This window comes from Tissierella carlieri (genome assembly GCF_018917285.1).
GTDB classification, from domain to species: Bacteria; Bacillota; Clostridia; order Tissierellales; family Tissierellaceae; genus Tissierella; species Tissierella carlieri.
On the sequence record NZ_JAHLOH010000025.1, the window covers coordinates 1 to 115,343 of the forward strand.

Genomic DNA, 115,343 nt, shown 5'->3' on the forward strand with positions numbered 1-115,343 from the left:
TATTGATACAATTTTTTGCATGAGGACTTCATCCTTTCTGGGAGGTATTTGTTTTCTAGCAAAAACATTGTACCATACAGAGGTTGGAGTCCTCAATTTTCATTTAAGTTTACAAAACGAATTTATATATTTGGAGGAACTTTTATGATAATTTGGATTAATGGAGCATTTGGAAGCGGAAAAACCAATGTAGCATATGAATTAAATAGACGGATAGAGAGTTCATATGTATATGATCCAGAAGAAATAGGATATTTTATTAGAGATAATATACCTAAAGAATTGAAACTAGATGATTTTCAAGACTTTCCAATTTGGAGAGACTTTAATTATCAAATGCTTGAATATATGAGCAAACATTATAATGGTATTATCATTGTACCCATGACAATGACAAGTGATTTATATTATAATGAAATACTGGAAAGATTAAGGCAAAGAGGTGTTAATATTAAACACTTTACTTTGATGGCTGATAAAGAAATATTGATTAGAAGATTAAGAAAAAGAGGAGATGGCAAGAATTCATGGGCTGCTAAGCAAATAGACAGATGCATAAATTCTTTAGATAATCCTATTTTTAAAGAGCATATTGATACAAATAAAATGACAGTTTATGAAGTAGTTGATTATATAGGTAAATCGTGTAGAATTGACTTGTTACCTGATAATAGAAACTTAACTAGGAAAAAACTAGATAAGTTTAAAATATGGGTTAGACATATAAGACTATTGAAGTAGCATTATAAAATCCTAGAATGGTTGCTCAATCAAGATTAATTGTTGTAAAATTATAGAAAGTAGGGAACTATATGAAAGCATATGTAGGAATTAAATATTATAAAGATTATAGAAATAGGGCAATTATTGATAAGATTTTAGTAGCTCTTGAAAAGATAGGATATAAGACTAGTTGTATTGTCAGAGATATACAAAACAATGACCAAGTTGAATATAGTCCATATGAGCTAATGCAATTAACCTTTAAAGAAATTAATGAATGTGATTTAGTTATTATTGAATTAAGTGAAAAGGGAGTAGGTCTAGGTATCGAAGCAGGATATGCTTTTGCGCGAGGTATACCGATTATTACCCTAGCCAAACAGGGGTCAGATATATCTGAGACATTAGAAGGCATATCTAAAAAAATACTTTTCTATGATGATAACCAAGAAATAGATAGGTTATTTAATAAATTTCTGTAAATAAAATGTAATAGGTAAATGGAGGTAATAGTGTGTATGATATTATAATCATAGGTGGCGGACCAGCAGGAGCAACATTAGCAAGGTTAATTGGAAAAGATTATAAAGTCCTAGTATTAGAAAGAAGAGATTTTCAGGAAAGTTACGAATATAACAGAGTGAAGCCCTGTGGCGGATTAATAGCACCAGACGCTCAATTAATGCTGGCAAAGTTTGGATTAGGTGTGCCTAAGTCTGTTCTTATGAGTCCTCAGCTATTTGCAGTTCGTGTTTTAGATTTTGACAATTCCAATGAAAGATATTATCAGAGAAACTATATTAACATAGATAGAGAAGGATTTGATAAATGGCTAGCTAGTTTGATACCATCCCAGACCGACATTATCTATAATTGTATGTATAAATCTTATAAGACTACTGATGATGGTGTTATAGTAAAGTTTATTTACAATGGAAAAGAATGTGAAGAGAAGGCAAAGATAATAGTCGGTGCAGATGGAGCATTTTCAAAAGTCAGGAAACAAGGATTTAAGAGTTTCCCCGATCCTAACATTTACATATCTATACAAGAATGGTTTAAGACTGATTGTGATTTAGATTATTATGGTGCAATCTTTGATAGGGAGATAACTGATTTTTATTCTTGGACTATTCCAAAAGAAGATCATCTGATTGTAGGTTCTGCATTAAAGCCAAATGACAATGTGCATAAAAAGTTTCAATTATTAAAGGAAAAATTAAAAAAACAGGGATTTAGATTAGAGAATAGTATTAAGATAGAAGGAACACATTTATTAAGACCTAAGAAATCAAATCAAGTATGCACTGGTAACAATCAAATTGCATTAATTGGAGAAGCTGCTGGTTTTATAAGCCCTAGCTCTGCTGAGGGATTAAGTTATGCTTTTAGAAGTTCCTTAGCACTTGCAAAGGCATTAAGAGAAGATTTTTCCAAATATAATATATTATATAACTCCTACACTAAATCATTGCTATGGAATATTAGAATGAAGAATATAAAGATCCCTGCTATGTACAATAAACATTTAAGAAATCTTATTATGAAGACAGGAGTGCTAAGCGTTAAAGTAGAAAATTTCGAAAAAAGATATTAAAAGGTTTAATTCAACCAACAGATTTTGAAGTACTAGAGAGTTCCTTTGAACTTATTAAATACATTGAAAATGAAGGTGAGAGAGGCTTTTTAGTGACATATGTTTTTAAAAAGAAATAAAGGAAAAAACAGAGGAAAGCAGCTTTAGTAGCCCAGATATAGGGTATAAAATAAAGCAGAGGTGATATTATGAGTCTATTAAGAAGTATTTTCGGACCAAGTCAAGAAGAAATATGGAGTCAATTTGCAAATGAGATAGGAGCAGATTTTATAAATGAGGGATTTTGGAAATCCAAAAAGGTAGTTGCTAGATTTGAAAATTGGGTAGTTACATTGGATACATATACACAATCCACCGGAAAAACAAGTACAACATACACTAGGATAAGAGCACCTTATGTAAATAAAGATGGGTTTAATTTTAAGATATATAAAAGTGGATGGTTTAGTGAAATAGGAAAAACTTTAGGCATGCAGGATGTAGAAATAGGATATCCAGAATTTGATGAGAAATTTATTATAAAAGGAAATGATGAGGCAAAACTAATAGAACTATTTTCAAGTGATAAGATTCGTGAACTTATAAGTTCTCAAGATAATATATATCTTGAAGTAAAAAATGATGAAGGTTGGTTTGGTACAGATTTTCCAGAAGGAGTTGATGAACTCTATTTCCAAACCATGGGAGTAATTAAAGATATTGAAAGACTTAAGAGTTTATATATGCTATTTGCATTGGTATTAGATAAACTTTGTATAATGGGTTCGGCATATGATGAAGGTCCAGAGATTACATTGAAGTAAAAGACAAATAAAGCTAGTGTTATATTTGGAAGCTGATATTTCACATTTAGAATGATAGTATTGTTAAATTTCAAAGTATAGGAGAAGAGGGAGAAAATGTTTTTTGTATTTGGAATATCTACAAAGGAAAAAAGTATTGATTTTGTTCAAACTATGATATGTCCAAATTGTAGTTCCTATGGACGATTGGAAGTTTTTATGACTTATACATATTTTAGTTTGTTTTTCATTCCAATTTTTAAATGGAATAAAAAATATTATGTAAGAAGTACTTGCTGTGGTAGTCTATTTACTATAAATGAAGATTTAGGGAAAGCTATTGAAAGAGGGAAAAAGAGTAGGATTGATGAATCTGAATTATATCCTATAAATATAAATTATAATAAGGAGCAAGTTTGTCCAAATTGTAATTATTCAATTGATACTGATTTTGAGTATTGTCCTAAATGCGGAAGAAAGCTTTAATAAGGTTTTATAGGAAAATATGATATTATGAATTTAGATGAAATATGGGGGGAGAGCCGTGTGGAATAAATTAGATAAACCATGGCAAGAAGCTTTTAAGTTAGCATGGGAAGCTTATAAAAGAGGAACAATACCAATTGGATGTGTAATTACATCAAAAGATGGTAATATAGTATCTAGAGGGAAAAATCAGATTTTTGATGAAATAAGTGACAATTCAATTGCAGGAACTAATATGGCTCATGCTGAGATAAATGCAATGCTAGGATTGAGAGAGAATAATCATCCTGATATAAGAAGTTACATATTATATACAACTATGGAGCCTTGTCCCATGTGTTTTGGTACAATGGTTATGATGAATATACGAAATATACAATACGGAGCACAAGATAGATTTGCAGGTGCTATATCATTAAACGATAAACTTGATTATATTAAAAATAAGAAAATAGTCGCGAAAAAAGGAGAAGATGAGATAGAGGTTTTCCAACTAATATTACAGGCTGCTTATGAATATGAGCGGAAACATCCTAGAATGGAAGATATATTAAATACATGGAGAGAAACGAATAATTTAGCTATAGATTTTGGAAAAGAGTTAAATAGAATTGGATATTTCCTACAGGCAGCTAAAGATAATAAAGATATCGAGGAAGTATACAGTGATGTGATAGAAAAATATTTAGAACAAGTAACATGTCCTATTTGTGGTAAAAATAATAACTGTAGACATAGTAAAGAATGCTGGTGTCATAATGTTGTAATACCAAAGGGAATTTTAGATATAATTCCTGAAGATAAGAAGGGAAAGGCTTGCATATGCAAATCTTGTATTGATAAATATAGGAGTTGATAATGTGACTATAGAAAAATTGAAATCAATAATTAATGATAGTGGCAATATTATATTTTTTGGGGGCGCAGGAGTATCTACTGAAAGTCATATACCTGATTTCAGATCTACAGCAGGTCTTTATAATACCTCTAAGAATTTAAAGTATCCTCCTGAATATATGTTAAGTCATACATGCTATAAAAGAGATACTGAAGATTTTTTTGAGTTTTACAGAACTAAAATGATATATACAGAAGCAAGACCAAACTTAGCACATATTACATTGGCAGAGCTAGAGAATAGAGGAAATCTTAAAGCTATAATTACACAAAATATTGATGGGCTTCATCAGATGGCAGGGGCAAAGAATGTACTAGAACTTCATGGTTCAGTGCATAGAAATTATTGTGATAGATGTAATAAATTCTTTTCCTTAGATTATGTACTTAGATCTCATCTAGTACCTACGTGTGATATATGTGGCGGAATCGTAAAACCAGATGTAGTTCTTTATGAAGAAAGCTTAAATATGAATATATTAAATAAAGCCATAGAATATATTAGGAATGCTGACGTTTTAATAGTAGGTGGAACATCTCTAACAGTTTATCCAGCTGCAAGTTTAGTTGAATATTATAGAGGAAATAAATTAATTTTAATCAACAAATCCGAGACACAATATGATAGAAGAGCTTTACTTAACTTTAATAGTAGCATAGGAGAAGTATTAGGCAGTATATTATAAAATAAAGATTAAAATTAAAACGCTATAAAGGAGTAGGGGAAGATGATAAAATATTTATTAAAAACATCCTAATCATGTAAAAATAGCTGAATATATGAGAAAAGTAAGAGAGTCTAGAGTAGTAGTTGATTATGAAATATAAGGAGATTTTCAATGAATCAAGTCATAAAATTATTAGAGGAAATTATTTTTAGTGATGAAATAATATATGGAGTACTTAGTAATTTAAGAAAGAAAGATGAGGACTGCTTTAATAAAGTAACCATAAAACCTGTACTTATAAGAGAAGAAATAAAATTGCAATTCGTGTATGAATATAAAAACAAAGTATTGCATAAAAATCTCGATGCTTCGGAAGCGATAAAGGAAATCGAAAATCTATTAATACAAAGTTTTAGGCAGGGAGTAATTTTTACAAGGGAAGCAGATTACCAGATATTGATAAATAAGAAAGGGAAAGCTTCTATTTTAAAAAAGAAGCCTACAAAAGAGAAAGCAGACCTATCACATAATAGAAAAAAGTCTTATATAATTGAAGATGGAGAAGCAGTTGACTTTCTAATAAGACTAGGCGTAATGAATGAAAAAGGTAAAGTAGTTTCTAAAAGATACGATAAGTTTAGGCAGATAAATAGATTTCTAGAGATGGTAGCTGATGTTATCTCAAAGATAGATAAGGATAAAACATTAAATATAATAGATTTTGGATGTGGAAAATCATATTTAACTTTTGCATTATATTATTATCTAGTAAATATTTTAGGTTTAGATGTAAATATAATAGGTCTTGACTTGAAAGAAGATGTAATTAATTTTTGTAACGAAGTAGCAATTGATTTAAATTATGATAGATTAAAATTTGTTTATGGGGATATTAAAGATTATGAAGCATTTAGTAATGTAGATATGGTTGTTACTCTTCATGCTTGCGATATTGCTACTGATGCAGCGTTAGTTAAGGCTGTAAATTGGGAGGCAGAGGCTATTCTTTCGGTACCTTGTTGTCAGCATGAAATCTATGATAAAATTGACAATGTAACATTAGAACCAATGTTAAAGCATGGAATAATAAAGGAAAAGTTAGCATCTTTAGTGACAGATAGTCTAAGAGCCAATGTTTTAGAAATTTTAGGTTATCAAGTACAATTGCTGGAATTCATAGATATGGAACATACGCCTAAAAATATATTGATAAGGGCAGTAAAAAATAACGATAAGGATAATAAAGAATATATAGATAAATACATGAAGTTTAAAGAATTCTGGGGATTAAGAGATTTATATATTGAAAAGGAGTTTGGAGAGAGATTAGAGTCACAGCTAAATAAATAGACTATTAAAGATCCTAATATTAGGGTCTTTAATCTATTTAGAGAGTTGTAAAACTAAATAATTGTCTGATAATGTCGATAGTAATTATATTAACAATCATTTATACAATCAGAGAAAGAGGAGATAAAATGAAGAGAATTAGTACAAGAATCGTAATAACAGTTCTAAGCTGTGCTATAGCAATGTCTATGCTAGTTGGTGTGACTAGTATATTTAGGAGTACAAGTGTAATAGAAAAAGAGATGAAGTCTGCCCTCGATTATCAGACACAACTCTATATGAAAGATTATAATTTAAATTTAGCTTTTTATGAAACGACAGCAACTGCTATATATCAAAATATTGATACTACTATTGATATAAATAGATTACATGAAGAAGGATATCTTTCTAACTATAGTGACACCTTTTTAGGGCCAATAGTAGCGAGAATGTCCAAAGATGCTAAAGAATCTCTTGGAATATTTATAGCATTTGATTCTAAATATACTGGAAGAACAGAGGGAGTATGGGCTCACTTTGATGAAAAGGGAAATGTGAAAAAGGCACTGCCTACAGGATTTACTAGTAAAGATGAAAATAATCCAAAATTTTCTTGGTATTTTGATTGCATAAAACTAGGTAAGGGATTATGGAGTGATATGTATATTAGTAATGCCAACTTAAATGTAATTACATATTCGATGCCTATTATTATCAATAATACACCTATTGGTGCAATAGGCATAGACCTTAGTGTAGAGGAATTGGTAAATACTGTTAAAAATATAAAGCTATATGATACAGGATATGCTTTCTTGCTTAATAAGGATTATGATTACTTGATTCATCCAACATTAGATAGTAGTAGTAATTTGAAAACCATGAATGATGGAGAATATAGTTATATCGTAGATGAAATAGAGAGTAAAGGTGCAGGAGTGACAGATGTTGAATTTGGAGGTGAAGGAAAAGTTATGGCTTTTTCAAAGCTATATGATGATAAAATTATAATCATGACTGTACCAAAAGACGAAATATTAAAGGAAATGTATAATACTATTTATATTATCTTAGGGGTTGTTCTTATAGCAGCAGTATTAACAACTTTTATTTCTTTTGTTTTGGGAAAAAAGATTTCTAATCCAATAGTGTTTTCAGCAGAGATATTGAATACGACATCTAAGTTGGATTTAACTCATATTGAAGAAACTAAGGAAATAAGGGATCTACTTAATAGAAAAGACGAAGTGGGTTCTATATTTAGAGCTACTGGAGCTTTGAGGGAAGAAATGAGAAAAGCAATAAAATCAATAGAAGATACTACAATAAATATTGTAGAAAATACTGCTAGCCTGACTACAGCTACTCATGAAACTACTCAATCGATAAATGATATGGCTAAAACTGTAGAAGAACTGGCACAAGCTTCTATGGGACAAGCTGAAGATGCAGAAACAGGTTCGGAAAAATTATATAGATTAGCTAATGAAATAAAGGCAGCAGTAGAAAACGGTGAAACATTAGTAGAAAGCTCAGCAAAGGCTCAAAGAATAAGTGAAGAAGGCTCGAAATCTATGGAGAATATGGTAGAGAAATTCAATATAACAAATAAATCTACTCTTATGGTTGCAGAGAATATCAACTCTCTATCAGAAAAATCTCAATCCATTGGAAGTATATTAAATACTATAATTAGTATTTCCGAACAAACCAACCTATTGGCCTTAAATGCTGCGATAGAAGCAGCTAGGGCGGGTGAGGCAGGAAGAGGATTTGCTGTAGTAGCAGAAGAAATAAGAAAATTATCAGAGCAAACAGGTCATGCTACTAAGAGTATAGAAGATATATTAAATGCAATTCAATCTGAAGTTGAAACCACAAAGGTAAGTATGGATGAATCAGAGGAATCATTAAATGATGCAAATAATACTTTAGAACAAGTTAAAAAAAGCTTTGATGAAATATATAAAGCCATATTAATATCTATGGAAGCTATAAAACAATTAGATGAAAGATTAGAAGTAGTAGATAATGAAAAAGAAGATGTAATACTGGCTATTCAAAGTATATCTTCTGTAACGGAAGAGACTGCAGCATCTACAGAAGAATTATCAGCTTCTATGGAGGAACAGGCTGCAACAATGGAAACTGTAGCTAATAATACAAATAATTTATCCAATACTATACAAAAGTTAAATGAATTAGTCAACAGATTTAAATTATAGTAATAAGCTATAAAAAGGCTGAGCTAGAGAGTTTCCATTAGCTCAGCTTTCTTCTTAAACTATATTATCAATTTTGGCTGCTAAAATAAAATCATTTTCATGAAGTCCTTTAATTTTATGTGTCCAAAGTTTTAAAACCACCTTACCCCAAGAAAGATATATATCAGGATGATGCCCTTCCTTTTCAGCTAGTTCACCTACCTTATTGGTAAAATTTAATGCCTCTATAAAGTCTTTAAATTTATATGTCTTTTCGATGTATTTTCTCTCCATTACTTGCCAACCATCTTTAAGATTTTTCAAATAATCATAAATCTCCTCTTGATTTAAAGGAGCTGCACCTATGTTACAGGGAATACACTTTTTAGATAATAAATCATTCATATAAACACCTCCGACATAAGAAATTACTTTTATTCTATCTATACCCAATAATAAGAGATAAAAAGCTTCTATTGAAAGATTATAGGTAGTTTTACTGTAATCCATCGAGGTGAATTTTCATAAAATTAAAAGTAAATCAGACTTTTCTATGGATTATGAAAAGTTATAATATGTAAATTTATTACTGGCAGAAGAAGATTTAATTTTTTTGTAACATCTTGTATAATAGCAATATGATATAATAAAGAGAAATTAGGTATAATTTGTACAATTACATGAATACGCGGAGGAAAAAAGATGAAGAAGATAGTTTTTATTATAGTAGCTATTGTGCTTACAGCAACTGTAATAGGAATCATAAAAAGATCAGAAGATAATGTAGATGATTTTCTATCAAATTCCAATAATTTTTCTTTAGACAAATCTATTCAGAGGGAAGATTCAGTTGATGAAATAGTCTCTGATTTCTCTATTAAAGTTGAGGATAAATATATATCAATAAGAGAGCACCATAACAACTTAAGTAGTATACTAGGTACTCCAATATCAGAAGAAATCGAAATATTAGGTGAAGAATCTGATACATTTAATGGTTCTCGCATTAAAACCTTAACTTATGATGGTTTAATAATAGAAGAGTTTTCACCAGAAAAAGCAGGAAATGGTGGTTTCTGGATTTTATCTATGACGGTTACAAATGAAAATTATTCTACAGAGAAGGGGTTAACTATAGGAGATAAGTTAGATAGGATAAAAGAACTTTATGGAAATGTTGAAATCTTAAAAGATGGAAGAACAGATTCGAATAACTGTGCTTATATATTTAAAGATGATGTTGAACCTAACTTTATTGTATTTGAAGTTGAAGATGGAATTACTAATGAAATAAGAATTTATCATGAGCTGCAATAATTTATATTAGTAATATGATATAATAAAGGAAAATTTAGGAGGGGTATTATGTATAGATATTCACCATTTGATACATTCTCAATTATGGGGGCTATTTTCCCAATATTTTTTTTATTGGTTTTTGGTATTATTATATTTACTATTATAAAAGGAATTAGTGAATGGAGTTCAAATAATAAACAACCAGTTCTAAAAGTAGTAGCTAAACTAGTTACTAAAAGAACTAATACTTCACATCATAATAACCATAATAATATGCATTCGTCTACTAGCACATCTTATTATGCTACCTTTGAAGTTGAATCTGGAGATAGGATGGAGTTTCATATATCAGGTAAGGAATATGGAATGTTAGTTGAAGGTGATATTGGAAAACTTACATTTCAGGGAACTAGATATCATGGATTTGAAAGGATTGGATCAAGTGATGAAGAATAATTTATCTATAACTAGTTATAAAAAAGCAAATAAGAGCTTTTTAAGGGAAGTATTGGAGTGGATAATGACTATTGGAATTACAATTATAGTAACTTTATTTGTTTTAGGAAATATATTTTCTATGACTGAGGTAAACGGAGAGTCTATGGAGCCAAGTTTTGCTGATGGTGAGAAAATATTCATTTATAAGCTTGGCTATAGTTTTTCTCAACCTAAGGCAGGTGAAATAGCAATTCTTAGTAAGTCTCAGAGTAAAAAAGGAATAATTATCAATACTATTACAGAAGGCAAAGATATTATTGATAATATTTATAGTAAGATTACAAAGAATATAGAAGTAAAGTATATAATAAAAAGAGTAATAGCTGTACCAGGAGATATTGTAGATATTAAAGATGGGAATGTAACTGTAAATGGACAAAAACTAGAGGAAAGTTATGCAAGAGGACAAACCTTTGAAAATTCGAATTTTTCTTATCCTTTAACCATTCCAGAAAACAAGGTATTTGTTTTAGGAGATAATAGAGAAAATAGTACTGATAGCAGGATATTAGGATTAATAGATTATGAACAGATTAAAGGAAAAGTAGTATTTAGGTTTTGGCCTGTTAAAAGAATCGGGAAGATAGGATAAGTTTTACAATAAAGTAAAAATAATTATTGTATATTTAAATTTTTAATGGAGTTGATATAATGAAAATCGATAACTGGGTTAAAGTTATATTGGATGCCCTTTATGATGGAGTATTAATAGCAGATGATAAGGGAGTTGTAAAATATATAAACCCAGCCTATACTAGGATAACTAAAGTAGAATTTGAAGATATAGTAGATAAACCATTATCAGAAACTAGACCTGGTGCTCGTTTGCCTTCTGTTATTGAGAGTGGTAAGCAAATATTAGGAGCACCAAGAAAAGTTGGGGATGTTGAATATATTGTGAATATGGCTCCTATAATAGAAAGTGGAAAAATTATTGGTGGAATTTCTATAGCAAATGAAATAGGTGATCTTTACAAATTATCTGAAGAATTAAGAAAGTCTAATTCTACTATAAAAAAGCTAGAAGAGCGTATGAAAGGCATTGAGAAAGCACGTTATTCTTTTAAGGATATTATATCAGTAGATAAAAAATCTATAGATACGAAAAATTTAGCTGTCAAGATAGCCAATACAGATTCTAATGTATTGATTACTGGGGAAAGTGGGACTGGTAAGGAGCTATATGCGCATGCTATACATAATGCAAGCAATCGTCAAAATGGTCCCTTTATAGCTATAAATAGTGCTACTTTCGATGGAAATTTGTTAGAATCTGAACTTTTTGGATATGAAGAAGGAGCTTTTACTGGAGCGAAAAAGGGTGGTAAAATAGGTTTATTTGAGTTGGCAAATGGAGGAACTATTTTTTTAGATGAAATAGGAGAAATGCAACTTGGCCTCCAAGCTAAATTGTTAAGAGTTCTTCAAGAAAAGACTATTAGAAGAATAGGCGGCTTAGAAGAAATAGATATAGATGTAAGAGTAATTGCCGCTACTAATAGAAACTTAGAACAGATGATCAAAGAAAATAAATTTAGAGAAGATTTGTTCTATAGGATAGCAATTTTTCCAGTAAATGTACTTCCTTTAAAAGAAAGAAAAGAAGATATTAGACATTTTATTGACTTCTTTTTAAATAGTATCTCCTATAAAATGAAAAGGGCTACGAATATTTGTCCTGAGGCAGAAGACATACTTATTAATTATTCCTGGCCTGGAAATGTAAGGGAGTTAAAAAATGCTCTAGAATTTGCTGCAAATATGACTGAGGATTTTAACATCCGAGAAGAACATTTGCCGAAGATAATTCAGATTCAAAGTGTAAAAAATAATCTAGCGAAACTAAAGCCTATGGAAGAGGTAGTGAGACAGGCTGAGTTGGCTGAGATTGAAAAAGCTTTATCCATATATGGACATGATGTAGAGGGGAAGAGCAAGGCTGCTGAAGCTCTTGGAATTTCATTAGCAACCCTTTATAACAAAATGAAACAGGCTTCTTTCTAATTTTATAGAAAGAAGCCTGCTTTTTTATAAGAATTTAGAAATTCATTTATACAGTATTAAGGATTAGTTGAACTCCTTCAATGATTAAGGGTAGTTGATATAATTCTAATAATTTAGAATTATATCCATTATTAAATTTAGCTTTTGAACAATTTTCTTGAAACTTGGATATTAATTTATTTATTAATAATAATTTAAATTTAAAAAACATGTAAATATCAAGGATTTCAAATATTATTCTAGAAACCATCTAATACTTGGCATAATGTTTGCAATATTTAGTGGACAAATGAAATTATTATTTAGGAGGTATAGTATGTTAGCATTATTAGGTTTATTAACTATTGTTGTTTTACTAGTTCTTATTATGACCAAGAAGGCATCTCCTGTTGTAGCTTTAATAGTGGTGCCTGCAGTAGCGGCTGTAATTGGCGGATTTGGTGGCGAACTTAATACATTTATTACAGATGGAATCAAAGCTATTGCCCCTACAGGTACAATGTTTATTTTTGCAATTTTATTCTTTGGTGTTTTAACTGATGCGGGAACTTTTGACCCTATAATTAAAAAAATCTTAAAAGTAGTTGGAAGTGATCCTGTAAAGATAGCAATAGGAACTGCTGTATTAGCTATGCTTGTTCATTTAGACGGATCAGGTGCTGTTACTTTTTTAGTAACTATTCCTGCAATGCTTCCTGTATACGATGCACTAGGAATGCAAAGAAGCACTTTAGCAACTATAGTTGCATTAGCTGCAGGTACAATGAATATTGTGCCATGGGGTGGACCAACTTTAAGAGCTGCCTCATCTTTAAATGTACCTGTTACTGAACTTTTTAATCCTATGTTAGTTCCAGTATTAGTTGGTTTGTTGTTTGTGATTTTTATATCTTATAGATTAGGTGTTAAAGAGAAAAAAAGAATTGGCAATGTTCAATTAAAAGACATTGAAACAACTACATCTGTAGATGAAGAAAAAGCAAAACTTGCAAGACCTCATATGTTTTGGATAAATATATTAACTATTATAATTTGTGTAGTTGTCTTGATAATGGGAAAATTGTCTCCAACAGTGATATTTATGTTTGCTTTTGCCTTTTCACTAGTTATTAACTATCCTAATATAAAAGATCAAAGAGATAGAGTGGATGCTCATGCAAAGGCAGCACTGATGATGGCAAGTATTCTATTTGCAGCTGGTGCTTTCACTGGTATATTAAAAGGTGCAGGAATGTTAACGGCTATGGCAGAGGCTACTGTTGCAATAGTACCTGCATCTATAGGTAAATTTTTACCAATTATTACGGGCATATTTGCTATGCCAGCTAGTTTGTTATTTGATCCTGATTCCTTTTATTTTGGGGTATTGCCTGTTCTTTCCGAGGCAGCTAGCGCTTTTGGCGTAAATAGTTTGAATGTTGGAAGGGCAGCTATTCTAGGCCAGATGACTACAGGATTCCCAATTAGTCCGTTAACTGGTGCTACATTTTTATTAATAGGATTGACAGGAGTGGACTTAGGTGATCATCAAAAGAAAACTATACCATATGCCTTTGCGACAACTATTATTATGTTAATTGTTGCTTTGATAATTGGAGTAATTTCTATCTAGATAATTAACTGAAACATAAACTATATAAGGGAGGATTTATTATGAGAAAAATACGTATAGGCTCTGGTGCTGGATATGGTGGTGATAGGTTAGAACCAGCTTTAGAGATAATGGAAAATGGTGATGTAGATTATATAATTTTTGAGTGTTTGGCTGAGAGAACCATAGCTATAGCTCAAGAGCAAAAACTTAAGAATCCAGAAAAAGGATATAATGGACTTTTAGAATATAGAATGGATAAGGTTTTACCATTATGTGCAAGTAATAAAATAAAAGTAATAACTAATATGGGTGCGGCTAACCCTTTGGCAGCAGTAAAGGTGGTAAAAGAGATGGCAAATTCAAAAGGATTACAAGGATTGAAGATTGCTGCCGTATTAGGTGATGATATAAGCGAGTATATTACAGATTATATGGGTTATGATGTTTTGGAATTAGATACTAAACTTAGTTCTCTAGAGGGAAAAATTGTATCAGCCAATGTATACTTGGGAATCGATGGTATAGTTGAAGCTTTAAAAAATGGTGCCGATATTGTAATCACAGGACGTTGTGCAGACCCATCATTGGTGCTGGCTCCTTTAGTATACGAATTTGGTTGGGAATCTAATAATTATGATTTAATAGGGAAGGGAATTATGATAGGTCATTTATTAGAATGTGGAGGACAGGTTACAGGAGGGTATTTTGCAGACCCTGGTTATAAAGATGTTCCTGATCTATGGAATTTAGGTTTCCCAATTGCAGAAGTTATGGAAAATGGAGATGTAGTTATAACAAAAGTTGAAGGCTCCGGAGGAATTATCACCACAGGGACTTGTAAAGAGCAACTTCTCTATGAAATTCATGATCCATCATCCTATATTACTCCAGATGGGATTGCTGACTATACAAGAGTTACCATGGAAGAAATTAAGAAGAATAATATACTTGTAAGAGGTGCTAAAGGCAGAAAAAAACCAAATACCTTAAAGGTAAGTATTGGATATAGGGATAGTTATATTGGTGAAGGTGAAATTAGCTACGGCGGATCTGGTGCCTATGAAAGAGCTAAATTGGCTGGTGAAATAATAAAGAAAAGATTAGATATTATTGGTTGCAAGTATGATGAACTTAGAATAGATTATATTGGAGTCAATTCTTTGTATAAAGATAATATAAGTGATAACATGTTTTCTGATAAAACTTTAAGCAAAGAAGTTAGATTAAGAGTAGCAGGCAGAACCAGTTCAAAAGAGGAAGCCAAAAAAATAGCAAGAGAAGTGGAAGCTTTATATACTAATGGACCAGCTGCAGGTGGAGGAGCAATAAATGCCGTGAAAGAAGTAATAGCAATTGCGTCTATATTTGTTCCTAGAGAAGATATAAACATAGATGTTACTTATGAGGAGGTATAGATTATGAAACTACGTGAAATTGCCCATTCTAGAACAGGAGATAAGGGAAATATATCTAATATTTCTTTAATAGTATATAATGAAGAAGATTATAAAATTATTCAAGAAAAGGTAACAGCAGAAAAAGTAAAAGAATGGTTTAAAGATATAGTTCGAGGAGAAGTGGTAAGATATGAATTACCACTACTTTGTAGCCTTAACTTTGTCATGGATCAAGCCTTAGGTGGTGGAGTAACTAGATCACTGGCTGTTGATAAACATGGTAAAAGTCTTAGTTCAGCCCTCTTAGAAATGGAAATATAGATGTATTAATATAATTATTTAATGTCCCTAATAGCATTAATTACATATAAATTATTGCTATCAGGGACATTATTAGTTATAGTTAAATTATATAGTATTAATTAAGCATAACATATGTAAAGTAGGGAGTGATAACTTGAAATATGAATGGAGAAAACAAGATAAAAGTTTATATTTATCTAAGAGCAAACCTGAAGTAATAGATGTACCAGCGATGAATTATTTTATGATAGATGGAAAAGGCAATCCTAATGACCCTTCATTTTCAGATTATATAGAAGTACTATATTCATTATCCTATGCAGTTAGAATGAGTTACAAATCAGAAATAGTTCCGGAGGGATATTATGAATATACAGTTTTTCCTTTGGAGGGGATTTGGGATTTAGCTGAAGAAGCTAGAGATAAAGAATTCTTAGATAAGAACAAGTTAATCTATACTTTGATGATTAGACAACCAGAATTTGTAACAGAAAAATTGGCAAGGGACATAATTGAAAGAGTAAAGATTAAAAAATCAAATAAATTGTTAGATAAAGTTAGATTTAATAGCCTTCATGAAGGGTTATGTGTTCAGATGATGCATATAGGAAGCTATGATGATGAACCTAAAAGTTTTAGAATTATGGAAGAATATTGCATGGCAAATGGTTTAATTAGAAAAGAAAAAACACATAGAGAAATATATATTTCAGACTTCAGAAAAACCCAACCTGAAAAATTGAAAACTGTTTTGAGATTTAAAGTCACAATATAAATTAATAAAGAAGAGTAATTATGGAAAACATAAGATATCATAGTTTTGAAAGGGCGTCGTTGTTAATGAGGTTAAATAGAGAATTCTATGAACGAAATACCATATTAGTTGCAAGGGATTTATTGGGAAAGATTTTAGTATATAATGATGGAGAAAATATATATAGAGGAAAGATAGTTGAAACAGAGGCCTATATAAATGCAAAGGATGATGGTGCTCATTTTAATAAAGGTCTGACGGACAGGACGAGGATAATAGATGAAGTTGGAGGACATGTCTACATCTATACAATATATGGTATGTATCTATGTTTCAATATTGTAGCAGAAAAAAAGGGAGTACATGGAGCTGTATTGATTAGAGCTATAGAACCAATAGAGGGAATAGAAAAAATGTATGTAAATAGATATAAAAAGTTATATGAAAATCCACCAAGAAAAGAGATTATAAACCTAACTAATGGACCGGCAAAATTTATCATGGCATACGGTATTACAAAAGAACTTTATGGAGCAGATGTAGTTACAGATTCAAAGATTTGGGTAGAAGATGCACCACAATTATTATTAGATGAAATTGTAAGAAGTAAACGAATTAATATAGATTATGCAGAAATGGCTAAAGATTATCTGTTGAGGTTTTATATTAGAGATAATCCTTTTGTATCGAGAAAATAGTTATAATAGATATCAGAGCAAAAAAATTTTGCTCTTTTATTTTTTCCGGGAACTTTTACATGTGTTTATTCATCTAATTAGTAAGGGGAAGGAGGGGATGGACATTATCAAGCTTGATAACAAAATACTAGTTAAAAAAGTAAAATCAGGGGATTTAGAAAGCTTAATGCATTGGGTTATGGAAGGAAAAGATAAATTTTATAAAATAGCTTGGTCTTATGTATATAATCATCAGGATATTGAAGATATCTTTCAAAACACAATAATAAAAGTTCATGAGAAAATCAATACACTTAAAGATATTGAACTATTTGAGACTTGGTTTATATCCATATTAATAAATGAATGTAGGCAGTGTCTGAAAAGTAGAAAAAAGGAATTGCTTCATGAAGACATGGGAATCTATTATTATCATGTTGATGAATATAATTTTTTTCAAGAAATCAATTCTATTGATGAAATATTTAGAGAATCTGTTGTATTAAAATATGTAGTTGGATACAGTCAGGAGGAGATATCACAAATATTAGACATCCCTATAGGAACAGTGAAATCCCGAATATACAGAGGATTAAGAGAGCTTAGAAGCTTATTAAAGGAGGTGTAGCTGTGGATTGTAATCTAATTAAAGATAAAATGTTAGATTATATAGATGGAGTGTTGAATGAAGAAGAGGAGATATTGTTTAGAGATCACATAGAAGAATGTAATAAATGTAGTATTGAATATAAAGAGACTAAGTCTGCAATAGATTATATAGAAAGCAATGTAAATAAGATTAATGTAATACAGACTATAAACTTAAAACTGAAAGAGTATAGAATTAAACCTATAATAAAGTTTAGAAGAACTACTTTTATTGCAATTATACTTTTATTTATTCTAATGGTTACTGCTATTGCCACAGATAGTTTAGAGGACTTACAATGGTGGAAAAAGGATAGCGAAAAAACAATTACAGCTTGGGAAAAATTGCTTAATAAAGGAGTGGGGCAGAAGTTAAATATATCTGTAATAGATAAGGATATTAAAGTTACGGCTGAGGGAGTAATAGCAGATGAATTAAACACAATTATATTTCTTAGGATAGAAGATTTAAAAGGTGATTTAAGATTTGGAGCTACTACAAGGATAGATGAAGATTCATTTTTAAATGAAGATTTCCCAATTAAGGTTGGGGGTGATATTTTGGATCATTCTGAAAAAGCTAATAATTCCCAAGGTGAAGAGTTACCAGTAATAGCCTCTTATTCAAATTTATATTCAGAAGAAAAAAATACTATCAGAATCATGGTAAGTACTAGAAGTCTAAATGTAGATGAGGGAAATATAAATGTTTATATAGACAAATTATCTACCGTGCTTAATAAAGATGATAAAGCTACAATAAGTATAGAAGGAAGCTGGAACCTAAAAATCCCTGCCAAGAAAATAAAATCTAAATCCTATAATCTAGACAAGACTATTGAATTTGACGGAAATGAAGTTGTTATACAAAAAATAACTATAGCACCAACTAAAACTAATATAGAGTATAAAATGAAAAATTATAATGAAAAACGTGGGTATTCACTAGAAGATGTAAGATTTTCAATCAGATATAGACTTAAAAAGTATGGGTATTCGACTTTATCCTCTGGGCCTGGCTATATTCACAGGAATCCCAAAAATGAGCCTGGATATTCAATAGGGAATCAGATTCTTGAATCCTTATATCTGGAAAGTCCCAACAGGATAAAATTTATTATAGAGTCTTATGAATATGCTGTAGAGGAGAGTAAAAGCTATGATATCTTTATAAATAATCTACCTCAAACTATAGAATACAATGGGAATAAAATAACTATTGAAGAGATTGTATATAATAAAGACAATACTGAAGTTAGAGTAAGAGAAGACACAAGTAAAAATAGAAAATATAGCAGTTCTATTTTTAAAATCACGGCTAAGGATAATCCATCAGCCTTTTCTCCCAGTATGGTAACGGATTATGAATTTAGAGATAAAAAGGACAGAGCGTTAAAGAAGGGAGAAGGAGATGGAAATAGTCGCTTGTTCTATAAGGAGCAGAAGATAGAGCTGAAAAATGGCTTAGTATGGGGGAAACCAGAAATACATGAATCCAAAACTGAGGAATTAATTCCTGAAAAATTTCATGTACAAGGACAAAGATATATTGAATACCTAAATAAAGAAACAACTATAAAACTAAAGTAGTGGATATCCACTACTTTTTGTTATAACTAGAGGAAAACGGGTAAAAATACGAAAATATGTAAATAATTTAAGTAAAATAAACAGGGGTGATTCTGTGGAAAAAACTTTTATCATGATCAAGTCCGATGGAGTAAAAAGAGGACTTATAGGGGAAATCATAGGGAGAATTGAAAGAAAGGGATTTAAAATAACAAAAGCAAAACTATTTCAACCAGGTAGAGAGTTGATAGAAGAGCACTATATGGAGCATAGAGAAAAGCCTTTTTTTAGAGAATTAGTTAATTTTATTTTAGAAGGACCTGTTATGGCTCTGGAAGTAGAGGGAGAATCAGCTATAGAGGTTATGAGACTAATGATAGGACATAGGGATTTTAAAATAGCTGCACCTGGTACCATAAGGGGAGATTTTGCAAATTCTTTAACAGAAAATATAATACATGGTTCAGATTCAGTAGTTAGTGCAGAGAGAGAATTAAATTTGTGGTTTAACTAGAACAGCCTTAGGGCTGTTTTTTTATGGACTAGTAAATTTTTCATCATTCAATAAAGAAGTTCACAATGCAATAAATATAAATTATAATAGATAGTGTCAAAAGTAATGATGTTTGAATAAAGATATAATTATAATATAGAATTTTAATGGAGATGACTATGATGAAAATAATAATTCAAAAATTTGGTGGAACTTCTGTAATGAATGATGAGCGAAGGAATTTAGCTATAGATAAGATCAAAGCAGCAATAGATAAACATTTAAATCCTGTTGTAGTAGTATCTGCTATTGGAAGGGCAGGAGATCCATATGCAACAGATACGTTGATTCAACTTGCTAAATCTGTAGGGATAGAACCTAATCCAAGAGAATTGGATATTTTAATGGCATGTGGAGAAATTATATCTGCTACTGTTATGGCAAATACACTAAAGGTAAGAGGATATGAAGCAGCCGTATTCACTGGTGGGCAGGCAGGTATTATAACGGATGAGAACTTTTTGGATGCGAAAATATTACATGTTGAACCTATGAGAATATTAAAGAGCTTAGAAGAAGGAATTATACCAATAATTGCAGGGTTCCAAGGAACCACAGAAAAAGGAGATATTACAACATTAGGAAGAGGAGGATCTGATGTAACTGCATCTATAATGGGGGAAGCCTTAAATGCTGAATTAGTAGAAATATATACAGATGTAGATGGAGTAATGACTGCAGATCCTAAAATAGTACCCGACGCTAAGGTAATGGATACAATATTTTATAATGAAGTATTTCAAATGGCAGAGTATGGTGCAAAAGTATTGCATCCTAAGGCAGTAGAAATAGCAATGCGTTCTAATATACCCATAGTTATTAGAAATACAAGTTCAGACTATAATGGTACATTAATTACCAATTATCATAGAACTAGATCTTATATAGAAGAAGATACGAGAATAATTACATCAGTTGCTAATATAAATAATAGAATTCAAGTTAAGATAATACCTGATAAATTAGACTATGAGAGTCAAGAAATATTATTTGACAGTATTGCAAAGGCGGGAGTAAGTATTGACATGATAAATATATACCCCGAACAAATATTTTTTATAATAGATGAGAAGCAATCAATAGTATTAGAGGCAGTATTGAAAGAATTGAATTATGAATATGAATTAATTACTGATTGTACTAAAGTTACTATTATTGGTAATAGGATGAGAGGTATACCTGGAGTAATGGCAAAGGCTGTTTCAGCATTAGTAAAGGAAAACATAGAAATACTTCAGACATCAGACTCCCATACTACAATTTCTTGCCTAATAAAAAGTGAGCATACAAATAGAGCGGTAAATGCTTTACACAAATATTTTGAACTGGGTAAATAATTTAGGAACGGTGATTACACCGTTCTTTTATAATCCATAGAAAAAATAAATTTTGTTTAATTATAACCTTTCCTATATGGGTTTCAAGAAAAGATTATTTAATATGTCAATGCTTTAAATGGAAGGCTTTAGTTATATTTTACTTGTAAATAACATAATTTAATAATAAAATGAGATAAAGGAATAATTATGGGGGGAAGAGATGAAGATTAATTGGAATTCTAAATATACAACTATATCAATTTATTCATTTTTTGTAATTTGTGCTGGTATAATTTTTTATTTAATTGCATCAGAGGTAAGTACGTTTCAAATTAAAGTAGGAGAAGTTATATCGATATTTATGCCAATTATAATTGGCTTTGTTATGGCATATCTTTTTAATTTTATTCTAAGGTTTTACGAAGAAAAAGTGCTACGTTTTAACTCTTTAAAGAGAATTAAACCAAAGTTTGTAAGATTTATAGGCTTAATTTTGACTTATGCAACAGTTATACTATTAATCTATATATTTATGAAATTTGTATTTCCTCAAATTTATTCAAGTATAATGGGATTAGTAAACGATATACCTTCCTATGTAAGTAAAATCACAGATTTAGTAAATGACTTTAATAGTAAATATGAAATACAGGAAGAATATTATAATTTTATAGTAGCGAAATGGAATGAATATAGGGATAGTATTATAAGATTTGCAACAAATCTTATACCTGTATTAGGAAATACGCTTAAAACTATATTGTCCAGCGTATGGAATATAGTTCTTGGCATTATAATATCAATGTATTTATTAATAGACAAAGAGAGATTCTTAGCATTAAGTAAGAAAACGACTAGAGCTTTATTCTCTGAAACAAGAGCCAATAGGATAATAGAGCTAGCAAATAGAGGGAACAATATATTTGGGAAGTTTTTAAGTGGTAAGATATTAGATTCTTTTATAATAGGTGTTTTAACATTTGTGGTTATAACTATATTTAAGATGCCCTACACAATCCTAATATCATTTATAGTAGGTATAACTAATATAATTCCGTTTTTTGGACCATTTATTGGGGCTATACCTTCAGCGATAATCATTTTATTTGTTTCACCTATTAAGGCATTATGGTTTTTAGTAATAATACTTATAATCCAGCAAATAGATGGTAATATTATAGGACCTAAGATATTAGGAGATTCACTAGGAATATCTGCATTTTGGATATTATTTTCTCTATTAGTTACTGGGAAATTGTTTGGGTTATTAGGTATGATTATCGGGGTGCCATTATTCGTATTTATATACTCTATTATCAAAGAAATAGTAGAAGGTAGATTGAAGAAAAAAGGTTTGCCATATAAGACTGATGAGTACATGTAAATGAAATCAGGTGAGAAAAATTCTCACCTGATTTTTTATAACGAATAGAAAAGTTCTCATTTATCTTTGACTTTATAAAGAGAACTTGGTCTCAATGGATTTTAGAAAAAACTGCCTATAATACTTCTACAGAAGATTTTTGTATTTGTGAATTAATTCCAAATCCAATATTGCAATTAACCTAATACTTCTTTTAATTTTTCAATAAATATTTTATTTTCTTCCATAGTTCCTATGGAAACTCTTATAAAATCTCCGCCCATAGGTCTTATAATAACTCCTTTTTTTTGCATTTCAATAAATACATCTTGACCATTTTTGCCTACATTAACAAATATATGATTTGTTTCTGATGGTGGATAGTAAAATCCTAATTTATCAAATTCATTATAGAGATAATTTCTTCCTTCTAGGTTAATATCATAGCTTCTTTGCAGAAATTCTACATCTTCTATAGCTGCTATTGCCGCAGCTTGTGCTAAGATATTAACATTAAAAGGTCCTCTAACTTTATTTATATTTTCTATAATATTTTTATTTCCTATAGTATAAGCTACTCTGATGCCAGCCAATCCATAGGCTTTAGAGAAAGTTCTCATAACTAAAAGATTAGAATATTTCTTTAATAACCCTATTGTATTATGAGGGTAATCATCTCTAGTTACATATTCCCGATATGCTTCATCTGATATAACTAAAATATTTGAAGGTACCTTATCCAAGAAATCTACAAATTGTTTTTCTGTAATCATAGTACCTGTTGGATTATTTGGATTACATATCCAGATGATTTTAGTTTTATTAGTGATTTTACCTAATACACCATTTAAATCAAATGTGAATTCTTTTAATGGAACTATTACAGGGGTTCCTCCCATCATTTCTGTAGTTTGTATGTATCTTGGGAATGTAATGTCAGCCATTATTATTTCATCATCTTTGTTAATATATGCTTTTGCTATCATGTCAATCATCTCGTCAGATCCACTGCTTGGTAGAACCTCACTAACATCTACTCCAAGTTTAGAAGCTAGAATTTCTTTTAAATCAGTAGAATTACCATCAGGATAAATAGCTAATTCATCTAAGGTATTGATTATAGCATCTCTAACCTTTGGTGAACAACCTAAAGGATTTTCATTAGATGCAAGCTTTATTACCTTGTCAAGTCCATACTCCCTTTTAACATCCTCGATTGGCTTTCCAGGCTTATATGGCTGTAGATTTTTAATTTCTTCCCTAAAACTAATTGACAATATGAACAACTCCTTTCTATTGGACTAATATTAGTGTAACAAGATATGTGTGATAAAAAAAGACTATGATAATAATATGTCTTATGATATAATCAAAAGGGTAACTAATTTTTTGAGTCTATGCAAGAAGAATTGACTAAAAATTTTGTGAAATGTGTAAAATAGGTATGAGAGATTTTCAATAAATCTTTTAAATAAATATGCTGGTTAAGGGGGAAATGTATAATGAAAACATATTCAGCTGATAAAATCAGGAATGTAGCTTTACTAGGACATAGTAGTAGCGGAAAAACAACTTTAACTGAAGCAGTACTATTTGCAACAGGCGTAACAAAAAGACAGGGAAGAGTAGAAGATGGAAATACAGTATCAGATTTCGACAAAGAGGAAATCGCACGTAAGGTGTCCATTGGTACAACTGTTATCCCTGTAGAATGGAAAGACACAAAATTCAATTTGTTAGACACACCAGGATATTTCGATTTTATTGGTGAAATGTATGGTGCAAAAAGGGCATCTGAAGGCTCTGTATTATTAGTTGATGCTTCCTCTGGAATTGAAGTAGGTACAGAGAAGGCTTGGAAAAATTTAGAGAAATACGTAACACCAAGGATTATTTTCCTTAACAAAATGGATAAAGAAGAGGTTAACTTTGAAAATTTATTATCTAATTTAAAGGAAGAATTTGGCGATAAGATAATACCTTTCGCTTTACCTATAGGTGTATCTAGTAGTTTTAAAGGCTTTGCGTCTGTAATTGACGAAAAAGCTTATGAATATAGTGGAACTCAAAGGAAAGAAGTAGAACTTACAGATGACCAAAAAGTTGAGATAGATTCTATCAGAGAAAGTCTAATGGAAAAGATAGCGGAAACAGACGAAGAATTAATGGAGAAGTATTTTGAGGGAGAGGCGTTTACGGAAGCAGAAATATCTAAAGGTTTGAGGCTAGCAGTAGCTCAAGGAGATTTAGTACCTTTAGTTGTAGGATGTGCAGAAAAAGCAATAGGTGTTGATTTCTTATTAGAAGTTATAGAAAGATATATTCCATCTCCAAAGGAGATTGGTAGCGTAAAGGGATTAAAGGATGATAAAGAAGTTGAAAGAAAAATTGATCCTAGTGAACCATTCTCTGCAGTGGTATTTAAGACAATTATTGACCCATTTGTAGGTAAATTAACTTTATTTAAAGTAATATCAGGCAAGATAACTAAAGACATGGAATTATATAATTCTACAAAGGACAAACAGGAAAAACTAGGGGGACTATTTGTACTTAGAGGTAAAAACCAAATCGAGGTTTCTGAAATACAGGCAGGAGACATAGGAGCTACTTCAAAGCTAAACTTTACTAGAACAGGCGATACTTTGTGTGCAAAGAACAATCCTACACTTTATGAAGAAATTAAATATCCACAACCAACATTATTCTTAGCTGTAGAACCAAAGGCCAAAGGTGATGAAGAAAAGATTGGTACATCTTTACAAAGGTTGACAGATGAGGATCCAACTTTTATTGCACAAAGAAATGCTGAAACTAAACAGTTGCTGATCGGTGGACAGGGAAATATGCAGTTAGCAGTTATTGTTGATAAACTGAAAAATGCTTTTGGAGTAGATGTTAATTTAACTAATCCAAAGATTGCTTATAGAGAAACAATTAAAGGAACAGCATCCGTTCAAGGAAAACATAAAAAACAATCAGGTGGAGCAGGTCAATATGGGGATGTTCATATAAGATTTGAGCCTTGTGAAGAAAAATTTGTTTTTGCAGAAGAGGTATTTGGTGGTGCAGTACCAAGAAACTACTTCCCAGCAGTAGAGAAGGGACTTATAGATTCCTTGGAACATGGAGTTTTAGCAGGATATCCAGTAGTAAATTTAAAAGCTATACTGTTTGATGGTTCTTATCATCCAGTAGATTCTAATGAAATGGCATTTAAAATTGCTGCATCTTTAGCATTTAAGAAGGGTATGGAGGCAGCGAAACCTATATTGCTTGAACCTATAATGAAGTATGAAATATCAATACCGGAAGATTATATGGGTGATGTAATGGGAGATATGAATAAACGTAGAGGTAGAATATTAGGAATGGAACAACAGGATGATGGAACTCAAAAGGTTACAGCAGAGGCACCCCACTCAGAAATGTTTGAATATGCCATAGATTTACGAGCTATGACCCAAGCAAGAGGAAGCTTTACAATGGAATTTATTAGATACGAAGAAGTTCCAACTAATATTGCAGAAAAGATTATAGCAGAAGCAAAAGCGGAAAGAGAATAATGAAAATAAAAGTCCAGCCTTAATTGGCTGGATTTTTTATGTAGAATTAAAGATATTAAGGGTATATATCAATATATGTTATTATTGGAGGGATAGCTGTGTATAAAATATATACTTTTGGAGATTTTGATATCAGATACAATGATGAGAGTATTTTAGATACAAAAGGATACCAGTATAGGATGTTGGCACTTTTTAAATATTTTATAACCTTTAATGAAAAAAAGCTATTGCCTGAAAGTATTATTGAAGATTTATGGGCAGATAATGAATTTCATGATCCCAAAAACGTATTAAGAACACAGATATCTAGATTAAGAAGAATGATAAACTTAGATGATAAAAATCTTAAACAATTCTATAGAATAGAACATTCAAATGGATACTATGTATTTAAAACAAATGATAATTGCGTATTGGATGTTCAATTATTTAAAGAACTTATAGATGAAGGTAATTCGCTAAAAGAAAATGATCCCCAAAAATCCCTTTCATTATTAGAAAAAGGATTGAAGCTTTATAAGGGAGAATATTTGAGAGAGATAGAATATGAAGAATGGATTGTACCCATAAGAAATAGATATCGTAGATTATATTTGCAAGGATTATTTAATTATATAGAATTATTGAAGCAGAAGAAGATGAATGAAGAGATAATTAAGACTTGTGAAGAAGCTATCCAATATGAGCCTTATGATGAGGTCTTGCATATGTACTTTATTGAAGCTTTAACAGAGGTGGGAGAGAAAAGATATGCAATTAGCCATTATGAATATATCACTTCTAGACTATATAGTCATATAGGTATAAAACCATCTCCCAAAATGAAAATGTTATATAAAAAGATGCAATTAGATGAAGAAAGCTTAAAAGATGATATTAACTTAAGTAAAATAGATGAAGAATTAAAAGAAGATTATGAAAACAAGGAGGCATTGATTTGCGAACCTTATTATTTTAAATTCTTATATAATTTGGAAACGAGAAAAAAATCAAGGAATATGAAAGATAATAAATTTTTAGGAATATTAACTATAGAGAACAAAGGATATCTTTCGATAGATGAAGAGGATAGAAAGGAATCCATGAGAACATTAGAGGAAATAGTATATAATAATCTTAGGAAAGGAGATGTATTATCTAAATGGAATAGCAGCCAATTGGTTTCTTTACTATATGATATAGAAGAAAAGAGTCTAAATATAATTGTAAATAGGTTACAGAAAAGGTTTCAGGAAAAATGTAAGAATAAAAATATAATATTAAAAATTAGATTTAAGTCTCTATAAATTAGTATATAAATTAATATTATCCTACTAGCCGTATATGGTTGGTAGGATTTTTTTATACTTAATGGACAAATCTTCACTTGTTTTTGATTTTTTAAAAAGAACTTAATCTGATTTGGTTTCAAAAAATTATATTAGGATACTTTTATAGAAGTTTTTGATAAAAATTAAAATGAAATTGATTTGTAATGTTTAAGAAATCTATATGAAGTTTCTTAATGGTATAAATAGCATAAGATAAAAAATGAAAGCATAAAGTTTATAGTTAGTAATGGAGGTGATATGTAAATGAAAAAAATATTTAAAATATCTGTTGTATTTGTTTTGGTACTATCAATGTGTGTGAGCATGGGACTAAGTTCATATACAGCCGAGCCCAATGAAAATTATTACTATGTAGATCCAGAGAATCCGCCAGTAGACCCAGAGGTTCCACCAGTAGACCCAGAGAATCCGCCAGTAGATCCAGAGAATCCACCAGTAGACCCAGAGAATCCACCAGTAGACCCAGAGAATCCGCCAGTAGACCCAGAGAATCCACCAGTAGACCCAGAGAATCCGCCAGTAGACCCAGAGAATCCACCAGTAGACCCAGAAAATCCGCCAGTAGACCCAGAGAATCCGCCAGTGAATCCAGAGGTTCCACCATTAGTACCAATTATACCAACTACAGATCTAGTGATAAATCATATAGAAAAATATGATTTTGAAGAAGAGTTGATAGAGACAGAAATCCTAGAAGGATTAGAAGTAGGTGGAGTAATTTTTAGCTTGGATTATGTTAAGGAGTTTGAAGGTTTATCTTTCGTAGAAAGCGATGTAGAAGAAATCATTTTGATAGAAGGGGAAAATATTATTAATTTATATTATACATTTCTATCGGGCGAGTATATACCGGAAAATCCAGACTTTCCACCAGGAGAAGGAGAAGAAATAGAATCGCCTTATATAGAAGAATTCTGGGATGGAGAGCTAGGACCATTTGAGGATGAAGAAGATGTTTCAAGAATTAATTCATTTAGTTTGGTGAGCTTAGAATCTTATCCCGATGAAGTAAATAATAAGACTTGGCCAAATCCAGGTTCCTTACTATTAAACAAATCAGGAATAGAAGTACCAGGGACTGGAAATCAATGGGAAATAACTTTGGAAATCCAAGGAAAAGATAAGGTAGAAACATCAGATATTGTATTGGTTATAGACCGTTCTGGCAGTATGTCGGGTCAAAAAATCACAGATGCTAAAAATGCAGCTAAGAACTTTGTAAATACCTTATTAAGTGATTCTAGCAAAAACCATATAAGAATAGCTGTAGTATCTTTTGCTGGAGATGTAACTGTAAATTCAGGATTCCAAAGTTATAGCGGAAGGAATTCGTTGATATCAGCTATTAATAGTTTAAATGCTAATGGTGGTACCCATATTCAGGCAGGGATTAGGCAGGGGAGTGCTTTATTAAATGGTAGTATTGCTAATTATAAAAATATAGTATTGCTTGGAGATGGTGCAGCAACTTATAGTTATAAGCCTAATAGTCCCAACAGCTATTTAGAATTTTGGAAATATGAAAGTAATAGAACCTATTCTAGAACAACTTCTGCAATACCTGAATCTGGTTTTAATTATGGTTCAACAGTAGGTGCTGGTAACAGTGAATATACAGAATATCAAACAGGAGGAACTGGGCAAAATAGATATAGCTATAACTATAGACATGGAGCTCATGCTGTGGCTGAAGCAGAGTTTGCCAAATCAAAGGGATATGAAATTTATACTATAGCTTTAAATGCAGGATCTGAAGGAGATTGGACACTAGAAAACATTGCAAGTTCGGGGAATTATTATTCAACTGCTAGCTCAAGTAATCTAAATATTATATTCCAAGAAATTGCAGAAAGACTTTCCAATGCAGCTACTGGTGCTGTAGTAACAGACCCATTAGGAGATATGTATTCAATACTAGGTATAAATGCCGGTAATTATAATAGCTTAATAACCGTAAGTCATGGAACATTAAGTTACGATACAACTACAGATAAAATAATTTGGAATATTGGAACTATAAACGAAGGTATAAAATATTGGATGAAATATAGAGTTACATTGGATTATAGTGCGGAGGGTGGGGTGTTCTATCCAGCCAATAAACCGACTTATATTGAATATGAAAATATAGACGGAAATGATGCTAAGAAATATTTTCCGATACCAGAATTTAGATTGAGGGCTTTGACATTTACAAAACTCTTAAATAGTTCAGGATATGGAGATAAAGACTTCGATATTATATTAGAAGGACCAACTGGACAGTATAAAAAGACTTGGGCTGTATCTCTTAATTCAGGGCAGTCAAAATCAATCAAGGGCCTATTACCTGGAACTTATACAGTTAGAGAAATTGTACCAATGAACTTCAAATTAATAGGTATGAGCGGTGGGGGCATTAGTTATGTATCAGGTAACACATACGAGCTGACAATAGGGTATGATGATTGGAATGTTTCAATAGATGTAATAAATGAAAGAGATAATGATGGATGGTTCTGGGAAGATCCAGATCCAAAGGTAAATAGCTTTACCGTAGGTGAAACGAGAAATCATAGTTCTCTGCCAATTAAAGATAAATTACTATATACAAAACTAGATTACTTTATTATACCAGCAACAGTGGAAATAGATAATAAATTTAATAATGCATAAAATGCAACAGAGGAAGGGGGAATTATGGGGTGGAAGAGAATGAAATTAAAGAAGAAGAATTAAAAGAAAAAACTAAGAAAAAGAAATTAGAAATCATTGGCAATATATTCTTTACAATCTTCATGATGATTATGATTGTACTAATATTTATAACTGTTCAATCAAAGATTACAGGTAAAGAGCCCACGCTACTTAACCATAGATTATATATAGTAGATAGTGGTAGTATGAGTCCAACTATAAAGATAGACTCTATGATAATAGTAAGAGAATTAGAGGCTAATGAAATAAACAAAGGGGACATTATTACCTACTATGGACATAACAAGAATTCTAGAATTACCCATAGGGTAATAGATATAGAAAATCATGGTGAATTTTTTACAACTAAAGGTGATGCCAATGAAGTTAATGACCCAATGCCCCTTGAAGGAAAACAATTGATAGGTAAGGTAGTATTCAAAGTCCCATTAGTAGGCAAGGTTTTTAGAGTATTAAATACGAAATTAGGAATGGGAATCCTTATAACATTGACAATTTTGTGGATAATAATGCCGATGATTGTAGGGAAATTGAGAAAGTCAAACAAATATGTAGTATAAGGATGGATGCTTATGAGAAAGAAAATAATTGCAGTATCCACAATTGCATTAATAATTTTAATTTCGACGGTTGTTTTTGCATGGTTTATATCAACTGAATCTATTGCTAATAAATTTAAAATGGGCACAATTAAGGTTGAAGTCTTAGAACCAGGCTTTGAAGATATAACAGATGTAAGTACTGGAACCTATACAAAGAATGTTCAGGTAGCAAGCCTAGGAACAAAAAGAACTTATGTAAGGATCAGATTAATTCCAGAATGGAGTGAACCTAGTTTACCAATATCTAATGTTCAACTAAATTTAAATCTTGGAGATTGGGTTGATGGCGGAGATGGACATTACTATTACAAATATTATTTGACGAAGGATCAAGTAACAAGCTTATTGCTCGAAAGTGTAACTTTTACATCTTTAGGTCCCGAATATGATGGAAAGACTCTCAGCATAAAGGCAGTAGCAGAAGGTGCCCAAATAACCCATAATGCTTGGAAGGATATATGGGGAATATCAACATTACCTTTTCCAGAAGGAGTTCCAGCACCATAAGGGAAGTAAAAATTGGCAAACTTAAGGAAACTTAAGGACGCAAAGCTATAGGGCCTTCTTTTGATGGCAGCCTAGCTGCAAAATAGGATTAAAATTAAAAGGAGGAAAAGAAATGAAAAAGCGTAGTATAATGTTAGGATCAGTAGTTATTTTGGCAGTACTATTAGTAGTCGGTGGTACAATGGCATGGTTTACAGCAGAAGCAAAGCCGGTAGTAAATACTTTTAAAGCAGGTACAGTTGATATTAATTTAATTGATGAGTTTCCAGAGAATGGTATAGAAAATGTGAATCCAGGAGATACACATTCTAAGGTAGTGCGTGTTGAGAATATTGGTTCAAAAAGAGCATATATAAGAGTTAAATTAACTCCTGAATTTAATCCGGAATTACCAGTTGATGTTGTAGAATACACAATATTATCTGATTGGATTGACGGTGGAGATGGATGGTATTATTATAAAAATATAGTACAGCCAGGAGCTGCTACATCAAATGTAATAGAAGAAGTAAAATTTAAAGGCAGAGAAATGGGGAATGAATATCAAGATGCTACATTTACATTAACAGTAGAAGCTGAAGCAATTCAAGCAACTAATGGTGCAATCAATGACCAATGGGGCATTAACCCAGTTGATCTAGGTCTAGAAGTATTACCATAATATAATCTAAGGAAGGCATATGCCTTCCTTAGAAATACCTCGTAAGGAGGGTAGGATATGAGGAGATTTTTATCTAAAACATTTATCTTTATAGGAGTTCTTTCCTTAGTTCTAGGAACTTTAAATTCATTTGGTCGTAGTATTTCTTATGCTGAAGACTTGGAGCTAATAGGAACTGATTTAGGATTGGAGATAATACCAACTAGTACAAAATTGTTTGATTTAAATAGATTAAATCCAGGTGATACAAAAGAGGCCAAGATCACTATAAAAAATAATTACAGATCGTCATTTTATCTATATATGAGGGCGGAAAGAATGAGTCCAATTCCAGAAGAAGGAGATATAGATTTATTTGAACAATTAAATTTGACAGTGTATCTTCATGGGAATATAGTTTACTCTGGATCGATGAAAGATTTTGCTACTTCTAGTATCAGTTTAGGAGTATTTAATCCTAATGATATTAAGGATTTAAATGCGGCAGTTTATTTACCGGGACCAGAAACAGGTAATGAATTTCAGGGTGCGGGAGTAGAGGTAAAGTGGATTTTTATAGCTGAATCTGATGTTCCAACAGAAGAACCAGAAGAACCAGAAGAACCAGAAGAACCAGAAAAACCAGAAGAACCAGAAGAACCAGAAAAACCAGAGGAATCAGAGGAATTTGAGGAACAGGAAGAAATAATAGAAGATAGGATTCCGGAAACAATACCAGAAGAAAATGAGGAAGAAATAATAGGAGAGAAAATTCCAGAAGTTGCACCTAAAATAATTGAAGAGGAAGAAATAATAGAAGAGAAAATTCCACAATCAGTTTTGAAAATGCCAAGAACTGGTGAAATTCCATCTAGCTTATTCTACGGTGCAGGAATGTTATTTTTATTCATAGGAGTTCAGATGGGATTTAAGAGGAAAAAATAGCTGGAAACTAATCTTCCAGCTATTTTGTTTATATAGGCATCTAAGATGTGTATATTTAAATAAAATAGAATTAAATTATTACAAAAAATTAACTTTTAAACCTTGGAATTAATATGTTAGAATTATGTTAACTTAATATTCAAATTATATGACAAGTACAAAAGTGTAAGAATATCTTTTGTAAACTGTCAAGCGATAAAGGCAAACTTGAGGAAACTCAAGGACGCAAAGCTATAGGGCCTAAAGAAGGCAGCCAGCTACCGAAAGGAGAGTTTAAATGAAAAGAAGATATTTTTCCATAATATATATACTTGTTTTTCTATTTGCTTTTGCAGGACAAGCTATTGGGGAATCTCTATATACAATATCGGCTTTAGATGACAATCTTGTTAAAGTTGAAAGTTTAAAAGAGGATAAAGGTATGAGAATTATGGTTGAAAAAGAAAGTGAAAAGTACTATTATAGTCTAAATAAAACAGTTGAAATAATTCCTCTACAATTAGGAAAAGGAACATATACAATAAAAATATTGCAAAATACATCTGGAGATAAATATAAGGTAGTTCAAAAACAGGATATAAATGTTATAAATAATAATTTAAGTGAAATATATTTGGCTTCTACACAACCAGTTTATTGGGATGATAAGGAAAAAGTAATAGAATTGGCCCAAAATCTAACTAAGGGAAAAAACACAGATAAGGAAAAAATAGAATCTATTTATAAATATATTGTAAATAATATAAAATATGATTATAATAAAATTAAGGGATTATCAAATGATTACGTACCAGAAATCGATAAGGTATTAGATGATAAATCTGGAATATGTTATGATTATGCAGCTCTTTTTGCGGGTATGCTAAGATCCCTTGGAATACCAACTAAACTAGTAAAAGGATATAAGAGTGATTTAAAAGAATATCATGCTTGGAATCAGGTGTTCTTAGATGGGAAGTGGGTTGTTATAGATACCACATATGATGCTGCTTTGAAAAAAGATAATGTAAAGATTAGTATGATTAAAGATGCTATTGAGTATAATAATGTAAGAGAATATTAGTATAATAAAATTTTATTTGCTCTTAAAGATGAGAAAAATCCAGCAGAGCAAATATTTTTGACAAGAAGGACAAAGAAAGTCAAAGTCAAAGGAGGATTTATATGCCTGGCCTAAGTAATATGATAGAGAGATTTATTAAATCTATGATAGAGATGGCGGAAGATAGTACAATAGAAATACAGAGGAATGAATTAGCTGAAAGGTTTGATTGTGCACCTTCCCAGATAAATTATGTATTAACCACCAGATTTACCCCTTATAAAGGCTATTATATTGAGAGTAGAAGGGGTGGAGGTGGGTATATTAAGATTATAAAAGTAGGAATAGATGAAAATGAAGATATTAATACTATTATAGTTGACATTATTGGTGAATCAATTACAAAAAATAAAGCATATCATATAATTGATGGACTAATTGAAGAAGGATTTATTAGCGAGAGAGAAGGCGATATTATGAAAGCTGCAATAGGAGATAGGGCTTTAAATAAAGAAGATGTAAATAATCGTAATAAATTAAGAGCTGATGTTTTAAAAAACATTTTGCTTATTCTTGTTAAATAGGAGGTGTTATTCTTGTTATGTCAGGCCTGTGAAAAAAACAATGCAACTATTCATTTTACTAAAATAATCAATGGTAGTATAGAAGAAATGCATCTATGTGATTCTTGTGCTAAGAAAAATAACGATTTAGATTTTGAGTTTCCTTTCTCTTTTCAAAAGATTTTTACTGGGCTTATAGGGTCAATGCAGGAAGGGAAAGAAGAAATAAAGAATATCTCATGTCCGCAATGCGGTTTAACCTATAAAAAATTTATGGAAATAGGGAGATTTGGGTGTTCACAGTGTTATGAAACATTTAGGGAAGATGTTGATTCTTTATTGAAAGGAATACATGGACATAATGAACACAAAGGGAAAATACCTACCAAAATAAATAGCCAAACCATTCAAAAAAAGGCCATTGAATCTTTAAGGAATGAATTAGAAGAATCTATAGTTAAAGAAGATTTTGAAAGGGCTGCATTTTTAAGAGATGAGATAAAAAAATTAAAGAGTAAAATTGATGGTTTTGAGGGGTGAGAAATGTGGCAAAATGGCTAGATAGTGAAGGAAAAGAAGAGGATGTGGTAGTTAGTACTAGACTGCGAATTGCAAGAAATATGGCAAATTATAAATTCCCAGATTTTATGACTATGGATGAATCTGAGTATGTCACAGAAGAAGTATTAGGTGTTATGAAAAATAAAGAAGATATATATAGATTCTATAGGGTTAAAGACTTATCTGAGTTGGAAAGTTCCGTACTTGTTGAAGAGCATTTAATAAGTCCAAATCTTGCTCAGAGTACAAGAAATGGAAGTTTCCTTTTGAGAGGTGATGAAAAGGTCACTATAATGATTAATGAGGAAGATCATATTCGAATACAAGTATTGTTATATGGATTAAATATTGAAGAAGGCTGGCGAATTTGTTCAAATATAGATGATTCCTTAGAAGGAAACATTGAATATGCCTTTCACGAAAAATTTGGATATTTAACTTCTTGTCCGACTAATGTAGGAACTGGACTTAGAGCATCTGTAATGGTCCATCTTCCCTGTTTAGCAATGACAGGACACCTCAATACTATTATAGATGGGTTAAGTAAAATAGGTTTAACTGCAAGGGGGCTTTATGGTGAGGGTTCTAAAGCTCTAGGTCATCTTTTTCAGATATCTAATCAGACTACATTAGGAGAAAAAGAGGAAGATATTATTAAAAAGTTAAATAAGGTTATATTACAAATAGTATCGAGGGAAAGAAGTACTAGAGCATACATGATGGATAAGAGAAGTTTAGAATTAGAAGATAAAGTATTTAGATCCCTTGGAATTTTAAATTATAGTAGGCTTATATCATCTACTGAAGCAATGGCACACTTATCTAATGTTAAATTAGGATGTGATATGGGCATAATAAAAGGTATGAATACAAAAGATATTGTCAAACTAATGATAGATATACAACCTGCTAGTATACAGATGAACTTGCATAGAGATATGCTAAAGGATGAAAGAGACATGTATAGAGCACAAATAATAAGAAATAATTTGATTAATATGGAGGGTTAGTAGATATGGCTATGTTTGGAAGATTTACAGAAAAAGCACAAAAGGCAATACTCTTATCTCAAGAGGAAGCTAAAAATTTAAAACATAATTATGTAGGCACAGAACACCTATTATTAGGATTAATAGCAGAGGGAGAAGGAGTAGCGGCAAAAGCCTTATCACAATCTGGTGTTACTTTAGATGAAGCTAGAGCAGAGGTGATCTCGGCTATTGGTGAAGGTCAGTATGGGGCAGATATTTTGGGATTTACTCCTAGGACTAAAAGAATATTTGAGCTAGGTTTTATTGAGGCAAGAAATTTAGGTCATAACTATGTTGGTACAGAACATTTGTTGCTTGGATTACTAGCTGAAGGAGAAGGTGTTGCAATTGTAGTACTAAAAAAACTTGGAGTAGATATAGAAAAACTTGGAGAATTAGTGCTTAGCATGATAACGGATGTGAGTCCAAAACAAGGGCAGACTATGGAAAGCAATAATTCAAATACTCCTAATTTAGCTAAATATAGCACTGATTTAAATAAATTAGCAGCATCTGGAGAAATTGACCCAGTGATAGGCAGAGCAAAAGAAATAGAAAGAGTTATTCAAGTTTTAAGCAGGAGAACTAAAAATAATCCCGTTCTTATTGGTGAGCCAGGTGTAGGAAAAACAGCTATTGCTGAAGGATTAGCTCAGAAAATTGTGGAGGGAACTGTACCAGAGATTATAAAAGATAAGAGGGTTGTTACACTGGACTTACCAGGAATGATTGCAGGAGCAAAATACAGAGGAGAATTTGAAGATAGATTAAAATCTGTGATGAAAGAATTAAAAGAAGCTGGGGATGTTATACTTTTTATAGATGAGTTGCATACAATAGTAGGTGCTGGAGCAGCTGAGGGAGCCATAGACGCTTCAAACATATTAAAACCAGTGTTAGCTCGAGGAGAATTACAAGTAGTCGGAGCAACAACTATAGATGAGTACAGAAAGTATATAGAGAAGGATTCAGCCTTGGAAAGAAGACTCCAGCCAATCATGGTAGAAGAACCTAGTGTAGAAGACACTATTAAGATATTAGAAGGTCTAAGAGATAAGTATGAAGCACATCATAGAGTTAAAATAACAGACGAGGCAATAAAGGCGGCTGCTGAATTATCAAGTAGATATATAAATGATAGATTTCTACCTGATAAGGCCATTGACTTAATAGACGAAGCTGCCTCCATGATTAGGATAAACTCTTATGTAGCACCAGAGGAATTAAAGAATTTAGAGGAAAGATTAGAAGAATTATCTCAAGAAAAGGAAGAAGCAATAAATACTCAAAATTATGAAAAGGCAGCAAAAATAAGGGATATAGAAAGACAAGTAAAGGAAGAATTGCAAAATAACAAGGTTAAATGGGAGCAAGAAAAGCAAACCTCAAGCATGGTAGTTAACTATGAAGAAATAGCCAAGGTAGTGTCCAACTGGACAGGAGTACCAATTACGAAGATGACTACAGAAGAATCTGAGAGGCTCTTAAACTTAGAAAATATATTGCACGAAAAGGTGATTGGACAAGAACAAGCAGTAAAAGCTATATCATCTGCAGTTAGAAGATCAAGGGTTGGGCTTAAGGATCCTAAGAAACCAGTAGGTAGCTTTATATTTGTAGGTCCTACTGGTGTAGGTAAGACATATTTAGCAAAAGCTTTGGCAGAAGCTTTATTTGGCGATGAAGAGGCTATGATAAGAATAGATATGTCAGAATATATGGAGAAACATTCTGTTTCTAGATTAATAGGTTCACCTCCTGGATATGTTGGCTATGATGAAGGCGGGCAGTTAACAGAGGCAGTAAGAAGAAAACCTTATGCAGTAGTTCTATTTGATGAAATTGAAAAAGCTCATCCAGATGTATTTAACATGCTTCTACAGATATTAGATGATGGGAGACTTACGGATTCAAAGGGAAAAACTGTTGATTTTAAAAATACTGTAATAATAATGACTTCTAATGTTGGAGCTACATCTATTAGGAAGCAAAATGTACTGGGGTTCTCTATAGGAAGAGAAGACAATAGGGCAGAATATGAAAGGATGAAAGAAACCATAACTGAGGAATTAAAAAGAACCTTTAGACCTGAATTTTTAAATAGATTAGATGAGATTATAGTTTTCCACAGTCTAGAAGAAGAGCATGTGAAGGAAATCGTTGAGATTATGATAAAAGATTTAGAAAAGCGCCTTTTAAAGATTGGAGTTAAAATAAAGGTATCTGATAATACAAAATCCTATATTGCAGGAAAGGGATTTGATCCAATTTATGGAGCAAGACCATTAGAGAGGACTATAAGAAAGATGATAGAAGATCAGCTAGCTGAAGAAATATTAAGAGGTAATGTTTCTAAGCAAGATAATATAATCATTGATTATGATACTAAAAATGAAAAATTAGCATTTAAAATTTAATAGGGAGCGACGATAGCGTCGCTCCATTATATTATAGGAGAGCAAAATGAAGAAAAAAACTATTTTTATATGTGAAAACTGCGGATACCAGAGTATTGGGCATTTAGGAAGATGCCCAGAGTGTAATTCATGGCATAGTCTTAAGGAAACTATAATTGATGAAAAAAAAGGAACTATCAGTTCTAGGACAAGTATAGAAAGAAAGCCTATCAAAAGGTTGCAAGACGTAATAGCTACAAATAGTGATAGGATTGTAACAAACATAAATGAATTTAATAGGGTAATGGGAGGTGGAATAGTTAAGGATTCCATAACAATACTTTCTGCAAAACCTGGAGCGGGAAAATCTACTTTGCTACTACAAGTAGCAAATGATTTAGCTAAGATGGACTATAAGGTTTTATATGCGTCAGGTGAAGAAAGTGAATCACAAATAAAAAATAGGGCAGATAGGATCATAGAGAAGATTCATCCTAAGGTATGGGTAATGTCTGATAATAGTATGGATAACGTATTGAGAACTATAGAAGAAATTGATCCAGATTTAATTATTATAGATAGTATTCAAACTTTTACTCTTGAAGAGTTCTCCAGTTCTAGAGCTGGATCTCCGACTCAAACAATGGAATGTGCAAATGATTTAGTTCAAATAGCAAAAAATCAAGACAGGCCTAGGGCGATTATTTTAGTAGGACAAATGACAAAAGAAGATGAAATTGCTGGAGTTAGAGCATTAGAACATTTAGTTGATGCTGTACTTATTATAGAAGGTGAAAGCGGAGAAGAGCTAAGGACTTTATTAACTACGAAGAATAGGTATGGTTCTACTGGGGAGATGGGTTTTTTCTATATAACTGATAAGGGTATGATTTCTATAGATAATCCTTCTGAATATTTTATGACGGCTAGAGAAGGAGATGGTACAATGCCAGGATCTGCCATAACTGTAGTCAGAGAAGGAACCAGACCAATTATTCTGGAAATAGAAAGCTTAGTATCAGATTCCTTTACCCCATATCCTTCAAGGATAGGAGAATGTCTAAAAAGAGAACAATTAAATACTTTGGTGTCTATAATAGAACAAAGAGGTGGAATAAGATTCTATGATAAAAATGTAGTTATAAAGACAACTGGAGGAATAAAGCTAAAGGAACAGGCTTCGAATCTTGCAGTACTTATGAGCATCATATCCTCCGTGAAAAATAAAGGCATATTAAATGACACTGTGTTTATATCAGATGTAGGATTAACGGGGGAGTTGAAAAGAGTTCCTTCTCTTGAATCAAGAATCAGAGAATTGGATAGAATGGGATTTAAATATGTATATGTAGCTCCTAATAGCGGGAAGGGAATAAAAACATCAAACCTTAAAATTATAGAATTAGAAACTTTAAAAGATGTAATTAAAAATGTCTTTGATTAAAGATATAAAAATAGGCTTAGAAATTTATTCTAGCCTATTTCTATAATTTTAGATTTATATCCTAAAGGGCAATTACATAATTGATATAAGTTTGCCTATTTCAAGCTAAAAACACCAAGAGTTTTAATCGTACCATATTCTTTTTTTAATATATCGTTTAAGTCTAAATCTAATGTATTACATAAAGCTGCTAGATAAAAAATATATGAGCCTATTTCTTCGTTAAGGACGTCTTTACAACCATCACAAACATTACCTTCAACATGAGTTTTAGCGGCATTTAACATTTCCTCAAAGGTATCTTTACTATAATCTTGTTTGATAGCATGAACAGAAATACATCCACAAGAAGTAACAGATTTCGCTACAGCTCTATTAATTCGAGCATTATACTCATCTAGCTTTGTTATTATATCTAATATACTTTTATGTCTAATAAGAACCTTAGAGACTTGGTCCTGAAAATTCTTACAAGTTGAATTAATATCTGAATTTATAATATTGTCATTCATATTCTCCACTCCCGTCAAAAGATTATTTGCTATAGTTCAATTATACTTATGAAGACAAGCAGTTGTCAAATATTTCTATCAATTATTCCAAAAGATTTCTTAATTTTGAAAATCAATAATAACTTTACAAAATACTAATAAAAAGGGATTGACAACTGAAATAGGTCTATGATACAATATAAACTTTACAATTCCAGCAATTTGATGTATAATAGGATAGAAAAGGTAAATAGGAGGTTTTCAAATGTTTAATGTTGGAGATAAAGTAGTGTATCCTATGCATGGTGCTGGAATTATTGAAGGCATAGAAGAAAGAGAAATATTGGGTGAAAAAAGGAAATATTTTATTATGAGGATGCCTATCGGGGATATGAAAGTTATGGTTCCCGTAGACAACATTGAAGAAGTGGGTGTAAGAGAGATAATTGATAGTACAGATTTAGAACGAGTAATTTCCATACTTAAAGGTAATAAAACAGCTATGCCTCAAAACTGGAATCGAAGATATAGAATAAATATGGATAAGATAAAATCAGGAGATATATTTGAAATTGCTGCTGTTGTTCGTAATCTTCTGATGATGGATTTGGAAAAAGGCTTATCTACAGGTGAAAGAAAAATGTTAAGTTCTGCTAAACAGATGCTATTATCTGAAATGGTTTTAGTTGCAGATTCTGATATTGACAAGGTTGAGCAATTGGTTATAGATGCAATTAAGTGTGAAGAGGAAAATGATACTCTGGAAATTTAATTTGCAAAATAGAAAGATTGGGTTTATTATTATATAAAATTGGTAATAAATATACTAATGGGGGTGAATTGATGATTGATAAAATTTTAAGAGGGGTCATTGGATTAGTAGGGGGATTAATGGGATTTAGTATTTTAACCCTATTTGATAATCTAGGGATCATTAAAATGTTTAGAGAAGGCTGGATTAATTTAGCAGTATACTTAGGAGTTTCTATTTTATTTGGAATTATATTCTTTTCTTTATCATCAAGAATAATTAACAGGGGTAGAAAATTAGTTAAATTAATTGAAAACGAATTGGAAAAATTTTCTGTCTATGATATTACAATATCTTCTGTTGGACTTATTGTAGGATTAGTAATAGCATTTTTATTATCTCAACCAATAAATAATTTGGGAATACCTTATGTTGGAGTTATTGCATCAATTATTATTTATAGTATATTTGGATATTTAGGACTTACTATTCCTCATAGGAAAAAGGACGATATTTCTTCTACCTTAGGAAATATAAAAAGAAGCCCTAGAGATAAGGGCAAATCTCAAAATAGGTCATATCCTAAGATACTAGATACATCTGTTATAATTGATGGTAGAATAGCTGATATTTGTAAAACAGGATTTATTGAAGGACCTCTTATTATTCCTGAATTTGTATTAGAGGAGTTACAGCATATCGCAGATTCATCAGATTCCTTAAAAAGAAATAGAGGAAGAAGAGGATTAGACATACTAAATAAAATACAAAAAGAATTGGATATCGAGGTAATAATAAACGATAAGAAATTTGAAGATGTTCAAGAGGTTGATTCCAAGCTTCTAAAACTAACTCAATTACTTAAAGGGAAAATAATAACTAATGATTATAATCTAAATAAAGTAGCAGAGGTGCAAGGCATAGATGTACTAAATATAAATGAACTGGCTAATGCAGTAAAACCAGTAGTATTACCAGGAGAAGAAATGCTGGTGCAGGTTGTAAGAGATGGAAAGGAATTAGGCCAAGGCCTAGCGTACTTAGATGATGGTACTATGATTGTTGTAGAAAGTGGCAGAAAATTTATTGGTGAAACAATAGATGTAGTGGTGACATCAGTTCTCCAAACTTCTGCTGGAAGGATGATATTTGCCAAACCTAAGTCAATGATAGATAGAGCTGTTTAAGACCCACATGGGTCTTTTTTTCTTTTTTGGTTATAATAAATATTGTTTATTGTTTTAATATACTATGTTATAATACTTTAAGAGGTGAAGAAGATGTATAAAGACTACTATGTATCTGTAATTATTGCCGCCGCTGGAATGAGCAATAGAATGGGAAGCAAGATAAACAAACAATTTATAGCAATAGGCGGTAAACCTATACTTGCCCATACGATAGAAAAGTTTGAGAAATGCAGATATATTGATGAAATAATTTTAGTAGCGAAAGAGGAAGAAATTGAATATTGTAGAAAAGAGATTGTTAAAAAATATAAATTTAATAAAGTGGCTAATATAATTAGAGGTGGAAAAGAAAGACAAGATTCAGTATATAACGGAATATTGGCATTAGATGAAAAAGCGGATATTGTTTTAACCCATGATGGAGCTAGACCATTTGTAAAAATTGAGAATATAGAAGATGGAATAAAAGGTACTATTGATCATGGTGCTTGTGTTATAGGAGTTCCTGTAACAGATACAATCAAAGTAGTAGGAGAAGATAAAACTATAGGTAACACACCTCAGAGAAGTTTGCTTTGGGCCGCACAGACTCCTCAGTGCTTTTTTAAGGATATACTTATTAAGGGATATGAAAATGCCATAGACGATGGATTTTGTGGCACTGACGATAGTTCCATAGTTGAAAGAGCAGGATATGGAGTGAAAATGATAATGGGTTCTTATGAAAATATTAAGATTACTACACCTGAGGATATAATTCTTGCTGAATCTTTATTTAAGGATAAGGATATAATTTTTAGAAGAAGAGAATTCATATTTCAAAGCAGGTAGTATGGAATAGATAGGTGATAATATGAGAGTAGGATTTGGTTATGATGTTCATCAACTTGTAGAGGATAGAAAATTAATTATAGGTGGCATAAAAATCCCTTTTGAAAAAGGATTGCTGGGCCATTCAGATGCAGATGTGCTAATACATGCAATAATGGATAGTATATTAGGAGCATTGGCCCTAGGAGACATAGGAAAACATTTTCCTGATACGGATATGAAATATAAGGATATTTCAAGTATTTATCTTTTATCTCAAGTATTTAAATTAATGAATGAGGAAGGTTATGATATAGGAAATATAGATGCGACAATAGTTGCCCAAAGACCTAAATTAGCTCCATATATTGAAGATATGAGGGCTAGAATCGCAGACATTTTGCATACATCCATAGATAACATAAATATAAAGGCTACAACTACAGAATGGCTAGGTTTTGTAGGCAGAGAAGAAGGTATTTCATCCTACAGTGTTTGTTTACTTCAGAAAAAATAATTGACATGGGATAATACTATTAGTATAATGTGGATATATTATATAGACGAAGATGGGAAATAGTAAATATTATAGGTCATAGAGAGGAAGTTAAATGGTGGAAAACTTCTGTCCTCCCTGATATTGAACCTAGCCCAGAGTTTTTAGGTGATAAAGCTTAAACGGTTGTGCGTTATAACTATTGAGTGAACCTTTTATTAGGTTTATTAGAGTGGTACCGCGGAATTTAACCTTTCGTCTCTTACAAGAGATGGGAGGTTATTTTTTTATGACCTAACCCAGTGAAGGAGCGAAGCGAGTGAACTGTAGGTAGGTCAAACGCAATGAGCACCGAATCTATACGAGCGTAGCGAGTAAATAGATTTGAGTTGCGAAACTGCGTGGATGTCCCAAGGGTTAGAATAAATTTAAATAGAAGAATTAAATTAAATTCTCAATTAGAATCCAGTGAAGGAGTGAATGTAGATCAAACGCACCATTCGCTATGTTTACTTCGCTGTCCGTTAGGACCAAATTCATGCGAGTGATAACGAGCAAATGAATTTGTATAGTGAGACTGCGTAAGTTACTTGGCTAATTGTAAATTAAATTAATAGGAGGAAGATAAAATGAGAATGTCAAAGCTTTATATACCTACTTTAAGAGAAATGCCAGCAGAAGCAGAAATAGCGAGCCATAAGCTGCTTTTAAGATCAGGTATGATGAGAAAATTAGTTAGTGGAGTATACTCTTACCTTCCAATGGGATATAGAGTAATAAGAAAAGTTGAACAGATTGTTAGAGAGGAAATGGATAGGGCTGGATCACAAGAGTTATTGATGTCTGCTATTCAACCAAAAGAGATATGGGAAGCAACAGGAAGATGGGATAATTTTGGACCAGAGATGTTTAGACTTAAAGATAGAAATGATAGAGAATTTTGTCTTGGGCCTACACATGAAGAATATTTTACTAATTTAATAAAAGATGAAGTAAAGTCTTATAAACAACTTCCGTTAAACCTTTATCAAATTCAAACAAAATATAGAGATGAAAAAAGGCCGAGATTTGGTTTGATGAGATGTAGAGAGTTTATAATGAAAGATGCATATAGCTTTGATGTAGACGAAGAAAGTATGAAAAAAGCTTACGAAGTAATGTGGGAAGCCTATGATAAGGTGTTCACTAGATTAAAATTAAAATATAAAGTAGTTCAGGGTGATACAGGTGCTATGGGTGGGAAGATATCTCATGAATTCATGGCTATGTCAGATGTAGGTGAAAGTCTCGTAGCATATTGTGATCATTGTGATTACGCAGCTACTGACGAAAAAGCAGAAGTAGTTTACAAAGCTAAAGAGGATATACAGAAAGAGTTAGAATTAGAAAAAGTATATACTCCAGAGATAACAACTATTGAAGCGTTAGTGGAATTTTTTAATATAGAACATAGTAACTTTGCTAAAGCTTTAGTGTTCAATGTTGCAGATAAGCCTATAGTTGCAATAATTCCTGGTGACAGAGAGTTAAATGAAACTAAACTATGTAATTATTTAGGTATTGGTGGACATGAATTAGAAATGGCAGATGAAGAGATGATATTAGATATCACAGGTGCAAATAAGGGTTTTACTGGTCCTATTGGCCTGAAAAAAGAGGTTAAGCTTTTAATTGACTCTAGAATCACTAAGATGAAAAATCTAGTTGTTGGAGGTAATGAAACAGATTATCACTTGAAAAATGCAAATTATGGTAGAGATTTTACTGGTGAAGTGGTAGAAGATTTACTTTTAGTAAAAGAGGGAGATATTTGTCCAAAATGTGAAAAATCACTGAAAATGGATAGAGGAATTGAAGTAGGGAATATATTCCAGTTAGGAACAAAGTATTCTGATTCTTTGGGAGCTACTTTCTTAGATGAAAATGGTAAAGAAAAACCATTTATAATGGGATGTTACGGTATAGGTGTTTCAAGATCTGTAGCAGCTATTGTTGAGCAATACCATGATGAAGATGGTATTATATGGCCTTTAGTTGTAGCACCTTATCATGTAATTATAACTATAGTAAACGTGAAATCAGAAGAACAAATAGAATTGGGAGAAAAATTATATAAAGAGCTAAATGCATTAGGCTTAGAAGTCGTTTTAGATGATAGAAATGAAAGAGCTGGTGTTAAGTTTAAAGATAGAGATTTAATAGGGATTCCTGTTAGAATAACTGTAGGTAAAAGGGCAGGGGAAGCTATTGTGGAATATTCTATTAGAGGTAAAGAGGATAAATTGGAAATTAGTATCGATAAATTAATACCTTTAATAAAAGAAGAGTTTTATAAAGAAGGTTTGGTTATATGATTAAATAAAAAAGTGGTCCTAGGACCACTTTTTTTGTCCAAAAAGAAGGATTTTTAAAATGAATGTAGAATATTAATATAATACAGACATAAAGTCAATAGAAGAATACTTAAATATTTAATTATAATTTTATAATAGTCCTTATTTTATATTTTACAGATGAGAATCTAAGAAACTAGGGGAATGGGGGAATTAAAAAAATAAAAATACAGGCATATTATCAGGGAAATATAATATGATGTATATTATATAATCGATGGAGGGATGCTATGTTAGTAAAATTGGAATCTGAATTAATTACGTTATGTGAAGAAGTTGTGGATATATTATATGAATTAAGAGAACAATCGTTAATATCAGAAGAAGAGTTTAATGCCCACTCAAAACAAAAATTGAAATTTATACAAGAAGCAACAAATGTAGTTATATTGCAATAATATTTTTTTGAAAATGGAAATACTATATTAAATCTTAATATTAAGATTTAATATAGTATTTTTATTATAATTAATATTGGGGCTCTGCTTTTGAAATTATATTCAGAAGCTTGACTTCAATGAGTTTTAAGTATATTAACGAAAGCTTTGATTTCATGCAAGTTGCTTATGCAGTAACTAAGGAAAGTTTTTTAATTATGCTTTCATAGAAGTTTTTACTATGATCCATAGAAATGTTTAACGCTATCATTTTGCTAATAAGAGTTTAATCTATATAGTTTCCAAGAAAGGATAGCTTATGATGATTAGATATAGGTCTTTTTTATTTAAAGGGGACAGTTTACACTTAAGGACTAGTGATATATAATATAATATAATTAATTCAGGAGGTGTCAGTTTTGAAAGAAGTTAGATTAAGATTTGCCCCAAGTCCAACGGGTTTCATACATATAGGATCTATTAGGACTGCTTTATACAATTATCTATTTGCTAGAAATAATAATGGTAAGTTTATCTTGAGGATAGAAGATACTGATCAAACTAGATTTGTAGAAGGAGCTATAGAAAATTTAATAGAGTCCTTACATTGGGCAGGAATAGAATATGATGAAGGTGTATTTGTAGAAGATGGTAAGGTTGTGCAAAAAGGCAATCACGGTCCATATATTCAGTCAGAGAGATTAGACATATATAAAAAATATGTAGATGAGCTTATAGAGAAAGGCCATGCTTACTATTGTTTCTGCTCTAAGGAAAGACTTGAGCAGGTACGTGAGGAACAAAAAATTAAAGGATTAGTTCCAAAATATGATGGATTCTGTAGGAATATATCTATAGAAGAGGCGAAGAAAAGAATTGCTAATGGAGAAGAATATGTGGTTAGATTAAAATTACCTCAGAATTATGATGTGAAATTTCATGATTTAGTTAGAGGAGATATTGTAATAAACACTGATGATATTGATGATCAAGTATTATTAAAGTCTGATGGATATCCAACCTATCATATGGCAGTAGTAGTAGATGATCATTTAATGGAAATAACCCATATAGTTAGAGGAGAAGAATGGTTACCATCCACACCAAAACATATCTATCTATATGAAGTGTTTGGATGGGAAAAACCTGTATATGTTCATCTTCCAACTGTATTAAATAAAGATAGAAAAAAACTAAGTAAGCGTCAAGGCGATGTTTCTGTAGAAGATTTTAAAGATAAGGGATATCTGCCAGAGGGATTAGTCAACTATTTAGCATTGGTAGGATGGAGTCCAGAAGATAATCAGGAGATTCTTTCTATGGAAGAGTTAATTCAAAAGTTTTCCTTTGAAAGAGTTTCAAAAACTGGTGGAATATTTGATAAAGATAAACTAGATTGGGTAAATGGTCATTATATAAGATCCTCATCTGTTGAAAGAATCACAGATATGGCTATTCCATATTTGATTAAAGCAGATTTTATAGATAGAGAATTTGTCCAAGATAGATATGAATGGTTAAAGCTATTAGTTCATACAGTTCAAGAAAGCTTAAATACAGTATCAGAAGTAGTAAATAAAGTAGAATTTATTTTTAAAGATTATGTAGATATTCTAGAGGAAGATGCATTAGAGATAATAAAGGGTGAACAGGTAGGAATTGTTCTCACAGCAATTAAGGAAGAATTAAACAATATAGAAGAAATAGATGAAGAATATGCTAAAGGATTTATGAAGATAATTCAAAAGGCTACAGGGGTTAAAGGTAAAAACCTATTTATGCCAGCTAGAGTTGCACTAACAGGTATGGCACATGGTCCAGAGTTTGTGAATATATTGGTTTTACTAGGTAAAGAAAATATACTCAAAAGAATTGATTATGTAGAGAAAAATTATATATAGTGAAAAGTAAAAAACAGTGAATAACTAAAAGTGAAGAGTGAATAGTTTTAAGTAAAGATTTGGGGTTTTCTTATCTATTAGTTATTAACTATTCACTATTAACTATTCACTTCAATAAAGGAGGTTAGATATGAAGATTTATAATACTTTAACTCGAAAAAAAGAAGAATTCATACCGGTTGTTGAAGGTCAGGTTAGCATGTATATCTGTGGTCCAACGGTATATAACTATATACATGTTGGAAATGCTAGACCAATGGTAATATTCGATACTTTAAGAAGATTTTTTATGTATAGAGGGTATAATGTTAAGTATATTTCAAATTTTACAGATATTGACGATAGAATAATAAATAGAGCTAATGAAGAAAATACTGCATTTAATGATATATCCGAGAGATATATTAAAGCTCTTATGGAGGATGCAAAAGGTTTAAATATTTATGAAGAGAAAACCATCCATCCAAAAGCTACAGAATTTATTCAGCCAATGATTGAATTTATAGAGGCTTTAATAGAAAAGGGTGCCGCCTATAATGTAGATGGTAATGTTTATTTTAACATAGATAGTGCAAAAGACTATGGGAAATTGTCTAAGAAAAATATTGAAGATTTAATGAGTGGAGCCAGAATAGAAGTTAGTGAAGAGAAAAATAATCCTATGGATTTTGCATTATGGAAGAAAGCTAAAGAAGGTGAACCTTATTGGGAAAGTCCTTGGGGTAATGGAAGACCTGGGTGGCATATCGAATGCTCTGTTATGTCGAGAACGCTATTAGGAGATACTATAGATATACATGCAGGTGGCGAAGACCTTCAATTTCCACATCATGAAAATGAAATTGCACAGTCTGAAACTTTAACGGAGAAGCCCTTTGCAAATTATTGGATGCATAATGGTATGTTAAATGTAGAAAATCAGAAGATGTCAAAATCTCTAGGAAACTTTTTTACTGTAAAAGAAATTGCAGAGGAATTTGATTTGGAAATCCTTAGATTTTTCTTGCTATCCGCACATTATAGATCTCCTATGAACTTTACTAGAGAAATAATGAATCAAATGGAAAATGCCTTAGAAAGATTATATAATGGGAAGAAAAACTTAGAATATCTACTTGAAAACACGGAAGATAGAGAATTAGACAAAGAAGAAAAGGATCTACTAGATACTATTGAAAAGTTTAAAAAAGAATTTATTGAAAGCATGGAAGACGATTTAAACACAGCAGATGCTATAGCTTCATTATTTGATCTTGTTAAATTTTCTAATTCAAATCTAAATGAAAAATCTTCTAAGAAATTAATTCAAATATCTTATGATTTGTTATTAGAATTATCCGATGTTCTTGGAATACTAAATAAAAAAGATGAAATTTTAGAGGTTGAAATTTTAGATCTTATAGAGAAAAGAACGATGGCAAGAAAAAATAAAGACTTTAAGTTAGCTGATGAAATTAGAGATATGTTAAAGGAAAAAGGAATAGTCTTAGAAGATACCCAAGAAGGGGTGAAGTGGAAACGTATATAGCCTATGGAAGAAAACAACTTGTTTAGAAAGATGAATACAGAATTAAGTGCAGAGGATATAGCTATGTTATCTCCTCTGCAGCTTGCATATATAGGAGATGCAGTATATGAATTGTTAGTACGGACATATCTACTTGAGAAGAAGTTACCTGTTAAAGAATTGCATAAATTGACTATTAAATATGTGAAAGCCAAGGCCCAAGCAGATATAGTTCATATGTTAGAAGATATACTTAATGAAGATGAACGAGCAGTAGTTAAAAAAGGTAGAAATGCAAAGACTAATACAATGCCTAAAAATGCTGATATGATAGATTATAAATATGCTACAGGTTTTGAAGCGTTGATGGGCTATCTTTACTTAATGGGTAAGGATTACAGAATAGCAGAATTATTTAAAGTGGTATCACATATAGACATTAACTAATGAAGAAAAGGGGGATTAGGATGGATAAGGTAGAACTTTTGAGGTATACGCCTGATGGCGAAAAACTAGTTGCAGCTGCAGCAAGGCTTTGCTATTCATCATCAGGTGTCAGTGAGATAGAAGAAAAGCTAACTGAAGATAAGGTTGAATCATTCTTATCTCTTTTAATGGACTTAAACCATGAAAGTCCTATTGAACATGTTACATTTACTTTTGGGATTGAAGGAATATCTCGTACATTAACTCATCAACTAGTGAGACATAGGATTGCAAGTTTTTCTCAGCAATCACAAAGATATGTGAAACTTGAACAGTTTGAATATATAATTCCGCCGGCTATTGCAAATAATAAAAAGGCTAGAGAAATATTTGAAAAGGCTATGAGAGAAGATCAGAAATATTATGATGAAATATCAAATTTATTATTTGATGAACATTATAATAAGTATATTGAAGAAAAGTTCGACGAGAAGGAAGCAAGAAATAGAGCAGAAAAAGAGTCAATTGAAGATGCAAGATATATTTTCCCCAATGCCTGTGAGACTAAGATAGTATTTACTATGAATGCAAGGTCTTTGATGAATTTTTTTAGACTTAGATGCTGTAATAGGGCACAATGGGAAATAAGAGAGATTGCAACTTTGATGCTTAAAGAAGTGAAAAAAGTCTATCCTATATTATTCAAAAATGCTGGACCAGGTTGTATAAATGGGCCATGTCCAGAGGGGAAAATGACCTGCGGAAAGATGGTTGAAGTTAGAGAGCGATTTAAGTAAATGCACAATTCACAATGCACGATTCACAATTAAAACAACAACCAAGGTCATATCTAAAGACTCAAAAGCTCGACCTCAACAATTGTGAACTGTGAATTGTGAATTGAAGAAAGGTGTGATAAGAATGGATTTTCAATATGTGGTTGGAAGAAATCCTGTTTTAGAAGTACTTAAAACGGATAGAGAAATAGAAAAATTATATGTTCTAAAAGGAGAGCTTCAAGGATCTATAAATAAGATAATTGGAATGGCAAAAGACAGAAATATTATAATACAACAGGTAGATAAAAATAAACTTGATTCTTTATCGGAAGGGAATGCACATCAAGGAGTAGTTGCGTTAGTTACATCATATAATTATGTTGATATAGATGATATCCTCAATAGAGCTAAAGAAAGAAATCAACCTCCATTTATTGTAATTTTAGATGGATTGGAAGATCCGCATAACTTAGGTTCTATAATTAGGAGTGCTGAATGTGCAGGAGTACATGGCGTAATAATTCCTAAAAGGAGATCTGCTCAAGTAAATCAAACGGTATATAAGAGTTCTGCCGGTGCAGTAGAGCATATGCTTGTAGCAAAAGTAAGCAATATTGTAAATGCAATTGAAGAACTAAAAGATAAAGGGCTATGGATTTATGGTGCAGATATGGACGGGACTGACTATCATTATAAGACATCTTTACAAGGAGCTATTGCTTTGGTAATAGGAAATGAGGGAAAAGGATTATCTAGGCTAGTGAAAGAAAAATGCGATGTCTTAGTTAAAATTCCAATGCTAGGCCAAATATCTTCCTTAAATGCCTCTAATGCGGCATCTATATTGATATATGAGGTAGTAAGACAGAATCATGGCTAAGAAGAATAAAAAGATTAAAGAATATCTTTTTGTTGATGGGTATAATATCGTTAATTCTTGGGAGCGGTTTAGTCAACTTAAAAAGGAACATTTAGAGGAGGCTCGAAATGAGCTTATAGAGATCATGACAGAATATAAATATTATTCGGGAATTGAAGTCATAATTGTATTTGATGCACATTTAGTAAAGGGCAACTATGGAGCAGAAGAAAATTATAATGATTTAAAAGTTGTATATACGAAAGAAAACGAGACTGCAGATCAATATATAGAGAAAAAACTAGATGAGATTGGAAGGATAAAGAGAGTAAGAGTAGCAACATCTGACTGGATGGAACAACAAATTGTTTTTGGTCGAGGTGGAACTAGGATTTCAGCTAGGGAGTTAGAAATGGAAATATTTAATGAAAAAAAGCTTATTAAACGTAAAAGTACTACAGAGAATAAAAAAAATGATCTTCTGCTAGGAAGACTGGATGAAGAAACGATAAAAAAACTAAATAATTTAATTAGTAAGAATGAATAACCTTGACTAAAATATAGGTATTAAATATAATTAATAGTAATCAAAATTAACAGAGTTATACTGGGGGGATGCTTAGTGCAATTGGAAGTGCATAATGATATGGAATTAACTACATATATGACTATGCAGGATGAAGAAATTGTAGAAGCTGCAAAAAATGATGACGCTATTGCACTGGAATACCTGATTTATAAATATAAAAACATTGTAAAATGCAAAGCTAGATCATATTATTTGATAGGGGCAGATAAGGAAGATATCGTTCAGGAGGGCATGATAGGACTATATAAGGCTATTCGTGACTATGATAAGGACAAGCTTACATCATTTAGAGCATTTGCAGAAATCTGTATCACGAGACAGATAATTACAGCAATTAAGACAGCTACTAGACAAAAGCATATTCCTTTAAATTCTTATGTTTCACTTAATAAACCTATATATGATGAAGAATCTGATAGGACTCTATTGGATATAATTTCGGGCTTTAAAATTTCAGATCCAGAAGAATTAATGATTAGCAGAGAAGATTTGAATTTAATGGAAAGAAGAATAGGAGAGATTTTATCTGAATTAGAGTTAGAGGTCCTAATGTCTTATGTGGATGGTATGAGCTATCAGGAAATTGCAGAGGATTTAGACAGGCATGTGAAAAGTATAGATAATGCCTTACAAAGAGTTAAAAGAAAGTTAGAGAAGCTACTAGAGGACAAAGTATAAACTTAAGCTTGACAATTTTATATGTAAATAGTAAAATAACTAGCAGTGAGTAAAAAATGCCCACGTAGCTCAGGAGGTAGAGCACTTGCATGGTAAGCAAGAGGTCACCGGTTCGAGTCCGGTCGTGGGCTCCATGCTTTTTAAAGATAGGAAACACCAGGGTGAGTTTTCTTGTGATGCATAGGAAATTCTAAATCTCCTTAATTTTAAATTTCCGATAAATGCATTTTAAGAAAGTTTATATTAATGCTTTAACTTAAGACTTTCTTTATCATCTACTAGAGAAAACTCAAGTGTATTAAATTATTAAATATAATTAAGGAGGAATATTGAAATGGCAAAAGCAAAATTTGAAAGAACTAAACCCCACGTAAACATAGGGACAATAGGACACGTAGACCATGGTAAAACAACATTAACAGCAGCTATTACAATGGTATTAAACAAAAGATTTGGCTCAGGAGAAGCAATAAGCTATGACAACATAGATAAAGCACCAGAAGAAAGAGAAAGAGGAATAACAATTTCCACATCTCACGTAGAATATGAAACACCAAATCGTCACTATGCACACGTAGACTGCCCAGGCCATGCTGACTATGTAAAGAACATGATTACAGGAGCAGCACAAATGGACGGAGCAATTTTAGTAGTATCAGCAGCAGATGGTCCAATGCCGCAAACAAGAGAGCATATACTATTATCAAGAAACGTAGGAGTACCAAAGATAGTAGTATTCTTAAACAAACAAGACATGGTAGATGATGAAGAATTAATCGAATTAGTAGAAATGGTAGTAAGAGAATTACTATCCGAACATCCCTTCGATGGTGATGGTACACCAATCGTAGTAGGTTCAGCATTAAAAGCAATAGAAGAACCAGACGGACCATGGGGAGACAAAATAGTTAAACTAATGGAAGAAGTAGATGCATACGTTCCACAACCAGAAAGAGATACAGACAAACCATTCTTAATGCCAGTAGAAGACGTATTCTCAATAACAGGAAGAGGAACAGTAGCAACAGGAAGAGTAGAAAGAGGAGTAGTAAAAACAGGAGACAACGTAGAAATCGTTGGGTTAGCAGAAGAAGCAAGAACAGTAGTAGTAACAGGAGTAGAAATGTTTAGAAAACTACTAGACGAAGCACAAGCAGGAGATAATATAGGAGCACTTCTAAGAGGAGTTCAAAGAAACGAAATCGAAAGAGGTCAAGTACTAGCAAAACCAAAATCAATAAATCCACATATAAAATTTGAATCAGAAGTATACGTACTATCTAAAGAAGAGGGTGGAAGACATACACCATTCTTTAATGGATATAGACCACAATTCTACTTTAGAACAACAGATGTAACAGGAGATATCAAATTAGAAGAAGGCGTAGAGATGGTAATGCCAGGAGACAACTCAAAGTTTACTATAGAATTAATAACACCAATAGCTATAGAAGAAGGGCTAAGATTCTCAATTCGTGAAGGTGGAAGAACAGTAGGATCTGGAGTTGTAACTAAAGTTCTTGAATAGTGATGAAAGACTAGGTCTTTAACCTAGTCTTTTTTCTGGATGGAATTGGAATAAACATTAGATTAATGAGGAATAATTGTATAAATTGAAGAAAAAATTGTGGTAGAAAGAAAGACTTTTTTATTGACATAATTTTTAATTTATGATAGTTTATATTAGTAACGTTGTTAAAAGTGGGGAAATGTACCCGAAAGCGATAGCTTAACATATATATGGTGTTTGTGGGAGGTGTTTTAAGTGAGAGATAGAATCACATTAGCTTGCACAGAGTGTAAACAAAGAAATTACAATTCATCCAAGAATAAAAAGAACAATACAGAAAGAATCGAACTAAAGAAATATTGTAAATTCTGCAAAACTCATACTACTCATAAGGAAACGAAATAATATTAAAACAAGTAAGGATGTGAGTGTTATGACAGCACCAACAGGTACAAAAAAGGCAAAGATGTCCGCATATTTCAGGGGTGTTAAGGCTGAAATGAAAAAGGTAATTTGGCCTAGCAGAAAAGAACTAATAAACTATACTGGAGTAGTTATAATGATTAGTGCACTTGTAGCTATTATTGTCTGGGTATTAGATCTAGTGATACATGGTGGTTTACGATTTATAATTTAGTACAAGAGGGAGGGAGGAACCATAGGTTCCCAATTGTATGACGGAGAAAAGTAGAGAACAAAGGGCTATAGATGCAAAATGGTATGTAGTCCATACTTATTCGGGTCATGAAAACAAGGTTAAAGCTAATCTTGAAAAAATGGTGGAGAATAGGGGAATGCGAGATGATATATTCGAGGTAGCAGTGCCTACTGAAGAATATATGGATAGTAAGGGCGGGAAAAAGAAGCTTAAAGAAAGAAAACTTTTCCCTGGATATGTTCTTGTGAAAATGATTATCAATGATGAATCATGGTATCTGGTGAGAAACACAAGAGGAGTTACGGGATTTGTAGGGCCAGGATCTAAGCCAGTTCCATTGACAGACGCAGAAGTTAAAGCACTGGGTGTACAAGAAACTATTTTACCGGATATAGATTTAAAGGTAAAAGATGTAGTAAAAGTATGTTCAGGACCATTTGAAAACTTTATGGGTACTGTAGATAATTTAAATATGGAAAAGAGAAAAGTAAAGGTTTTTGTTTCTATGTTTGGAAGAGAAACCCTTGTGGAATTGGATTTTGACCAAGTAGAAAAGTTGTAGTTTTTAAAAGCAAATTGCTTTTTAAATATATATAATTAAGTGGGAGGGTTTATCCCGCCAGACCACAAAGGATACAAGGAGGTGGAAGTTTTATGGCAAAAAAAGTCATGGCTTTAGTTAAGTTACAAATACCTGCTGGAAAGGCTACACCAGCACCACCTGTAGGAACTGCATTAGGACCTCATGGAGTAAATATTATGCAATTTACAAAAGAGTTCAATGCTAAAACTGCAGATCAAGCAGGAATGATAATACCAGTTGTTCTTACAGTTTACCAAGATAGATCTTTTTCTTTCATTACAAAAACACCGCCAGCTGCAGTATTGATTAAAAAGGCTGTAGGAGTTGAGTCAGGTTCAGCTGAACCTAACAAGAAAAAAGTTGCTAAGATTTCTCAAGCTAAAGTTAGAGAAATTGCTGAGATAAAGATGCCAGATTTAAATGCTGCTTCAATAGAAGCTGCTATGAGTATGGTTGCAGGAACTGCAAGAAGTATGGGAATTACAGTAGAAGAATAATAATTTTAGGAAAGTAGTGGGAGGAAATTCCGTTATAACCACAAGGAGGTAAAGTTATGCCAAAGAGAGGTAAAAATTATCAAGACAGCTTAAAGTTAGTAGATAGAACTGCACTTTATGATGTAGCAGAAGCTATTGAATTAGTTCAAAAAACAGCAAAAGCTAAATTTGACGAAACTATAGATTTATCAGTAAGACTTGGAGTAGATCCAAGACATGCTGACCAACAAGTTAGGGGAGCAGTAGTGCTACCACATGGTACAGGTAAATCGAAAACTGTACTTGTAATTGCTAAAGGTGATAAAGTTAAAGAAGCTGAAGAAGCTGGTGCAGAATATGTAGGTGGAGACGAATTAGTTGCTAAGATTCAAAATGAAGGATGGTTAGATTTTGATGTAGTGGTTGCAACGCCAGATATGATGGGTGTTGTAGGTAGAATAGGTAGAATCCTTGGACCAAAAGGATTAATGCCAAACCCAAAATCTGGAACTGTTACTTTCGAAGTAGCAAAAGCAATTAATGAAATTAAAGCTGGTAAAGTTGAATATAGAGTTGATAAACAAAGTATTGTAAATGTACCTATTGGAAAAGTATCCTTTGGAACAGAAAAATTAAAAGAAAATTTTGAAGCGGTTATGGATGCTATAATTAAAGCAAAACCAGCTGCAGCAAAGGGGAAATACTTAAGATCTGTTGCTATATCCAGTACAATGGGTCCTGGAATTAAAATTAATGGACAAAAATTAATGGACTAATCTATTGACAAAGTTTATTATTGCTGATACAATTTTGTTATTAATTAAATAGGCTGCCGTAGACAGTAGGTACCTAAAGGTTTAATTTCCTACCGAGGTTGAGATTAATCTAATTCATAAAATAGAAATTAGGGTCTCTCTGTGTCTACGGAGGGACCTTTATTTATTCGTCCTATGGGAGGTGAAGTCAGTGAGGGAACAAACCCTTCAAGCTAAGAGTCAAAATGTAGAAGAAATAAAAGAAAAAATTAGCAAAGCTCAATCAGTTGTAGTAGTTGATTATAGAGGACTTAATGTTGAACAATTAACTGAGTTAAGAAGCAGATATAGAAAAGCTGGCGTTGAATATAAAGTTTATAAAAATACTATGATGAGATTTGCTTTTAAAGATTCTGGATTAGAAGAATTCAATGAATTCCTAAAGGGACCATCTGCTATTGCATTTGGATATGATGATCCAGTTCAAGCGGCTAAGATTACATCTGATTTTGCTAAAGAAAATGATAAGCTAGAGATAAAAGCTGGTATTGTAGATGGTAAAGTTATTGATGTAAATGGTGTAAAAGATTTAGCAAACTTACCGCCAAGAGAAGTACTTATTGCTCAAGTACTTGGTGGATTCAATGCACCAATTCAAGGATTTGCAAATGTACTTCAAGGTACAATTAGAAGCTTTGCAATAGTACTTAATGCTATTGCTGAAAAACAAGGAGCTTAAAAACAAAATTATTGTGGAGGGATATATTAAATGGCAAGTGAAAAAGTATTAAATTTAATTGAAGAGGTTAAAAATTTAACTGTATTAGAATTATCAGAATTAGTTAAAGCATTAGAAGAAGAATTTGGAGTAAGTGCAGCTGCACCAATGGCAGTAGCAGCAGCTCCAGCAGCAGGAGCTGCAGCTCCAGCAGCAGAAGAAAAATCAGACTTTGATGTTATATTAGCATCAGCTGGAAACGAAAAAATCAAAGTTATTAAAGTTGTTAGAGAATTAACTGGCTTAGGATTAAAAGAAGCTAAAGAATTAGTAGACAACGCTCCAAAGCCAATTAAAGAAGGAGCTTCAAAAGAAGAAGCTGATGATATTAAAGCTAAATTAGAAGAAGCTGGAGCACAAGTAGAAGTAAAATAATTATGGTTAAGTTAAAAAGGCTTTCTATTATATTGAAAGCCTTTTTTATAACCTATAGGAGTTATCATAAATGGGTTTCACAAAAGGTTTCCTTGTATATTAATATTTTAATGGAAGCCTTTTATTATGCTAAAAATACATAAGAAATAACTTGACATAAGAATTGCATTATGGTAACATAATTAAATGCATAATAGGGAAAAATATTGTCTATTGTATAATTTTTCAATTAAATGACAATATTATAATATATTTGTTTTGGAAAAGTTTTACCAAAAGTATTTGATGCTTTTGGATATTTTAGTTTAATAAGGGGTGAATTTTTGATGGTACATCCTGTAACCTACGGAAAGCGTGTTAGGATGAGTTATTCACGCATTGATGAAGTACTAGATTTGCCTGACTTAATTGAGGTGCAAAAGTCTTCTTATGAATGGTTTTTGAAGGAGGGTCTTAGAGAGGTTTTTGAAGACATTTCTCCTATCCAAGACTATACTGGTAATCTGATATTAGAATTTGTTGATTACCATATTGGGGAAAACATTAAGTATGGCGAGGATGAAGCAAGAGAAAGAGATGCTAATTATTCTGCACCGTTAAAGGTAAAGGTAAGACTCATTAACAAAGAAACTGGTGAAGTAAAAGAGCAAGAGGTTTTTATGGGTGATTTACCTTTAATGACTGATAAGGGTACATTTATTATTAATGGTGCCGAGAGAGTAGTTGTCAGCCAATTAGTTAGGTCACCAGGTGTTTATTTTGTAGAAGAGATAGATAAAACAGGTAAAAGACTGTATTCTTCTACATTGATCCCAAACAGAGGAGCTTGGCTAGAATACGAATCAGATTCTAATGATATTGTTTATGTTAGAGTAGATAGAACAAGAAAGGTTCCTATTACTACATTACTAAGGGCTTTAAAACTTCAAAGTAACTCAGAGATTATAGAAGTACTTGGTGAGACAGAGCAAGTATTAAATACATTGGAAAAGGATAACACTACCAATGAAGAAGAAGCATTAATCGAGATATATAAGAGATTAAGACCTGGAGAACCACCTACAGTGGATAGTGCTAGATCTCTTATTACTAATTTATTTTTTGACCCCAAGAGATATGATTTAGCCAGAGTAGGCAGATATAAGTTTAACAAAAAGTTAGCTCTATATAATAGAGTATATGGAAAAAGAGCAGCTAATGATATTCACAATCTGGAAACTGGAGAAATATTAGTATCCCAAGGTGAAAAAATAACTAGAGATCAAGCTATAGAAATTGAAAACAGCGGTATAAATATGGTAGATGTATTGTTAGAGGATGGAAGAAAAGTAAGGGTTTTAGGGAACAATTTTGTTGATTCTAAAGTGTTTAATCTACCATTTTCGTTAGATGAATTTGGATTAAAGGAAAAAGTATATTATCCTTTGATGAAGGAGTTAGTAGATACTTATGATAATCCAGAGGAATTAAAAGAGGCTATAGGTGAGAGGCTAAAAGAATTATCGCCAAAGAATATTACTATAGATGATATTGTTGCATCTGTAAACTATGAGTTAAACTTATTTGATGGAATTGGAAATACTGATGATATTGACCATTTAGGAAATAGAAGACTTAGATCCGTTGGAGAGCTACTACAGAACCAATTTAGAATAGGTCTAGCTCGTATGGAAAGAGTAGTTAGAGAAAGAATGACTATTCAAGATATTGATGTGGCTACACCTCAAGATCTAATAAATATAAGACCTGTTGTTGCTTCAATTAAAGAGTTTTTTGGTAGCAGTCAGTTGTCTCAATTCATGGATCAGACAAATCCGTTGGCTGAATTAACGCATAAGAGAAGAATGTCTGCATTAGGGCCTGGAGGTCTTAGCCGTGATAGAGCAGGATTTGAGGTAAGAGACGTTCACAATTCCCATTATGGTAGAATGTGTCCTATTGAAACGCCAGAAGGACCTAATATAGGGCTTATAACCTCACTAACTACCTATGCAAGAATCAATGAATATGGTTTTATTGAATCACCATATAGAAAAGTAAAAAAGGGAACTGGTAAAATTACTGGAGAAATTCATTATTTAACTGCTGATGTAGAAGATGAATTTATAATAGCTCAGTCTAATGAGAAACTAAGTCCTGAAGGAGAAATAATAGGTAAAAGGGTTATAGGAAGAGGTAAATCTGGAGTTATAGATATATTCCCAACTGATGAAGTTGACTATATGGATGTCTCACCTAAACAACTTGTATCTGTTGGTACGGCTATGATCCCATTCCTAGAAAATGATGATGCTAATAGAGCACTGATGGGTGCAAACATGCAAAGGCAAGCAGTACCTCTTTTAAAAACAGAATCTCCAATTATTGGAACGGGAATTGAATATAAGGCTGCTAAAGATTCTGGAACTGTAGTCTTATCTAATCATTCTGGGGTTGTAGAAAAAGTCAGTTCATCTGAAATAGTTATAAGAAAAGATGAAGACAATAAATTAGAAAGATATAAATTGTTGAAATTTAAACGTTCTAATCAGGGAACTACTATAAATCAAAGACCTATTGTATCGAAAGGTGAAAGAATCGAAAAAGGTCAAGTAATAGCAGACGGTCCAAGTACAAATCTAGGAGAGATTGCATTAGGTAAAAATATATTAATAGCTTTCATGACATGGGAAGGCTATAACTATGAGGATGCTATTTTAATTAATGAAAAATTAGTAATGGAAGATGTTCTGACTTCAGTTCATATAGAAGAATATGAATCAGAAGCAAGAGATACTAAATTAGGTCCCGAAGAAATAACTAGAGATATTCCTAATGTAGGAGATGATATGTTAAAGGACCTAGACGAAAGAGGCATTATTAGAATAGGTGCAGAAGTAAAATCAGGGGATATATTAGTTGGAAAGGTGACACCTAAGGGAGAAACTGAGCTAACTGCTGAAGAAAGATTACTTCGAGCTATATTTGGTGAAAAAGCTAGAGAGGTTAGAGACACGTCTCTAAGGGTTCCACATGGTGAAGCTGGTATTATAGTGGACGTCAAGATTTTCTCTAGAGAAAATGGAGATGAATTACCACCAGGCGTTAACCAAATGATAAGAGTGTATATAGCTACTAAGAGAAAGATAAATGTCGGAGATAAAATGTGTGGACGCCATGGAAATAAAGGGGTAGTATCTAGGATAATGCCTGAAGAAGATATGCCTTATTTACCAGATGGCACGCCTGTACAAATTGTTTTAAATCCTCTTGGAGTACCTTCTCGTATGAACTTGGGGCAAGTGTTAGAGGTTCATCTAGGACTTGCTGCTAAAAAATTGGGATGGCATGTTGCCACACCAGTATTTGATGGTGCCAACGAAGAAGATATTATCCAAGCATTAAGAGAAGCGGGTTATCCAGAAAATGGTAAGATTTATCTTAGAGATGGAAGGACTGGAGAGAGTTTTAACAACCCAGTAACTGTAGGATATATGTATATGCTAAAACTACACCATCTTGTTGATGATAAGATCCATGCTAGATCAACTGGACCATACTCTTTGGTTACTCAACAGCCATTAGGAGGTAAAGCTCAATTCGGTGGACAAAGATTTGGAGAGATGGAGGTTTGGGCACTTGAAGCATATGGAGCAGCCCATACGCTACAGGAAATATTAACAGTTAAATCTGATGATATTGTAGGTAGAGTTAAAACTTACGAGGCAGTAGTAAAGGGGGAAAATATCCCTGAGCCTGGTATTCCAGAATCCTTTAAAGTATTAATAAAAGAACTTCAAAGTTTATCATTAGATATAAAAATTATATCAGAAGATAAAACTGAAATAGAACTTCAGGAATCAGTTGATGATGAATTGTCAGATTTAGAAGTTATGGGTGAAGAATTGACAGGAGAAAAAGTATTTTCTGATGATGAAGATGATGAACAAGAAGAAAGTGAAGATATAGATAGAATAAGAGAAGATGATATACCTACAGGGTTTATTTTAGAAGAAGATACTGATGATATAGATATTAATATTGACTTTGATGAAGATGATTATGAAGAAGAAGAAGATTATGAAGATTTTTAAAACCTTGGGCTTTATGCCCGAGGAATTAGAAACAAAAATTCTTTAATTTTATTATAGAAAGGAGAGAACGCTCCTTGTTTGAATTCAATACATTTGATTCAATTAAAATTGGGCTGGCTTCACCAGAAAAAATCAGACAATGGTCTAAAGGAGAAGTAAAAAAACCTGAGACAATAAATTATAGAACATTAAAACCTGAGAAGGAAGGACTTTTTTGTGAAAAAATATTTGGACCTACAAAGGACTGGGAGTGCCATTGTGGGAAATATAAGAGAGTAAGGTATAAAGGTGTAGTATGTGATAGATGTGGGGTAGAAGTTACAAAATCCAAAGTTCGTAGAGAACGATTAGGACATATAGAATTAGCAGCCCCCGTGTCACATATATGGTATTTCAAAGGCATTCCAAGTAGGATGGGACTTCTAATGGATATGTCCCCGAGATCATTAGAAAAGGTTTTGTATTTTGCATCATATGTAGTTATAGATGGAGGAGATACTTCTTTATATGAAAAACAGCTTTTAACTGAAACAGAATATAGAGAAGCCTATGAAAAATATCACAATAAATTTAAAGCGATGATGGGTGCAGAAGCCATAAAGGCATTGTTAGAGAAAATAGATTTAGATAAAGAGTCTAAGGAACTAAGACAACAGTTAAAAGATTCATCGGGTCAAAAGAAGATAAGAATAACCAGAAGACTGGAAGTTGTAGAGGCTTTTAGAAAGTCTGGAAATAGACCTGAATGGATGATATTAGATGTTATCCCAGTAATTCCTCCAGATCTTAGACCGATGGTACAGTTAGACGGAGGAAGGTTTGCTACATCTGATTTAAATGATTTATATAGAAGAGTAATAAATAGAAATAATAGACTTAAAAGACTGTTAGACTTGGGAGCACCGGATATTATTGTTAGAAATGAGAAGAGAATGCTTCAAGAAGCAGTAGATGCTCTTATAGATAATGGAAGACGTGGAAGACCTGTAACGGGACCAGGAAATAGACCTTTAAAATCTTTGTCAGATATGCTTAAGGGTAAGCAAGGAAGATTTAGACAGAACTTACTTGGTAAGAGGGTAGATTATTCAGGACGTTCAGTAATCGTAGTTGGTCCAGAGCTAAAATTCTATCAATGTGGAATACCAAAGAAAATGGCTCTTGAGTTATTTAAACCATTTGTAATGAAAAAGCTAGTAGAAGAAGGTCATGCTCATAATATAAAATCTGCTAAAAGAATGGTTGAAAGGGTAAAACCACAAGTATGGGATGTGCTAGACTCTGTAATAAAAGACCATCCAGTACTTTTAAACAGAGCTCCAACTCTTCATAGATTAGGAATTCAGGCATTTGAACCTGTTTTAGTTGAGGGAAAGGCCATTAAGTTACATCCTTTAGTATGTACAGCATATAATGCTGACTTTGATGGTGACCAAATGGCAGTACACGTACCTTTATCTACAGAAGCACAGGCAGAAGCAAGACTTTTAATGCTATCTACAAATAATATTCTTGCGCCAAAAGATGGTAAACCAATTACTACTCCAACACAGGATATGGTTTTAGGAGCTTATTATCTATCCGTAGAATCTCCTGATGAACCTGGAGAGGGTATGATATTTAAAGATTTTGATGAAATGCTACATGCTTATTATAATGGATCCGTAGGATTACATGCTAGAGTAAAGGTAAGAATGAGACTAGATGAATCTGACACAGGAAAATTAGTTGAATCTACAGTAGGTAGATTTATATTAAACGAACATCTACCTCAGGATTTGGGATTTGTAGATAGAACTGTAGATAAGTATTCACTAGAAGTTGATATGCTTGTAAATAAAAAAGCATTAGGAAATATTATAGAAAAATGCTTTAGAAAGCATGGGAATGCAGTTACTGCAACTGTACTTGATCATATTAAAGAAACAGGCTTCCACTATTCAACAATAGGAGCGATATCTATTTCCATGGGAGATATATTTGTTCCTGAATCAAAACCTGAACTTCTAGCAAAAGCTCAAGAAGAAGTAGATAAATTTGAAAGATCTTATCGTAGAGGTCTTATATCAGATGAAGAAAGATATGAAAAAGTTATAGAAATTTGGAACAGAACTACTGACGATCTAACTGATAGATTGATGGATGGACTAGATCCGATGAATAATATTTATATCATGTCTCTATCAGGTGCTAGAGGTAGTGTAAACCAAATCAGGCAGCTTGCAGGCATGAGGGGACTTATGGCATCTGCATCAGGTAGAACCATTGAGATACCTATTAAGGCTAACTTTAGAGAAGGACTTAGTGTATTGGAATTCTTCGTTTCAACCCATGGTTCTAGAAAAGGGTTAGCAGATACAGCCCTTAGAACTGCAGACTCAGGATATTTAACTAGAAGATTAGTTGACGTAAGTCAGGATGTTATAGTAAGAGAGGTTGATTGTAAAACTGATGAATATCTGTTAGTTAGACCTTTTAAAGATGGAAGAGAAGTAATTGAAGAGTTACATGATAGAATTGATGGCAGATATGCTTTTGAAGATATAGTAAACCCCGAAACAGGAGAAATCATAGTAAAAGAAAATGAAATGATTTCAGGTATCCAAGCGGAATTAATTGAAAAAGTTGGAATAACAGAAGTGAAGGTTCGATCCGTATTGGGATGTAATGCTAAATATGGAGTATGTGCTCATTGTTATGGCAGAAACTTAGCAACAGGAGATGAAGTAAATATAGGAGAGGCTGTTGGAATTATTGCAGCTCAGTCAATTGGGGAACCGGGTACACAGCTTACAATGCGTACATTCCATACAGGAGGAGTCGCAGGAGCAGATATTACTCAAGGTTTGCCTAGAGTTGAAGAGTTATTCGAGGCAAGAAAGCCAAAGGGGCTTGCTGTAATTGCAGAAAATTCCGGGGTAGTTAGTATAGAGGAAAGTAAAAGAAAAAAAGAAGTAATTATTACCTCATCCAATGGGGAATCTATGAATTACAATATAGTCTATGGATCTAGATTAAAAGTAAGACCAGGAGATATTGTTGAAGCAGGAGATGAACTAACAGATGGTTCAGTAAATCCTCATGATATCCTTAAGATTAAAGGAATACAAGGAGTTCAAAATTATCTAGTTAAAGAGGTTCAGAGAGTTTATAGGCTGCAAGGTGTAGATATTAACGATAAACATATTGAAGTAATTGTTAAACAAATGCTAGCTAAGGTAAAAGTAGAAGAGGCAGGAGATACCCATATGCTACCTGGTTCTTTAGTGAACTCTTATGAATTTGAAGAAAATAATAGAATAGCTACCCAACAAGGATTAGAACCAGCAGTGGGAAGAAAAACTTTATTGGGTATTACGAAGGCTTCATTAGCTACTGATTCATTCTTATCAGCAGCTTCATTCCAGGAGACTACAAGAGTATTGACCCAAGCTGCAATTGAAGGTAAAGAAGATTTTCTTCTAGGACTTAAGGAGAATGTTATTATTGGAAAACTTATCCCAGCGGGAACTGGAATGAAGAGATATAGAAATATAGAAATTTCTGGAGACGAAAATATTCAAATTTTAGAAGAATTAAATATTGACAGTGAAAATAACTGATGATAAAATGTATTAGTGTGTAAACTTAGAAAGTACTCTGGATGACATAAAGATTATGTGGGATTTAGTTCCACATAATCTTTAAAGTGTTTAAAGGAGGAGAAGATTTTATGCTGTCAAAACTTAATGGAACCAACAAAATTGTTGGTGCTAAGCAAGTAAAACGAGCTTTAAATTCACAAGAAGTCGAAGCAGTTTTTATTGCTAATGATGCAGATAATAAAGTTATAAATGAGATTAAGGAAATTTGCATTAGCAAGCAGATTCAAGTTATTTATGTAGATAACATGAAAAAGTTAGGTGATGCATGTGGCATTGATGTTAATGCGGCAACTGCTGCATTATTAAAATAATATATAAAAAATAGAAGGAGGTGCCTTGATGCCAACCATTAACCAATTAATTAGAAAGGGCAGAGATAAAGTTGTTTACAAATCAAAATCGCCTGCTCTAGGAGTGAATTTAAATACTTTAAAAAAGAAGGAAACTGAAGTTAATTCACCTCAAAAAAGAGGAGTATGTGTTGCTGTTAGAACAGTTACACCTAAGAAACCTAACTCTGCTTTAAGAAAGGTTGCAAGGGTAAGACTTACTAATGGTGAAGAAGTTGCAGCGTATATTCCAGGGATTGGACACAACCTACAAGAACACAGTGTTGTTCTAATAAGAGGTGGAAGAGTTAAAGACCTTCCAGGTGTTAGATACCATATTGTTAGAGGTACCTTGGATGCTTCTGGCGTTGACAAAAGAATGCAAAGTAGATCTAAATATGGAGCTAAGAAGCCAAAGGCTAACAAGAAATAATAATGCTTAAAATGCAGGATTGATATCCGTTTATATATATGCATTTTGGCGCGGTACGGCAATATATTTGTCGAGTACCAATGAATCAACTCTATATAGTTAAGGAGGGAAGTAAAGTGCCAAGAAAAGGACATGTGCCAAAAAGAGAAGTTATGCCAGATCCTATTTACAATGATTTGGTTGTAACTAAATTAATTAATGGAATTATGTTAGATGGTAAAAAAGGAATTGCTCAAAATATAGTTTATGGAGCTTTTAGCTACATTGGAGAAAAAACAAATGAAGATCCATTAGAAGTATTCTATAAAGCTATGAATAATATCATGCCTGTACTTGAAGTAAAGGCAAGACGTATTGGTGGAGCAACTTACCAAGTACCAATAGAAGTAAGAACAGATAGAAGAGAAACTCTTGGTCTTAGATGGTTGGTAGACTATTCAAGAAAAAGAGGAGAAAAAACTATGGTTGAAAAATTAGCAAAAGAAATCTTAGACGCTTCAAATGGTATGGGAGCAAGCGTTAAGAAAAGAGAAGATACTCACAAGATGGCTGAAGCTAATAAAGCTTTCGCACACTACAGATGGTAGTATATCGTTTTTAATGTGTGGAGGGGGACCAAGAATCAAGAAGAAGGAGGAAAAATTGTGCCAAGACAAATTTCATTGGAAAAAACTAGAAATATCGGCATAATGGCTCATATTGATGCAGGAAAAACAACCACCACAGAGAGAATTTTGTTTTACACTGGTAAGATACACAAAGTAGGAGAGACCCATGAGGGCGGTGCCCAAATGGATTGGATGGAGCAAGAGCAAGAAAGAGGTATAACAATCACTTCCGCTGCAACTACATGTATGTGGAGAGAACATAGAATTAACGTTATTGATACACCAGGACACGTGGATTTCACTGTAGAAGTAGAAAGATCATTACGTATCCTTGATGGAGCTGTAGCATTATTCTGTGCTAAAGGTGGAGTAGAACCTCAATCTGAAACTGTATGGAGGCAAGCAGATAAATATCATGTACCTAGATTAGCATTTGTTAACAAGATGGATATTTTTGGAGCAGACTTCTTTAGGGCAGTAGGAATGATTAAAGATAGACTTAAAGCCAATCCAGTACCTATACAATTACCAATTGGAAAAGAAGATAGCTTTCTAGGAGTAGTTGACTTAGTTAATATGAATGCTAGAATTTATCATGATGATTTAGGTGAAAAGTATGAAATAACTGAAATACCATCTGATATGTTAGATTTAGCCAAAGAATATAGAGAAAATTTACTTGAGAATATAGCTGAACACGATGAAGAATTAATGATGAAGTATTTAGAAGGTGAAGAAATAACTACAGAAGAACTGATGAGAGGTATTAGAACAGCAGCTAACAAAGTGGCAATAACACCTGTTTTATGTGGTTCTTCTTATAGAAATAGGGGAGTACAACCGCTATTGGATGCTATAATTGATTATTTACCTTCTCCATTAGACATACCTGCAGTAAAAGGTATGGGATTAAATTCAGATGAAGAAGAAGAGAGAATAGCATCAGATAACGAACCATTTTCTGCATTAGCATTTAAAATAGTATCAGATCCTTTCATAGGAAAACTTGCATATTTTAGAGTATATTCGGGTAGCCTTAAATCAGGTAGTTATGTACAAAACACTAGTAAAGGCAAGAGAGAAAGAATAGGTAGAATATTACTTATGCATGCTAATAAAAGAGAAGAAGTTGATGAAGTATTTGCGGGAGATATAGCGGCAGCTGTAGGGTTAAAAGATACTTCTACGGGAGATACTTTATCCGATGATGCACATCCAATAGTTTTAGAAACTATGGAATTCCCAGAACCAGTTATTCACGTAGCTATAGAACCGAAAACAAAAGCATCTCAAGATAAGATGGCTACTGCCTTAGCAAAATTAGCTGAGGAGGACCCAACATTTAAGACTTATACTGATGAAGAAACAGGTCAAACAATAATTGCGGGAATGGGTGAACTTCACCTAGAGATAATTGTTGATAGACTTCTTAGAGAATTCAAAGTTGAGGCAAATGTTGGTAGTCCACAGGTAGCATATAAAGAATCTATCCAAGCTCCTGCAGAAGCAGAAGGTAAATATGTAAGACAATCTGGTGGTCGTGGACAATACGGTCACGTAAAATTAAAAGTAGAACCTCAAGAACCAGGTGCAGGTTACGAATTCGTAAACGCTATAGTAGGAGGAGTAGTCCCTAGGGAATATATCGGAGCTATAGATAATGGAATTCAAGAAGCACTAGAATCAGGTGTTCTTGGAGGATATCCAGTGTTAGATATAAAAGTTACTCTTTATGATGGATCATACCATGATGTAGACTCTTCAGAAATGGCATTTAAGATAGCGGGATCTATGGGTGTTAGAGAAGCTATTTCAAAAGCTAAACCAACGTTACTTGAACCGATGATGAGGGTAGAAGTAATAGTGCCTGAAGAATACATGGGTGATGTTATAGGAGATATAAACTCCAGAAGAGGTAGAATAGAAGGAATGGAATTAAGAAGTGGTGCCCAAGTGATTAGAGGTTTCGTACCACTATCAGAAATGTTTGGGTATGCAACAGACCTTCGTTCTAATACTCAAGGTAGAGGAGTATATTCTATGCAATTTGATCACTATGAACCAGTGCCAAATAGTATTGCAGAGAAAATTACAGGTAAGAAATAATCTATAATTAAGGAGGAATATTGAAATGGCAAAAGCAAAATTTGAAAGAACTAAACCCCACGTAAACATAGGGACAATAGGACACGTAGACCATGGTAAAACAACATTAACAGCAGCTATTACAATGGTATTAAACAAAAGATTTGGCTCAGGAGAAGCAATAAGCTATGACAACATAGATAAAGCACCAGAAGAAAGAGAAAGAGGAATAACAATTTCCACATCTCACGTAGAATATGAAACGCCAAATCGTCACTATGCACACGTAGACTGCCCAGGCCATGCTGACTATGTAAAGAACATGATTACAGGAGCAGCACAAATGGACGGAGCAATTTTAGTAGTATCAGCAGCAGATGGTCCAATGCCACAAACAAGAGAGCATATATTATTATCAAGAAACGTAGGAGTACCAAAGATAGTAGTATTCTTAAACAAACAAGACATGGTAGATGATGAAGAATTAATCGAATTAGTAGAAATGGAAGTAAGAGAATTACTATCCGAATATGACTTCGATGGAGATGGTACACCAATCGTAGTAGGTTCAGCATTAAAAGCAATAGAAGAACCAGACGGACCATGGGGAGACAAAATAGTTAAACTAATGGAAGAAGTAGATGCATACGTTCCACAACCAGAAAGAGATACAGACAAACCATTCTTAATGCCAGTAGAAGACGTATTCTCAATAACAGGAAGAGGAACAGTAGCAACAGGAAGAGTAGAAAGAGGAGTAGTAAAAACAGGAGACAACGTAGAAATCGTTGGATTAGCAGAAGAAGCAAGAACAGTAGTAGTAACAGGAGTAGAAATGTTTAGAAAACTACTAGACGAAGCACAAGCAGGAGATAATATAGGAGCACTTCTAAGAGGAGTTCAAAGAAACGAAATCGAAAGAGGTCAAGTACTAGCAAAACCAAAATCAATAAATCCACATATAAAATTTGAATCAGAAGTATACGTATTATCTAAAGAAGAAGGTGGAAGACATACACCATTCTTTAATGGATATAGACCACAATTCTACTTTAGAACAACAGACGTAACAGGAGATATCAAATTAGAAGAAGGCGTGGAGATGGTAATGCCAGGAGACAACTCAAAGTTTACTATAGAATTAATAACACCAATAGCTATAGAAGAAGGACTAAGATTCTCAATTCGTGAAGGTGGAAGAACAGTAGGATCTGGAGTTGTAACTAAAGTTCTTGAATAATTTTTAAGTTTAAAATATAAGCAGGGACCCAAGATTTTATGGGCCCCTGCTAAATATCTAAAGATGTATAAAAAACTTAAAAAAACTTAAGTTTATTTAAAAAAAAGCTTGAGTTTTTATTGAGTTTATTATAAAATGTAGTAGTGTTCAATTTTAGACATTGCGATGATGCAAAAGGTGGCTGTTGAAAACAGGGAATTTTTGCTGAGAATGTCCGATTTGAAATCGGGCGACTGGAGTTGCAGTTATTTGTTTAAAAAAAATAACAACACACCCGGAGGTGTGTATCGGCAACGCCAAGTCGCATGTAAAAAACAGCATGCGATAAAAGGAGGGAATTAAATGTCAAACAATGGTAAACAAAAAATAAGAATTAGGTTAAAGGCTTATGATCATGAACTTCTAGATGCATCAGCTCAAAGAATAGTTGAAACTGCTAAGAGAACAGGTGCTACTGTGTCAGGTCCAGTACCACTACCAACAGAAAAAGAAATAATCACAATATTAAGAGCAGTTCATAAGTACAAAGATTCTAGAGAGCAGTTCGAACAAAGAACTCATAAGAGACTAATCGATATCTTAAATCCAAATCAAAAGACTGTGGATTCACTTATGAAGTTGAATTTACCTGCAGGAGTAGATATTGAGATTAGATCATAAGATATTTATATGATTACCTATGGTAATCCGCTGTAATATAATAGGAGGTGTAGTGATGAAAAACATGATAGGAAGAAAAGTTGGGATGACTCAAATTTTCAAAGAAGATGGATCTGTAGTTCCTGTAACAGTTATTGAAGCTGGTCCATTAGTTGTAGTTCAAAAGAAAACTGTTGAAACAGATGGATATAATGCAATCCAAGTTGGATTCCAAGATATAAAGGAACAAAAAATTAATAAACCTAAAAAAGGTCACTTTAATAAAGGTAATGTAACATATAAGAAATATTTGAAAGAATTTAAAGTGGAGAATCCAGATGCATATGAAATAGGTCAGGAAATAAAGGCAGATGTATTTGCAGAAGGTGACTTAATTGATGTTATTGGTACTTCAAAAGGTAAAGGAACACAAGGTGTTATAAAGAGACATGGATTTGGTAGAGGTAGAGAATCACACGGTTCTAAGTTCCATAGAGCACCAGGTGGTATGTCTGCAGGTACTTACCCAGGAAGAGTGTTTAAGGGCCACAGAATGATGGGAAGAATGGGAAATGAAAGAGTAACTGTACAAAACCTTGAAGTAGTTAGAATAGATGTTGATAAGAATCTAATCCTTATAAAAGGCTCAGTTCCTGGACCTAAGAAAGGGATAGTAACTATAAAAGAAACGGTTAAAAAGTAATAATTAAGGCGGAAAGGAGGATGCAAAATGCCTAAGGTAAATGTTTACAACATGTTAGGAGAACAAGTAGGAGAAATTGAATTAGATGAGAATATATTTGGCATTGAAGTAAACCAACATGTAGTTTATGAGGTTGTAAAAAACCAACTTGCTAATAAAAGACAAGGAACACAATCTGCTAAAACTAGAGCAGAAGTAAGAGGCGGTGGAAGAAAACCTTGGAGACAAAAGGGTACAGGTAGAGCTCGTCAAGGAAGCATTAGGGCACCACATTTCTCAGGTGGTGGAGTTACATTTGCACCGAAACCAAGAGACTACAGCTATAGTGTGCCTAAGAAAGTTAGAAGGCTTGCAATGAAGTCCGCATTGACTTCAAAGGTTTTAAGCAATGAAATAATTGTAATAGATGAAATAAACTTTGATGCTCCAAAAACTAAAGACATGGCTAATTTCTTAACGAAAATAAATGCAGATAAGAAAGCTTTAATAGTTATGGGAGAAAAAAATGAAAATGTTATAAAATCAGCAAATAACATTCCAAATGTGCAAACTGCTCTTGTTAATACATTAAATGTTTATGATATATTAAAATATAATTCATTTATTATAACTAAAGATGCAGTAAGAAAAGTGGAGGAGGTGTATGCATAATGCGTAATCCACACGATATTATCATCAGACCAATAATAACTGAGAGAAGTATGGAGGATATGGCAGACGGCAAATATACTTTTGTTGTTGATAAAAAAACAAACAAGTCAGAAGTTAAAAAGGCTGTAGAGACTATATTTGGCGTAAAGGTTGAAAAGGTTAGCACAATGAATATGCTTGGTAAAATTAAGAGACAAGGGATTCATTCAGGTAAAAGACCGGATTGGAAAAAAGCCATAGTAAAATTAACGGAAGATTCTAAGAGAATAGAATTCTTCGAAGGAATGGAATAGAAATTTCATAGAAGGAGGGAAAACGATGAGCGTTAGAAAATTTAAAGCAACTTCCCCTGCACTTAGACAAATGACAGTTTCTACATTTGAAGAAATAACTAAAAAAGAACCTGAAAAGTCACTATTAGTTAATTTAAATAGAAGTGGTGGAAGAAACTCTCAAGGTAGAATCACTATTCGCCATAGGGGTGGTGGAGCTAAGAGAAAATATAGAATAATAGATTTTAAAAGAGATAAAGACGGTATACCAGGTCGTGTCGCTGCTATTGAATATGATCCAAATAGAACAGCTAATATAGCACTTATAAACTATGTTGATGGTGAGAAAAGATATATTCTTGCGCCTCATAACTTAAAAGTTGGAGATATAATAGAATCTGGTGAAAATGCAGATATTAAAATTGGTAATGCACTGGAATTAAAAGATATTCCAGTAGGTACAAATGTTCATAACGTTGAATTAAAGCCTGGAAAAGGTGGGCAGCTTGTTAGATCAGCTGGTGCATCAGCGCAACTAATGGCAAAAGAAGGAGATTTTGCACAACTTAGACTTCCTTCAGGAGAATTTAGATTAGTTAGAATTAATTGCCGTGCAACAATTGGTCAAGTAGGAAACATATCTCATGAACTTATTACAATAGGTAAGGCTGGTAGATCTAGACATATGGGTATTAGACCAACTGTTAGGGGTAGTGCAATGAACCCTGTAGACCATCCACATGGTGGTGGAGAAGGTAGAGCACCTATAGGTATGCCTGCACCATTGACTCCATGGGGTAAACCTGCAATGGGATTAAAGACTAGAAAGAAAAATAAGAAATCAGACAAATATATTGTGAGAAGAAGAACTAAGTAGGTAAATATCTGAAAGGAGGAGTAATCATGGGTAGATCTCTTAAAAAAGGACCCTTTTGTGATGACCATCTTCTTAAAAAAATAGAAGATTTAAATAAAAGCAATGAAAAGAAAGTTATTAAAACATGGTCACGCCGTTCAACTATATTTCCAGAAATGGTTGGTCATACAATAGCTGTACATGACGGAAGAAAACATGTTCCTATATATATTACAGAAGACATGGTAGGTCACAAACTAGGTGAGTTTGTTCCAACAAGAACATTTAGATCTCATGTTGATAAAAACGAAAGGTCATCTGGTGTAAGATAAAGAAGAAGGAGGGAAATATAGTGGAAGCTAGAGCTATAGCCAAATATGTACGAATTTCGCCACTAAAGGTAAATTTCATATGTAAAGAAATTAGAGGCAAACAAGTAGATGAAGCTTTATCAATCTTAAGATTTACACCTAAAAAAGGTGCAAAAGTTCTTGAAAAGGTTTTAACATCTGCAATTGCTAATGCTGAAAACAACTTCAATATGGATAGAGATAATCTTTTTGTAGCTGATGCCTATGCAAATGATGGTCCACATATGAAAAGATTTAGACCTAAAGCAAGAGGTAGCGCTTATCCAATATTAAAAAGAAGTAGTCATATAGGAGTAACTGTAAAAGAAAGAGACTAGAAAAGGAGGGATAGTTAATGGGTCAAAAGGTTAACCCACATGGTTTAAGGGTCGGAATAATTAAAGATTGGGATTCAAAATGGTACGCTGATAAAAAGACTTTTAATGAATATTTAGTGGAAGACAATAAGATACGTGAATTTGTTAAGAAAAAACTATTCATCTCTGGCGTTTCTAAAATTGAAATTGAAAGAGCTGCTAATAGAATCAAACTTACAGTATTCACAGCTAAACCAGGAATGGTTATAGGTAAAGGTGGTGCTGGAGTAGAAGAACTAAGATTAGATATTGAGAAGATGACTAAAAAGTCTGTAGTTGTAAATGTTGAAGAAATTAAAATTCCAGAGTTAGATGCTCAATTAGTTGCCGAAAATATTGCTTCTCAGCTTGAAAGAAGAGTTTCATTCAGAAGAGCAATGAAACAAGCAATCCAAAGAACTATGAGATCTGGTGGAAAAGGAATTAAAACTTCAGTATCAGGAAGACTTGGTGGAGCAGATATGGCCAGAACTGAAGGGTATAGTGAAGGAACAATACCTCTACAAACACTAAGAGCTGACATAGATTATGGATTTGCTGAAGCAGATACTACTTATGGTAAGCTTGGAGTAAAAGTATGGTTATATAAAGGTGAAGTTCTTCCTACTAAAAAGGTAGAAAAATTAGAGAAAACTGTAGAAGAATAGAATAAATCCGTAGGAAGGAGGAAAATAAGATGTTAATGCCTAAAAGAGTAAAGTATCGTAGAGTTCATAGAGGAAGAATGAAAGGTAAGGCTACTCGTGGAAACACAGTTACTTATGGAGAATTTGGTTTACAAGCGCTAGAGCCAACTTGGATTACTTCCAATCAAATAGAGGCTGCAAGAAGAGCTATGACAAGATATGTTAAAAGAGGCGGTAATGTTTGGATTAAAGTATTCCCAGACAAACCAGTAACAGAAAAACCTGCTGAAACACGTATGGGTTCTGGAAAAGGTTCACCAGAGTATTGGGTAGCAGTAGTTAAACCAGGTAGAATCTTATTTGAAATGGGTGGAGTATCCGAAGAAGATGCTAGAGAAGCAATGAGACTAGCTGCACATAAATTGTCAATAAAGACAAAATTCGTTACTCGTGAGGAAACGCAAGAAAAGGGTGGTGAAGCTAATGAAGATTAAGGAAGTACGCCAATTATCAGAAGTAGAATTAAATACTAAGCTATCAGAACTAAAAGCTGAACTATTCAACTTAAGATTTCAATTGGCTACTGGTCAATTAGATAATCCATTACGAATAAAAGCAGTTAGAAAAGATATAGCTCGTGTTAAAACAATAGTTAGAGAACGAGAATTAGGTATAGGAAAGGAGGTTTAATCTTAGATGGAAAGAGGAAATCGTAAGGTTAGAATAGGCAATGTTGTAAGTGACAAGATGGATAAAACCGTAGTTGTTGCTGTTGAAACTTTCGTAACACATCCTTTATACAAGAAACAAGTAAAACAAACCACTAAGTTTAAAGCTCATGATGAGAATAATGAGTGTGGAGTTGGCGATATCGTTAAAATAATGGAAACCAGACCACTTAGTAAGGATAAAAGATGGAGAGTAGTAAATATAGTAGAAAAGGCTAAATAGTCCTTTTAACTTAGAAGGGAGGTATTCGAATGATTCAAACGGAAAGCCGTATGAGAATAGCTGATAATTCAGGTGCTAAAGAAGTATTAGTTATTAGAGTATTAGGTGGAACAAATAAGAAATATGCTAGAGTTGGAGACATAGTAATTTGTACTGTTAAAACAGCAACACCTGGTGGAGTTGTTAAAAAAGGTGAAGTAGTAAAAGCAGTTGTTGTAAGAACAAAACATGGTGTTAGAAGAAATGATGGATCTTACATTAAATTTGACGACAATGCTGCTGTTATTATAAAAGATGACAAGAACCCAATAGGTACTCGTATATTCGGACCTGTTACTAGGGAGCTTAGAAGAGGAAATTTTATGAAAATAATATCCTTGGCACCGGAAGTACTATAGGAGGAGGTGTAAAGCATGCATGTAAAGAGTGGAGATACAGTAGTTGTTATTGCTGGAAAAGATAAAGGGAAAAAAGGAAAAGTATTAAGAGTACTCCCTAAAGAAAACAAAGTAATAGTTGAAGGCGTAAACATGCTTACAAAACATAAAAAAGCGCAAGGACCTACATCCCCAGGCGGAATAGTTAAAATGGAAGGCACAATAAATGCATCAAATGTTATGTATTATTGTGAAAAAGATAAAACTGGAGTAAGAGTTGGTCATAATTTACAAGCGGACGGTAGTAAAGCAAGAGTATGTAAAAAATGTGGAGAAGTTCTAGATAAATAGTCTAATGTAGAGAGGAGGTAATAGGAATGGCTTCCAGATTAAAAGAAAAGTATGCAAATGAAGTAATAAATGCACTAATGGAAAAGTTTCAATATGCAAATATAATGGAAGTACCAAAACTTGAAAAAGTAGTAATCAACATGGGTATTGGAGAAGCAAGAGATAACCCAAAACTACTTGAATCAGCAGTAAAAGAGCTAGAAATTATTGCTGGGCAAAAACCTGTTATAACAAAAGCTAAAAAATCAATAGCGAATTTTAAGCTACGTGAAGGTATGAATGTAGGTACTAAGGTTACTCTAAGAGGAGACAGAATGTACCACTTTTTAGATAAATTAATGAATATTGCATTACCAAGAGTTAGAGACTTTAGAGGAGTAAGTGATACTTCTTTTGATGGTAGAGGAAACTATGCATTAGGAATTAAAGAACAGTTGATATTCCCTGAAATTGAATATGATAAAGTTGAAGCTATTAGAGGATTAGATATTATAATCGTAACTACAGCAAAAACTGATGAAGAGGCAAAAGAGTTCTTAGCACTAATGGGTATGCCCTTTAAAAAGTAAAGAAGGAGGGAATTTTTTTTGGCAAAGAAATCTATGGTTGTTAAACAACAAAGAAAGCAAAAGTTCAGCACTAGAGAATATAACAGATGTAAAATATGTGGAAGGCCTCATGCTTATTTAAGAAAATATGGAGTATGCCGTATTTGTTTTAGAGAATTAGCGTATAAAGGTCAAATACCTGGAGTTAGAAAAGCAAGCTGGTAACAACAAGCTTATGAAAGGAGGTAGCTAAATTATGATGACAGACCCAATCGCAGATATGTTAACGAGAATAAGAAATGGGAACAATGCGAAGCATGATTCTGTTGATATTCCTGCTTCAAACATAAAAAAACAATTAGCTCAAATCCTATTAGATGAAGGATTTATAAAAGGCTATGATGTAATAGATGATGGGAAACAAGGGATTATAAGAGTAGATTTAAAATATGGTAAACATAATGAAAAAGTTATATCTGGAATTAAGAGAATTTCAAAGCCAGGTCTTAGAGTATATGTAAAATCTGATGAAGTTCCAAGAGTATTAGGTGGTCTTGGGATAGCAATACTATCCACTTCTAGTGGTATTATGACAGATAAAGTTGCTAGAAAAGAAGGCGTAGGCGGAGAAGTTATTTGTTATGTATGGTAATAAATAACTAAATTACATGAAGGAGGTGCACTCATGTCAAGAATAGGGTTAAAACCAATTAACATCCCAAGTGGCGTGGAGATTAAAATAAATGATGACAACTTAATTGAAGTAAAGGGTCCTAAAGGACAATTATCAGAGAAGATTAGTCCAGATATGGAAATAAAGATAGAAGATGGTGTGCTAACAGTAGCTAGACCAACTGAAAATAAAAAACATAGATCTTTACATGGTTTATCAAGAACTTTAATTTCAAACATGATAGTAGGAGTTACTGAAGGATACTCAAAAACTTTAGAAATTGAAGGTACTGGATATAGAGCTGCAAAACAAGGAAATAAACTAGTGCTAACATTAGGATATTCACATCCAGTAGAACTAGAAGACCCTAAAGGAATTGAAGTAGAAGTACCTGCAGCAAATAAAATCGTTGTTAAAGGTATCGATAAACAACAAGTAGGTAACTATGCAGCAAATATAAGAGCATTCAGAAAGCCAGAGCCTTATAAAGGTAAAGGAATTAAATATGCAGGTGAGATAATAAGACGTAAGGTTGGTAAGACTGGTAAGTAGAAGGGAGTGAAAAACATTGCTAAAAAAGATAAATAAAAATGAAAATAGAAAAGCAAGACATTTAAGAGTAAGAAAAAAAATCAATGGGACTCCTGCTAGACCAAGACTTAATATCTATAGGAGTGGAAACCATATATATGCTCAAATAATTGATGACTTAGCAGGCCATACATTAGTTTCAGCTTCCACACTAGATAAATCTGCAAACCTTACTTCTACAAGTAACAAAGAAGCTGCTAAATATGTTGGAGAAACTATTGCTAAAAAAGCAATAGAAAAAGGAATCGAGGAAGTAGTGTTTGATAGAGGTGGATATATTTATCACGGAAGAGTAAAGGAACTTGCTGAATCAGCAAGAGAAGCTGGACTTAAGTTCTAATAGAAGGAGGGGAATTAATGGAACGCTCATATAAAGATGGAAGTGAATTAGAATTAAAAGAAAGAGTTGTTAGCATCAACCGTGTTACTAAAGTTGTAAAAGGTGGTAGAAACTTTAGATTCAGTGCTTTAGTTGTAGTAGGTGATGAGAACGGTAATGTTGGAGTGGGAATGGCTAAGGCATTAGAAGTACCAGAGGCTATTAGAAAAGCTATCCAAGATGCTAAAAAACATATAGTATCAGTTCCTCTTGTTGGAACTACAATACCACATGAAATTATTGGAGAATTTGGTGCAGGAAGAGTATTATTAAAGCCATCTAAAGAAGGTACAGGAGTTATTGCTGGTGGAGCAGTTCGTGCTGTATGTGAATTAGCTGGTATAAGAGATATAAGAACAAAATGTTTAGGAACAAACAATCCGAGAAATGTTGTTAATGCTACAATAGAAGCTCTAAGAGGACTTAAGAGAGCAGAGGATGTTGCAAAATTAAGAGGAAAAACTGTAGAAGAAATATTAGGCTAGGGGGGATTTTAGAATGGCTATGATCAAAATTAAGTTAGTTAAAAGCCCTATTGGCAAACCAGAGACTCATAAGAAAACAATAGAGGCTCTTGGATTTAAAAAGATTGGTCAAGTAGTGGAAAAGAATGATACCCCTCAAATTAGAGGTATGATACATCAAGTAAACTACATGGTTGAAGTACTAGATTAGATTTAAGGAGGTGTAACTATGAAACTAAATGATTTAAGACCAAATGCTGGCGGAGGAAGCAAACCTAAGAAGAGACTAGGTAGAGGTATCGGTTCTGGTCTTGGTAAAACATCTGGTAAGGGCCATAAAGGTCAAAATGCAAGATCAGGTGGTGGAGTTAGACCAGGGTTTGAAGGTGGCCAAATGCCATTGTTTAGAAGAATTCCAAAGCGTGGCTTTACTAATATATTTGCTAAAGAATATGCCACAGTAAATATTGAAGAACTAAATAGATTTCCAGAAAACACAGTTGTTACCCCAGAGCTTTTATTTAACGAAGGAATAGTTAAAAGAGGAAAAGCTAAGGATGGAGTTAAGATACTTGGAGACGGAGAGATTAGCATCAAGCTTACTGTTCAGGCACAAAAATTTAGTAAAACTGCCGCTGAGAAGATTGAGGCTGCAGGAGGAAAGGTAGAGGTGATATAAATGCTTTCAACCTTAAGGAATGCCTGGAGAATACCTGAGATTAGAAAGAAAATTATATTCACATTATTAATGCTATTAGTTTTTAGATTAGGTTCTAGTATACCAGTGCCATATATGAATAAGGACATAATCGGAAGTATATTCCAACAATCTCAAGGTGGAATATTACAATTTCTTGATTTAATGGGTGGTGGAACCTTAAGTAATTTTAGCATATTTGCTACGAATATTTATCCATATATTACAGCGTCAATTGTAATTCAACTTCTTACTATAGCAATCCCTAGGCTAGAGGAATTAGCTAAAGAAGGAGAAGAAGGTAAAAAGAAAATAACAAAGTATACTAGATATACAGCTATAGGATTAGCATTAATTCAAGCAATAGGATATACTTTCGGATTATTTAGCACGGCATTACAAACTACTAATTCTTTACAAAATATAATAGTTATAATTACTATGGTAGCCGGTACTGCATTTTTAATGTGGATAGGAGATATGATAACTGAAAAGGGTATTGGAAATGGAATATCCCTTATAATATTTATAGGTATTATATCTAGATTACCTAAAGATTTAATAAATACATTTAACCTAGTAAGAATAGGTGAATTAAGTATAATTAAAACACTTATTTTTGGTGTAGTATTTTTAGTTATCATTGCTTTTGTAGTTGCATTGCAAGAAGGAGAAAGAAGAATTCCAGTTCAATATGCTAAGAGAGTAGTTGGAAGAAAGATGTATGGCGGTCAATCTACGCATATACCTGTAAAGGTGTCAATGGCTGGAGTAATGCCAGTAATATTTGCATCATCTTTACTTGCGTTTCCACAAACCATAGCATTATTTACTAAGGGTGCTCCTTCAACATGGATAACTAAATGGTTAACACCACAAGGAAATATTGGTATTTGGATATATTCAATATTAAATATTGCGTTGATTATGTTCTTTACGTATTTTTATACAGCTATTCAATTTAATACTGTAGAATATGCAAAGAATTTACAGCAAAACGGAGGTTTTATTCCAGGAATAAGACCAGGAAGACCAACATCAGAGCATTTAAATAAAGTTGTAACTAGAATTACTTTTGTTGGCGGATTAGCTTTAGCAGTTTTAGCATCTTTACCAATTATTTTATCTAAGATATTTGGTATGAATGTTAATTTTGGTGGAACGAGTATAATAATAGTAGTAGGTGTTGCATTAGAGACTGTTAAACAAATAGAAGCACAAATGCTAATGAGACACTATAAAGGATTTTTAAACTAAACTATAGGAGATGATTATTGTGAGACTAATCTTATTAGGACCACCTGGTGTAGGTAAAGGTACTCAAGCATCAGCTATAGTTAAAAAATATAATATACCACATATTTCAACAGGAGATATATTCAGGTCAAACATTAAAGAAGGAACTGAATTAGGTAAAAAGGCCAAAGAATATATGGATAAAGGCCTTTTAGTACCGGATGAACTTGTGGTTTCAATTGTACAAGATAGATTGACTAAAGAAGATTGCGTCCAAGGCTTTCTTTTAGATGGATTTCCAAGAACTATAAATCAAGCTGAAGCTTTAGACAAGGAACTTACAAAAATGGGTATAAAACTTGATAAAGTTGTTAATATTGATGCAGACAAGGAAATTTTAATTGAAAGAGCTATTGGTAGAAGAATTTGTAAAACATGCGGTTCCTCTTATCATATAAAATTTAACCCGCCTAAGGTTGAAAATCTATGTGATATAGATAACGGAGAATTATTTCAAAGAGATGATGATATTGAGGAAACAGTAGCTACTAGAATAGAAGTGTATCTTAATCAAACACAACCATTAATTGATTATTATAAAGAAAAAGGGATAATACTCAATGTAGATGGAACTAGACCAATAGACGAAGTCTTTGAAACTATAGTAAAAGCTTTAGGAGACAAATAATGAGAAAGGCATTGCCTTTCTCCAAAGGAACCAGCGGTTTAATAAGCTATTATAAAGAGGTGAATTTATAATGGATTTAAGTGACGACATAGCCGTCGGTCAGGTGGTTAAGTCGAGAGCTGGAAGGGATAAAGGAAAAGTTTTTTTAGTATTAGATATCATAGATGATCAGAGTGTACTGATTGTAGATGGATCTTTAAGAAAACTTGATAATCCAAAACAGAAAAAATTGAAACATTTGATTGTTTATAATACAGTTTTACCTGAACTAAGGTATAAGCTGGATAATAAGATTAAAATAAACAATGCGTATATTAGAAAATTATTAGAACCTTTCAATAAGAGTTTCTAAATTTGTTTGAACAGGAGGTTCGAAAACCTAATGTCTAAATCTGATGTTATTGAAGTTGAAGGTATGGTAGTAGATGCTTTACCTAATGCTATTTTTAAAGTAAAGCTAGAAAATGGTCATGAAATATTAGCCCATATTTCTGGAAAATTGAGAATGAATTATATAAGGATACTTCCTGGAGATAAGGTAACAGTTGAACTGTCACCCTATGATTTGACTAGAGGCAGAATAACCTGGCGAAACAAGTAGCATAGGAGGGATTTAAATGAAAGTAAGACCATCAGTTAAGAAGATATGTGAAAAATGCAAAATAATCAAAAGACACGGCAAAGTCATGGTTATTTGTGAAAATCCAAGACATAAACAAAAACAAGGTTAATTATATAACGCGGCTGCTTTTGTGAATGTATTTATTTTAGGAGGTGTAAACATTAATGGCAAGAATAGCAGGTGTTGACTTACCAAGAGATAAGAGAGTTGAAGTTGGTTTAACATATATATTTGGTATTGGTAGACCAAGAGCAAATGAAATATTAACAAAAGCTGGTGTTAATCCAAACACTAGAGTAAAGGACCTAACAGAATCTGAAGTAGCAAGCCTTAGAGCTGTTATAGATGGTTATCATGTAGAAGGTGATCTTCGAAGAGAGATAGCTTTAAACATAAAGAGACTTAGAGAAATCAACTGTTATAGAGGAATTAGACATAGAAGAGGTCTTCCAGTAAGAGGTCAAAGAACTAAGACTAATGCTAGAACAAGAAAAGGTCCAAAGAGATTGGTATCTAAGAAGAAGTAGGTAAAGGAGGGAAATTAAGTGGCAGCTAAAAAAGGCAAAGTAACTCGTGTTAGAAGAAGAGAACGTAAGAATATAGAGAGAGGTCAAGCACATATCTCATCAACATTCAACAATACTATGGTTACCCTAACAGACTTACAAGGTAATGTATTGTCATGGGCTAGTGCAGGACAATTAGGTTTTAGAGGTTCAAGAAAATCTACTCCTTTCGCAGCACAACAAGCAGCTGAAGAAGCAGCTAAAAAAGCTATGGAACATGGATTAAAAAGTGTAGAAGTATACGTTAAGGGACCTGGTTCAGGAAGAGAAGCTGCAATTAGGTCATTACAAGCAACAGGATTAGAAGTAAATATGATTAAGGATGTTACTCCTATTCCTCATAATGGATGTAGACCACCAAAACGTAGAAGAGTTTAATAGGAGGTGTAATAGATGGCAAGATATACAGGTCCAGTTTGCAGACTATGTCGTAGAGAAGGTATGAAACTATTTCTTAAGGGAGATAGATGCTATACAGATCAATGCGCGATAGTTAAAAGAAATTATGCACCAGGACAACACGGACAATCAAGAAAAAAGGTAACAGAGTATGGAATGCAGCTTAGAGAGAAACAGAAAGTTCGTAGATTCTATGGAATTTCTGAATCTCAAATGGTTAAATATTTCATTATGGCAGATAAAATGAGAGGAATAACAGGTGAAAACCTACTTAAAATACTTGAATTAAGATTAGACAATGTAGTATACAGAATGGGTTTTGCATCATCAAGGGCAGAAGCTAGACAATTAGTTACACATGGTCATTTCTTAGTTAATGGTTCAAAAGTAGATATACCATCTGTGATTCTTTCTGTTGGAGATATTGTTGAAATCAAAGAAAGAACTAGAGGTAGTGAAAAGATTAAAGATTTAGCAGCAAATCATAATGGCAACACTGTTAAATGGATAAGTGTGGATATTGATCAATTAAAGGGTAGCATAGTAGCTGAGCCAACTAGAGAAGATATAGATATACCAGTAGAAGAACACTTAATCGTTGAGTTATATTCTAAATAATAGCATTCATAACAAAATCAGTTGCCCTCGTACTTTAACAAACCAAATTTTAAGGAGGGTTAATGTTAATGATAGAAATTGAAAAGCCAAGAATTGAAATTCTAGAGTTGAGCGATGATGAGAGTTATGGAAAATTTATGGTAGAACCTCTTGAGAGGGGATACGGTACGACCTTGGGGAATTCATTAAGAAGAGTACTATTATCTTCATTACCAGGTGCAGCAGTCTCTTCAATAAAAATTCAGGGAGTGTTACATGAATTTTCAACTATACCAGGTGTACTAGAAGATGTACCAGAAATAATATTAAATATAAAAGGTCTTGCTGCAAGGATATATACTGATGAACCTGTGACCTTAAGAATTGAGGCACAAGGTTCTCAGATTGTAACAGCAGGAGATATTATTACAGGTCCAGATGTGGAAATTATTAATAGGGATCATCACATTGCTACCGTAAATGAAGATGGTAATCTATACATGGAACTTGAACTAGTAAAGGGTAGAGGTTATGTAGTAGCCGAGAGAAATAAGAAGGAAGGTCAGCCAGTGGGTGTTATACCTGTTGATTCAGCATTTACTCCGGTGAAAAAGGTCAACTTTGCAGTAGAGAATACAAGAGTAGGTCAGATTACTGACTATGATAGATTGATTCTAGAAGTATGGACAAATGGAACAATGAATCCTGATGAGGCTACCTCATTAGGAGCAAAAATACTTACAGAACACTTAAATCTTTTTATCGGGCTAACTGAACATGTTAGTGAAGTAGAAATAATGGTAGAAAAAGAAGAGGACAAGAAAGAGAAAGTCCTTGAGATGACTGTTGAAGAGTTGGATCTTTCAGTACGTAGCTATAACTGCTTGAAGAGAGCAGCTATCAATACCGTAGAAGAATTAACACAAAAGACTGAAGAAGATATGATGAAAGTAAGAAATCTTGGTAAGAAATCCCTTGAGGAAGTACAAAGAAAGCTTGCTGAATTAGGATTAGGTCTAAAGAAGTCTGATGAGTAACAAGGCATGAAGGAGGGATAAATGTGACAACGTTAAGAAAACTTGGTCGCCCTACAGATCAAAGAAAAGCAATGCTTAGAAACCTAGTAACATCCTTGTTGAGAACCGGAAAAATAGAAACAACAGTTACTAGAGCTAAGGAAACAAAAAGAATGGCAGATAAGATGATAACCTTAGCAAAAAGAGGAGATTTACATGCTAGACGTCAAGTTTTAGCTTATGTATACGACGAAGATGTAGTAAAAAAACTATTTGATGAAATAGGACCAAAGTATCAAGAGAGAAACGGTGGCTACACAAGAGTATTAAAAGTTGGACCTCGTCGTGGAGATGGGGCAGAAATGGCTATATTAGAATTAGTATAAAGGGTAGGGGATTAAGTTTAAGCTTAGTCCCTTTATTTATAGTTAATAGTGAATAACTAATAGTTAATAGTTAGAATACATTAAATGCTAACTAAAACTTTTTGTTGTTTACTATTTATTATAAATCATTTATTGTTTTTTAAAACTATTCATTATTCTCTCTTCACTATTCACTTTACTTATGTTATATTATAGTATGGAAATAATAAAAAATAGAGGTATAACAATGAATGATACGATGATAAAGATAGAAGATGTTACCTATGAATATAAATCATTAATAGACGATAGTATTCAACAGGCTGTAAAAAACTTGAGCATAGAAGTCAAAAAGGGAGAATTTTTAGTAATTCTAGGTCACAATGGCTCTGGTAAATCTACTTTAGCTAAACTCATGAATGGGCTTATAATGCCTACACGAGGAGATATTTTTGTGATGGATATGAATACCAAGGATGCAGAAAAGATATGGGATATAAGAGCAAAAGCGGGTATGGTATTTCAAAATCCAGATAATCAAATAGTAGCTACAATAGTAGAAGAAGATGTTGCTTTTGGACCAGAGAATTTAGGAATACCTCCATTAGAAATAAGAGCTAGGGTAGATGAAGCTTTAGAAGTAGTAGAAATGACAGAATATAAAAAACATGCCCCACATCTTTTATCAGGAGGACAAAAACAAAGAGTAGCCATTGCAGGAATATTAGCTATGAAACCAGACTGCATTATATTAGATGAACCAACTGCAATGTTAGATCCCATAGGCAGAATAGAAGTAATGAATACAATAAAGAAATTAAATAAGGTTGAGAATAAAACAATAATATTAATTACTCACTACATGGATGAGGCTGTAGAAGCTGATAGGATACTTGTAATGGAACAAGGTAAAATCGTTATGGAAGGGACACCTAAGGAGATATTTAAGCAAGTAGACAAGGTTAAAGAGCTAGGATTAGATGTGCCACAAGTAACTGAATTGGTATATGAATTAAGAAAAGAAGGATTAGATTTAAAAGAAGATATACTATCTATAGAAGAATTGGTGGAATTGCTATGATAATGAAAATAAATAATTTAAATTATATATATAATGCCAATACTCCCTTTGAAAAAAAAGCCCTTGATAACATAAATTTAGAGATAAATGAAGGAGAATTTATAGGACTAATAGGTCATACAGGTTCTGGAAAATCTACATTAGTGCAACACCTAAATGGATTAATGAAGCCAACTTCAGGAGATATAATAATAGATGGAGTAAATATAACAACAAAAGACGCAAATTTAAAAGAAATTAGACAAAAAGTAGGTCTTGTATTTCAATATCCAGAACATCAGTTATTCGAAGAAACTATCTATAAAGATATTGCCTTTGGTCCTAGAAATTTAGGACTTAATGAAGAAGAAATTCATAATAGGGTAAAAGAATCCATGGAATTAGTAGGACTAGACTTTGATGAATTAAAAGACAGATCTCCATTTGAATTAAGCGGTGGACAAAAGAGAAGAGTAGCCATAGCCGGAGTAATAGCTATGAAGCCTAAGATACTAGTTTTAGACGAACCAACAGCAGGACTTGACCCAAGTGGTAGAGATGAAATATTGGGGGAAATCCAAAAACTTTATGAGCAAGAGGGCATTACTATAATACTGGTATCCCATAGTATGGAAGATGTAGCAAAGTTGGTGGATAGAATTCTTGTAATGCATAGAGGTAAATTAGAAATGGATGGTAAAACTAGAGAAATTTTTAGAAGAGCTGATGAATTAGAAAGTATAGGCCTAGGAGTTCCACAAATAACAAAGTTTATGAAAGTATTCAGAGAAAAGGGAAATGATGTTAAAGATGATGTATTAACAGTAAATGAAGCTAAAGAAGAAATACTAAAGTTTTTAAGGAGAAAGAAAGATGCTTAAGGATATAACCATAGGTCAATATTTTCCTGGGGATACTATAATTCATAGGCTAGACCCAAGAATAAAGATAATTATAATTTCATTGTTTATAGCATCATTATTTTTCATTAATAGTTTTATTCCATATGTATTTATACTAGGTTTTATCCTTATGATAGTTAGGATATCAAAAGTACCTCTAAAATTTATTTTAAAAGGGATTAAACCACTTTTATTCATTATACTAATAACTTTTACAATAAATATTTTTATGACTAAAGGAGAAGTATTATTTGAAATAGGGCCTTTGGCTGTAACTAAAGAAGGATTATATTTAGCTGTTTTTATGGCACTAAGACTAATCTTCTTAATTACAGGAACTTCACTTCTTACACTTACTACATCGCCTATAGCTCTGACCGATGGGATAGAAAAATTACTATCTCCATTCAAAAAAATTGGACTACCAGCCCATGAATTAGCTATGATGATGACTATAGCTCTTAGGTTTATTCCTACGCTGTTAGAAGAAACAGATAAGATAATGAAGGCTCAGATGGCTAGGGGAGCTGATTTTGAATCAGGAAATATACTAAGCAGAGCCAAAAACCTAGTACCTTTATTAGTACCATTGTTTATAAATGCATTTAGAAGGGCTGATGAATTGGCTACTGCAATGGAAGCGAGATGTTATAGAGGTGGAGATAATAGAACTAGATTGAATGAATTAAAGCTAAAGAGAATAGATATACTAGCGCTAATATCTATGACTATGTTTTTTGGGTTTATTATAAGTACTAGATATATATAGAGGTAAATATGAAAAATATTAAACTTACTATTGAATATGAAGGTACAAACTATTCAGGGTGGCAGAAACAAGAAAATGCAATAACAATACAAGAGAAAATAGAGGAAGCAATAGAAAAGGCGACTAAAGAAAAAGTAAAACTTATTGGTTCTGGAAGGACAGACGGAAAGGTCCATGCATTAGGACAAGTTGCAAATTTCTTAACTAGTTCAAATATTCCAGGAGAGAAATATAAATATGCTTTAAAGTTTTTGTTACCTGAAGATATTACTATTATAGAATCAGAAGAAGTAGATTTAAAATTTCATTCAAGATTTGATGCTATAAAAAAAAGGTATAAATATATAGTCTATAATGGAGAGCTGCCAAGGGCTATATATAGAAATTTTTCTTACCATGTGCCCTACGATATTGATATAGACGAAATGTTTCATGCTTCAAAATATTTGATAGGAACCCATGATTTTGCTACATTTATGGCTGCAAATTCAGATGTAAATAGTACCATCAGAACAATCTATAATATATCAATAGAAAAAAACAAAGATTTAATAGAATTTAATATAGAGGGAAATAGTTTTTTACGAAACATGGTAAGGATAATAGTAGGTACATTGCTTTACGTTGGATATGGAAAGATAAAAAAACAGGATCTACCAAAGATAATCTTAGATAGAAGGAGAGAAGGGGCAGGACCAACAGCCCCGCCACAAGGATTATTTTTAGAAAAAGTTTTTTATAATCCATAGGAAAGTTCTCACTTGTTCTTTTTAAAAAAAGAACTTGACCTATATGGATTTTAAGAAAAGCTACCTTTTAACGCGTCGATAGACGCTTTTCTTATAACGAATGGGAAGGTTTTAATTTATTCTTATTTTCAGAAAGAACTTAGCCTATATGGATTTCAAAAAAATATCTATAATATTTTGATAAAAACTTTTTATACTATTAAAAAACGTCTTGACATAGATAATTACTTGTATTAGAATATATTAGAGTGTTTTAAAAAAGCCCCGGAACTTTTTTAACCTTGACTACTCAACGTTGGTATAAGGAGGGAAAATGATGAAAAGCTTTATGGCTAAAACAAACGAAGTTGATAGAAAATGGTATGTAATAGATGCAGAAGGCAAAGTGTTAGGAAGATTAGCTACAGAAGTAGCTACAATATTGAGCGGGAAAAACAAGCCAATATATACTCCTCATGTAGACACTGGTGATTTTGTTATTATCATAAATGCAGAGAAAATCAAATTAACTGGTAAAAAGTTAGAACAAAAAAGTCATTTCTACCACACTGGATATCCAGGAGGAGGAAGAGAAATATCATATAAGAGAATGATGGCAGAAAAACCAGAAATGGCTATCGAATTAGCAGTAAAAGGAATGCTTCCTAAAAATAGTTTAGGAAGAAAGATGATTAAGAAGTTAAAAGTTTATAGTGGAACTGAGCATAATCACGAAGCTCAACAACCTGAAATATACGAATTTTAATGCTCACGAGAAAGGAGGACTGTAAGTGGCTAATATACAATTTTTTGGAACAGGAAGAAGAAAGACTTCTGTAGCAAGAGTTAGATTAGTACCAGGGAACGGTAATATTACTATAAATAAAAGAGATATCGGAGAATATTTCGATTATGAAACTTTAAGAGTAATTGCAAGAGAACCACTTGTTATTACTGAAACTATGGATAAATATGATGTTTTAGTAAATGTTGAAGGTGGTGGATTCACAGGTCAAGCTGGTGCAATTAGACATGGTATAGCAAGAGCACTAATAGAATCAGACCAAGAGTTAAGACCTATACTTAAAAAAGCAGGACATTTAACAAGAGACTCAAGAATGAAAGAAAGAAAGAAATACGGTCTTAAGAAAGCAAGAAGATCACCACAATTTAGTAAGAGATAATTGGTGTCGACTTCCAAGAAAGTCGGTTCAAAATTACAAAGTTTGTTCACGAAAGATACAGAGCGTCAGACTGGGAAACCAGGCTGGCGCATTTTATTAGTGCAAAAGAAGATCCCCCGCCTCAAAGAATCCCCCAAATTAAGAACCCATAATCCCCCGCAGGCCAGTAAAATCAATATATATAAAACTATAAATAAATACTCCCCTATGCATATCGCACTTACGACTCATATAATTGTTCCTATTTTTCCACGAGCAAACTTTGTCATTCTTCACTGCTCACGAGCAAACTCGCTTGTCATTTTCTCATTTTTTATCTCTTTTTTTCTATTTTTTAAGTAAATGCAACCCACGAACAAACTTTGTCACTCAAAGTAACTTATGGGCGAGAAGCATTGCAACCACTCGCTTACCAGACGAGCAAACTTTGTCACTACGTGAGCAAACTCGTGTGTAACTGGACAATTGGAAGCACTGGATACCCAGTGCTTTTTTTATGACCTAACACAGCGAACGTCAGTGAGCTGATGTAGGTCAAACGCAACGAACGCCAAATTCATGTGAATGATAATGAGCAAATGAATTTGTGCAGTGAGACTGCGGAAAATGACCTAACTTAACGAACGATAGTGAGTTCTAGTAGGTCAAACGCAACGAGAACCAAATCTATACGAGCGTAGGGAGCAAATAGATTTAAGTTTCGAGACTGCGTAATAAGCCTAAATAATTAATTTAGTTTTTCCTTGGAATATACTTTGTATATCTACAATATATTTCTATAGGAGGGGAGAGGAAAAGATGAAATTGATTATTATTAGAAAAAAATATATCAGAATAGGTATCATATTCTTGGTAGCATTAATAGCTTTAGGATATGGAGTGATAAAAAAATATAAAATTATGCCAGTAACTTATCTACCAATATCAAATAAGGTTATTGCCATAGATCCTGGTCATGGAGGAGTAGATCCAGGTGCAGTAAGTAAAAATGGTATTAAAGAAGATGAAATAAATTTGGAAATAGCATTAAAACTAAAACGACTAATTGAACAAAGTGGGGGCATAGTTTTCATGACTAGGTCTACAGATCAGGGTCTATATACATCAGAATCTAAGACACTTCGTCAAATGAAAACAGAGGATTTAAAAAAAAGGAGAGAACTCATAGATAATAGTACTAGTGAAATACTTATATCAATACATTTAAATAGTTTTACTAGATCAGCCTATTATGGAGCCCAGACTTTTTATAAAAAAGGATCTGAAGAAGGAGAACAGCTGGCATTGATAGTACAAGAGGAATTAAGAAATATATTAGATAAAGAGAATAAAAGAGAACCTCAAAAAAGAGATGATGTGTATATATTAAATGAAGTTAGTATACCAGCTGTATTGGTTGAATGCGGATTCCTATCAAATAGTATGGAAGAACAATTATTGATAGATGAATCATATCAGGAGAAAATAGCTTGGGCAATATATGTAGGTATAATGAATTATTTTAATGAAATAGATTCAAAGCATGAATTTTAAGATGTTGATAAGAACTGTGGATAATATAATAAATTGTGAATAATTAACAATGTGCATTTATCAATGTTAGACAAATAAATACTTAAGAGGAAATAGTAGGTTTACATAAATTATCCACGGTCAATTGTGGATAATGTGGATAAAGTGGATTAAAAGCGAACGTAACACTCTATATCCGTTCGCTTTCTCATTATAATTTATCTTAAAACTTTGTCAGCATCTTTAAGAGATTTGATAATTTCAATATGCTGTGGGCATATTGATTCACATGCACCACATTCAATACAGTTTTGAGCAGATTTTTCTAATTCAATAAGTCTATTATAGGTATTCTTAGATTCTTGTTCGGTGTTATAAACATAGACGTTATTATATAGTTCAAAGATATCAGGGATTTCTACGCTCTGTGGGCAAGGAAGACAATATTCACATCCTGTACAACCTACCTTAACATTTTGTGAATATATTTCGGTAACTTCGTCGATTAACTCTAACTCCTCTTTGGTTAAAGAATTTGGAGATGAATTTGAGCAAGTTTTAATGTTTTCCATAACATGATCTATTGTTGACATACCAGATAATACTACTGATACCTCTTCAAAATTTAAAATCCATTTCAATGCCCATTCAGCAGGAGTTCTTTTAATTTGACTTCTATTCCAAACTTCGGATATCTCTTCTGAAGCATTCGACAATTTTCCGCCTTTTATAGGTTCCATTATTACCAGGGAAATATTTTTGTCGGCAACATATTTCATACCCTCGATTCCTGCCTGATAATGTCTATCCATGTAATTTAATTGTATCTGACAAAAATCCCAAGAATATGAGTCTACAATACTTTTAAATACATCTAAGCTATCATGGAAGGAAAATCCTGCATATTTAATTTTTCCATTTTTCTTAGCTTCATCAAGAAAATCTAGTACTTTCAAATCATAAATTTTTCCCCAAGTCTTTTCTGATAAGGCATGAAGAAGGTAAAAGTCAATATAATCAGTTTGCAATCTTTCTAGTTGCTCGTCTAAATATTTTTCAAAATCATTGTAGGATTCAACTAACCAAACAGGTAGTTTTGTTGCTAGATATACTTTTTCTCTATATCCATTTTTTAGAGCATTACCTACAAAGGCCTCACTATTGCCTTTATGATAAGGATAAGCAGTATCAATATAATTTACCCCATTATCAATAGCATAGTGTAACATACGGGTTGCTAAATTTTTATCAATCCTACCTGAATCACCCTCTAACGTTGGAAATCTCATGCATCCAAAACCTAATTGTGATACTTTTAACCTATCTTTAGTAAAATAACGGTATTGCATATTTTTACCTCCTCTTGTATAATTAAAGCGATACTACAATATTATAACATTTAATAATCTATAAATAAAATCAGTTTATTTTTTAGATAATAGGGTAACATATTCGTAGTATGAAAAAAATAAGGGAAGGAGTGGTTAAATGGAAGCAAAGAAAACCCCATTATATGATGAGCACGTAGGCCTAGGAGGAAAAGTTGTTGATTATGCAGGATGGTATCTTCCGGTGCAATACGAGGGTTTAGTTGCAGAACATGAAGCAGTCAGAAATGCTGTAGGTTTGTTTGACGTATCCCACATGGGTGAAATCACTATTAAAGGAAAGGACGCTTTGGCATTTGTAGATTATCTTATGACAAATGATATATCTAAAGTAGTAGATAACCAAATAGTCTATACCTTCATGTGTGCACCTGATGGAGGAGTAGTAGATGACTTATTAGTATACAAATTAGCTCATGATGATTTTTACTTAGTAGTAAATGCTTCAAATACTGCTAAGGATTATGAATGGATATTAGAGCAAAAAGGTAATTTTGACGTAGAAATCACTAACATTTCCGATACTGTTGGAGAAGTAGCAATACAAGGGCCTCTAGCACAAAAAGTGTTACAAAAATTAACAGAGACTGATTTAAATACAATTACTTTCTTCACATTAAATAGGAAAGTTGATATCAATGGAGTAGAATGTATGATTTCCAGAACAGGATACACTGGAGAAGATGGTTTTGAAGTTTATACCACTAATGAAGGTATAGTAAAAGTGTGGAAGGATATACTTGAGGCAGGAAAAGAAGAAGGAATTAAACCATGTGGTTTAGGATGCAGAGATACACTTAGATTTGAAGCTTCATTACCATTATATGGTCATGAAATTTCGGCAGAAATAAATCCTCTTGAGGGTGGATTTAAGTACTTTGTGAAACTTGATAAGGCATCAGATTTCATAGGAAAAGAAGCTCTTAACAAGCAATGGAAAGAAGGACTTAAGAGAAAATTAGCGGGATTTGAAATGATTGATAGAGGAATTCCAAGAGAAGGCTATGAAATCCAAAAAGATGGCAAGGTAATAGGACATGTTACTACAGGTTATATGTCACCAACTCTTAAGAAAAATATTGGTAATGCACTTATTGCACCTGAATATACAGAGCTAGGTACAGAAGTTGACATTATGATAAGAAATAAGCCAGCTAAGGCTAAAATAATTAGTAAAAAATTCTTAAACAAATAACAAATTAGGAGGGTTAATAATGAAAGTTGCAAAAGGATTATATTACACTAAGGATCATGAATGGGTTAAAGTAGAAGGAAATTTAGCATTTGTAGGTGTTGCTGACTATGCACAACATCATCTAGGAGATATCGTATATGTAGAACTTCCAGAAATTGATGATGAAATTGAAAAAGAAGAAGCTTTCTCAGCTGTAGAATCAGTTAAAGCAGCAGCAGACATTTATATGCCAGTAAGTGGTAAAATAGTAGAAGTAAATGAAGAATTAATAGATGATCCAGCTCTTTTAAATGCAGATCCATACGAGAACTGGATGATTAAAATAGAAATGACTAATAAAGATGAATTAGAAGAATTAATGACAAGTGAGGAATACGAAAAGTTTTTAGCTGAGGAGGAATAAAATATGTTTCCATATATCCCAACTACTCATCAAGATGAGCAGGAGATGCTAAAGTCTATAGGGCTTAACTCCTTAGATGATCTTTTTAATGATATTCCTAAAGATCTTCAATTAAATAGAGAACTGAACTTACCTAAAGCAAAATCTGAACTTGAAGTTCGTTCATATTTAACTGAATTAGCAAATAAAAACTGCTCTACTAGTAAGATGACTTGTTTCCTTGGCGCAGGAGCATATGATCACTATATCCCTTCAATAATAAATCATATTATTTCAAGGTCAGAATTTTATACATCATATACACCATATCAACCGGAAATAAGCCAAGGAACATTACAATATATATTTGAATTCCAGACCCTTATATGTAATTTAACTGGGATGGATGTTGCAAATGCGTCATTATATGATGTTGGTACTGCTGTTGCTGAAGCCGCTTTAATGGCTGCAGCATCTGCAAGAAAAGATGAAATTATAATTTCCAAAACAGTAAGACCAGAGTCAATTCAAGTCCTAAAGACTTATGCACATGTACAAGGCTTAAAGGTTATTGAAGTAGATATGAAGGATGGAGTTACTGATTTAGAAGAATTAGATAAGCTTGTAAATGATAATACTGCGGCAGTTATAGTTCAAAGTCCAAACTTTTTTGGTATAATTGAGGATTTAAAGGCTGCTGGAGAGATTGCTCACAAAGCTAAAAAAGCTAGTTTTATAGCATCCGTTGATCCGATATCTCTTGCTATTCTAAAGAAACCTAGTGAATTAGGTGTTGACGTAGTAGTAGGAGAAGCTCAAGGTATGGGTATACCTGTATCTTTTGGTGGACCATACTTAGGATTTATAGCTGCTAAATCAGACTATATGAGAAAATTGCCTGGTAGAATAGTAGGACAGACAGAAGATAAAAATGGTAAAAGATCTTTTGTTCTAACACTTACAGCCAGAGAACAACATATTAGAAGAGAAAAAGCTACTTCTAATATTTGCTCAAATCAAGGATTAAACGTATTAGCTGCTACTATCTACATGGTGACTCTAGGAAAAGAAGGGTTAAAAGAAGTTGCTCTTCAAAGTACAAAAAAAGCTCACTATGCTTTTGAGCAGATTACTAAATCAGGTAAATATAAACCACTTTTTGATAAACCGTTCTTTAAAGAATTTGCCGTTACATCTGATATAGATGCTGATAAGATAAATGCAGATTTAATAAAAGAAAATATAATAGGTGGCTATCACCTAGGTAAAGATTATCCCCAATTTAATAATTCTGTCCTATATGCAGTAACAGAAAAGAGGACTAAAGATGAAATAGATAAATTGAGTAGTGTATTGGAGGGGATAAAATGAGAAAATATGATAAGTTAATATTCGAATTATCTAAGTCAGGAAGAAAAGCTTATAATCTTCCTACACTAGATGTAGAAGATAAGGACATAAAGAATTTTATTCCAGAAGAATTTTTATCTGATTCAGAACTTGAATTTCCAGAACTATCTGAAGTTGATGTAGTAAGACACTATACAAATCTATCAAATAAAAATTATGGTCTAGATACTGGATTTTATCCACTTGGATCTTGTACTATGAAATACAATCCAAAAATTAATGAGGATACAACTAGATATGATGGGTTTGCAAATCTTCATCCATATCAATCAGAATGTTGTACTCAAGGTGCACTACAATTGATGTATGAGCTAGATAAATCATTAGCAGAAATAGCGGGTATGGACAAGATGAGTTTACAGCCAGCTGCTGGTGCTCATGGTGAGTTAGCTGGTATCATGGTTATAAAAGCATACCATGAAAAGAATGGAGATTTTAAGAGAAATAAAATCATAGTTCCAGACTCAGCTCATGGTACTAATCCAGCTACAGCAGCAATGGCTGGATATAAAATAGTAGAAGTTAAATCAACAAAAGATGGTTTAGTAGACTTAGAAGCACTTAAGGCAGTAGTTGGAGATGATACAGCAGGATTAATGCTTACAAATCCAAATACTCTTGGAATATTTGATAAGAATATTAAAGAAATAGCTAAGATTGTACACGATGCTGGTGGGCAATTATACTATGATGGAGCTAATGCTAACGCTATCCTTGGTCATGCAAGACCTGGAGATATGGGATTTGACGTAGTTCACTTCAATCTTCATAAGACTTTCTCAACACCTCATGGTGGTGGAGGACCAGGAGCAGGACCGATAGGAGTTAAGAAACATCTTGAAGAATTCTTACCAGTTCCAGTGGTACAAAAAGATGGAGATAGATACTATCTGGATTATAATGTACCATATACTATAGGTAAAGTTAAGGATTTCTTTGGTCATTTTGGCATATTAGTTAGAGCGTATACCTATATATTGACAATGGGTAGTGATGGATTAAAGAAAGCTAGTGAAATAGCTGTATTAAATGCTAACTATATGGCTAATAAATTAAAAGAACATTTCTATTTACCAATAGATACTTTATTTAAACATGAATTTGTATTAGGTGGGTTAAAGGATACGTTGTCTGAAGTAACTACATTGGATATAGCTAAGAGATTGCTTGACAAGGGATATCATCCACCAACAGTTTACTTCCCATTAATTATTAATCAAGCAATTATGATTGAGCCAACAGAAACTGAATCTAAAGAAACGCTTGATGAATTTATCGATGCTATGATTACAATCTCTAAAGAGGCAAGTGAAAATCCACAGTTATTAAAGGATGCTCCTTTAAACACTATTGTAAGCAGACCAGATGAAACAAAAGCAGCTAGATTCCCAGTGCTTAAATACGAAGGGTAGGTGTACCATTTGACTAAAACTATTGCAGTTATAGGGGCTGGTCCAGGAGGCTACGTAGCGGCAATAAGAGGAGCTCAACTTGGTGCAAATATAATCTTAATAGAAAATAGAGAAGTAGGGGGTACATGCCTTAATAGGGGCTGTATCCCTACTAAAACATATTTTAGAAATGCAGAGATTATGTCCAGTTTTAAAAGAGCTGCTGAGTTTGGAATTACAGCAGGAGAATTTAAAATGGATGGAAAAGCACTACAAGAGAGAAAAAATAAAGTTGTAAATACTTTAGTAGGAGGTATTGAACAACTTATATCCTCTTATAAAAACATAGAATTTTTACGTGGAACAGCTAATATAAAAGATAAAAATAATATTTCTGTAGAATTAAAAGATGGAAACAAAAAGGAAATAACTGTGGATAATATAGTTATAGCTACAGGTTCTAAACCACAAATGACCGAAACAAAAGGAGTTGATTTAGAAGGGGTAATCACGTCTGATGAGCTTCTAGAGATGGAAGAGATTCCAGAAACTTTAATTGTAGTAGGTGGTGGAGTAATAGGTTTAGAGTTTGCAAGCATTTATCAAGAACTAGGCTCCCAAGTAATTCTTTTAGCATCTAGGATTTTAAAGGATGCAGATAAGGAGATTTCAAGAAGATTAGTACCAATGTTGAAAAAACAAGGAATTGAAACATATGTTGATATTAGGGCTAAAGAAATCACCAAAGAGGGAGATAAACTTAGAGTTTTAGCCAAATATAAAGAAAAAGACGAAGAAATAGAAGTAATAGGAGATAAAGTACTTATTGCATCAGGAAGGGGTCCCGTAATAGAAGGGTTAAACCTTGATGAATTAGGGATTAAATATGATGACAAAGGTGTTTTTGTAAATAATGAGTTTGAGACAAATATTCCTGGCATATATGCCATAGGAGATGTAAATAGAGGAGTTCAATTAGCTCATGTGGCATCTGCACAAGGTGAATATGTAATGGAGAAAATAATGGGTCATACACCAGATGTCAACTTAGATATCTATCCAAATTGCGTATTTACAATGAATGAGGTAGCTCATGTAGGCTACACTGAGGAAGAGCTTAAAGAAAAAGGAATACCTTATAAGGCTAGTAAGTTTATGTTTGCAGCCAATGGAAAGGCCTTATCCTTAGGAGAAGGAGAGGGAATAATAAAAATACTTGCTGGAGAAGAAGATAAGAAGGTTCTGGGAGTTCATATACTTGGACCTCATGCAAATGATTTAATTGCAGAAGGAACACTGGCTATAGCTAATGGATTGGATATATATAGTATAATGAGAACAATTCATGCCCATCCAACTCTTTCAGAAGCATTTTTTGAGGCTACATTGGGATTAGAAGATAAAGCGATTCATATAGCACCACCAAGAAAAAGAAGATAGGATATCCTATCTTCTTTTTCTTGGTGAGATTAGTTGGTGCTACATATAGTTGACTGTAATAATAATATACTATATACTTGAATTGATAACTAAATAATTAGGTGAAGGTGCAGAGAAAAATATTCTTTGCTTAAAAGGGAAATAGGTTAAATGCCTATACGGTCCCGCCGCTGTAATGGGGAAGGATTTAAAACTAATGTCACTGAATAAATCGGGAAGACTTTAAGTCCTTATGAACCAAAGTCAGAAGACCTGCCTTTACTTATGCACTAAAAAACTCTACGGTCGATAGGGGGTGTTAAAAGCAGATTTAAATATGTAGACAAATTATATAATCTGTCTATTTCTTTGTGCCTCCCAGAACACTTAAGTTTTGGGAGGTTTTTTGTAAATAAAAATTATAAAGGAGGAATATATTTGAAAGGAAAAATAAAAGAATATGTATTTATAACTCTTGGTATGATAATGGTAGCAGCAGGTTTATATTTCTTTCTTATGCCCCAGAAATTAGCTGTAGGTGGAGCTAATGGACTTGCGATTGTTATTAATCATTGGATTCCAATTTTATCAATAGGAGCTATTATGATAATCATTAACATAGTTTTATTTATAATTGGTTTTCTTATTGTGGGAACCAGCTTTGGATTTAAGACTATTTATGCAAGTCTGGGGACTTCTATAACCATTTCTTTATTTGAGAGAGTTATACCTATACAACAGCCTTTAGTAGAAGACATTATAATACAGCTAATTTTTGGAGTTTTTATATCGGCAATAGGTATGGGGATTGTATTTAATCAAAATGCATCAACAGGTGGAACTGATATAATAGCAAAGATAATAAATAAGTTCTTTGGGATAGAGCTTGGCAAAGGAGTGCTTATATCAGACTTCATTATAATAATAATGGCTGGATTTGCATTCGGGCCTGAGTTGGGAATGTATTCTCTATTGGGAATTATATTAAATGGTGTAGTAATAGATTGGACTATCGAGGGTATAAGTTTGTGCAAAGAAGTCAATATAGTGAGTGAATATAGTAATGATATTAAAGAATATATAGTAAATGATTTGGAAAGAGGGGCGACTATATATAATGCTAAAGGAGCTTATACAGGAGAGAAAAAGAATGTAGTAGTAACAGTTATAGATAGAAGAGATTTTATTAAATTGAAAAGTTATATTAAAGGCATAGATAAAGATGCATTTATTACAGTAAGTAATGTTTATGAAGTATTAGGTGATGGATTTAAAAACATAGAAGAATAAGATTAATAGAAAGGTTGATTTCACTAAAGAAATGAACCTTTTCTATAACGAATAAGAAAATTCTACTTTTTTTGTCTTTTTCATTTTAGAACTTGACCTATTTGAGTTTTAAGCAGATTGTCGAACATTTTGATTTCGTACAAGTCGCTTATGCAGTGACCAAAAAGTTTTCCTTAAAATTCTCCTTTAGAAGCCTTTTTTTATTAAGAAGTTTTTTGTATTTTACGAGAACTTTGGTATAATGAATTTGATAGAAAAATAATAGGGGTGTATAAATGAATAAGCAAGGTAAAGATTTTATTTTAGGTTTAATGTTAATAATATTTTTAATTTTAGGTTTTATGGTTAATGGTAGCAGTGAGGGTATTCTATTTGATGTGGATATAATGAAGTACATACATAATAATACCAATCCAAGAATATTATCATTTATGAAATTTATATCCTTTATAGGATCTGTAAATTTTTTATTGCCAGTTACTGCTATGGGGATATCATATACGTTAATCAAAAAGAAATATTACATATCTAAATTATTGTTGTTATCAACTCTGGGATCATATTTATTAAATTATTTATTAAAGCAATTCTTCCAAAGAACGAGGCCATTAGAGTTTTTTTTGGTGAATCAAGGGGGATTAAGTTTTCCTAGCGGACATTCTATGGTAACAATGACCCTTTATTCTACAATAGCATTTTTATTGGCGAAAAAAGTAGATAATGATAGGAAGAAAAAGCTAATCCATATTATATCTTTTGTCATGATATGTCTAATGGGAATTAGTAGGATTTATTTAGGAGTCCATTGGCCAACAGATGTAATAGGTGGATATTTGATAGGGTATATATTTTATTGTATAAGTATTAAGTTAATTAAAGAATAAAAATAAATATGCCACTTAAAAGATTTATATATAGATTATTGACAAAGGATATATCTCTATATATAATAAATATAAATAAAATTACTCTTAATGTAAAAGTTAAGAGGTTTTTTATACGAAAAATTAAATGCAAATGATTTGCGTTGGCATTTAAGTGGTAAATAAAATAAGATTAGAAGCGAGGAGGAGTATATGGTGAAGGGAAAAAGGATTTGGAAGACATTTATAATTTCTCTTGTAATATTATTGATGTCAGGTTGCAGTAAAAACACAGATCATGAAGAAATAAATAGTGGTAGACTAAAAATTATAACGACTTTGTTTCCTCAATATGATTTTGTAAAGGAAATTGGCAAAGACAAGGTTGATGTAAATTTATTACTTCCACCAGGAGTAGAATCGCATTCATATGAACCCACTCCTAAAGATATGGTAGATATTAAGAATGCGGATATATTTATTTATACTGGTGAGTATATGGAACCTTGGGCGAAAAAAATAGCAGATAATATTGAAGGCTATAATTTAATAATAACTGATGCTAGTGAAGGTGTAGAACTACTTGAAGGACATGGGCATGAAGAAGATGAGCATGAGGGTCATGAGAATGAAGAAGATGAGAATGAAGACCATGCTCATGATCACAGTGATAAGGATCCTCATATATGGCTAGATCCTATATATGCACAAAAAATGATAGATAACATAACCGTAGCTCTTACAAAAGCAGATAAAGAGAATAAGGAATTTTATATAAAAAATGCAGAAGAATATAAAAAACAATTAGACTTACTAGACAAAGAAATTGCAGAAGCTTTAGAGAAGGTAAATTCAAAAAAGGTTATCTATGGTGGGCATTCTGCATTTAGTTATTTTGCTAGGAGGTATAATCTAGAGTTTATTACACCATACAATGGATTTTCTCCTAATGCAGAGCCAACACCTAAAATGATTATTGAATTAATTAAAAATATTGAAGATGCAGGGGTAAAATCAATATTCTATGAAGAATTAATTGATCCTAAGGTAGCTAAAATAATATCGTCAGAAACGGGAGCTAAAATGATTTTATTGCATGGTGCACATAATTTATCTAAGGAAGAGATAGAGTCAGATGTAAGATATATCGATATTATGAAAGGAAATTTAGAAAGATTAAAAGAAGGACTTGGCTATGAAGAATGAGATATTATCAGTAAAAAATTTAACTCTAAAATATGGAAGGCATGAAGCAGTAAAAGATATTAGCTTCAGCCTATATAAAGGAGATTATCTAGGAATTATTGGACCTAATGGTTCGGGCAAAACCACATTATTAAATGCAATTTTAGGATTAATAGAGTGTACAGATGGCAGAATAAATTTTCATGGGGAAGCTAGATTAGGCTATCTTCCGCAAAAATCTATTTCAAGTGATAAGTTTTTTCCAGCAAAAGTAAAGGAGATAGTTGCAACAGGATTATTATCACAAAAAGGAATATTTAAATTCTATACAGAGGAAGATTATATTAAAGTAAATACTATTCTCAAGAAACTGGATATATACGATTTAAGATATAAAAAAATAAGTGATTTATCCGGAGGACAGCAGCAAAGAGTATTTTTGGCACGGGCTATGGTATCTTCACCTAATATATTAATACTAGATGAGCCCACTAACTATTTAGATACTAAAATGAGAGATGAGCTTTATAGAATTCTCAAAGAATTAAATAAAGAGGATAATGTAACTGTAATAGTAGTATCTCATGATTTGAAAACTCTAGGAAATTATATAAATAAGGTTTTATATCTTGAAACAGAGCTTATTTTTTATGGCGCATATAAATCCTTCCTCCATTCAAAGGAAATAGGAAGATACTCAAATCCTATCAATATAGATCAAATAGATGGAGGGATATAATTGGGAAATATAATTTATATAATAGGAGAGATATTAAAATATGATTTTATGATGAAGGCAATTGTTGCGGGAAGTTTAATAGCGATTTCTTCATCATTTCTAGGGATATTTCTTGTACTAAAGAAATATTCTATGATTGGTGATGGATTAGCCCATGTAAGTTTTGCAACAGTGGCTATGGCCTTATTATTAAATCAGTCACCTATATTAATGTCCATACCAATAGTTGCTGTAGCCTCAATAATAATATTGAAACTAACTGAGACAAATAACATAGATGGGGATGCATCTATAGGTCTTATATCATCTTTTTCAGTGGCTTTAGGAGTGCTAATTTCTTCCTTGTCAAATGGATTTAATGTTGATTTGTTTAGTTATCTTTTTGGAAGTATTTTAGTAATCAGCAATTTTGAACTAATACTTTCTGTAATCTTATCCATAATTATTTTATTATTAATTATTCTATTTTATAATAGTTTATTTGCAATTACCTATGATGAAAATTTTGCTATGACAATGGGGATAAATGTCAAACAATTAAATTATCTAATATCAATTTTAATATCCATAACGGTAGTTCTTGGCATCCGAGTAGTTGGTACGATGTTAATCTCAAGTATGATTATTTTTCCAACAGTAACAGCATTACAATTATCTACTAGTTTTAAAAATACTATAATTATATCTATAATAGTATCAGTTTTATCAGTACTATTAGGGATACTTATTTCATTTATCTATGACCTTCCAACAGGAGCTACAATAGTTATTGTAAATGCCATTTGCTTTGTGATATCTTTAATTATAGGGAAGATAAAATAAAATTGAGATAATTAAAAGGAGATAGCAAATTGAGAAGAATAGATAATAAGGAAATATTTAGTAAACATGGAATAAAGAATACGAAACAGAGAAATGTAATTTTAAATATATTGAAGAATACAGATTCACCTATTACTGCGGAAGAAATATTTATAAGAAGTCAAGATTCAAATGTAAATATGAATTTTTCAACGGTATATAGGATATTAAATACCTTTGTTTTAAAGGATATAGCTATAAAGACTAGTATTGGAGAAGATGATAAAAATCTATATGAGCTAAATATGGAAGAACACAGTCACTATCTAATTTGCTTATCATGTAAAAAAATGATAAAGATAGGACACTGTCCCTTAGAGGAATATGAAAGTCAAATACAACGAAATACTAAGTTTCGTATAATAGGCCATAAGTTAGAAATACATGGTTATTGCCCTGAATGTATAGAGGAGGATATGCATGAAAATAAAAATTGATATTATATCAGGATTTTTGGGTGCAGGCAAAACTACTTTAATAAAAGAGATGATTAGTCAAAAACTTTATAATGAAAAAGTAGTAATTATAGAAAACGAATTTGGAGAAGTAGGTATAGACGGAGAGCTAATAAGAGAGTCTGGATTAGAAATTAAAGAAATAAATTCAGGATGTATATGTTGCTCTTTAACACAAGATTTCGAGAAATCTATTGAGGAAATAATTGAAAAAATCAATCCAGAGAGAATTATTATAGAGCCATCTGGAGTAGGGAAATTATCTGAAATAATTAAAGCTTGTAAGTCAGAAAGATTAGAAGATTTAATCCAAGTTAATATGTTGATAACAGTTGTTGATGTAGAAAGATTTTATTTATATATTTCGAATTTTGGAGAGTTTTTTGAAGATCAAATAAAAAATGCTAAGACTATTTTGCTTAGTAGAACTAATAATACTGGTAAAGAAGAAATAGAACTTGTAACTAGCCAAATACAGAAGATTAATAGTAGAGGAAATATAGTTTCAACACCTTGGCAAGAGCTTAAATTAAATACAATTATTTCATTGGCAGAGAAAAATACTATTAGTCCTATCAATAAAAAAGTAAAGAATATCAGAGTAGTAAAGGAAAAAGTAAAAAAATCGAATTCGCATAAAGTATTTCAATCTTGGGGGTTGGAAACTTCTAGGATTTTTACAAAAAATAAGATAGAGGATATTGTAAGAAAATTTGATATATCCAAAGAATATGGAAATATTTTAAGGGCGAAAGGAATTGTAGAAATCCAAGATAATAGGTGGATTCAGTTTAACTATGTTCCGGGAGATATTCAAATAACAGAAGTATCACCTAATTATAATGGAAAGGTTTCCATTATAGGAACTGGGCTTAATAAAAATAAATTAAATAAAATATTTCATGATATATAACAAGAGGACATGTTTATGAAAACAGGAATAGAAATAGTTACAGGATTTTTGAGTTCTGGGAAAACATCAATGATTAATATTATTTTAGGAGAGAATATAGATAAGGATAAAAAAATAGTTATAATACAATGTGAAATGGGACAAAAAGAAATAAATGAAAAAGAAATAAATGAAAATATAATCATTGAAAAAATTCCAAAGGGTAATTCCTTAGAAGAAATGTATATAAAGCAAATAGTCGATAAATATTCTCCAGATAAGATTATTATTGAGCAAAATGGGATGGAAACAATTGAAGAATTATTAAATCAATTAGATACTAAAAGTATGAGAAAATACACAATAATTGAAAGGATTATAAATATTATTGATTGCAAGCAGTTTAATATGCTAATGGGAATACTAGGAAATAATCTTATAAATAAGATATCCTATAGTGATCTAATTATTTTAAATCATGTTGATGGCGTATCTGATGATGAGTTAGAGGACATCAATAAAAAAATTGGAAGTATAAATAAATCAGGTTTAGTTATAGAAATTAATGAACATGAAAAATTTCTAGATTATACTAAAAATAAAGAAACAAATAAAATATGGAAAGGGACGATTTATGATAAGTTATCAATACTCTTTTTAATAGTTGCATCAATTTATTTATCTATAAACCTTTTAATATCAATTGATTTTAGCAAATTTAACATAGACTTTTCTAATATATATATTTTAAATACAATTTTTATAAGCATATTGATGGAATCATTCCCATTTTTAATTCTTGGAGTATTTATATCATCTATTATCCAGATATTTGTAACAAGAGATATGATAGTTAAGTATTTTCCTAAAAATAAAATAATATCATTTCTAGTAGCCATTGTGGGAGGGTTATTTTTTCCAGTTTGTGACTGTGCTATAGTGCCTGTTGTATCTAGATTAGTAAAAAAAGGAGTTCCATTATATGCAGCAGTAACTTTTATGTTAGCGGCTCCCATTGTAAATCCAATAGTTATAGTCTCTACATATTATGCATTCCCTGGGCAGCCACAAATCATGATATTTAGATTAATAATAGGTATCATAGTTGCAATAATTACTGGTATTTTATTTCTGATTTTTCCTGAGGAGGAAATGACTGTTAAAAGCCATGAATTAGACAATCTTTGCAATTGTATTTATTGTAATAATATAAATAATGGAGATATTAAAGGAAAAATAAGTACAATATTCAAACATGCAGGTGAAGAATTTTTCGATGTTGGAAAGTTCTTGATAATAGGTGCATTATTGACAAGCTTTTTTCAAGTCATAATTCCTAAGGATATTATTTTAAAACTGGGAGGAGATAGTGTAACGGCTATTCTACTTATGATGTCCATAGGATTTCTTTTTTCCTTATGTTCATCATCAGATGCTTTTATTGCCAGAAGTTTCCTAAATCAGTTTTCACTAAGCAGTATAATGGGATTTATGATTCTAGGACCTATGATAGATATTAAGAATTTAATTATGTTATCAGATATTTTTAGTAAAAGGTTTATTATCAAACTGACTTTTATTGTATTTAATGTAACATTTTCAGCTATTTGTTTTTTTACTATATTATATTTAGGGTGATTAAATATGAAGCTAAGAAGATTCCATAGAATAAATATAGATATTTTTTTGAGATTAGTCTTTTTATTAGGTTTTACTGTATTTTATCTTATGACAATTAAAAAGAATACAGTGACTAACTATGTTCATCCTCGCATAATACCATATATTGGTTTTGCTATAATCAGTTTTATATTTATAATGCTATTTATGGTAAAGGAGCTTTTTAAAGCCAGGAGAAAGAATACTAAAATAGGGAGATATATTATTTTTTTATTTCCTGTACTGACAGCATTTATATTTCCGCCTAAGACAATGATTTCTGAAAGTGCGAAATTAAATAAAATTACTTCAAAGAATATAGTAGAGTCAAAAACAGATAGTGAAAAAGAAACCGAAGGGAGTATTTCATCAGAAATATTTGATATATATAGTGATATACTCGATGATGAGGGAAATACTCTTTCTTTAGAAGATGGTAGAATTATTCTTGATGAAGATAATTTTATAAAATGGATTGATGAAATATATATAAATGTAGATAAATATGAAGGGAAAACTATCGAATTAACTGGATTTGTCTTTAGAAATAATGAATTCAAGCAAAATGAATTTGTAATGGGAAGGCTTATGATGGTATGCTGTGCAGCTGATACTCAGGTTATAGGCTTTTTATGTAATTATGATAAGGCATCTGAATTAGAAGAAGGTTCTTGGAATAAGATTAGTGGAATTTTAAAAAGCATAGAGGATAATGAAGAGAAAATACCTCTAATTGAAATTGAGAGTATAGAAGAAGCAAATAGACCAGAGAATGAATTTATATATCCTTATTAATAAAGTTTAACATTATAAAAAAATATATAATATAAAAATATGCTGGTTTCTGTAGAAACCAGCATATTTTTATATCTTTAATGTTTATCTTCACCTCCATGTTATTTTTTGCATATTCTAAAGTACCAAAGAATATGGGAGGGATTTTATGGACATTCAATTAAATGCTCTACATTATGTATATCTTCTATTTACTCTTTTAATATTAGGGGTAATGATTAAAAAGAGAGATACTTCTTTAGTATGTATTTTAGGAGTATTTATACTAGGAATCATTGCTACTTCTTCATTATCTCAAGCAATAATGGGAGTTTTCAATTCTTTCATCTATGCCATAGTGGAACTAATGGGAACAATCCTTATTATTTCAGTAATAGTAGGGATGAGTACGATTCTAACCAAAACAGGAATAAACGAAATAATGGTCTCACCTTTTACAAAATTAATCAAGAATCCTACATTAGCTTATTGGGTAATAGGATTACTTATGATGATAATATCTTGGTTTTTTTGGCCATCTCCAGCTGTAGCTTTAATAGGAGCAGTTATGTTACCAGTGGCAGTTAGTGCTGGATTACCAGCTTTAGCTGTGGCTATGACAATGAATTTATTTGGGCATGGAATAGCATTATCGGGAGATTTTATTATTCAAGGAGCACCAAAGCTTACAGCAGATGCAGCAGGTATTCCAGTATCACAAGTGATTTCTGCAAGTATTCCATTAGTAATTGTTATGGGCGTAGTTACTACAATTACGGCATTTATATTTTTAAAGAGAGATTTGAAAAGTGGAAAAATAAAAACAGAAGAAAAAGTCAATAGATTTAAGAATAAAGAAGAGGAAGATATCTTAAAAAACATACTAACAATGAAGACCAAGAAAACTTTGGCGGTTGTAACTCCCATGTTATTCGGCATAGATGTTATAATTATGTTTGTAGCCAATTTACAGGGTGGAGATGCCACAGCTTTAATAGGCGGAACTGCTATATTTATACTTGTATTAGTTTCACTGTTGGTTCATAAAGGAAAAGCTTTAGAAGAGATAACAAAATATTTAGTATCAGGATTTAAATTTGGATTTGAAATATTTGGTCCGGTAATACCAATAGCAGCTTTTTTTTACTTAGGAGATGATGGGTTTTTAAAAGTTATTGGTGAATTCTTACCTGAAGGCTCTCAAGGATTAGTAAATGATTTAGGTATCGCCTTAGCTAATATTGTACCATTAAATGCTGGAGTAGGAGCAGTGACCATTACATCAGTAGGGGCAATAACAGGCTTAGATGGCTCAGGTTTTTCTGGTATATCTTTAGCAGGTTCTGTGGCTAGATTATTTGGAGCCGCAATAGGGAAAGGTGTAGCTACTCTTACGGCCCTAGGTCAAATTGCAGCAATATGGGTAGGAGGAGGAACACTAATACCTTGGGCAGTTATTCCAGCAGCAGCCATTTGTGGAGTAGATCCTTTTGAATTAACGAGAAGAAACTTTAAACCAGTAGTTATTGGATTGACTATAACTACCATAGTAGCAATGTTCATTATGTAGATAAACCATTGGATAATATAACAATTTTAATGTTATTCATTACAAGATTTAATATAAAAAGGCTTCCATTAAAGTACTAATAATTTAAGGAAGCCTTTTCCCTATTTTAATAAAAAATACATGCAATATAAAATTGTATGATATAATAATATCAATATACAGAATAGTTCGGCAAAATATAGGCATAAAAATAATAATAAATTATTAAGAAGGGGGAGATGTAAAATGAGTAGGCTTAGTATAATTACGCGAAATCAGGCACAGCAAACCATTTATTTGATTAAAAATGAAAATCCTAATCCTGATGCATTTAAGGAAGTAAGAGGAAGAAAAGGATGGAAAGAAGCAAGCTTTGACCAAAACTTAGGGTTGCTGTTGCCAGTGGATTGGGAAATGCAAGAAAGCTAATAGAGGCTATTAGAGTGGGAACTGCTGAATATGACTTTGTTGAGATTAGACCTGTCCTATAGGCTGCGCTAGTGGAAGAGGACAGCTAGAGGATGGTAAGGAATTGGCTGGTGAAAGAGCTGAAATACTATATGGTTTAGATAAAGTAAATAATCTTCGCTTCTCCCATGAAAATCCATCAGTCATTAAATGTTATGAGGAATACTTAGGGAAACCATTATCAAATAGATCACACAAACTACTTCATACTAATCAAAAAGATTGGTAAAATATAAATTAAGACCTCTAAGTATGGGTAACTATACTTAGAGGTTTTATCAACAATAAAGTCAGACTAAAAAATATAAGGAGCATGAGAAAGATGAAAAAAACATTGTTATTGTATTTATTCTTAATTATTGTAATACTAGGTTTTACAGGCTGTAACAAATTAGATACTTTGCAAAAAGAGCCTAAGATTATTAAATTTAGTTATCAAGATGGGACACCTGCTTTAACAGCTGCTAAGTTGGCTAAAGAAAATCCAATTATTGATGAGAATATAACTATTGAATATGAAATGGAAAAATCTCCAGATTTACTAGTCACAAAGATATTAAAAGGGGAAGCAGATATTGCCATAGTTCCATCGAATCTAGCAGCTCAGGCATTTAATAAGGAACTGCCATATAAAATAGTAGGTACATCTGTATGGGGTTCACTCTATCTAGCTAGTACAGAAGATATAAAGGATTTTGAGGAATTAAAAGATAAGGAAATTTATACCTTTGGAAAGGGACTCACTCCAGATATAGTCCTTAGATATGTTTTATCTAAAAATGGAATTGTTCCAGATAAGAATGTGAAGATTACATATTTAAATGCTGCTTCAGAGGTTGGTCCTATATTCATCAGTGGAAAATCTAATCTAGCCGTTTTAGCAGAACCTTTGTTAACTACTGTGACGATGAAGAAACAGGATACTAAAGTGATTTTTGACCTTAACCAAGAATGGGCTAATGCAACAGGAGTGACTAAAGGCTATCCTCAAGCTAGCTTAATAATTAAAGAAGACTTAATAAAGAATAATATAGAATTTGTGAAAGAATTTATTGATATATATGAGGAAAGTAGGAAATGGGCAAAGGAAAATGGAGAAGAATTAGGAAAATATGCAGAAGAATTGGGAATTAGTGTAGCAAAGGAGACAATAGAGAAAGGGATAATATGGACTAATATAGAATCCTTTGATATAAGAGATGGTAAAGAAGAATATAATGCCTATTATGGAGCAATATTAGATTTTGCACCGGATTTTATAGGAGGAAAAATGCCTGATGAAAAAATTTATTTTGAAAGATAGGAAATTATCTATCATTTCAAAAATCTTAATAATAATTATATGGATATTGCTATCAATATTTATAGACAATGAAGTGATATTTCCTACAATAAAGAGTACTTTTAGTAGTCTTGTAGATATAGCCACAAATTCAAATTTTTTAATTATTATTGGCTATTCTCTCCTAAGAAGTTTGATTGGATTTATGATATCATTGTTTTTAGCCATGGTGATAGGAATTTTTTCTAGTATCTCTAAGACCATATATTATCTAATGGTTCCTATAATAAACTTTTTAAGTTCAGTACCAACTATGGCGATTATTATATTGGCTCTCATATGGTTGGATAATGAGATGGTACCGATTTTTGTAGGATTTATTATGGTATTTCCTATATTATATGAAACGGTTTTAAATGGAATATTAAACGTGGATAAAAAAATTATAGCCATGGCAAAAATATACAAGGTAGATAAGACTACTATTATAAAGAATATCTACATACCAAGTATCTTGCTAAGTTTAAATAATATTATATCTTCTGCATTGGGGATTAATCTAAAGATGGTAATTGCAGGAGAAGTATTGTCACAGCCTAAATATGCCATAGGGAGTAATCTGCAATTACAGAAGATGTACTTGAATACTTCAGGAGTTTTTGCTTGGATAATAGTAATTCTTCTTATTTCTAAAATATTTGAATATATGCTGGAAGGGATAAAAAATTTATGTATCAAGTCAAGAATATAATAAAAAATTATAATGATTTAAAGGTATTAGAGGATATTAGCATTGATTTTCCCAAAAATAAGACTACCTGTATTTTAGGACCATCGGGATGTGGAAAAACCACTCTTTTAAATATAATATCAGGAATAATAAAAGAGTATTCAGGAGAGATAATAGGATTTGAAGATGATATATCCTTTGTTTTTCAAGAGGACAGGCTTATTCCATGGAATAATGTAAGTTCTAATATAGAATTTGTTTTGAAAAATAAAATGAATAAAGAGAAAATAGAGACTACTATGGAAAGGTATTTAAAATTAGTCAATTTAGAGGAATACAGATATTATTATCCCAAGGACCTTAGCGGTGGAATGCGACAAAAGATAAGTATATTGAGGGCTTTTGCTTATCCATCGAACTTACTTATAATGGACGAGCCTTTTAAATCCTTAGATATCAATAGTAAGCAAGTATTAATAGATTTTTTTAAGGAACTGAGAATAATGGAAAATAGAACCTGTATAATAGTAACCCATGATATAGAAGAGGCTTTAACCTTAGGAGATAAAATTGTAATATTAACGGAAAAACCTACTAGGGTAAAGAAGATAATGGAGTTAAATGGAAGTCAAGAAAACAGGATTAAGTTAAGGGAAATAATAGAAAAGGAGTTAATGATGTAATAATCAACTTAGAATACCTACTTTATTTAAGATATAATAGGATATACGCATTAAGAGGAGATGTCAATAGATTTTGCTATATATAAGAAAATAGAAAAGTTCTAGAGGTGATACTATGAAAACAGAAATGAAAAGAATTTTAAAAATAGTCTTGGGAATTTTAATCATAATACTGCCTTATATTTATGCAAATGGAGATATAAAGGGATATAAATTTATAAGCCCTATGTATGAAGTTTATTTTATATCCAAAGTAATATGTGCTATAGCAGGTATTCATATGATAAGCAAAGAAATTTAATTTTGAAATGTTCTTAGCTTTAATAGTTAAAGGGTAGGTTTTTAGCGAAGACTAAAAACCTACCTACCTATTTTACCTATCCTAATACATCCATACTTTTTTCTTCAATGAACTGATTAGTATATAGATTATAATAATAACCCTTCTTCTTAATCAATTCCTTATGATTTCCTGCTTCTTCAATTTTTCCATTTCTTATAACTAAAATCCTATCTGCATTTCTTATGGTAGATAATCTGTGAGCTATAACAAAGGATGTTCTTCCATCTAGTACTTTGTGAATAGCATCTTGAATAATCTTTTCAGTTTCCGTATCTATAGATGAAGTAGCCTCATCTAGTACAAATAGTCGTGGATTACGAACCACAGCTCTTGCAAAGGATATAAGCTGTTTTTGTCCAGTAGAAAGTAGACCTCCACCTTCACCTACCTCAGTATCATACCCTTTTTCAGTATCCATAATAAAGCTATGGGCATCAACTAATTTGCTTGCAGCTATAATTTCTTCATCTGTAGCATTTAGATTACCATATTTAATATTTTCCTTTATAGTACCACTGAATAGATGAGGAGCTTGTAGTACATATCCAAGATTTTCATGTATCCAGTTTTGTGGCATATCTTTATAATTTATACCATCGATTAAAATCTCACCGGATGTAGGTTCATAAAATCTACAAAATAGATTTACTATAGTTGATTTTCCTGAGCCAGTTTCACCAACTAAGGCTATAGTCTCACCTGACTTAACCTTTAAGTTAAAATTATCAAGTATAGTTTCTCCAGTTTTATAAGAAAAGGATACATTTTTAAATTCAATAGCTCCCTTAATCTCAGGCCAAAGTTCTCTTTTAGGATTTAACAAGTCTCCATATTTTTCTTTTACCTCACCACTATCTATTATAGCAGGTACTTCATTCAATAAAGAGAAGACTCTTTCAGCAGAAGCTTGAGCTGCCTGTAGTTCTGCAAATATTACAGCTATCTGACGTACTGGCTCATAAAATTGAGCTGTATAAGATATAAAGGCTACCAAGGTTCCATAAGAAATAGCACCCAATAAAACTCCTTTACCACCATAATTTAAAGCTAAAGCAGTACCTATACTACCTAGAGTAAGTATAATAGGTAGATAAACAGAGGAAATTACAGTAGCTCTTATGGATTTATCTCTCATAGATGTGGTTATCTCAGAAAATTCCTGAAGATTAATATCTTCTCTAACTAATGTTTTTGTAGTTTTAGCCCCCTGAATATCCTCATTATAGGCAGCTGTAATCTTGGAGTTTATCTTTCTCACATCTCTTTGAGCCTTTAGTATTTTCTTTTGAAAATAAAAACTGATAACTGCTAATATCGGTATTACAGATAATGTAATTAAAGCTAATTTAAAGTTTAATTTAATCATTGCAATGGTTACAGCAGTCATCATGGAGAAACCCCATGCAAGGTCTACCAATGACCAAGATATGGTCTCTGATAGCCTACCTATATCAGAGGTCATTCTTGCCATTAACCATCCAACAGCCTTATCATCATAATAGGATAGAGGTAAAAGCTGAAGCTTTTCAAATCCTATCCTTCTAATATCATAAGCCATTTTTGTTTCTAGTTTTCCAGCTAGAGATATGAATAGATAAACCGTAAGAGATAATGCAATTACTGCAGAAAAATAAACAAAACCAAATTTTTCTATTCCAGCTAAAGTGTTTTTTTCTATAAAATTATCTATAGCATATTTCGTCATTAGAGGAAAAACAGAATCCAATATCCCAAGGCATATCATCATCAAAGCCAATATTCCAAACTCAAGTTTATATGGCTTTAAATATTTAAAGAAATCTTTCCATATATTAATCTGTATCTTATCTTGATTATTATTTTCTTGTGTCAAATTAACACCCCCTATGCATTTATTACTTCATCATCTAATGAATTTTGTATGGTATATACTCGTCTATATAGCCCTTCCTCATTAATCAAATCATTATGAGTGCCTCTTTGGATGATTTTTCCCTTATCTATTACCAGTATCATATCTGCTTCAGCTACAGTTGAAATTCTATGGGATATGATAATAGTAGTAGCTCTATTTTTTCTACTGCCTAAAGCCTTTCTAATGGAAATATCCGTCTCAGTATCTACTGCAGATAATGAGTCATCAAATATAACAATTGGACAGTCATTAATAATAGTTCTTGCAATTGCCATTCTTTGCTTTTGACCCCCAGATAGTGAAACACCACGTTCTCCTACGATAGTTTCATAGCCAGATTCAAAGGATTTTATATCTTCATGGATGGAAGCAGTTTTCGCAGCCATAATTACTTTTTCATCTTTTAAAGATGGATTAGCTAGCCTAATATTCTCTCTTATATTTTTAGCATAAAGGAAAGGCTCCTGTAGTACTAATCCAACATTTTTTCTAATCCAAGATTTATCTATAGTATTTAGCTCAATACCATCAATTTTTATATATCCATTATTAT

General features: G+C 32.2%; 130 protein-coding genes, 1 tRNA gene, 3 riboswitches and 2 other annotated features (1 of these 136 running past the window's edge). Of the genes, 125 read left to right on the forward strand and 6 right to left on the reverse strand.

The features are described 5' to 3' along the window. Positions 1-144: 144 nt before the first annotated feature. The 9 genes from KQI38_RS06735 (at position 145) to KQI38_RS06775 (ending at position 8,710) form a co-directional block, all read left to right on the forward strand. The gene (locus KQI38_RS06735; RefSeq protein WP_216557275.1) at positions 145-741 is read left to right on the forward strand and encodes an AAA family ATPase; all 597 of its coding nucleotides are present in this window, start codon (positions 145-147) and stop codon (positions 739-741) included. A gap of 71 nt (positions 742-812) precedes the next feature. Then, complete coding sequence (locus tag KQI38_RS06740) at positions 813-1,205, forward strand: TIR domain-containing protein (protein ID WP_216557278.1); 393 nt, start codon at positions 813-815, stop codon at positions 1,203-1,205. Between the two features lie 32 nt (positions 1,206-1,237). Beyond that, a complete protein-coding gene (locus KQI38_RS06745; RefSeq protein WP_216557281.1) occupies positions 1,238-2,320 on the forward strand; it encodes an FAD-binding protein in 1,083 nt (360 codons plus the stop codon). 188 nt (positions 2,321-2,508) lie between these two features. After that, positions 2,509-3,123 (forward strand): hypothetical protein, encoded by a 615-nt coding sequence (locus KQI38_RS06750; RefSeq protein WP_216557284.1) that lies wholly within the window; start codon positions 2,509-2,511, stop codon positions 3,121-3,123. Between the two features lie 96 nt (positions 3,124-3,219). Then, on the forward strand, positions 3,220-3,588 hold the full coding sequence (locus KQI38_RS06755) for a zinc ribbon domain-containing protein (RefSeq protein ID WP_216557287.1): 369 nt from the start codon (positions 3,220-3,222) through the stop codon (positions 3,586-3,588). 58 nt (positions 3,589-3,646) lie between these two features. After that, positions 3,647-4,444, forward strand: coding sequence for a cysteine-rich CWC family protein (locus tag KQI38_RS06760; protein WP_216557290.1), 798 nt, complete (start codon positions 3,647-3,649; stop codon positions 4,442-4,444). A 4-nt stretch (positions 4,445-4,448) separates the two neighbouring features. Then, positions 4,449-5,171, forward strand: a complete 723-nt coding sequence (locus KQI38_RS06765; protein ID WP_308523740.1) for an NAD-dependent protein deacylase — start codon at positions 4,449-4,451, stop codon at positions 5,169-5,171. Between the two features lie 153 nt (positions 5,172-5,324). Further along, a complete protein-coding gene (locus KQI38_RS06770; protein WP_094902242.1) occupies positions 5,325-6,503 on the forward strand; it encodes a class I SAM-dependent methyltransferase in 1,179 nt (392 codons plus the stop codon). A gap of 128 nt (positions 6,504-6,631) precedes the next feature. Further along, positions 6,632-8,710, forward strand: a complete 2,079-nt coding sequence (locus KQI38_RS06775) for a methyl-accepting chemotaxis protein (RefSeq protein WP_216557294.1) — start codon at positions 6,632-6,634, stop codon at positions 8,708-8,710. A gap of 54 nt (positions 8,711-8,764) precedes the next feature. Here the strand turns inward: KQI38_RS06775 and KQI38_RS06780 are convergent, their stop codons facing one another. Continuing rightward, positions 8,765-9,094: a 4a-hydroxytetrahydrobiopterin dehydratase gene (locus KQI38_RS06780; RefSeq protein WP_216557297.1), complete on the reverse strand. Its 330-nt coding sequence runs from the start codon at positions 9,092-9,094 to the stop codon at positions 8,765-8,767. 297 nt (positions 9,095-9,391) lie between these two features. On the opposite strand from KQI38_RS06780, the gene KQI38_RS06785 reads away from it, so the two are divergent. The 14 genes from KQI38_RS06785 to KQI38_RS06850 all read left to right on the forward strand — a co-directional run bounded on the left by KQI38_RS06785 (position 9,392) and on the right by KQI38_RS06850 (position 22,688). Next, on the forward strand, positions 9,392-10,006 hold the full coding sequence (locus KQI38_RS06785) for a hypothetical protein (protein WP_216557300.1): 615 nt from the start codon (positions 9,392-9,394) through the stop codon (positions 10,004-10,006). Between the two features lie 48 nt (positions 10,007-10,054). Next, positions 10,055-10,444: a DUF2500 domain-containing protein gene (locus KQI38_RS06790; protein ID WP_216557303.1), complete on the forward strand. Its 390-nt coding sequence runs from the start codon at positions 10,055-10,057 to the stop codon at positions 10,442-10,444. Beyond that, a complete protein-coding gene (gene lepB, locus KQI38_RS06795; protein ID WP_216557306.1) occupies positions 10,407-11,078 on the forward strand; it encodes a signal peptidase I in 672 nt (223 codons plus the stop codon). The genes KQI38_RS06790 and lepB overlap by 38 nt, the downstream gene beginning before the upstream one ends. 59 nt (positions 11,079-11,137) lie before the next feature. Continuing rightward, complete coding sequence (locus tag KQI38_RS06800; protein WP_216557311.1) at positions 11,138-12,490, forward strand: sigma-54 interaction domain-containing protein; 1,353 nt, start codon at positions 11,138-11,140, stop codon at positions 12,488-12,490. Between the two features lie 316 nt (positions 12,491-12,806). After that, a complete protein-coding gene (locus KQI38_RS06805; RefSeq protein WP_216557313.1) occupies positions 12,807-14,102 on the forward strand; it encodes a CitMHS family transporter in 1,296 nt (431 codons plus the stop codon). Positions 14,103-14,143: 41 nt separating this feature from the next. Further along, a complete protein-coding gene (locus KQI38_RS06810; RefSeq protein ID WP_216557316.1) occupies positions 14,144-15,499 on the forward strand; it encodes an acyclic terpene utilization AtuA family protein in 1,356 nt (451 codons plus the stop codon). Positions 15,500-15,502: 3 nt separating this feature from the next. Next, complete coding sequence (locus KQI38_RS06815) at positions 15,503-15,802, forward strand: AtuA-related protein (RefSeq protein WP_216557319.1); 300 nt, start codon at positions 15,503-15,505, stop codon at positions 15,800-15,802. Positions 15,803-15,938: 136 nt separating this feature from the next. Further along, positions 15,939-16,559, forward strand: a complete 621-nt coding sequence (locus KQI38_RS06820; RefSeq protein WP_216557322.1) for a GyrI-like domain-containing protein — start codon at positions 15,939-15,941, stop codon at positions 16,557-16,559. Positions 16,560-16,579: 20 nt separating this feature from the next. Next, a complete protein-coding gene (locus KQI38_RS06825) occupies positions 16,580-17,236 on the forward strand; it encodes a DNA-3-methyladenine glycosylase (protein WP_246565670.1) in 657 nt (218 codons plus the stop codon). 97 nt (positions 17,237-17,333) lie between these two features. Next, on the forward strand, positions 17,334-17,843 hold the full coding sequence (locus tag KQI38_RS06830) for an RNA polymerase sigma factor (RefSeq protein ID WP_216557327.1): 510 nt from the start codon (positions 17,334-17,336) through the stop codon (positions 17,841-17,843). Positions 17,844-17,845: 2 nt separating this feature from the next. After that, on the forward strand, positions 17,846-19,453 hold the full coding sequence (locus KQI38_RS06835; RefSeq protein WP_216557330.1) for a DUF4179 domain-containing protein: 1,608 nt from the start codon (positions 17,846-17,848) through the stop codon (positions 19,451-19,453). A 94-nt stretch (positions 19,454-19,547) separates the two neighbouring features. Further along, positions 19,548-19,946, forward strand: a complete 399-nt coding sequence (ndk, locus tag KQI38_RS06840; RefSeq protein ID WP_216557332.1) for a nucleoside-diphosphate kinase — start codon at positions 19,548-19,550, stop codon at positions 19,944-19,946. A 161-nt stretch (positions 19,947-20,107) separates the two neighbouring features. Further along, complete coding sequence (gene dapG, locus KQI38_RS06845; RefSeq protein WP_216557335.1) at positions 20,108-21,322, forward strand: aspartate kinase; 1,215 nt, start codon at positions 20,108-20,110, stop codon at positions 21,320-21,322. Between the two features lie 202 nt (positions 21,323-21,524). After that, a complete protein-coding gene (locus KQI38_RS06850; protein ID WP_094902274.1) occupies positions 21,525-22,688 on the forward strand; it encodes an AI-2E family transporter in 1,164 nt (387 codons plus the stop codon). Between the two features lie 176 nt (positions 22,689-22,864). Here KQI38_RS06850 and hisC read toward each other — a convergent pair whose 3' ends face one another. Beyond that, complete coding sequence (hisC, locus tag KQI38_RS06855) at positions 22,865-23,944, reverse strand: histidinol-phosphate transaminase (protein ID WP_094902276.1); 1,080 nt, start codon at positions 23,942-23,944, stop codon at positions 22,865-22,867. Positions 23,945-24,169: 225 nt separating this feature from the next. On the opposite strand from hisC, the gene fusA (KQI38_RS06860) reads away from it, so the two are divergent. From fusA (KQI38_RS06860) to radA, 13 genes are all read left to right on the forward strand, one after another. Next, positions 24,170-26,233, forward strand: a complete 2,064-nt coding sequence (fusA, locus tag KQI38_RS06860) for an elongation factor G (RefSeq protein ID WP_216557338.1) — start codon at positions 24,170-24,172, stop codon at positions 26,231-26,233. 98 nt (positions 26,234-26,331) lie between these two features. Further along, positions 26,332-27,522 carry an AfsR/SARP family transcriptional regulator gene (locus tag KQI38_RS06865; protein WP_216557341.1) on the forward strand — a complete coding sequence of 397 codons (1,191 nt, stop codon included), beginning with the start codon at positions 26,332-26,334 and terminating at the stop codon, positions 27,520-27,522. A gap of 288 nt (positions 27,523-27,810) precedes the next feature. Next, positions 27,811-30,222, forward strand: coding sequence for a VWA domain-containing protein (locus KQI38_RS06870; protein ID WP_216557344.1), 2,412 nt, complete (start codon positions 27,811-27,813; stop codon positions 30,220-30,222). A 29-nt stretch (positions 30,223-30,251) separates the two neighbouring features. Then, complete coding sequence (locus KQI38_RS06875; protein WP_094902284.1) at positions 30,252-30,824, forward strand: signal peptidase I; 573 nt, start codon at positions 30,252-30,254, stop codon at positions 30,822-30,824. 12 nt (positions 30,825-30,836) lie between these two features. Continuing rightward, positions 30,837-31,373 carry a hypothetical protein gene (locus KQI38_RS06880; protein WP_216557347.1) on the forward strand — a complete coding sequence of 179 codons (537 nt, stop codon included), beginning with the start codon at positions 30,837-30,839 and terminating at the stop codon, positions 31,371-31,373. A 4-nt stretch (positions 31,374-31,377) separates the two neighbouring features. Beyond that, a riboswitch (cyclic di-GMP riboswitch) is annotated at positions 31,378-31,456 on the forward strand. A 29-nt stretch (positions 31,457-31,485) separates the two neighbouring features. Continuing rightward, the gene (locus KQI38_RS06885) at positions 31,486-32,034 is read left to right on the forward strand and encodes a TasA family protein (RefSeq protein WP_216557350.1); all 549 of its coding nucleotides are present in this window, start codon (positions 31,486-31,488) and stop codon (positions 32,032-32,034) included. A 57-nt stretch (positions 32,035-32,091) separates the two neighbouring features. After that, entirely contained in the window at positions 32,092-32,958 is an 867-nt protein-coding gene (locus KQI38_RS06890; protein ID WP_216557353.1) for a hypothetical protein, read from the forward strand. Positions 32,959-33,148: 190 nt separating this feature from the next. Then, positions 33,149-33,223, forward strand: a riboswitch (cyclic di-GMP riboswitch). A gap of 12 nt (positions 33,224-33,235) precedes the next feature. After that, the gene (locus KQI38_RS06895) at positions 33,236-34,021 is read left to right on the forward strand and encodes a transglutaminase-like domain-containing protein (protein ID WP_216557356.1); all 786 of its coding nucleotides are present in this window, start codon (positions 33,236-33,238) and stop codon (positions 34,019-34,021) included. A gap of 101 nt (positions 34,022-34,122) precedes the next feature. Beyond that, on the forward strand, positions 34,123-34,584 hold the full coding sequence (locus tag KQI38_RS06900) for a CtsR family transcriptional regulator (protein WP_094902294.1): 462 nt from the start codon (positions 34,123-34,125) through the stop codon (positions 34,582-34,584). A gap of 12 nt (positions 34,585-34,596) precedes the next feature. Then, on the forward strand, positions 34,597-35,103 hold the full coding sequence (locus tag KQI38_RS06905) for a UvrB/UvrC motif-containing protein (RefSeq protein WP_094902296.1): 507 nt from the start codon (positions 34,597-34,599) through the stop codon (positions 35,101-35,103). A gap of 5 nt (positions 35,104-35,108) precedes the next feature. After that, a complete protein-coding gene (locus KQI38_RS06910) occupies positions 35,109-36,134 on the forward strand; it encodes a protein arginine kinase (RefSeq protein ID WP_094902298.1) in 1,026 nt (341 codons plus the stop codon). A 5-nt stretch (positions 36,135-36,139) separates the two neighbouring features. After that, positions 36,140-38,572 (forward strand): ATP-dependent Clp protease ATP-binding subunit, encoded by a 2,433-nt coding sequence (locus KQI38_RS06915; protein ID WP_216557359.1) that lies wholly within the window; start codon positions 36,140-36,142, stop codon positions 38,570-38,572. Positions 38,573-38,618: 46 nt separating this feature from the next. Beyond that, a complete protein-coding gene (gene radA / locus KQI38_RS06920) occupies positions 38,619-39,995 on the forward strand; it encodes a DNA repair protein RadA (RefSeq protein ID WP_216557365.1) in 1,377 nt (458 codons plus the stop codon). Between the two features lie 95 nt (positions 39,996-40,090). Here radA and KQI38_RS06925 read toward each other — a convergent pair whose 3' ends face one another. After that, complete coding sequence (locus tag KQI38_RS06925; RefSeq protein WP_094902304.1) at positions 40,091-40,507, reverse strand: nucleoside triphosphate pyrophosphohydrolase family protein; 417 nt, start codon at positions 40,505-40,507, stop codon at positions 40,091-40,093. A gap of 244 nt (positions 40,508-40,751) precedes the next feature. Here KQI38_RS06925 and KQI38_RS06930 point away from each other — a divergent pair, with 244 nt between their 5' ends. From KQI38_RS06930 to cwlD, 67 genes are all read left to right on the forward strand, one after another. Continuing rightward, on the forward strand, positions 40,752-41,258 hold the full coding sequence (locus KQI38_RS06930; RefSeq protein WP_094902306.1) for a CarD family transcriptional regulator: 507 nt from the start codon (positions 40,752-40,754) through the stop codon (positions 41,256-41,258). Between the two features lie 71 nt (positions 41,259-41,329). Continuing rightward, positions 41,330-42,424, forward strand: coding sequence for a PIN/TRAM domain-containing protein (locus tag KQI38_RS06935; protein ID WP_094902308.1), 1,095 nt, complete (start codon positions 41,330-41,332; stop codon positions 42,422-42,424). Positions 42,425-42,517: 93 nt separating this feature from the next. After that, a complete protein-coding gene (gene ispD / locus KQI38_RS06940; protein ID WP_094902310.1) occupies positions 42,518-43,258 on the forward strand; it encodes a 2-C-methyl-D-erythritol 4-phosphate cytidylyltransferase in 741 nt (246 codons plus the stop codon). 22 nt (positions 43,259-43,280) lie between these two features. Further along, the gene (ispF, locus tag KQI38_RS06945) at positions 43,281-43,754 is read left to right on the forward strand and encodes a 2-C-methyl-D-erythritol 2,4-cyclodiphosphate synthase (protein ID WP_216557368.1); all 474 of its coding nucleotides are present in this window, start codon (positions 43,281-43,283) and stop codon (positions 43,752-43,754) included. A gap of 40 nt (positions 43,755-43,794) precedes the next feature. Continuing rightward, positions 43,795-43,999 (forward strand) — a binding site (T-box leader). Positions 44,000-44,362: 363 nt separating this feature from the next. Next, positions 44,363-46,087, forward strand: a complete 1,725-nt coding sequence (locus tag KQI38_RS06950) for a proline--tRNA ligase (RefSeq protein ID WP_216557370.1) — start codon at positions 44,363-44,365, stop codon at positions 46,085-46,087. 269 nt (positions 46,088-46,356) lie between these two features. After that, positions 46,357-46,524, forward strand: a complete 168-nt coding sequence (locus tag KQI38_RS06955) for a hypothetical protein (RefSeq protein ID WP_158220137.1) — start codon at positions 46,357-46,359, stop codon at positions 46,522-46,524. Between the two features lie 398 nt (positions 46,525-46,922). After that, on the forward strand, positions 46,923-48,404 hold the full coding sequence (gene gltX / locus KQI38_RS06960) for a glutamate--tRNA ligase (RefSeq protein ID WP_216557373.1): 1,482 nt from the start codon (positions 46,923-46,925) through the stop codon (positions 48,402-48,404). A gap of 130 nt (positions 48,405-48,534) precedes the next feature. Next, positions 48,535-49,932, forward strand: a complete 1,398-nt coding sequence (cysS, locus tag KQI38_RS06965) for a cysteine--tRNA ligase (RefSeq protein WP_216557376.1) — start codon at positions 48,535-48,537, stop codon at positions 49,930-49,932. A gap of 3 nt (positions 49,933-49,935) precedes the next feature. Beyond that, positions 49,936-50,358: a Mini-ribonuclease 3 gene (locus tag KQI38_RS06970; RefSeq protein ID WP_094904470.1), complete on the forward strand. Its 423-nt coding sequence runs from the start codon at positions 49,936-49,938 to the stop codon at positions 50,356-50,358. A gap of 20 nt (positions 50,359-50,378) precedes the next feature. Next, a complete protein-coding gene (gene thyX / locus KQI38_RS06975) occupies positions 50,379-51,134 on the forward strand; it encodes an FAD-dependent thymidylate synthase (protein ID WP_094904471.1) in 756 nt (251 codons plus the stop codon). Positions 51,135-51,258: 124 nt separating this feature from the next. After that, positions 51,259-51,996: a 23S rRNA (guanosine(2251)-2'-O)-methyltransferase RlmB gene (gene rlmB / locus KQI38_RS06980; protein WP_094904472.1), complete on the forward strand. Its 738-nt coding sequence runs from the start codon at positions 51,259-51,261 to the stop codon at positions 51,994-51,996. Continuing rightward, positions 51,989-52,522: an NYN domain-containing protein gene (locus KQI38_RS06985; protein WP_216557379.1), complete on the forward strand. Its 534-nt coding sequence runs from the start codon at positions 51,989-51,991 to the stop codon at positions 52,520-52,522. The genes rlmB and KQI38_RS06985 overlap by 8 nt, the downstream gene beginning before the upstream one ends. A 75-nt stretch (positions 52,523-52,597) precedes the next feature. Continuing rightward, entirely contained in the window at positions 52,598-53,242 is a 645-nt protein-coding gene (gene sigH / locus KQI38_RS06990; RefSeq protein WP_235601443.1) for an RNA polymerase sporulation sigma factor SigH, read from the forward strand. A 58-nt stretch (positions 53,243-53,300) separates the two neighbouring features. After that, positions 53,301-53,376: transfer RNA gene (locus KQI38_RS06995), tRNA-Thr, on the forward strand. Between the two features lie 200 nt (positions 53,377-53,576). Further along, entirely contained in the window at positions 53,577-54,770 is a 1,194-nt protein-coding gene (gene tuf / locus KQI38_RS07000; protein ID WP_216557382.1) for an elongation factor Tu, read from the forward strand. A 237-nt stretch (positions 54,771-55,007) separates the two neighbouring features. Continuing rightward, positions 55,008-55,157, forward strand: a complete 150-nt coding sequence (gene rpmG / locus KQI38_RS07005; protein WP_072978085.1) for a 50S ribosomal protein L33 — start codon at positions 55,008-55,010, stop codon at positions 55,155-55,157. 28 nt (positions 55,158-55,185) lie between these two features. Further along, positions 55,186-55,389, forward strand: coding sequence for a preprotein translocase subunit SecE (secE, locus tag KQI38_RS07010; RefSeq protein WP_094904404.1), 204 nt, complete (start codon positions 55,186-55,188; stop codon positions 55,387-55,389). A 37-nt stretch (positions 55,390-55,426) separates the two neighbouring features. After that, a complete protein-coding gene (gene nusG, locus KQI38_RS07015; RefSeq protein WP_216557385.1) occupies positions 55,427-55,972 on the forward strand; it encodes a transcription termination/antitermination protein NusG in 546 nt (181 codons plus the stop codon). A gap of 92 nt (positions 55,973-56,064) precedes the next feature. Then, a complete protein-coding gene (gene rplK / locus KQI38_RS07020) occupies positions 56,065-56,490 on the forward strand; it encodes a 50S ribosomal protein L11 (protein ID WP_094904403.1) in 426 nt (141 codons plus the stop codon). A gap of 56 nt (positions 56,491-56,546) precedes the next feature. Beyond that, positions 56,547-57,245, forward strand: a complete 699-nt coding sequence (gene rplA / locus KQI38_RS07025) for a 50S ribosomal protein L1 (protein WP_216557388.1) — start codon at positions 56,547-56,549, stop codon at positions 57,243-57,245. 38 nt (positions 57,246-57,283) lie between these two features. Continuing rightward, positions 57,284-57,418 (forward strand) — a sequence feature (ribosomal protein L10 leader region). A gap of 17 nt (positions 57,419-57,435) precedes the next feature. Continuing rightward, a complete protein-coding gene (gene rplJ, locus KQI38_RS07030) occupies positions 57,436-57,963 on the forward strand; it encodes a 50S ribosomal protein L10 (RefSeq protein WP_094904401.1) in 528 nt (175 codons plus the stop codon). 30 nt (positions 57,964-57,993) lie between these two features. Continuing rightward, on the forward strand, positions 57,994-58,377 hold the full coding sequence (gene rplL, locus KQI38_RS07035; RefSeq protein WP_216557391.1) for a 50S ribosomal protein L7/L12: 384 nt from the start codon (positions 57,994-57,996) through the stop codon (positions 58,375-58,377). Between the two features lie 326 nt (positions 58,378-58,703). Continuing rightward, positions 58,704-62,450, forward strand: coding sequence for a DNA-directed RNA polymerase subunit beta (rpoB, locus tag KQI38_RS07040; protein WP_216557394.1), 3,747 nt, complete (start codon positions 58,704-58,706; stop codon positions 62,448-62,450). 74 nt (positions 62,451-62,524) lie between these two features. After that, positions 62,525-66,052, forward strand: coding sequence for a DNA-directed RNA polymerase subunit beta' (rpoC, locus tag KQI38_RS07045; protein ID WP_216557397.1), 3,528 nt, complete (start codon positions 62,525-62,527; stop codon positions 66,050-66,052). 110 nt (positions 66,053-66,162) lie between these two features. Next, the gene (locus tag KQI38_RS07050) at positions 66,163-66,405 is read left to right on the forward strand and encodes a ribosomal L7Ae/L30e/S12e/Gadd45 family protein (RefSeq protein ID WP_094904398.1); all 243 of its coding nucleotides are present in this window, start codon (positions 66,163-66,165) and stop codon (positions 66,403-66,405) included. A gap of 28 nt (positions 66,406-66,433) precedes the next feature. Continuing rightward, complete coding sequence (gene rpsL, locus KQI38_RS07055) at positions 66,434-66,856, forward strand: 30S ribosomal protein S12 (protein WP_216557400.1); 423 nt, start codon at positions 66,434-66,436, stop codon at positions 66,854-66,856. A 116-nt stretch (positions 66,857-66,972) separates the two neighbouring features. After that, entirely contained in the window at positions 66,973-67,443 is a 471-nt protein-coding gene (gene rpsG / locus KQI38_RS07060) for a 30S ribosomal protein S7 (protein WP_094904396.1), read from the forward strand. A 57-nt stretch (positions 67,444-67,500) separates the two neighbouring features. Further along, a complete protein-coding gene (fusA, locus tag KQI38_RS07065) occupies positions 67,501-69,570 on the forward strand; it encodes an elongation factor G (RefSeq protein ID WP_216557403.1) in 2,070 nt (689 codons plus the stop codon). A 25-nt stretch (positions 69,571-69,595) separates the two neighbouring features. Continuing rightward, positions 69,596-70,789, forward strand: a complete 1,194-nt coding sequence (tuf, locus tag KQI38_RS07070; protein WP_094904515.1) for an elongation factor Tu — start codon at positions 69,596-69,598, stop codon at positions 70,787-70,789. A gap of 342 nt (positions 70,790-71,131) precedes the next feature. Next, positions 71,132-71,449 (forward strand): 30S ribosomal protein S10, encoded by a 318-nt coding sequence (gene rpsJ, locus KQI38_RS07075; protein ID WP_072976851.1) that lies wholly within the window; start codon positions 71,132-71,134, stop codon positions 71,447-71,449. Positions 71,450-71,504: 55 nt separating this feature from the next. Then, positions 71,505-72,131, forward strand: coding sequence for a 50S ribosomal protein L3 (gene rplC / locus KQI38_RS07080; RefSeq protein ID WP_216557406.1), 627 nt, complete (start codon positions 71,505-71,507; stop codon positions 72,129-72,131). A gap of 27 nt (positions 72,132-72,158) precedes the next feature. Beyond that, on the forward strand, positions 72,159-72,782 hold the full coding sequence (rplD, locus tag KQI38_RS07085; RefSeq protein WP_094901913.1) for a 50S ribosomal protein L4: 624 nt from the start codon (positions 72,159-72,161) through the stop codon (positions 72,780-72,782). Then, a complete protein-coding gene (rplW, locus tag KQI38_RS07090; RefSeq protein WP_094901915.1) occupies positions 72,782-73,075 on the forward strand; it encodes a 50S ribosomal protein L23 in 294 nt (97 codons plus the stop codon). The genes rplD and rplW overlap by 1 nt, the downstream gene beginning before the upstream one ends. Before the next feature lie 25 nt (positions 73,076-73,100). Beyond that, complete coding sequence (gene rplB / locus KQI38_RS07095) at positions 73,101-73,931, forward strand: 50S ribosomal protein L2 (protein WP_094901917.1); 831 nt, start codon at positions 73,101-73,103, stop codon at positions 73,929-73,931. A gap of 26 nt (positions 73,932-73,957) precedes the next feature. After that, positions 73,958-74,242 (forward strand): 30S ribosomal protein S19, encoded by a 285-nt coding sequence (gene rpsS, locus KQI38_RS07100; protein ID WP_094901919.1) that lies wholly within the window; start codon positions 73,958-73,960, stop codon positions 74,240-74,242. Positions 74,243-74,262: 20 nt separating this feature from the next. Further along, positions 74,263-74,598 carry a 50S ribosomal protein L22 gene (gene rplV, locus KQI38_RS07105; protein WP_094901921.1) on the forward strand — a complete coding sequence of 112 codons (336 nt, stop codon included), beginning with the start codon at positions 74,263-74,265 and terminating at the stop codon, positions 74,596-74,598. 17 nt (positions 74,599-74,615) lie between these two features. Next, positions 74,616-75,284, forward strand: a complete 669-nt coding sequence (gene rpsC, locus KQI38_RS07110; protein WP_216557409.1) for a 30S ribosomal protein S3 — start codon at positions 74,616-74,618, stop codon at positions 75,282-75,284. Between the two features lie 29 nt (positions 75,285-75,313). Next, complete coding sequence (gene rplP, locus KQI38_RS07115) at positions 75,314-75,757, forward strand: 50S ribosomal protein L16 (protein WP_094901925.1); 444 nt, start codon at positions 75,314-75,316, stop codon at positions 75,755-75,757. After that, on the forward strand, positions 75,747-75,953 hold the full coding sequence (gene rpmC / locus KQI38_RS07120) for a 50S ribosomal protein L29 (RefSeq protein WP_094901927.1): 207 nt from the start codon (positions 75,747-75,749) through the stop codon (positions 75,951-75,953). The genes rplP and rpmC overlap by 11 nt, the downstream gene beginning before the upstream one ends. Positions 75,954-75,959: 6 nt before the next feature. Next, positions 75,960-76,214, forward strand: coding sequence for a 30S ribosomal protein S17 (gene rpsQ / locus KQI38_RS07125; RefSeq protein ID WP_094901929.1), 255 nt, complete (start codon positions 75,960-75,962; stop codon positions 76,212-76,214). 29 nt (positions 76,215-76,243) lie between these two features. Next, positions 76,244-76,612 carry a 50S ribosomal protein L14 gene (gene rplN, locus KQI38_RS07130; RefSeq protein WP_094901931.1) on the forward strand — a complete coding sequence of 123 codons (369 nt, stop codon included), beginning with the start codon at positions 76,244-76,246 and terminating at the stop codon, positions 76,610-76,612. Between the two features lie 15 nt (positions 76,613-76,627). Continuing rightward, positions 76,628-76,942: a 50S ribosomal protein L24 gene (gene rplX / locus KQI38_RS07135; RefSeq protein WP_216557413.1), complete on the forward strand. Its 315-nt coding sequence runs from the start codon at positions 76,628-76,630 to the stop codon at positions 76,940-76,942. A 26-nt stretch (positions 76,943-76,968) separates the two neighbouring features. After that, a complete protein-coding gene (rplE, locus tag KQI38_RS07140; RefSeq protein WP_216557416.1) occupies positions 76,969-77,511 on the forward strand; it encodes a 50S ribosomal protein L5 in 543 nt (180 codons plus the stop codon). A gap of 18 nt (positions 77,512-77,529) precedes the next feature. Then, positions 77,530-77,715 (forward strand): type Z 30S ribosomal protein S14, encoded by a 186-nt coding sequence (locus KQI38_RS07145; RefSeq protein WP_094901937.1) that lies wholly within the window; start codon positions 77,530-77,532, stop codon positions 77,713-77,715. Between the two features lie 31 nt (positions 77,716-77,746). Further along, positions 77,747-78,142, forward strand: a complete 396-nt coding sequence (rpsH, locus tag KQI38_RS07150) for a 30S ribosomal protein S8 (RefSeq protein WP_094901939.1) — start codon at positions 77,747-77,749, stop codon at positions 78,140-78,142. 33 nt (positions 78,143-78,175) lie between these two features. Further along, positions 78,176-78,715 (forward strand): 50S ribosomal protein L6, encoded by a 540-nt coding sequence (gene rplF, locus KQI38_RS07155; RefSeq protein ID WP_094901941.1) that lies wholly within the window; start codon positions 78,176-78,178, stop codon positions 78,713-78,715. A gap of 16 nt (positions 78,716-78,731) precedes the next feature. Next, positions 78,732-79,094 (forward strand): 50S ribosomal protein L18, encoded by a 363-nt coding sequence (gene rplR / locus KQI38_RS07160; protein ID WP_216557419.1) that lies wholly within the window; start codon positions 78,732-78,734, stop codon positions 79,092-79,094. Positions 79,095-79,111: 17 nt separating this feature from the next. After that, a complete protein-coding gene (gene rpsE / locus KQI38_RS07165) occupies positions 79,112-79,618 on the forward strand; it encodes a 30S ribosomal protein S5 (RefSeq protein ID WP_216557422.1) in 507 nt (168 codons plus the stop codon). A 13-nt stretch (positions 79,619-79,631) separates the two neighbouring features. Continuing rightward, on the forward strand, positions 79,632-79,808 hold the full coding sequence (rpmD, locus tag KQI38_RS07170; protein WP_094901945.1) for a 50S ribosomal protein L30: 177 nt from the start codon (positions 79,632-79,634) through the stop codon (positions 79,806-79,808). Positions 79,809-79,826: 18 nt separating this feature from the next. After that, positions 79,827-80,276, forward strand: coding sequence for a 50S ribosomal protein L15 (gene rplO, locus KQI38_RS07175; RefSeq protein ID WP_094901947.1), 450 nt, complete (start codon positions 79,827-79,829; stop codon positions 80,274-80,276). Then, positions 80,277-81,551, forward strand: a complete 1,275-nt coding sequence (gene secY / locus KQI38_RS07180) for a preprotein translocase subunit SecY (RefSeq protein WP_216557425.1) — start codon at positions 80,277-80,279, stop codon at positions 81,549-81,551. It begins immediately after the preceding gene. A 19-nt stretch (positions 81,552-81,570) separates the two neighbouring features. Continuing rightward, positions 81,571-82,218: an adenylate kinase gene (locus KQI38_RS07185; protein ID WP_216557428.1), complete on the forward strand. Its 648-nt coding sequence runs from the start codon at positions 81,571-81,573 to the stop codon at positions 82,216-82,218. A gap of 70 nt (positions 82,219-82,288) precedes the next feature. Next, a complete protein-coding gene (locus KQI38_RS07190) occupies positions 82,289-82,570 on the forward strand; it encodes a KOW domain-containing RNA-binding protein (RefSeq protein ID WP_216557431.1) in 282 nt (93 codons plus the stop codon). A 30-nt stretch (positions 82,571-82,600) separates the two neighbouring features. After that, a complete protein-coding gene (infA, locus tag KQI38_RS07195; RefSeq protein ID WP_094901953.1) occupies positions 82,601-82,819 on the forward strand; it encodes a translation initiation factor IF-1 in 219 nt (72 codons plus the stop codon). A 16-nt stretch (positions 82,820-82,835) separates the two neighbouring features. After that, positions 82,836-82,949, forward strand: a complete 114-nt coding sequence (gene rpmJ / locus KQI38_RS07200) for a 50S ribosomal protein L36 (protein WP_072976919.1) — start codon at positions 82,836-82,838, stop codon at positions 82,947-82,949. Positions 82,950-83,004: 55 nt separating this feature from the next. Continuing rightward, entirely contained in the window at positions 83,005-83,367 is a 363-nt protein-coding gene (gene rpsM / locus KQI38_RS07205; protein ID WP_094901955.1) for a 30S ribosomal protein S13, read from the forward strand. 18 nt (positions 83,368-83,385) lie between these two features. Continuing rightward, positions 83,386-83,784, forward strand: coding sequence for a 30S ribosomal protein S11 (gene rpsK, locus KQI38_RS07210; RefSeq protein ID WP_094901957.1), 399 nt, complete (start codon positions 83,386-83,388; stop codon positions 83,782-83,784). A 15-nt stretch (positions 83,785-83,799) separates the two neighbouring features. Next, complete coding sequence (rpsD, locus tag KQI38_RS07215; protein WP_216557435.1) at positions 83,800-84,423, forward strand: 30S ribosomal protein S4; 624 nt, start codon at positions 83,800-83,802, stop codon at positions 84,421-84,423. Between the two features lie 68 nt (positions 84,424-84,491). Continuing rightward, positions 84,492-85,439: a DNA-directed RNA polymerase subunit alpha gene (locus KQI38_RS07220; RefSeq protein ID WP_216557438.1), complete on the forward strand. Its 948-nt coding sequence runs from the start codon at positions 84,492-84,494 to the stop codon at positions 85,437-85,439. 23 nt (positions 85,440-85,462) lie between these two features. Then, positions 85,463-85,804 (forward strand): 50S ribosomal protein L17, encoded by a 342-nt coding sequence (gene rplQ, locus KQI38_RS07225; RefSeq protein WP_216557440.1) that lies wholly within the window; start codon positions 85,463-85,465, stop codon positions 85,802-85,804. Between the two features lie 226 nt (positions 85,805-86,030). Further along, the gene (locus KQI38_RS07230; protein WP_276515556.1) at positions 86,031-86,864 is read left to right on the forward strand and encodes an energy-coupling factor transporter ATPase; all 834 of its coding nucleotides are present in this window, start codon (positions 86,031-86,033) and stop codon (positions 86,862-86,864) included. Continuing rightward, positions 86,861-87,724: an energy-coupling factor transporter ATPase gene (locus KQI38_RS07235; RefSeq protein WP_216557443.1), complete on the forward strand. Its 864-nt coding sequence runs from the start codon at positions 86,861-86,863 to the stop codon at positions 87,722-87,724. The genes KQI38_RS07230 and KQI38_RS07235 overlap by 4 nt, the downstream gene beginning before the upstream one ends. After that, a complete protein-coding gene (locus KQI38_RS07240) occupies positions 87,717-88,514 on the forward strand; it encodes an energy-coupling factor transporter transmembrane component T family protein (protein ID WP_216557446.1) in 798 nt (265 codons plus the stop codon). Before KQI38_RS07235 ends, KQI38_RS07240 begins: the two co-directional genes overlap by 8 nt. Before the next feature lie 8 nt (positions 88,515-88,522). Beyond that, positions 88,523-89,263, forward strand: coding sequence for a tRNA pseudouridine(38-40) synthase TruA (truA, locus tag KQI38_RS07245; protein WP_216557449.1), 741 nt, complete (start codon positions 88,523-88,525; stop codon positions 89,261-89,263). Between the two features lie 316 nt (positions 89,264-89,579). Further along, positions 89,580-90,008: a 50S ribosomal protein L13 gene (gene rplM, locus KQI38_RS07250; RefSeq protein ID WP_216557452.1), complete on the forward strand. Its 429-nt coding sequence runs from the start codon at positions 89,580-89,582 to the stop codon at positions 90,006-90,008. 25 nt (positions 90,009-90,033) lie between these two features. Next, on the forward strand, positions 90,034-90,426 hold the full coding sequence (gene rpsI / locus KQI38_RS07255) for a 30S ribosomal protein S9 (RefSeq protein WP_094901971.1): 393 nt from the start codon (positions 90,034-90,036) through the stop codon (positions 90,424-90,426). A gap of 798 nt (positions 90,427-91,224) precedes the next feature. Next, the gene (cwlD, locus tag KQI38_RS07260; RefSeq protein WP_216557455.1) at positions 91,225-91,959 is read left to right on the forward strand and encodes an N-acetylmuramoyl-L-alanine amidase CwlD; all 735 of its coding nucleotides are present in this window, start codon (positions 91,225-91,227) and stop codon (positions 91,957-91,959) included. Between the two features lie 197 nt (positions 91,960-92,156). Here cwlD and KQI38_RS07265 read toward each other — a convergent pair whose 3' ends face one another. Continuing rightward, on the reverse strand, positions 92,157-93,287 hold the full coding sequence (locus KQI38_RS07265; protein ID WP_216557459.1) for an aldo/keto reductase: 1,131 nt from the start codon (positions 93,285-93,287) through the stop codon (positions 92,157-92,159). A gap of 139 nt (positions 93,288-93,426) precedes the next feature. Between KQI38_RS07265 and gcvT the strand changes: the two genes are divergently transcribed. From gcvT to KQI38_RS07375, 22 genes are all read left to right on the forward strand, one after another. Continuing rightward, on the forward strand, positions 93,427-94,521 hold the full coding sequence (gene gcvT, locus KQI38_RS07270; protein WP_216557462.1) for a glycine cleavage system aminomethyltransferase GcvT: 1,095 nt from the start codon (positions 93,427-93,429) through the stop codon (positions 94,519-94,521). Between the two features lie 19 nt (positions 94,522-94,540). Further along, entirely contained in the window at positions 94,541-94,924 is a 384-nt protein-coding gene (gene gcvH / locus KQI38_RS07275; protein ID WP_216557464.1) for a glycine cleavage system protein GcvH, read from the forward strand. Positions 94,925-94,927: 3 nt separating this feature from the next. Then, complete coding sequence (gcvPA, locus tag KQI38_RS07280; protein WP_216557468.1) at positions 94,928-96,274, forward strand: aminomethyl-transferring glycine dehydrogenase subunit GcvPA; 1,347 nt, start codon at positions 94,928-94,930, stop codon at positions 96,272-96,274. Next, positions 96,271-97,725 (forward strand): aminomethyl-transferring glycine dehydrogenase subunit GcvPB, encoded by a 1,455-nt coding sequence (gcvPB, locus tag KQI38_RS07285; protein WP_216557472.1) that lies wholly within the window; start codon positions 96,271-96,273, stop codon positions 97,723-97,725. The genes gcvPA and gcvPB overlap by 4 nt, the downstream gene beginning before the upstream one ends. Positions 97,726-97,734: 9 nt before the next feature. After that, a complete protein-coding gene (lpdA, locus tag KQI38_RS07290) occupies positions 97,735-99,144 on the forward strand; it encodes a dihydrolipoyl dehydrogenase (RefSeq protein ID WP_216557476.1) in 1,410 nt (469 codons plus the stop codon). 88 nt (positions 99,145-99,232) lie between these two features. Beyond that, positions 99,233-99,418, forward strand: a riboswitch (cobalamin riboswitch). A gap of 143 nt (positions 99,419-99,561) precedes the next feature. Continuing rightward, on the forward strand, positions 99,562-100,413 hold the full coding sequence (locus KQI38_RS07295; RefSeq protein WP_246565674.1) for a YitT family protein: 852 nt from the start codon (positions 99,562-99,564) through the stop codon (positions 100,411-100,413). 275 nt (positions 100,414-100,688) lie between these two features. After that, a complete protein-coding gene (locus KQI38_RS07300; RefSeq protein WP_216557479.1) occupies positions 100,689-101,297 on the forward strand; it encodes a phosphatase PAP2 family protein in 609 nt (202 codons plus the stop codon). Positions 101,298-101,492: 195 nt separating this feature from the next. Next, the gene (locus tag KQI38_RS07305; RefSeq protein WP_216557482.1) at positions 101,493-102,482 is read left to right on the forward strand and encodes a metal ABC transporter solute-binding protein, Zn/Mn family; all 990 of its coding nucleotides are present in this window, start codon (positions 101,493-101,495) and stop codon (positions 102,480-102,482) included. After that, complete coding sequence (locus tag KQI38_RS07310) at positions 102,472-103,200, forward strand: metal ABC transporter ATP-binding protein (RefSeq protein WP_216557485.1); 729 nt, start codon at positions 102,472-102,474, stop codon at positions 103,198-103,200. The genes KQI38_RS07305 and KQI38_RS07310 overlap by 11 nt, the downstream gene beginning before the upstream one ends. Then, positions 103,201-104,022: a metal ABC transporter permease gene (locus KQI38_RS07315; protein ID WP_216557488.1), complete on the forward strand. Its 822-nt coding sequence runs from the start codon at positions 103,201-103,203 to the stop codon at positions 104,020-104,022. 29 nt (positions 104,023-104,051) lie between these two features. Further along, complete coding sequence (locus KQI38_RS07320; RefSeq protein WP_216557491.1) at positions 104,052-104,498, forward strand: Fur family transcriptional regulator; 447 nt, start codon at positions 104,052-104,054, stop codon at positions 104,496-104,498. Then, on the forward strand, positions 104,482-105,429 hold the full coding sequence (locus tag KQI38_RS07325; RefSeq protein ID WP_216557495.1) for a CobW family GTP-binding protein: 948 nt from the start codon (positions 104,482-104,484) through the stop codon (positions 105,427-105,429). The genes KQI38_RS07320 and KQI38_RS07325 overlap by 17 nt, the downstream gene beginning before the upstream one ends. Before the next feature lie 15 nt (positions 105,430-105,444). Then, entirely contained in the window at positions 105,445-107,046 is a 1,602-nt protein-coding gene (locus KQI38_RS07330; protein WP_216557498.1) for a permease, read from the forward strand. Positions 107,047-107,052: 6 nt separating this feature from the next. Then, positions 107,053-107,862, forward strand: a complete 810-nt coding sequence (locus KQI38_RS07335; protein WP_216557501.1) for a TIGR03943 family putative permease subunit — start codon at positions 107,053-107,055, stop codon at positions 107,860-107,862. A gap of 148 nt (positions 107,863-108,010) precedes the next feature. After that, complete coding sequence (locus KQI38_RS07340; protein ID WP_216557504.1) at positions 108,011-109,411, forward strand: hypothetical protein; 1,401 nt, start codon at positions 108,011-108,013, stop codon at positions 109,409-109,411. 225 nt (positions 109,412-109,636) lie between these two features. After that, a complete protein-coding gene (locus KQI38_RS07345; RefSeq protein WP_216557507.1) occupies positions 109,637-109,819 on the forward strand; it encodes a hypothetical protein in 183 nt (60 codons plus the stop codon). Next, positions 109,798-109,881, forward strand: a complete 84-nt coding sequence (locus KQI38_RS07350; protein ID WP_216557740.1) for a hypothetical protein — start codon at positions 109,798-109,800, stop codon at positions 109,879-109,881. The genes KQI38_RS07345 and KQI38_RS07350 overlap by 22 nt, the downstream gene beginning before the upstream one ends. A gap of 41 nt (positions 109,882-109,922) precedes the next feature. After that, complete coding sequence (locus KQI38_RS07355; RefSeq protein WP_216557510.1) at positions 109,923-110,087, forward strand: iron hydrogenase small subunit; 165 nt, start codon at positions 109,923-109,925, stop codon at positions 110,085-110,087. 93 nt (positions 110,088-110,180) lie between these two features. After that, positions 110,181-111,161: an ABC transporter substrate-binding protein gene (locus KQI38_RS07360; protein WP_216557513.1), complete on the forward strand. Its 981-nt coding sequence runs from the start codon at positions 110,181-110,183 to the stop codon at positions 111,159-111,161. Beyond that, positions 111,136-111,891, forward strand: coding sequence for an ABC transporter permease (locus tag KQI38_RS07365; protein ID WP_216557516.1), 756 nt, complete (start codon positions 111,136-111,138; stop codon positions 111,889-111,891). The genes KQI38_RS07360 and KQI38_RS07365 overlap by 26 nt, the downstream gene beginning before the upstream one ends. Further along, positions 111,870-112,553: an ABC transporter ATP-binding protein gene (locus KQI38_RS07370; protein WP_216557519.1), complete on the forward strand. Its 684-nt coding sequence runs from the start codon at positions 111,870-111,872 to the stop codon at positions 112,551-112,553. Before KQI38_RS07365 ends, KQI38_RS07370 begins: the two co-directional genes overlap by 22 nt. 115 nt (positions 112,554-112,668) lie before the next feature. After that, entirely contained in the window at positions 112,669-112,854 is a 186-nt protein-coding gene (locus tag KQI38_RS07375; protein WP_216557522.1) for a hypothetical protein, read from the forward strand. Positions 112,855-112,930: 76 nt separating this feature from the next. Here KQI38_RS07375 and KQI38_RS07380 read toward each other — a convergent pair whose 3' ends face one another. Next, the gene (locus KQI38_RS07380) at positions 112,931-114,748 is read right to left on the reverse strand and encodes an ABC transporter ATP-binding protein (RefSeq protein ID WP_246565676.1); all 1,818 of its coding nucleotides are present in this window, start codon (positions 114,746-114,748) and stop codon (positions 112,931-112,933) included. Positions 114,749-114,759: 11 nt separating this feature from the next. Further along, positions 114,760-115,343: the end of an ABC transporter ATP-binding protein gene (locus tag KQI38_RS07385; RefSeq protein ID WP_216557525.1), read on the reverse strand. The gene runs 1,210 nt beyond the window's last position; 584 of the gene's 1,794 nt are visible here — the last part of the coding sequence; its start codon lies beyond the right edge, outside the window — the gene reads right to left on this strand; it ends in the stop codon at positions 114,760-114,762.

Coding starts and splice junctions, on each gene's coding strand:
- KQI38_RS07345 (WP_216557507.1), top strand. CDS start 109,637: ATGAGTAGGCTTAGTATAATTACGCGAAATCAGGCACAGCAAACCATT.
- rplB (WP_094901917.1), top strand. CDS start 73,101: ATGAGCGTTAGAAAATTTAAAGCAACTTCCCCTGCACTTAGACAAATG.
- KQI38_RS07230 (WP_276515556.1), top strand. CDS start 86,031: ATGAATGATACGATGATAAAGATAGAAGATGTTACCTATGAATATAAA.
- KQI38_RS06880 (WP_216557347.1), top strand. CDS start 30,837: ATGAGAAAGAAAATAATTGCAGTATCCACAATTGCATTAATAATTTTA.
- rplA (WP_216557388.1), top strand. CDS start 56,547: ATGCCAAAGAGAGGTAAAAATTATCAAGACAGCTTAAAGTTAGTAGAT.
- KQI38_RS07310 (WP_216557485.1), top strand. CDS start 102,472: ATGAAGAATGAGATATTATCAGTAAAAAATTTAACTCTAAAATATGGA.
- KQI38_RS06930 (WP_094902306.1), top strand. CDS start 40,752: ATGTTTAATGTTGGAGATAAAGTAGTGTATCCTATGCATGGTGCTGGA.
- rplM (WP_216557452.1), top strand. CDS start 89,580: ATGAAAAGCTTTATGGCTAAAACAAACGAAGTTGATAGAAAATGGTAT.
- KQI38_RS06935 (WP_094902308.1), top strand. CDS start 41,330: ATGATTGATAAAATTTTAAGAGGGGTCATTGGATTAGTAGGGGGATTA.
- tuf (WP_216557382.1), top strand. CDS start 53,577: ATGGCAAAAGCAAAATTTGAAAGAACTAAACCCCACGTAAACATAGGG.
- KQI38_RS07335 (WP_216557501.1), top strand. CDS start 107,053: ATGAAGCTAAGAAGATTCCATAGAATAAATATAGATATTTTTTTGAGA.
- KQI38_RS06970 (WP_094904470.1), top strand. CDS start 49,936: ATGGAAGAAAACAACTTGTTTAGAAAGATGAATACAGAATTAAGTGCA.
- radA (WP_216557365.1), top strand. CDS start 38,619: ATGAAGAAAAAAACTATTTTTATATGTGAAAACTGCGGATACCAGAGT.
- rplK (WP_094904403.1), top strand. CDS start 56,065: ATGGCAAAAAAAGTCATGGCTTTAGTTAAGTTACAAATACCTGCTGGA.
- KQI38_RS06895 (WP_216557356.1), top strand. CDS start 33,236: ATGAAAAGAAGATATTTTTCCATAATATATATACTTGTTTTTCTATTT.
- rplD (WP_094901913.1), top strand. CDS start 72,159: ATGCCTAAGGTAAATGTTTACAACATGTTAGGAGAACAAGTAGGAGAA.
- thyX (WP_094904471.1), top strand. CDS start 50,379: ATGGATAAGGTAGAACTTTTGAGGTATACGCCTGATGGCGAAAAACTA.
- rplO (WP_094901947.1), top strand. CDS start 79,827: ATGAAACTAAATGATTTAAGACCAAATGCTGGCGGAGGAAGCAAACCT.
- nusG (WP_216557385.1), top strand. CDS start 55,427: ATGACGGAGAAAAGTAGAGAACAAAGGGCTATAGATGCAAAATGGTAT.
- rpsC (WP_216557409.1), top strand. CDS start 74,616: ATGGGTCAAAAGGTTAACCCACATGGTTTAAGGGTCGGAATAATTAAA.
- rplL (WP_216557391.1), top strand. CDS start 57,994: ATGGCAAGTGAAAAAGTATTAAATTTAATTGAAGAGGTTAAAAATTTA.
- KQI38_RS07375 (WP_216557522.1), top strand. CDS start 112,669: ATGAAAACAGAAATGAAAAGAATTTTAAAAATAGTCTTGGGAATTTTA.
- rpsH (WP_094901939.1), top strand. CDS start 77,747: ATGATGACAGACCCAATCGCAGATATGTTAACGAGAATAAGAAATGGG.
- KQI38_RS06955 (WP_158220137.1), top strand. CDS start 46,357: ATGTTAGTAAAATTGGAATCTGAATTAATTACGTTATGTGAAGAAGTT.
- rplX (WP_216557413.1), top strand. CDS start 76,628: ATGCATGTAAAGAGTGGAGATACAGTAGTTGTTATTGCTGGAAAAGAT.
- rpsQ (WP_094901929.1), top strand. CDS start 75,960: ATGGAAAGAGGAAATCGTAAGGTTAGAATAGGCAATGTTGTAAGTGAC.
- rplE (WP_216557416.1), top strand. CDS start 76,969: ATGGCTTCCAGATTAAAAGAAAAGTATGCAAATGAAGTAATAAATGCA.
- KQI38_RS06735 (WP_216557275.1), top strand. CDS start 145: ATGATAATTTGGATTAATGGAGCATTTGGAAGCGGAAAAACCAATGTA.
- KQI38_RS06810 (WP_216557316.1), top strand. CDS start 14,144: ATGAGAAAAATACGTATAGGCTCTGGTGCTGGATATGGTGGTGATAGG.
- KQI38_RS07325 (WP_216557495.1), top strand. CDS start 104,482: ATGAAAATAAAAATTGATATTATATCAGGATTTTTGGGTGCAGGCAAA.
- rpsL (WP_216557400.1), top strand. CDS start 66,434: ATGCCAACCATTAACCAATTAATTAGAAAGGGCAGAGATAAAGTTGTT.
- rplP (WP_094901925.1), top strand. CDS start 75,314: ATGTTAATGCCTAAAAGAGTAAAGTATCGTAGAGTTCATAGAGGAAGA.
- secE (WP_094904404.1), top strand. CDS start 55,186: ATGACAGCACCAACAGGTACAAAAAAGGCAAAGATGTCCGCATATTTC.
- KQI38_RS07340 (WP_216557504.1), top strand. CDS start 108,011: ATGGACATTCAATTAAATGCTCTACATTATGTATATCTTCTATTTACT.
- KQI38_RS06740 (WP_216557278.1), top strand. CDS start 813: ATGAAAGCATATGTAGGAATTAAATATTATAAAGATTATAGAAATAGG.
- KQI38_RS07370 (WP_216557519.1), top strand. CDS start 111,870: ATGTATCAAGTCAAGAATATAATAAAAAATTATAATGATTTAAAGGTA.
- rpsS (WP_094901919.1), top strand. CDS start 73,958: ATGGGTAGATCTCTTAAAAAAGGACCCTTTTGTGATGACCATCTTCTT.
- KQI38_RS06890 (WP_216557353.1), top strand. CDS start 32,092: ATGAGGAGATTTTTATCTAAAACATTTATCTTTATAGGAGTTCTTTCC.
- rplW (WP_094901915.1), top strand. CDS start 72,782: ATGCGTAATCCACACGATATTATCATCAGACCAATAATAACTGAGAGA.
- rpsJ (WP_072976851.1), top strand. CDS start 71,132: ATGTCAAACAATGGTAAACAAAAAATAAGAATTAGGTTAAAGGCTTAT.
- KQI38_RS06950 (WP_216557370.1), top strand. CDS start 44,363: ATGAGAATGTCAAAGCTTTATATACCTACTTTAAGAGAAATGCCAGCA.
- rpsE (WP_216557422.1), top strand. CDS start 79,112: ATGGAACGCTCATATAAAGATGGAAGTGAATTAGAATTAAAAGAAAGA.
- KQI38_RS07300 (WP_216557479.1), top strand. CDS start 100,689: ATGAATAAGCAAGGTAAAGATTTTATTTTAGGTTTAATGTTAATAATA.
- secY (WP_216557425.1), top strand. CDS start 80,277: ATGCTTTCAACCTTAAGGAATGCCTGGAGAATACCTGAGATTAGAAAG.
- rplC (WP_216557406.1), top strand. CDS start 71,505: ATGAAAAACATGATAGGAAGAAAAGTTGGGATGACTCAAATTTTCAAA.
- rpmC (WP_094901927.1), top strand. CDS start 75,747: ATGAAGATTAAGGAAGTACGCCAATTATCAGAAGTAGAATTAAATACT.
- KQI38_RS06870 (WP_216557344.1), top strand. CDS start 27,811: ATGAAAAAAATATTTAAAATATCTGTTGTATTTGTTTTGGTACTATCA.
- KQI38_RS06915 (WP_216557359.1), top strand. CDS start 36,140: ATGGCTATGTTTGGAAGATTTACAGAAAAAGCACAAAAGGCAATACTC.
- KQI38_RS06885 (WP_216557350.1), top strand. CDS start 31,486: ATGAAAAAGCGTAGTATAATGTTAGGATCAGTAGTTATTTTGGCAGTA.
- KQI38_RS06775 (WP_216557294.1), top strand. CDS start 6,632: ATGAAGAGAATTAGTACAAGAATCGTAATAACAGTTCTAAGCTGTGCT.
- infA (WP_094901953.1), top strand. CDS start 82,601: ATGTCTAAATCTGATGTTATTGAAGTTGAAGGTATGGTAGTAGATGCT.
- KQI38_RS06830 (WP_216557327.1), top strand. CDS start 17,334: ATGGACATTATCAAGCTTGATAACAAAATACTAGTTAAAAAAGTAAAA.
- KQI38_RS07240 (WP_216557446.1), top strand. CDS start 87,717: ATGCTTAAGGATATAACCATAGGTCAATATTTTCCTGGGGATACTATA.
- lepB (WP_216557306.1), top strand. CDS start 10,407: ATGGATTTGAAAGGATTGGATCAAGTGATGAAGAATAATTTATCTATA.
- dapG (WP_216557335.1), top strand. CDS start 20,108: ATGAAAATAATAATTCAAAAATTTGGTGGAACTTCTGTAATGAATGAT.
- KQI38_RS06755 (WP_216557287.1), top strand. CDS start 3,220: ATGTTTTTTGTATTTGGAATATCTACAAAGGAAAAAAGTATTGATTTT.
- KQI38_RS06925 (WP_094902304.1), bottom strand. CDS start 40,507: ATGAATGACAATATTATAAATTCAGATATTAATTCAACTTGTAAGAAT.
- KQI38_RS07190 (WP_216557431.1), top strand. CDS start 82,289: ATGGATTTAAGTGACGACATAGCCGTCGGTCAGGTGGTTAAGTCGAGA.
- KQI38_RS06815 (WP_216557319.1), top strand. CDS start 15,503: ATGAAACTACGTGAAATTGCCCATTCTAGAACAGGAGATAAGGGAAAT.
- rpoB (WP_216557394.1), top strand. CDS start 58,704: ATGGTACATCCTGTAACCTACGGAAAGCGTGTTAGGATGAGTTATTCA.
- ispD (WP_094902310.1), top strand. CDS start 42,518: ATGTATAAAGACTACTATGTATCTGTAATTATTGCCGCCGCTGGAATG.
- KQI38_RS07365 (WP_216557516.1), top strand. CDS start 111,136: ATGAAAAAATTTATTTTGAAAGATAGGAAATTATCTATCATTTCAAAA.
- tuf (WP_094904515.1), top strand. CDS start 69,596: ATGGCAAAAGCAAAATTTGAAAGAACTAAACCCCACGTAAACATAGGG.
- rpmJ (WP_072976919.1), top strand. CDS start 82,836: ATGAAAGTAAGACCATCAGTTAAGAAGATATGTGAAAAATGCAAAATA.
- KQI38_RS07330 (WP_216557498.1), top strand. CDS start 105,445: ATGAAAACAGGAATAGAAATAGTTACAGGATTTTTGAGTTCTGGGAAA.
- KQI38_RS06985 (WP_216557379.1), top strand. CDS start 51,989: ATGGCTAAGAAGAATAAAAAGATTAAAGAATATCTTTTTGTTGATGGG.
- KQI38_RS06785 (WP_216557300.1), top strand. CDS start 9,392: ATGAAGAAGATAGTTTTTATTATAGTAGCTATTGTGCTTACAGCAACT.
- rpmD (WP_094901945.1), top strand. CDS start 79,632: ATGGCTATGATCAAAATTAAGTTAGTTAAAAGCCCTATTGGCAAACCA.
- cwlD (WP_216557455.1), top strand. CDS start 91,225: ATGAAATTGATTATTATTAGAAAAAAATATATCAGAATAGGTATCATA.
- rlmB (WP_094904472.1), top strand. CDS start 51,259: ATGGATTTTCAATATGTGGTTGGAAGAAATCCTGTTTTAGAAGTACTT.
- KQI38_RS06780 (WP_216557297.1), bottom strand. CDS start 9,094: ATGAATGATTTATTATCTAAAAAGTGTATTCCCTGTAACATAGGTGCA.
- gcvH (WP_216557464.1), top strand. CDS start 94,541: ATGAAAGTTGCAAAAGGATTATATTACACTAAGGATCATGAATGGGTT.
- KQI38_RS06770 (WP_094902242.1), top strand. CDS start 5,325: ATGAATCAAGTCATAAAATTATTAGAGGAAATTATTTTTAGTGATGAA.
- fusA (WP_216557338.1), top strand. CDS start 24,170: ATGAAAACATATTCAGCTGATAAAATCAGGAATGTAGCTTTACTAGGA.
- cysS (WP_216557376.1), top strand. CDS start 48,535: ATGAAGATTTATAATACTTTAACTCGAAAAAAAGAAGAATTCATACCG.
- KQI38_RS06750 (WP_216557284.1), top strand. CDS start 2,509: ATGAGTCTATTAAGAAGTATTTTCGGACCAAGTCAAGAAGAAATATGG.
- ispF (WP_216557368.1), top strand. CDS start 43,281: ATGAGAGTAGGATTTGGTTATGATGTTCATCAACTTGTAGAGGATAGA.
- rpsD (WP_216557435.1), top strand. CDS start 83,800: ATGGCAAGATATACAGGTCCAGTTTGCAGACTATGTCGTAGAGAAGGT.
- KQI38_RS06900 (WP_094902294.1), top strand. CDS start 34,123: ATGCCTGGCCTAAGTAATATGATAGAGAGATTTATTAAATCTATGATA.
- KQI38_RS06850 (WP_094902274.1), top strand. CDS start 21,525: ATGAAGATTAATTGGAATTCTAAATATACAACTATATCAATTTATTCA.
- KQI38_RS06790 (WP_216557303.1), top strand. CDS start 10,055: ATGTATAGATATTCACCATTTGATACATTCTCAATTATGGGGGCTATT.
- KQI38_RS06805 (WP_216557313.1), top strand. CDS start 12,807: ATGTTAGCATTATTAGGTTTATTAACTATTGTTGTTTTACTAGTTCTT.
- rpsM (WP_094901955.1), top strand. CDS start 83,005: ATGGCAAGAATAGCAGGTGTTGACTTACCAAGAGATAAGAGAGTTGAA.
- KQI38_RS07360 (WP_216557513.1), top strand. CDS start 110,181: ATGAAAAAAACATTGTTATTGTATTTATTCTTAATTATTGTAATACTA.
- KQI38_RS07235 (WP_216557443.1), top strand. CDS start 86,861: ATGATAATGAAAATAAATAATTTAAATTATATATATAATGCCAATACT.
- KQI38_RS07050 (WP_094904398.1), top strand. CDS start 66,163: ATGCTGTCAAAACTTAATGGAACCAACAAAATTGTTGGTGCTAAGCAA.
- KQI38_RS07265 (WP_216557459.1), bottom strand. CDS start 93,287: ATGCAATACCGTTATTTTACTAAAGATAGGTTAAAAGTATCACAATTA.
- gcvPB (WP_216557472.1), top strand. CDS start 96,271: ATGAGAAAATATGATAAGTTAATATTCGAATTATCTAAGTCAGGAAGA.
- gcvT (WP_216557462.1), top strand. CDS start 93,427: ATGGAAGCAAAGAAAACCCCATTATATGATGAGCACGTAGGCCTAGGA.
- rplN (WP_094901931.1), top strand. CDS start 76,244: ATGATTCAAACGGAAAGCCGTATGAGAATAGCTGATAATTCAGGTGCT.
- gcvPA (WP_216557468.1), top strand. CDS start 94,928: ATGTTTCCATATATCCCAACTACTCATCAAGATGAGCAGGAGATGCTA.
- KQI38_RS07220 (WP_216557438.1), top strand. CDS start 84,492: ATGATAGAAATTGAAAAGCCAAGAATTGAAATTCTAGAGTTGAGCGAT.
- KQI38_RS06825 (WP_246565670.1), top strand. CDS start 16,580: ATGGAAAACATAAGATATCATAGTTTTGAAAGGGCGTCGTTGTTAATG.
- truA (WP_216557449.1), top strand. CDS start 88,523: ATGAAAAATATTAAACTTACTATTGAATATGAAGGTACAAACTATTCA.
- rplF (WP_094901941.1), top strand. CDS start 78,176: ATGTCAAGAATAGGGTTAAAACCAATTAACATCCCAAGTGGCGTGGAG.
- KQI38_RS06800 (WP_216557311.1), top strand. CDS start 11,138: ATGAAAATCGATAACTGGGTTAAAGTTATATTGGATGCCCTTTATGAT.